Raw genomic sequence first — 83,367 nt, forward strand, 5'->3', positions numbered from 1 at the left:
AATGGGCAATTACCCGCTGTAAATACACTTACATCTACACTCTTACTAGCACTACCTGATGTAGCTGTTATAGTTATGGTAGCTCTTCCTAAAACTCCACCACTTGCTTTACTTACACTTATCTCTCTATCTGAACCATCATTATCACTCACAGAAACTGCACTTATTATCGATGCCGCATCCTCTTTCTTAACTACACTTAAAGTTACTCCACTGATATCTCCATCACTTATTGATAAACTAACAGGCAAAGCTTTAGAATCACTGTCTTTTTCTAACATTAACTCACTTGACACTGATATGCTAAGCTTTGATAAATCTACTTCTTCTCCAGGAGTTTCTCCACCCAATTCTCCACCAGAGCATGTAAATGGACTCCCATCACAAGATGCTTTAATTAAATTAGGTAGTTTTTGAAAATAGTAATAATCTCTAGCATGTGAGTTTGAAATTGTTAATATAGTTAATATAAATAGTGTAGATAAGAATCTCTTTAGCATATTTTTTCCTCATTTTTTATAAGTTTATATAATCTATATTTAGTTTTATATATTTAACTTATATTTGTCAAGAGGTTTTAATAATGAGGAGGCGGAGTCTCTTCTGCGAAGTCCTTCACAAGTTGTTGATTCATGCTCTCTTTTAACAACTCTGTTTTATTTTTTAAATTCAATATTTCTTTTGAGTGCTCAAAAACCACATCACTTAACTCATCAATAATCTTTTGTTGATGAGATATTTGCATTTCTAATTCTTTAATTCTATCTTCCATACATAATTCTATATCATAAAACTTTACTAAATACAAGATATGTAGTATAAAAACTCTATGGAAAAAATTTATGATGTTATAATTATTGGAGCAGGAGCCTCTGGTTGCTTTTGCGCAAGTCAAATATCTTCAGATAAATCTGTTATGATAATTGATGCAAACGAGAAGAAAATGCGAAAAGTTTTTGTATCTGGAGGAGGAAGATGCAATTTCACAAATGTGAATGCAAATGAGAAATATTATTTATCTAATAATAATAAATTCTGCATTTCAGCTTTAAAGCAATTCTCTCCAACTGATTTCATAAACCTTGTAGATTTAAACAATATAGAATACTATGAAAAGCATAAAGGGCAAATGTTTTGTAAAAACTCATCTTTAGAGATAATAAATCTTATAAACAGTAAAACAGGAAAGAATGTTAAATTTTTCATGAAAACAAGAGTGTTATACTCTTTAAAGAAAGAAAATTTATTTCAAATAAAAACAAATAAAGGGCTGTTTAAAAGCAAATCTCTAGTTATTGCTTCAGGGGGAAACTCATTTCCAAAGCTAGGAGCTAGTGACATTGGTTATAAAATAGCAGAAAGCTTTAACATACCTATTATTGAAACAAAACCTGCTTTAGTTGGATTAAAGAGCGAATACTTTAGAGATATTTCTGGGATTTCATTACCTGTAAAAATAAAAGTAAATAAAAGAGAAATTAATGATGACATTCTCTTTACTCATAAAGGTATAAGTGGTCCCGCAACATTAAAAGCCTCTTTATTTATAAAAGATAAAATGTTTATAAATTTCTATCCTGAGAAAGATATTTTTGATTATCTAAAAACCAAGCAAAAAGATAAACCTAGAAGTAAAGCTGAAACAGTATTGAAAGAGCTTCTTCCGACCAAATTCGTAAGTTTTATTTTGTCTGAAACAGATACTCCTGAGCTTGCAAATATATCGGATAAAGCATTAAGACTAATTGCCAATAAAATTAATAATTTTGAATTTAAATTTAATGGTACTGTTGGATATGAAACTGCAGAAATAACATCTGGAGGAGTAGATACAAAAAGCATATCCTCCCAAACCATGGAATCTCAAACAACACCAAACTTATTTTTTATCGGGGAGGTTTTAGATGTATCCGGTTATTTAGGAGGATATAATTTACAATGGGCTTGGAGTTCAGCCTTTGTTTGTGCTAAAGAGATTTCCAAAGATATATAGAGTTCATAGCATCAATTAAAGCTTCCCCCGCAGAAACTATAATATCTTCAGATAAAGAGCTACCATAGAAGACTCTATCTTCAAACCTTACAGATATTCTTGTTTTCCCCGCAGAATCTTTTCCTTTTTCAACTTTACTTGAAATATCAAACTCTTCTAAAGAAACCTCATAACCAGTCGCATCATAAATTGCATTATATAAACAACTTACTGAGCCCTCTCCTTTTGCTGAAACAGTTTTTTCTTCATCACCACATCTAATAAGTATATTAGCTGTATGGTACTCGCTATCAGTTTCAACATTTAAACTTATTATTTCAAAATACCTTTTATCATTAAAAAGTTTTTTATTTTTATAAAGAATCTCTAAATCATAATCAAACACTTGACCTTTCTTATCAGCTAATGCAATAAAATCAGAATAAAGAGTGTTTAAATCATAATCACTATACCCCATTCCTTCCATATACATATTAACAGCTGCTCTACCAGATCTACTTGTTAAATTAAGTTTTTCTGTTGGCTTACCTATGGACTTTGGAGTCATTATCTCATAAACATTATCACCCTTTATAACACCATCTTGATGAATACCTGATGAATGAGAAAAAGCCCTAGCCCCAACAATAGCTTTGTTTGGCTGAATTGGCATATCGCATATTCTACTCACCATTTGACTTACTTCATATATTTTTTCACTATTTATAGAAGTCTCTACATTTAACATATTTTTTCTTGTCTTAATTATCATAGCTATCTCTTCAAGAGCACAATTACCAGCTCTTTCTCCAATACCATTTATAGTAACTTCTACTTGTCTTGCTCCTGCTTCAACTGCTGCAATAGAATTAGCAGTAGCTAAACCTAAATCATTATGACAATGAACTGAAATTATTGCATCATTAATATTTGGCACTCTATCAAAAACCTGCTTTATAATATTACCAAACTCGCTTGGCACTGTATAACCTACTGTATCAGGAATATTAACAGTAGTTGCTCCAGCTGAAATAACAGCCTCTACAATTTTACACAAATCATCAATAGGAGTTCTTCCTGCATCTTCACAAGAAAACTCTACATCATCTGTATATGTTTTTGCTCTTTTAACAGCTTTAACCGCCATATCAATAATAGTATTATAATCCTTTTTCAATTTAGTTTCTGTATGAATTGGTGATGTAGCTATAAATGTATGAATACGAAAATTATCAGCCACACTTAAAGCCTCTGCACAAACATCAATATCTTTTTCTACCGCTCTACATAATCCACAAACAGTTGAATTTTTAATTGCTTTTGCAATTTCTGAAACAGACTCAAAATCTCCTTGAGATGAAACAGGAAATCCAGCTTCTATAACATCTACTCCCAACTCTTCGAGTTTTAAAGCAATCTTAAGCTTGTCATCTTTTGACAAACTTGACATTAGTGCTTGTTCTCCGTCTCTTAGAGTTGTATCAAATATTATAACTTTATCTGTTTTCATCTTTTCCTCTTTCTTTTTAATGATTTTATTTAATAAAAAAACGGTGGCTATATAAGATTATCATTATAAAAGCCACCGTTTAAATTTACATATATTTTGCTTATTTAATTAAACAATGCTTTTTCTTACCTGATGAGAGCTTAATTGCCTCACCTTCAAACTTAACAACAGTTTTATCATCTTCAACTTTCTTATCATCAAGTTTAATAGCTCCACCAGCTATAGATCTTCTAGCCTCACCATTTGATTTTGAGAAACCAACTGTTTTAAGAATTTCTATAATAGAAACTCCATCAGCAAGAGCTTCAATTTCAAAAGTTGGCAGGTTATCAGACTTATTACGATTCTCAAAAGTTTCAATTGCTGTTTGCAAAGCTTTATCAGCAGCTTCTTGACCATGAAGAAGTTTTGTAGCCTCATAAGCTAGAGTTTTCTTAACTTCATTAATTTCAGCACCTTCAAGCTTTTCGTATTCAGCAATTTGCTCTAGAGGAACATCTGTTACAATTTTCATGAAACGGCAAACATCTCTATCATCAACATTTCTCCAGTATTGGAAAAACTCATACGGAGAAACTTTTTCTTCATTTAACCAAACAGCATTACCTTCTGATTTACCCATTTTCTTACCATTTGAATCAAGCAATAAAGGATATGTCAATCCAAACAACTCTTTACCGTCTTTTCTTCTAGCAAGCTCTACACCACTAATAATATTACCCCACTGATCGGAACCAGCAAGCTGTAGAGAACAGTTATACTTTTTATTAAGAACTGTGAAATCATACCCCTGCAATAACATATAGTTAAATTCTAGGAAACTTAGAGAACTTTCTCTTTCAAGTCTTGATTTAACACTATCCATTGTTAGCATTCTATTAATTGAATAATGAGGCCCCACCTCTCTTAGAAAATCTAAGTAGCTCACATCTTTAAACCAATCATAGTTATTTACGATCATTGCATCAGTTGGCCCATCACCAAACTTAACAAGCTTTTCAAAAACTTTTTTAATTCCATTAATGTTATCTTGAACTTGTTCAATTGTCAGCATATTTCTTGCTGCATCTTTACCTGAAGGATCTCCAATCATACCAGTAGCTCCACCAACTAAGAAAATTGGTTTGTGTCCACACTTTTGGAATAATCTCAATGTTAATATTGTTAAATAATGTCCAACATGCAAAGAATCCGCTGTTGGGTCATATCCTGTATATGCCACAACAACTTCATTTGCAAGTTTTTCATCAAGCTTTTCAATGTCTGTGCATTGATTTAATAAGCCACGGGCTTCTAACTCATTTAAGAAGTCTGATTTAAATTGTGTCATATTCTTTCCTTTTTTGTTTTTTAAATTTAATTTTATACTGGATTAATACCAGCTCTCGATTTATAACATGATTTATTTAAGTTTGCAAGGTCTAAAACATATCTGTTGGAGCAAAGTGAAATACTATTTCGGACTTTATCTTCAATCTTTCTTCTGATAGTTTTAAAGGAGAACTTTTTAACACGGCTCTTTTAGCACTTGTTACAAATATTTCATAAGCTCTGTCTTTTCTCCTAGACAGTTTATTATTAATAACTTTTATAGAGCTAACATCTCCACCTTTTTCTACTGTTATTTTAATATCTACAGCCATTTCCTCTATATCTTTTGCTCCAACTGGAACCAACCAGTTATTCATTATTTGAGATCTCAGAGCATCTTCTTCAGCAACTGTAAAATTATTTTTTAACTTCTCTATTAATGAATCAGGTATATCTTCTTCTACTTCTTCAACCGCAATCTTTGGTTTGAAACCTTCTGGGGTTAAATCTTTTAATACAGAGTCAAAAGTTTTACTAATTGGCTCTGATTTAGGCTCATCAATTTCACTTAAAAGAGATGAGAAATCTTTTTGTTTTTTAATCTCCTTTATAGGCTTTGGCTTCTCGGGAATTTTAATTGCATTTTTCTTAGTTTCCAATTTTTTTGCTTTTGGCTTTACAGATGGTTTCTTTTTTGCGACTACTGATTTCTTCTTTTTTGCTGGTTTTTTGACAGCTTTTTTAACTGGAACTTTTTCTTTTACAATTTTATCAAAAACAATAGGTATTGGATGTGAAGGCACAATTTCTTTTTTCACAGCTTTAAAAAGAGGTAAAGCAAAAACCCCTAATATTATTATATGTAAAAAAACTGATTTAAAGAAACTTCTTGGCATTAAAACTATTCCCTACTGAGGTATCTCTGCAATCAAAGACACTTTCTTATAACCACCATCACTTATAACTCCCATAACTTTCATTACCTCACCATAAGCAAGTTTTTTATCACCTTTTACATAAATGGTGAAATCCTTGTTATTATCACTAATAGCATTTAACAATTCAAGCATAGATTCTGATTTAACCTTTTTCTCTTGAATAAAAATTTCTTTTTTACTGTTTACAGTTATTACCAAAGGATCTTTCTCATCATTATTTAATTGAGCAGCTTTAGTCTCTGGCAAATCAACTGGAACACCAACAGTTAACATTGGAGCAGATATCATAAATACAATCAACAGAACAAAAACCACATCCACCAATGGAGTCATATTGATTTGAGCCATTGGTATATAAGATTTTCTTTTATGTTTATTTTTAATCATAATTTTTCTCTTTACTTAGTGTGTCTTGATAGAATTGCTGATAGTTCGTGAGCAAAATTCTCTAATCTTTCTGCATATCTTGATAAATCTGTTGAAAACTTATTATAAGCAAGAGTCGCTGGAATAGCAGCGATAAGCCCTAGAGCTGTTGTAAAAAGAGCTTCTGATATACCCGGTGCAACGACTGCTAAAGAAGTATTTTTTGAATTAGCGATAGCAGAGAAAGCATTCATAATTCCCCATACAGTTCCGAAAAGACCTAAAAAAGGAGCAACTGAAGAGGTGCTAGCTAAAAACATTAAGTTCTTCTCAATTCTTGTCATTTCTCTAGCCAGAGTAACTGACATAACTCTATCAATTGTTGAAATAATATCTTTTGAATGAGAATTCTTCTTTTTTGCAGACATCCACTCTTTCATACCAGTAGCAAAAATAGCTCTCATAGGATCGCTTGGAGCACCAGAAACACTATCATAGATATCATCTATAGGTTTTCCTGACCAAAACTCTTCTTCAAAATCATCTGCTTTTGTTTTCAAAAAATTGAATGTACTTAACTTTTCAAATATTATAGCCCAACTCCATAGAGATGCAATTAACAAAGAAATCAAAACAATCTTTGTAACTAAATCTGAATTCATAAACATATCATATAACGACATAATTAACTCCTTTTATATTTTATCTGTAAGATCTTTTGGCAACCTTGAAGGCTTGAACTTATCATTTATGTAAACTAAAACTATTTTTACAGTAACTAACTCTTGATCTCCTTTGCAAATCCTTTGATGCATAACTACAGATGTATTTCTTACTTCTGTAATAGAAGTATAAACATCAATTAAATCATCAATTTTAGCAGGAGCCTTATAATCAACTTCACAGTGTCTTGCAACAAAACCATGCTTTGAGTCGTGGAATATTTTACCATGAGCATAATCTATTTCTCTTAAAAATTCTGTCCTACCTCTTTCTGCAAATTTTAAATAATTAGCATAGTAAACAACATTTTGAGCATCAGTGTCTTCGAAATAAACTCTGATTGACATCTTGTGTTCTTTCATTCAATCTTCTCCTGTAAAGTTTAGTTTAGTATTTTATAAAACATATTATCTATTTTTTCAATATAAAAGAGGAATATGAGATAAAAAAATTTAGGGATTTAATTCACATTCGAAGGCACGAAAAGATTTTTCGACTCCTTCCAGTCGCTCAAAATGACATTACCATTTTCCCCAGCCGGTCATTCTTATGAGCGGAGCGAAGAAGAATCTCATTGTGTTACTGGATATTAATTAAGACTCCATAGGCATGAAAAGATTCTTCGTTACACTCAGAATGACAATATCATTCCTCAGCCAGTCATTCTGATGAGCAGAGCGAAGAAGAATCTCATTGTGATGCAGGATGTAAATTAAAATTCCACAGGCATGAAAAGATTCTTCACTTTGTTCAGAATGACAATATCATTCCCCCAGACCGTCATTCTGATGAGCAGAGCGAAGAAGAATCTAATTGTGTTACTGGATGTAAATTAAGATTCCACAGGCATGAAAAGATTCTTCACTTTGTTCAGAATGAAGAGAGAATAATGTAAAGAATAGATTTTAAAAAATTTTAGATTATGAAAAAGCCCCCGTGTAGTACATAGTAGTACTTGAGGGGGCTTTTTTGTAAAAATAAAATTTAATTAAAATCTATTCTTTTATTTGGATACTGATTTTTAAACCTTCCACTTCCGAAGTCTCAAAATCTGCCTTTCCGAACTCAATTGCCTGAGCTCTTGAAACAGCCATTAATGATAGCTTATACTTTTTAAGTATCTCAACGATTTTATCATTAACATTTTCAACATCCAATCTTAAATATGCAAGATGCTTACCTTGACCAATTTGATTTTCTGTCCTACATGCTCTAACAGCTTTAAGAACTCCAAGAACAACTGCCATTTCACTTACATCAGTTTCTTTATATTCACAGTATTGAGGATAAGAAGTAATATGAATAGAATCTTTACCTTCGCCTTCTCTAAATATTTCTTGATATAACATTTCTGTTACAAAAGGAATAAACGGAGCAAACATACCAATAACATCTCTTAAAGTTTCCCATAAAGTTATAGCAGCAGACTCTCTTAATTCATCAGAGTATTTTTCTTTACTCCAGAATCTATCTTTAACTAGTTCTAGATATGTATCACAGAAAGTCATCCAGAAAAACTTATCAATAGCATCTTTAGCACCAGCATAATCATATTTCGCTAAACATTCATTTGCTCTTTTAGCCACTTTATTTAGTTCTGAAATAACCCAACGATCTTCAACTGTTCTTTCTGCAACAGGCATATTAATTTTATTTACATCCATACCTTCAAGCTGCATTAAAACAAATTTTGATGCATTAAATAGCTTAACAACAACTTTCCTCCCTGCTTTAACATCTTTTTCATTATACTTCATATTCTGCCCAAGATGAGAACCAGCTGCCCAGTATCTCAGAGCATCGGCACCGTATTTCTCCATAACATTTTCTGGAACATATCTATTATAGCCATTATTATCAGTAGCTTTTTCTAATGTTCTTTTAGAGATTTTTTTACCTTGTTCATTTTCTCCAAATCCAGAAATCATAACATCTTTCCATGGAAGACTATCCTTATGTATATGAGATTTTAACACTGTATAAAATAGCCATGTTCTAATAATATCATGAGCCTGAACCCTAACTGTCATAGGATGAGTAGTGTTTTTTCCTTCCCATGCACTTGAACCAGCCCAGTTATTAGCAACAAGAGGTGTAAGAGATGATGTCATCCAAGTATCCATAACATCTGTTTCACCTTTTAAATTCTTGCTCTTACACTTAGGGCATTCATCTAGATGACATTTGTCATTTGTTGGATCAACTGGCATATTCTCTTCTGGTGCGATAATGATCTCACCACAATCTTCACAATACCAAACTGGGAAAGGAACTCCATAGAATCTTTGTCTAGAAATATTCCAGTCAAATTTTAGATTATTTACCCAATCAACATATCTTGACTTCATAAATGTTGGATACCAATTAATTTCATCGCCTCTTTTTAATAAATCATCTTTTAAATCTAGAGTTTTAATAAACCATTGTGGTTCCATTATGAACTCAACAGGAGTTTGAGATCTTTCCGCTATTGAGATATTTTGATCAATAACTTTTTCATCTAAAATCAAACCTTCTGCTTTTAAATCTTTAACAATCTTAGAACGAGCCTCTACAATTGGTAGCCCTGCATAATCTCCACAGATATCTGACATTCTACCATTTGGAGTAATTGCAATTCTTAAATCAAGATTATCCAATTTCCATTTCATAACATCTTCGTTATCTCCGAATGTACAAACCATCATTAGCCCTGTCCCAAAATCCATAGCAACTTCATCTGAAGTTTTAATTGGAACTTCATGACCAAATATTGGAACAATAGCAGTTTTCCCAACTAGAGAAGTATATCTCTCATCATCAGGATTACAGTATAGCCCTACACAAGCTGGTAAAAATTCTGGTCTTGTTGTTGATATAATTAAATCAGAGCCATCTTCTCCTTTGAAAGGAATATCGTACATTTTTCCTTTTCTTGATAGAGTCTCTAAATCAGCTTGAGCCAAAGCCGTTTGAAAATGAGTATCCCAAAGCACTGGATCATCAGAACGATAAATCATATTTTTATTATATAAATCTAAGAAAGATTTTTGTGCTGTTTTTTGACAATGTTCATCAATAGTTGAGTATTGAAGATTCCAATCCACAGATAAACCTAGAGATGAAAATAGGTTTCTATATGTTCCAATAACATTTTGAGTTTCTTCTAAACACAACTTCCTAAAATCTGGTCTTGTAGTCTTATTTTTATTAATATTATGAACTTTTTCAACATGTCTTTCTGTTGGCAATCCATTATCATCAAACCCTACTGGATAGTAAACACTCTTCCCCATCATTCTTTGATATCTAACAATAAACTCTGCTTGAGAATAACTCATTGCATGCCCAACATGCATATGAGATGCAGATGCATATGGTGGAGGTGTATCAACTGAAAAAACTTCGTTATTTGATGTCGGATCAAACTTATATATTTCTTTTTCTACCCATAATTTATTCATTTCTTCTTCATTTATTAAATGATCGTAATTCTTTTCATTAAGCATATTATTATGCCCTTTCTTTTTATACATTATTTGTTTATTTGATTTTTTTTAATAATTTGAAGCGGTTTTCATACTTCTATTACCCGACTCTTACCTAAAGAGACGGGTCTATAACTCGCACGACGACTGAATTTAACTTTATATTTTCCATAATGATGGAAGTATATATTAAAAATATATAATTGTCAAATTTTACACCTGTATAAAATCGTATTCATAAGTTTCTAAATCTACAATAGCATAAGAAGGAGGATATCTTAGACCATAGATTTCACCAGGATTTAAAAGGAGGCAATCATTAACTTTTCTTGCTATTTTCTTATGAGTATGACCATGAAACACAAAATCATACTTTCCTTCTTTAGCCTTAGCCTCTGCAATTTCTGGATAGTGAACAAAAAATATCTTTTTTCCGCCTAAAGTTAATTGTCCATAATCTCCTAAGTGATGGAAATTGAGAAACTCTTTTCCAACATGTGGAGTTCTTTCTCTATCAGCTATATTACCAAACACTGCATAGACATCTCCTTTAAACTTTTCACCCAAGAGTCTTGCCGTAAAAGGAGAACAAAGATCTCCACAACAAATAATATGCTTTATACCCATTAAATTTATTTCATTTATAACTTGTTTCAAGTTTGATAATTTATCATGAACATCTGATATAATAGCTACCTTCATAAAATCTCCTAAAAATAAAAACTACCTAGTTCATAGGTAGCTTGTATTAATTAAATTGTCAAGGCTTATATATTAAGCTAACAATCTATCTATAAATTCATCTGGGTCAAAGTTTGGATCTCTTATTGCCTTATATAAGTTCTCTTTAAACTTAACTGCATGTTCATCTTCACTAGAGAAACTACAGATACCTCTATCTGTGCTAATTCTATTTTCTCCATCTTTACTGCTAAATCTAGCTGTTGTCATTTTTTATCCTCTTTGTTTGTTATCGTTTAAAAAAAGAATGCACTTTGTATAACAGCTATAGATTTTTGTCAAGGTTTTCTAGTTAGTTTTTTTAAAAAACTTAAGGAAAGATTTTATATCCCAAATACCTTGAATAAAAGATAATAAAATTACAAAAGACCCTCCGATAAATAAAATAATTGCAAGAAATATAAATTGTGTTAAAGAACAAGACGAATCTAAAAATTCAGACAAAAGCTCACTTCCGAATCTAAGAATCGCACCCATTGCAATCGCTATCATTATTAAATCTGCTATTTTCTTTTTAGTTGAAGGTAATATTTCTATATTTTGTTTTGAATAAAGCATAAACACATTAATCCACGATGATATAGCAGATGCTGCAGCTATTCCGACATAGCCAAATGGTTTCAATAAAATTATTGCAAAAATTATATTATATAGAGCCGATAAAGAGGAAGTTATCATTGGAGTTTTCGTATCATGAGAAGCAAAAAATACATTTGATAAAATCTTTATTAAGATATATGCAGGAAGACCTACTACATATGCTTTTAGTATATTTGAACAAGCTATAACATCAGCATCTGTGAATTTACCTCTATTGAATATAATATCTATAAGAGGCTCAGACATAACAAAAAATGCTACTGCACTAAATATTGAGAAGAAAAGCCCTATAACTATAGATTTATTAAATAACTCAACCTTTTCTTTCTTATTGTTATTTGCAATCGCCTTTGATAACATTGGCAAAGTTGCAGTTCCTATTGCTACTCCTATAACACCAACTGGGAGTTGATTAAGTCTATCAGCATAATAAAGATATGAGATGGCACCAGCTGGAAGCAGAGAAGCAAGCAGAGTACCGACAAATATATTAATTTGCACAATGCCTGAACCAATTATACCATTCCCCATAAGTTTCAAAAATTTCTTTTCTTGCTTATCAACTTTTGGCTTTGAAAGCTTAACTTTTAGCTCTGTTCTTCTTAAAGCAAATAACATTAATATAAGTTGCAATAATCCTGAAATGGTTATAGCCATAGCCATTTGATATGATATACTTGAAAACATATTAGGTAACAATAAAGAGACAATTAAACAAATGTTAAATATTATTGGAGCTCCTGCAAATGGAGCATATTTACCAACTGAGTTTAACATGCCTCCAATCATAGCAACTAAAGAAGTAAACAGTAGAAATGGGAAAGTAATTCTTGATAAATTTACTGCTATATCGAATCTAGCAGAATCTCCAATAAACCCAGGAGCAATTAAATATATAAACCATGGCATTATCAATATCATAAGTCCACAAAATGGAACCAAGAATGAAACCATCATCGCTAAAACCTTATTAGAAAAGTCTTCAGCTTTTTTCTTATCTTTAGTCAAAAGAGAGGAAAACACAGGAACAAAAGCTGCAGAAAAAGCACCCTCTGCTGAGAACCTACGGAATAAGTTTGGAGTCTTCAAAGCAACAAAAAAAGCATCCGCTACGGGTCCTGCTCCCAAGACACTTGCTATAAGCAGATCTCTGAAAAGCCCTACAACTCGACTTAACATTGTTAATCCTCCGATAGTAAATATAGCTTTGTTTAATTTTCTCATTTAATAACTCTTTTCGGATTAATTAATTTTCCATTCTGTCTTAACTCTACATATAATCTTGTAGATTTTAAAAACCCTACAGGTTCTCCTGAAGCAACTTTATCTCCAACATTGACTCCAACCTTACCCATACCAGCCAACAATAAATTATAACCATTTCCATTATCAAAAACAACTATATTATCATAACTGCCAAATTCTCCAGAATATAACACCTCTCCTTTTATAGGACAAGTAACTAAACCATTCTTATTACCTTTCATTTCCCAACCATAATTAGTAACTTTTTGAGCATTCTTCTTTCCATAACCCAAAACAATTTTACCCGCTATAGGCATATTACCTTTTTTACCAGAAAACTTTATAGCCTCTTGCTTCTTTTTTGTTACCTTTTTAGAAGGCTTAGTTGATGGCTTTGCTGTTATTTTTCTTTGTTGTAATTTTTTAATAAAATCTTTAATCGAAGATGCTCTTTTAGCTAATTTATTCAACTCTTGTCGTTCTCTTTTTTGTTTATTAGTTAATTTTGATTTCAACTGTTTTTTCTTTTTTAATAAAGATTTTATCTCTGCCATTTCTTTTTCTTTAGAGATACTCAGCTCCTTCATTTGCTTTTGTTTAGATAAAACATCTAACTTAGAACTCTCAATATCTTTTATATCATCATTTAACCTTTTTGCTTGATTAATCAATTTAGGTAAAATACTGTTTAAGAGAACTCTTGTATTAATAATTCTTTGAGGATCATCTGATGCTATGACAAAACCATCTGTAGGTAAAGATGAAATCCTTCTTATTGAGGACAATATAGCCCTAGAATTTTTTTCGTTTCTATCTAACTGCATTTCTTTTATATTTATTGAAGCAGACAAATCTTTTAAATCTTCTTTTATTTTACTAATGCCCTTTTCATTTTTTTGTAAAGAATTAGCAAGTTTTATGGATTTTGACTGAATATCTTTTAGAGCTTTATCTGCACTTTTAACTTCTTTTGCTAAAGAGCTTGAAATCTTTTTATGTTTTGATATTTCTTGTTGAACTTTTTTTAAATCTGCTTTCTCATAAGAAAAAGCAGATAATGATATCATACTAAAAATTAAAGATATTGCTATTATTCTTTTCATAAAACTCATTATATATATCATATATAAAATAAGCAAATAAAAAATATATTCATTTTAAAAAATTAAATATTTTCTTCATTCCCCTTCTTTCAAGAAAAACTTGAGGTCTTTTTCCTATTTTTATCCTAAATAATTTTTCTTTCATTCTTTCTCTCTCTAAAAATTCCGCTTTTTTTAAAATTTCATCTTCAATATTAGCAGATATTTCTACTTTGCAATCTTGAAACCTATCTATTATAAAATCTAATTCTTCTTTATTTTCTGCACCATGTATAAATCTTAATGAAATATCTGTATTTTCCTCAAAATCAAAACCAGAATCTGCCAATAAACTCAAAAAAAGAGGAATACTTAAATTAATATCTTTATAAAGATTTTTAGTTTTTTCACAATTTGAAATAAATTTACTACATGAAGTTGACATATCAAAATCATCTAAAATATTATTTATAATATATTTATATTTTTTAAAATAATCATTATTTTTTTCTTTATTATCATTATAATAATTACTATAATTGTCTATATTTTCAAATATGCAAAAGTTTCCTCCATCTCCCAAATATCCCTTTCCTAAAAAAACTAATAGACTATACTTCCTAAAAAAATCATTATATTTATTCATGTTTATTACCTTATTGACAAGTTAATTCTGGCCATTGTTCATGAGAAACTTTCATTTTAACTCTTGAATTTTTTCTATTCATATCTGAAATAACTTCTTTTAAAGTTGATCTATAAAAATCATCGTTGTATTCTGTAACAATATTTTTAGACAAGTCTTCAGAAATAACAACTCCGCTTTTATCAAGAATATCAACAAAACTGAATACATCTTTTTTATTTATACTTTTATAAAGATTTTTTACTATTTGTTCATTGTTATTAAAATCAAACTCCATTCCTGAAAGAGATCTACACAAATCCAAAGCATTATAACTATGGTCAGCTATATCTTCTGAAATTTCATTCACTAAATCAATATTATCAGTTATAAATTCCTTTTCATCTGATGAGATTGCATCGCTTCCAAAATATGAATCATTAGACTTTGACAAAATATCTATTACTCTAGTATATCTAGCCACAGCAATACCAGTATTAGTTTTACCATAATCTCCAGCAATTTTTTGCAAATCAGATAGACTCATAAAATAATTTGCTATTTTAAACTTTCTCAACAATCTTTGTGTTGCTATTCTTTCAAGATCCTTCTTAAAGCTCATAATATAGTTTTCTCCTATTTTTTATTTCAATAATAATTAATAGAAGAATTATATCATAAAAACGGCGAAAAAACAAATATATATTTATAAAAAATCTTTCATTTTATTATAATTAATAATAATGTTATCAGCAATAGAGCTCTTCTTAACACAACCATAAACCACAAGACTTTCTTGACCTAAAATTTCTTGTAGTTCAATAGCTTTAAAACTGTCAATTAAAACGATATCTTCACTTGATATATACTTATGAAACTTACTCTTTCCATCTGCTCCACTATCAGAAGCAATTATAAATATCTTTGGAGATTGCTTTTTACAAACCTCTGCAACTTTTTCAAAACCTATAGTTAAATTTCCTGTTTTTTTTGATATAGAAATATAGTCTAGAACTTTCTTTTTTAGAAGTTCTGTAACTTTTTGAGGAAAATCTTTATCTATATTGCAATCTACCTTACAAGCTTTATTAAATAATCTTTTTTCAATTGCGATATCTAAAGCTTCTTTGCTTGCTTGTAACCAAATCCCTCTTCCAGGAAGTTTTTCATTTAAATCTGCAAAAATTTTGTTCTCAGGACCAAGAACAAACCGAATAAGTTCGGATTTGTTCTTTAATTCCTTAGAAAGAATATCTCTTTTTTGCTTTTCCATATTTACATATTAACTTCAATGAATCTATTCACTGTTTCTAAAAGCTCATCATAATTAATAAATTTAGAATCGCCTGTTTCTCTTACTCTAACTTCAAGAGCCTTACCCTCTATATTCTTTGGAGATATAATTATTTGCAGAGGAACACCTAACAATTCAGCATCACTGAATTTTTGCCCTGCTCTACTATTTCTATCATCATAAAGAACTTCAACTCCAGCTTTCTTAAGAGTCTCATACACCTCATCAGATTTTGCTTTCACTTCTTCATTTTTATCTGGTAAAATTGAAGTTATCATAACATGCCAAGGTGCAATTGATACTGGCCAGCAAAGACCTTTTTCATCAGATCTTACTTCAGCAATAGAAGCTATCAATCTATCAATACCAATACCGTAACAACCCATAACTGGATACTGTGTTTTACCTTCTTTATCAAGGTAACAAACATTCATAGATTTTGTATATTTTGTGCCTAATTGGAAAATGTTACCAACTTCTATACCATTAGCAAAAGATATCGGAGCTCCACATTTTGGACATTTTGTAGAAGTTTCATCTTCTAGTACTTCTTGATTTGCTTTAAAGTCACAAGAAGGACAAATCACAAGTTTATCCTCTCCACATGGAGTTAAAAGCATATACTCATGAGATACATCTCCACCCATAATACCGTTATCAGCTTGAATTGCTATAACTTCTGAAACACCCACTCTTTCAAAAATCTTTTTATAAACATCTTTATAAACTTCATACTTTTCATTTAAGTCATCTTGAGATGTATGGAAAGAGTAAGCATCCGACATTGTAAATTCTCTTACTCTTATAAGACCTGCTCTTGGTCTAGCTTCATCTCTGAATTTTCTTGAAATTTGATGTATTGTAAATGGGTAATCTTTATATGATTTTGCAAAATCTTCCATCATGTGAACGATTGTTTCTTCATGAGTCATAGCTAAAATCATATCAGAGTTTTTTCTATCTTTAAACTTTAATAATTCTTCTGCTATATTATCATATCTGTTTGATCTTTTCCACAATTCTGCTGGAGTTGCTAAAGCTGCCAGAACCTCTTGAGCTCCAACTTTTTCCCATTCTTCTTGAATAATATCAACAATTTTTTTATATACTTTATAAGCAGGGGGTAAAAGAGAATAAATACCCGCTGAAGTTTGTTTAATAAAACCTGCTCTCAATAATAGCTGATGACTTTTAATCACAGCATCTTTTGGAGCATCTTTAGTCGTTTTTGTAAATAACATTGACATTTTCATTTTCTTTTTTCTCCTTTAATTTTCAGGAGGACAAGATAACACAAATATCTTTTTTTTGCAAGAATTATATTCATCCCAAATAAAAGATTAGAAATCTAGAAAACAAACCTCAAAGGCATTTGTATAAAAACATCTTATTAATTAAAAGTTGAATTAAAATTTATTTTTCCCAAGTTATAGATTCTGTTGGTTCAGCAACCATTTCCACACTTAAATCCACCGCACTCTCCATAATGCTTTTAAGAAGCTCTTTAACCTGATCTTTCTCACTCATTAAAGCATCAACTATTAGCTCATCATGAACTTGTAAAACCATTTTACTTTGTAAACCAATCTCATCAAATTTATCTTTTACTTTAATCATAGCTAATTTAATTATGTCTGCTCCTGTTCCTTGTATTGGAGCATTCATAGCCTGCCTTATTGCAAAATTTTGACTCATTTTATTGCTATCATTAATAGTCGGAGTATAAATCTTTCTACCAAACATAGTTTTAACAAAACCATTTGCTTTTGCAAATTCTATTTGAGAGTCCATATAATCTTTTATCTCTTTATACTTCTCTAAATAAGAATCTATATATTTTTTTGCATCTGACCTTGAGCAACCTAAATTAACAGAAAGCCCATGAGCAGATATACCATATATAATCCCAAAATTAATTGCTTTAGCCTTATACCTCAAATCACTTGTAACATCATCCTCTGGGACACCAAAAACTAAAGATGCTGTCTTTTTATGAATATCTTCACCTTTATTAAAAGCATCTTTCATTGCTTTACAATTTGACATTTCTGCGACCAATCTTAACTCAATTTGAGAATAGTCTGCAGCCACTAATATATTACCTTTACTAGCAATAAAACTTCTTCTTATTTCTCTACCAAGTTCATCTTTTGCAGGAATATTTTGCAAATTAGGATTACTTGAAGACAACCTTCCTGTATTTGTACCAGTCATAGCATAAGAAGTGTGTATTTTACCAGTTTTAGCTTGAATCTGTTTCGGTAAAGCTTTGGCATAAGTACTATCAAGCTTAGCATATTTTCTATATTTCAAAACCTTCTCTACTATAGGGTTTTCACTTGAAAGAGGCTCTAATATTGAGCTATTAGTTGAGTATTTACCTGTCTTTGTTTTCTTCCCGCCTACTATTCCCATTTTCTCAAACAGAATACCTGATAACTGTGCAGGAGAAGCTATATTAAACTCTTCACCAGCTAGAGAATAAATCTCTTTAGTTAGCTTATACAGCTCTTTTTCGAAAAGCACACTTAAATTATTAAGAGCTTTTGTATCAACTGAAACCCCTTGATATTCCATATCAGCAATCACAGGAATTAAAGGTCTTTCGACTTTTTGATAAATACTATTAACTTTTTCTTTTATCATTCTAGGCTTAAGGATATTATAGATTCTTAAGCACATATCAGCATCTTCACTTGCATATTCACAGGCTTTTTCCAAATCAACACTAGAGAAATCTTCACCTTTAGCAACAACATTAGAATACTTTACATTTTCATGATTTAAATACAACTCACTAAGCTCATCTAAAGAGTGCCCATGCTTTGAGCCATCTAATAAATAAGACATAAGCATAGTATCATCAACAGGATATAAAGCTATATTGTACTGCTTTAAAACTTGATAATCATACTTCAAATTATGCCCTACTTTTAAGATACTTTCATCTTCTAAAATTGCTTTTAACTCTGGCTCAATATCATTTATTGAGAGTTGCTGTACTTCTGAAGCACCAGCCCCTACAAATAAATCTACAACCTCTTCTTTCCCCTTATGACCTAAAGGCAAATAATACCCTTTACCTTCTTCTGTAGCAAAAGATATACCTATTAACTTACATGTAGAAGGAACTAAAGAATCTGTTTCTGTATCAACCGCAACTAAACCGTTATCTTTAATTTCTTTTACTAAAACAGAAAAATCTTTTTTGTCTTGAATTAATTTATAATCTTTTTTTATTTCTTTTTTTGTAAAACTCTCTCCAACAGAGTCATCAATTGAAGCAGAATAGTAGTTCTTTACTCTTGTTATTAAATTTCTTAAACTTTGAGCTTCCATAAAAGAAACTAGTTTTTCTAAATCTATTTTTTCTTGTTTTAAATCATCTAAACTTTTTTCTACGGGAACATCTACTTTAAGAGTAACTAACTGTTTTGATATTTTGGCAAGTTCACTGTCTCTTATTAATTTTTCTCTTCTTTTATTTTGTTTAATTTCTGAAGCTCTATCCAATAGATTTTCAAGGCTTCCATATTCATTAATTAACTGAGCACCCGTCTTTACACCTATCCCCTCAACACCTGGAACATTATCTGATGAATCTCCAGCCAAAGCCTGAACATCAATAACTTTATCTGGTGTAACTCCAAATTTTTCAAAAACCTGCTCTTCTTTAATGGTCTTTGATTTCATACTATCAAACATATAAACACCATCGCCCACCAATTGCATTAAATCTTTATCAGAAGACACAATGACAGTTTCTATTCCTTGTTTTGAAGCTTCTTTTGAATAAGTAGCTATCAAATCATCTGCTTCATAACCTTCCATTTCCACATGAGGAATATTAAATGCATCAACAGCCTCTCTAATTATAGGAAACTGAGGCACTAACTCTTCAGGTGTAGCTCCTCTATTTGCTTTATAATCCGCATATATGTCATTACGAAAGTTTTTACGAGCAGCATCAAAAACCACAACAATTTTAGAGTCATTATTCTCTTGCACCAACTTAAATAGCATATTACAAAAGCCCATAACAGCATTTATAGGAGTTCCATCACTTCTAGTAAGAGATACAGGTGTAGCATGAAAAGCTCTGAAAATAAAACCAGAGCCATCCACTAAATATAATTTTTTCTTTTCTGTCATATTATTTCTTTTTAGGTGTTTTCTTCTTTATAATAGGTTTTTTTAATTTTGGCTTTTTTGATTTTTTCGCTAACTTTTTCTTCTCAGCCAAAAGCTTTGCCTCTAACTTTTCTTTATTAGACATTGGAGTCATAATTCCCGCAGATATTAAAAGCTTCATAGCTTCTTCTACTGTCATATCCATTCTTTTAGTTGATTTTCTAGGAACAAAAAGTAAAAAACCAGATGTTGGATTCGGTGTTGTAGGTAAGAACAAGTTAACAAATTCATCTTCAGGAAGCTTATCTTTTATTTCTCCTGTGCTATCACTAGTTACAAAAGCCATTGCCCACATTCCTTTTATAGGGTACTCTACCAAAACAACCTCTTTAAAAGAGTTCCCTTTTTTAGAAAACACTGTATCAAATATTTGCTTTAAAGTATTATATATAGAATTAAGAACAGGTGTCTTTTCCATTATAGCCTCACTAGTTTTTGTGAAGAATTTTCCAACATATCCAGCTGTTGTTGCTCCTATAACTATTAAAAGAGCAATTACCAACAAAAACCCTAAACCAGGAACTGAATATTTAGGCATATAACTTTCTGGAATTAACTCAGCCACGGTATTATCAACCCCATCAATTACCAACCAAGCTAAATAAAGTGTTATACCAATTGGTGCTGTAATTAATATACCAGCCCCTAAATATCTTTTTAATTTATTAAACATTATAGCATTCTCCTCTCTAGTTTGCTAAGCCAAAAATCATGCTTGTCTGCATTCTTAAATCCAATCTTTTCAACCTTTGCCATCAACAAATAATGACCTAATTTTTCCTCTGATTCAATAGCTTTCTCTAAATATAATTTTGCTTCGCCCCACATCTCAACATCAATACAAGCTTTAGCAATAAGCTCAAAAGCTATATGAGAATCTTTCCAGTCTTTTAACAGTTCTTTTAAATGAGCGACTTTCTTTATATCCTCCGAAGGAGATAATTTCGCCCATAAATGAGCTATATTATTATAAGGGTTCTTTTTCCATTCTTTTTTCACTGCATTTTTAGCTTTTCTTACTTGTCCATTTGCAATTAAAAGATTTATATATAAATCTAAATAATCTGGATCCAAATCATAATATGGAGATATTTCTTTAATAGCTTTTTCAAACAAGTTCTTATCTTGCATATCAATAGAATTAACATAAGCAAGCTCTGCAAGTTTATACTTCATATTTTCTTTGTTAACTCCTTTTAATTTAGATGCTTTTTTAAGATTGTCCTTTGCTTCTGCAATTTTATTCCTATCAATTTGACAATCAATTAGATTTAATAAAGCATAGGAATTTTTAGAGTCCAGCATTACTGCCTGTTTTGACAAACTATAAACATCATCATCATTAGTTTCTAATAAAGCAATCTCTATAAGCCCATTAAACCCTAAACCTCTATATTTCCCATCTTTTATTATTTTACCGTATTCTTTTTTAGCTTTTTCATACAAATGCTCAAGCATGAAAGACTTAGCTGACAAGAAGTGAACCATTACATGATTTGGTATCTTTTTATTAGCAATTTTTGTTTCTTTAATTGCAAGCTTATTATTTTCAACTGACAAAGCGAATAAACCATTTATTATGGCCTCAAGACCAGCTAGCTTATTTTTATAATCTATTTTCTTTTTGATATTTTTAGGAGCATAAACAAAAGCCTCTAATGTTTTCATAACAATAGAGAATGTTGCCATAAAAATAAATAGATAAACAGCAAAATAAGTTGTATTTGTTTCTAAAGTATAATCATTCACAGTTATACTAATTGTTTCTTGATGATTAATCAAAAACATTACAGTTATTAAAACTAAAATGATTTGAGCGATAAAAATAAGAGTCTTTTTCATTTAATTATACCTTCTCTTTATATTGTTAAATTTGGTTCTTCTACAAGAATTTCGACATCCATAATCGGTTCTTCTTTTTTAACTTCTTCTATATAAACATCTTTCTCGATTTTTGCTTTTATAGATTGCAGCTGCTTATTTACTCTATATCTAGCTTCCATTTCATTAGCAACATTAGTTTTGAACCAATCTGATTGCTTTAAAAGAAGATTAGAAAATCTCATTGAGCCACAAACATTACCTGATTTAGCAGAATTAATAAATCCTGTTAAATTGTATTTCAAGCTACCTTTATCAAGTTTTTTCAAAGGAGTCCTAACTTTAAACATTCTATTGAAAGAAATATAAAGTTTATTTTTAAATCCAGTCTCTACTTTATTTATATTTTCTATAACGATATCTGAGTATTTCTCTTCAACATACAAAGCTATTGCATTCAAGTTCCTTGGAGGTCTTGCCTGATAAGCCTCAACCCAAGAGAAATCTTTTTTCAAACTTTCATCCATTGTTAATTTCAATAAATCTAGCTCTATAGAATAGTTTTTACCAGACATAGCTTTATCATACATATTATAAAAAGAAACTAAAAATAATTTATTTTTTAAAACTTCTTCATTGATATTACTCTTAACATTTTTAGAAACTTCTTCAACTCTTTCAATTTTAGATTCTAAAGATTTTAATTGATTATTTTGAGCTTTAATATCTTCATTAACTGTAGATTTAAACTCTACCATTTCTTCTTTCATATGCTTATCCGCAGCATCAAACAATTTATCTAAGTCATTTGGCAAAGGTTTTGTTTTTATAACCTTAACATTAGTAACTGGCATCATAGCTTTTCTCAGAAACCCTGGCTGTTTTTCAACCGGGATTAAATCATTCATCCAAAAAGGAGTACTTATAACTATACCGATTGAAATTAAAGAAGAAATCACAATTGATAAAATTATTGGCACAACATTTGTTTTATTATTATCTAACTTTGGAGTTGGTATTTCTTTTTTTATTGTCTTTGTTCTTTTTGTTTTAGATTTATTCTTATTCTCAGGCATATATTTCTCCAAATCTTTAATATTATCTATTGTTTTTTTGTAGCAAATTTAATAACAACTTGCAACTAAAAAGATTGATTTACTTATAATTAAAAAAAACTTGATTTTAGAAATATGCTATGATATAAAATAGTCATTATGATATATATAGCACAAAAAACTACTACTAGAACTACTACAACCCTTTAAGGGTTATATCGTGCTACAAAAAATTCAAAAAAATTTAGACAAAATCAAACTTTTCTGCTATAGAGAAGTATAAATAAAAAAGAGAAAAGTCATTTAATTTTAATATATAAGACTTGATGACTAGAAAGGTAAAAATGGAAAAAATTGAAATAATCAGACACTCATTATCTCATATAATGGCTGCTGCTGTAAAGAAACTACACCCATCAGTTAAAGTAGCAATTGGACCATCAATTGATAATGGTTTCTACTATGATTTTGATTGTGATGAACATGCTTTTTCTGAAGAGGATTTCGCCGCAATTGAAAAAGAAATGAAAAAGCTAATCAAATCAAACGGAAGATTTATTCATGAGATTTGGGATAAAGAAAAAGCAAGAGAGTTTTTCGCAAACGAACCTTATAAATTAGAACTTATTGAAGGAATTGAAGGCAATGAAGTTAATGTTTATCACTTCAGAGACTTTACAGATTTATGTAAAGGACCTCATGTAGAAACATCAAAAGAGCTACCTAGAAACTCCTTTAAACTGGATAAAGTTGCTGGAGCATATTGGAGAGGAAACTCTGATAATAAAATGCTACAAAGAATTTATGCAGTAGCTTTTGAAACAGAAGAAGAATTAGCAAATTTCTATAAATTAAGAGAAGAAGCTGAAAAAAGAGATCACAGAAAAATAGGTAAAGCAATGGACTTATTCCATTTCGAACCAGAGTATGCTCCTGGTCATCCATTCTTCCATCCAAAAGGATTCTTTGTCTTCAGATCTATGGTAGAAAGCTTAAGAGAAAAACTTTTAGGAAGTGGATATATAGAAATCGCGACTCCAAGAGTTATGAACCGTGTTCTTTGGGAAAGATCTGGTCATTGGCAAAAATATGGAGAAAATAATTTCTCTGGAGAAATGGAAGATGGTTCTCAATTTTGTATAAAGCCTATGAATTGCCCAGGGGGAATGCTATGGTACGGTAGTGATATTCGCTCATATAAAGATTTACCTTTAAGAGTAGCAGAATTTGGACAAGTTAATAGATATGAACACTCTGGGGCTTTACATGGTTTATTCCGTGTTAGAGAATTTACTCAAGATGATGCTCATATTTTCTGTACAAAAGAGCAACTAACAAGTGAAATAATTTTACTAATGGAGCAAGTTAAAGACATTCTTTCAATGTTTGAATTTAAAGAGTTTCAAATGAAATTATCAACAAGACCTGAAGTAAGAATTGGAGATGAAAAAATCTGGGATTTAGCTGAGGCAGGATTAGAATCTGCTCTGAAAGAAGCTGGAGTTAGTTACGAACTAAACGAAGGCGACGGAGCATTCTATGGTCCAAAAATTGACTTTGATGTAAAAGATGCGATTGGAAGACAATGGCAACTAGGGACAATTCAGCTAGATATGCAACTACCTGAAAGATTTGACTTAACATATATAGGTGAAGATGGACAAAAGCATAGACCTATAATGCTACACAGAGCTCTTTTCGGATCAATAGAGAGATTCATGGGTATCTTAATTGAGAATTGCGAAGGTAAATTCCCTCTATGGATGGCTCCTGTTCAAGCTTGTGTAATTCCTGTATCAGAAAAATTTGAAGATTGTGCTAATAAAATAGTTAAAGAATTAGTTAACAGTGATGCTAAAACAATTATTGGCAATATGAGAGTTGAAAAAGATTTCTCTTCTGAAACAATGAATAAGAGGATAAGAAATGCAACTTTAAGAAAAGTTCCTTACTCAATTATTGTTGGAGAGAAAGAGCAAGAAAACGGAACTGTATCTATTAGAGATAGAAATGGTAAACAATATAATGATATAAGAATTAATGAGCTAGTTTCAAAATTAAAAGATTTAATTAGTTCTAGAACTTTATCAATTGATTTAGATTTATAGAATTATCATTATTATAAAAATAAAAGGCTCTATTAAATAGAGCCTTTTTATATTACTTAAAAGTTGGTGTAGGACTAGTTCCTATATCATTCCAAACATTAATATCCCAATTTGAATTAATAATCATCCTATCGCTATCAGAGCAAATATAGTTATCATTATTATCACATAAATCTCCATTAGATAGAATAATTGAGTCATTAGCTTCATCTAACATAACTCCATAAATTTCTCCTGATGAGGAAACTGGAGATATACTGCCCACTTTTGAATAAACATTATTAAGTTTAAAATTAGCTAATTTAACCCCTCCAAACAAGCCCCCGACATTATTTGTACCAGTAACATCTCCTGAAAAGTAGCCATTTGTAATATAGCTTAAGTTATCTTGATAAGGACTTAACCCCATTAAACCACCAACATAACTTTGACCTATTATTTTAGCATTAACATAAACATCTGTTGTTTTTTGCCAATAACCCGCAGCTCCTATTAAACCACCAACATAGTTTCTACCAGAAACATTTCCAACATTTGATATTTTAGTTAAAGTTGCATAAGATCTACCTGCTATCCCACCGGTATAATCATATCCTTCAACAACACCACTGTTATGACAATTCTCTAAAGTAAATCCGTTACTTAAGCCCGCAATACCAGAAATACCACCAATATATTTATCGGTACCTTTTACATTAGCAGATGAAATAGCATTTCTTATACTACCTCCATAGTCAGATGAGCCATTCACACCTCCAATATAAACTCTTCCTGATGAAAGGCCTGATACATTTATATTATTGAAACTACTACTAGTAGATTTACCACCAACCAATCCAACAAATGAGTCACCTAATATACTACCTGAAACAGTTATATTAGCAAGGTTACTTGAGTGTAGGAATCCCACGATTCCACCTATATAATCATCAGCTTTTATGTCAATATTAGATAGAGATAAATTATTTACTTGACCTCCAATAATTTTCCCAAAAATCCCTACATAATCGTCTGCTGAATTTACATATAGGTTATCTATATTATGGTTATTACCATCAAACTCTCCAGTATAAACAGATATAGGTTTCCAACCTTTTGAATCATTGGAATCAATAACTCCATCTCCATTCCAGTCTTCATTGTCTAAAAAGTTAATATTAGCTGTCATCTTATAGTTTGCTTTTAGCATATCACTATCATTAATTGTATTAGAAATGCATAGTAATTCATTCTTAGCTTGAGCAGAATCTCCTGAAAGCCCTCCTATTAAATAAAAGTCTCCATCTTTATCCATATTCTCAAGAGGATTATCGCTACATACATTAGGGTATTCAGCATCTGGCACAATAATATTAGAGTTAACCACTCCACTCTTTTCCCATTCTAATCTTGGCTCTGAGTTATTAAGATTTTCCCAAACACTGTCATCCCAAGCATAATAATCTCTACCAGCCCTTACTTGTAAAGATGAGGATGCATAACAAGTTGAAGGTTTAGTACAAAAATTATTAGTATTATCTAAATTTCCACCAAGTCCATAAACAGTTCTATCTAACGGAGATGTTCCCAAAGCATAAGAGTTGATAATTATACCATAAAGAATCCCTACCAATGATCCTCCATTATTAACATTACCAGAAGCATAGCTATTAATTATTTTACCTGCGAAGACACCTGTAAGACCTCCTGTATGAGATGCAGTATTACCTTCAACATTTCCTTTAGAATAAGAGTTAACAATCTCACTTCTATAGCTTCCGCCTCCTACAATACCACCAACACTTAAAGTATAAGATTTAATACGACCAGAGCTATAACTAGAATTAAGCTTAGTCGTATTCATATAACCCAACAAACCTCCTACATTACCATCTCCATAAATGTCGCCAGTTGTATAACAATTATTAACATTAGCTCCATATATAAAACCAACCAACCCTCCAGTCCCTGAGTTTTTACCTCTTATTGCTCCGCTTGTGTAACAATTAGTAATGACATTATCAGCTTTCTTGAAATAACCTATTAACCCACCTGTATAATTATTACTTCCATAAATATTACCTGTAGAGTAACTAGAATCTAAACTCAAACCATTATTTGCTCTGCCTATAAAACCACCTGTATAATAACTGCCTCCGAAAACATCTCCTGAAGTATGACAATCTTCAATTATTGTAGATCTATTTGTAATACCAATTAATCCTCCTGTGTATTGATTACTATTGTAAACATTAACATTTGCTGATGAATTTTTTATCTTTGATTCAACATCTGAGTTACCAACTAAACCTCCAGCATAAAGAGCTGAAGCTTTAACATTACCAGAAACATGAACATTTTCCACTAATGCCTTATCTATTTCTCCAGACAATACTCCTACCTGTTGCCCTTTTGCCTCTACATAAGCATTGCTAATGTTTAAATTTTTAACTTCAAAACCTCTATCTGTTAGACTAAAGAAACCTTGATAATTATAACTATTGTTTATATACATATTGCTAATTACATGATTATTACCGTCAAACTTTCCAACAAATTGATGTGAGGTTGATATAGAGCCGTTCCCCAATCCTTTCCATCCCTCAGTATCAGTAGAATCTATATTACCATCTCCATCCCAATCTTCATTATTAGAATTAACCTTTGCTGTAATACCCTTTAACCATTTATATGTATCATTTTTATAAGTACTAAGATTCCCATTCTCATCTTGATAAAACTTACTTACTGTAAACGATATATCAAATGCAATATTATTCATTAATTTAAAAGAGCCCTTTAGTATAGAGTCTCTGACCGTTACACTACCCGCTGGAGTACTTATACTAGATGTATTATTTTGATTATGTGATAAGTATAGCAAATCTGCTTTTGTTGCTATTAAATATTTATCGTTTTCTCCTGTATCTTCATTATATTCACATGATATATCTGAGTTTGGCAGCTCAGCATAACAATTACTTCCTATTTGTATTCTTACTGGAGTAGTCTTATATATACCTGCATCATTTGATACTTTAAGATTAATTATAGCATAATCTCCGCCTACAGCACCAATATCTGTTTGCAATTGAGACACTGTCATCGTTCTATTTATTCCTGCACCAGATATAGAAACATTCGCTGGATTTATAATACCCTTATCATCATCTATACTTGTTATAGACAGCTTTAAACTTGAATCTGTTAATTCTAGAGGTATTGTTATATTTATATCATTAAGATTAACTATTTTATTTTCTGCAGTTACTCTTATTACTTGAAATGGAGTATTAATTATTGGAGCATTAATAAGATTTGGCATTGTAGCAAAATAGTAATACTTCTTTGCATAAGCACTCCCTGTAAATGAGAAAATAAACGATAAGAATATCGAAAATAAAAATACTCTCTTTGAAATCTTAAACATTAAATATCTCCTCTCATTATTAATACTTAGTTATTTTAAATAAAACTCCTGTGGCTGTTGAGCAAGTCCACTTAGAAGATGCTTTTAAAACATAAAAGCATAAATTGTCTTTATTATTACTATCAACAATACTTAACTTTGCTGAATTTTGCAAAGATGCATTTCCAAGACCATCAAGAGTCCAAACTGCTCCTTTAATCTCAGGTATAAAGGTTAAATAACCTCGACCTGTTAATTCAGACATAGTTATATCTTTTATAGCTTTAGTATAATCAATATCCTTATACATTCTTATAGCTGTTTGTATCGCATTAGCTTGCTGAACAATTGTATTTGCTAAAGCTTTTTCTCTACTTCTCTGCACCATATCTCCACCATAATGAACACTCATTACAGCGGTGAATGACATTAGAGCTATAGCTATAATAGTTACAATTAAATTTGCCATATAAAACTCCTAGAATTCTTTTAAGAATCCTGCTTCACTTGGATTAAGAATAACTGTAGTATCATTAGTTAAAGAATTTTGATAAGCATTCATACTTCTATAAAACTTATAAAATTCTTTATCTTTTGAATATGCATCCGCATATATATCAATAGCTTCTTGATCTCCCTGACCTTTCATTTCTTCAGCTTCTTTTTTTGCTTCTGATAATATAATATCTCTTTCTTTATCAGCAGATGCTTTAGTTTTAATTGCTATTTCTTTACCTTGAGCTCTTGCTTCCGCTGCTTCTCTTTCTCTTTCAGATCTCATACGAGAATAAACAGCTTCAGAGTTTTGTTTTGGCAAATCTGCTCTACCGATTCTAACATCAACAACTTTTATACCCATACGAGAAACTTCAGTATTTGTTCCTTGTTTAATTTTGTCCATCATACTAGCTCTATTTTCAGAAAGAACCTCATCAAGAGAAACTTTACCTAAAACGGATCTCATTTGAGAATTAACAAATTTATTTAATCTACCAACTGCTTGGTTCTCTGTTTTTAAAACTTGGTAATATTTTAAAGGATCTACAATTTGATATCTAGCGAACACATCCACTACTAATCTCTTTGTATCACCTAAGATAACTTCTTCAGCAGGAGGATCTAAGTTTAAAACTCTTTTTTCAATGTATTTTACATTATCAATAAATGGAGCTCTAAAATGCAATCCAGCACTTGTTATTACTCTTTTAACATTACCAAATCTTAATACTAAAGCTTGTTGTGTTTCATTTACTTTAAATGCAGAGAAAATAAATAAAACTAATATTCCTGCTAATAATCTGCTTATTTTTTTCATTATTTTAGTTCTCCTTTATTTATATTCATATGTGGTAAAAAGCTATTTGAAGAACCTTTATCCATGATAACTTTTTTAGAGTTTTTCATAACTTTCTCCATTGTTTCAATATACATTCTTGTTTTAGTAATATCTTTTGATTTCTTATAAGAATCATAAATCTTATTAAATCTTTCAGCTTCACCTTTTGCTCCATTTACCACTTTAGCTTTATAAGCATCAGCTTCTTGTAACATTTTCTCAGCTTTACCTTTTGCTTCTGGTATCACTTTATTTCTATAAGCATCTGCCTCATTAGATAAAGTTTCTTTATCAGATAGAGCTCTTTGCACATCATTAAAAGCATCTATAACAGCTACAGGAGGGTCAACTCTTTGTAATTTAACTTCATTAACCTGAATACCTGACTCATACTCATCCATTGTTTTCTGAATTAAAGTTAAAGTCTCTTGTTGAATTACAGGTCTTTCATCAGCTAAAGCTTTTTGCAATTCTGATTTACCTATAATTTCTCTCATTGCACTTTCAGAAACCTTCTTCAGAGTATCTTGAGGATTTCTAATATTAAATAAGAATTTGCCAGCATCAATAACTCTCCATGTTACAACAAAGTCAATATCTATAATATTACCATCTCCTGTTAGCATTAAGCTTTCTTCTGGCACATTAATGTTATTTCCTCTAGAAGAGCGATACCCAATTTCTAATTGTTGCTCTTTTGTTACTTGTGGAGTAAATGTCATACCAATTGGATTTGGTAAATTATAATGAAGACCAGCCTCTTTTACTTGCCCATCCCATTTTCCAAAAATTAGTTGAACACCTTGTTCATCTGGTTGCACCATATAGAAGCCTGTTGCAAACCAAAGTCCTAATATTATAGCTACTAGACCAGCAAAACTTTTTTTATTATTTAATAAATCTGTGCCTGTAGGTTTAACTTTTTTCATTTTAACTACATTATCTTTTTTATTATCTTTTGGAGCATTCCCCCAAGGTCCTGGTGTATTTTGATCCCAATTCATTTTATAATATTCTCCCTAAGCTAAATTTTGTTAATTGAGAAAGAACCTTGCTCAATTTTAATTTTTTGTTGTTCAATTTGAGTTCCCAATAGGCTTACTTTTCCTGATCTAATTAAAGATCTAACAGGATCACCAACATTACCTTCTTCTGTAAATATTGATTGTGTTGATAGTTTGTTATTTAACAGTTCTTGGTAAACAATACCAACCAATCCATCAGCTAATAATTGTTGTCCTCTTTTACCCATGTTCATTTCTGATAATTGTATTAATGACATAATCGCTTCTTCAATTGATCCAGCATGAATTGTTGTTATAACTAAATGCCCTGAGCAAGCAGCTCTTAAAAGCTGTGCTGCAGCTTCAGGAGTTCTAATCTCACCAACAACGATATAGTATGGATGCCATCTCAAAGATGTTTTAACAGCTTCTGCCCATTCTTCATCATCTTTAACTTCCATTTGGAAACAGTATCCTGACTCACCTCTTCTACCTGCTAAATTATATTCAACAGGATCCTCAATTGTAAATGCTAAATCTCCATATTCCTTTAAATAGTGATCTAATAATGAAAATGATGATGTTGTTTTACCATTACCAGTAGCACCAGCAACAACCAATAAACCAGTTCTTCTACCAGCTTGTTTCAATATTGATAGCAATGACTCATCAAAACCTAAATTTTTAAGTTGCGGAACTTCTTCAGCAATCTTTCTTAAAGAGCACCAAACCTCTCCGTTAGACATTTCCTGTTTTGAAGCACGATATCTAATATCATTATGGACTATTAAATCATCTCCGTTTCTAATACCTCTTTTAACAATCTTTGTCTCTAATATTTTAATGTCTTTAAAATAATCTTCATCCAAATAAACATTTTTGCAATCAGCTGTTTTACAAGCCGTTGGTCTATAATGAGGAAGTCCCCATCCATCTAATCTGATATATAAATCTGAGAAAGTTAAGTCTTTTATTAGCTTCATAGTTAATCACACCTTTTTATTTCATTGTTCTCTTACTATAATGTTTTAAAGACTAATACCATCAAAGTCAAGAATAACTTAAATAAATTTTATGTGCATTTAGGAAATAAAAAAAGGGGCGTTCTGTTACCCGGTGCCCCAAACCGTGCTTTAAGTGGTAGTTAAACTACGCAGCTTTAGCAAGAGATACATTATTATCGTTTGCATCTATTTAAAATTGACCCGATAACGACGGATATCATGCCGAGAAAAAGATATATTTTTATTACTCCTGTCGATCCTATTTCACCCCCATTTTTATATACTTCTATGGGGAGTTATATGCCCATACAAATATATAAAAACATCACCTAATGATTGTTTTATTTATGTAGCTTTTTAGGTGAATGGTTTTTGAATGGTGTGTACATATCAGTACATAATTGAAAAAACCATCATATAAAAAACTAAAAACAAACATCCATATTTTATAATAATTATTTTATATTTAAAAAAATACTCTAACTACTATAAATTTATTTTTTGATTTATGTGGATTTTTAGGTGAATGATTTTTGAACGATGTGTACATATCAGTACATAAGTGAAAAAATCATCATATAAAAACCACAGAAATTAAAAAATAATGGTGGAGGTGCTGGGTACCGCCCCCAGGTCCAGAAAAGCTTATTCTATACACCGTTTATTTCCATAGTCATTTTCATGACAAGGTCATATTAGCATAACAATTTAAAAAAGTAAATGTATTTTTATCTAGTAAATTTTCTATTGAATTTACCAATGTTTCCAATTAGTTGTTGAAGCACAGTTTTTTCTGTTGCTATAGATTCAGTTTTTTCTTCCGAAAAGTCAATAGTTACTCCATCACTTAAATCATAAGACTTAACTTCTTGCACAGCACCATCTATATCAAAAGTAACCTCTACAATTACTCTATCTACAATCTCTGGTCTCATAAATGAATGATATTTTATAGATTGACTACTATAGTACCATTTTTCCACATCAACAGCAGATTTTGTAGTAGGATGTCCGAACATCATAATCATATCATCTTTTGAAGTTTCTCCAACTTCAATATAAGCCATATCATCTTTGTCTATTGCATTACCATGTACACTAATGCTACCACTAGAGCAACTAGCTAATAAAAATAATGTAAATGCAAAAAATATTCTTTTCATAGTTTATTTATATTATTATTCAAAATAAAAATCAAGAATTAAAAAATAGAAAGTAAATTTACTTGTATTTTTTATATATTTGTTATATATAGATACTAAGAATGAAAAGGCTACTTAAAGTAGCTTCTTTCTTTTTGTTAAAAAACTAATAAAGGAGAATTTTAAATGTCAAAAATTATTGATATTAAAGGAAGAGAAATTTTAGACTCTAGAGGTAATCCAACTGTTGAAGTTGATGTATATCTAGAAAGCGGAGCTTTCGGAAGAGCTGCAGTTCCTTCAGGAGCTTCAACTGGTTCTAGAGAAGCTGTTGAATTAAGAGATGGCGACAAATCAAGATACATGGGTAAAGGTGTTCTTAAAGCTGTTAATGCTGTTAACACAGAAATCGTAGAAGCTCTTAAAGGTCAAGAAGCTGCTAACCAATCAGAAATCGATCAAGTTATGATTGATTTAGATGGAACTGAAAACAAAGGTAGACTAGGTGCTAATGCAATCCTTGGTGTATCTCTTGCAGTTGCTAAAGCTATGGCTAATGAATTGAAAAAAGCTAAATACGAATATATCGGAGAATTATTCGGTGCTGAAGAATCTAAAGTTCTACCAGTTCCAATGATGAACATCATCAACGGTGGTGAACATGCTGATAATCCAATTGATATCCAAGAATTCATGATCCAACCAGTTGGTGCTGAAAACGAAAAAGAAGCTATCAGAATGGGTGCTGAAATTTTCCATACATTGAAAAAATTATTACATGATGCTGGACTAGGTGGCGGTGTTGGTGACGAAGGCGGTTTCGCTCCAAACATCGGTTCTACAACTGAAGCTCTAGATTTCATCATGAAAGCTATCGAAACAGCTGGTTACAAAGCTGGTGAAGAAGTTAGAATCTGTTTAGATGCTGCTGCTTCAGAATTCTTCACAGAAGAAGGTACATACAACATGAAAGGTGAAGGTGTTGTAAGAACTTCAGAAGAAATGGTTGAATACTATGCTGATCTTGTTGCTAAATATCCAATCTCTTCAATCGAAGATGGTCTAAACGAATCAGATTGGGATGGTTTCAAACTATTAACTGAAAGACTAGGTGATAAAATCCAACTTGTTGGTGATGATCTATTCGTTACAAACCCTAAAATTCTTGCTGAAGGAATCGAAAAAGGTATCTGTAACTCAATCCTAATTAAAGTTAACCAAATCGGAACTCTAACAGAAACTCTAGCAGCTATAAAAATGGCTCATGATGCTGGTTACACAGCTGTTGTTTCTCATAGATCTGGTGAAACTGCAGACTCAACAATTTCTGATATTGTTGTAGCTACAAATGCTGGTCAAATCAAAACTGGATCTCTATCTAGAACTGATAGAACAGCTAAATACAATCAGCTAATCAGAATCGAAGAAATGTTAGGCGATTCTGCTGAATATGCTAAATTAAAATAATTCTTTAATTTAGTTATACAAATAAACACCTCTTAAATTCTCTATTGAAAATTTAAGGGGTATTTATTTACATTAACATTATTTTGTGATATAGTTAACCAATATTCATAGATAAATGGGGAACAATATAAATGAAAAACAAAACAAAAACATTCAAAACAATATCTCTATTAAGATATATGACAGAAGATTGGCTTTTTATAGACAAAAACTAAGAAGAAGTACACCCTGATACAAATTATTACAATACACATTCTTATAAACATTTAAACAATGATGATATAATGAAATTCAAAAAAAGAATTCGTATATTCAAGCCCAGAGATATTAAAGCAATCGAATTTTTTTTAGAAAAAGAGTCTCAAAAATATATCTATGATGATACCCTAAGTTTACAAGAGTATATTCCCGATTTTTTTGATGATGTTACAAAGCTTATGTCTATAGCTGAAGATGGCAGATTAAATGTAATAAATGATTTTGGAAAAAGTATTGTAAAAAAATACGGCAGAGAAATTACATTTAGCACAAATATTAAACCTGCTCTAAAGAATAAAAAGTATAACATAAAACCACCATCATCATACACTCTTAATAAATAACATTAAACACCTCGCTATAAAACGAGGTGTTTAATACAAAAAAAAGTTAAAAAACTTAGAATAATAGCTTTTTCATTTTTCCAAGTATTTTTACATCATCATTTTCATCAAATCTAATAGGGTCATATTTAGCCTTATTGTCTGATTTCAACAAACCATATTCACTTGTAATTACATATCTCTTAATTTTAAGCTCATCATTAATTTTACATAAGATAACATCATCTTTTCTGATGTCTGCAACAGGGTTGCCATAAAACATCTCAAATAAAACTAATTCTTCCTCTTTTAAAGTTGGCTCCATAGAATCACCCTTAACCTTCATAAAGAATAAATCCTCTTCTTTAGCTCTTAAAAGCTGTGAAGGCATAGGAATATAGTCTAATGGATCCTCTCCCCCGAATAGGCCGTCATTCCCCGCTTGAGCATAACCATAAAAAGGTATATGAAAAAAGTTTTTCTGATTTTTATTAGTTAAAAACATCTTTCTCCCTTCTTTTTTTATGTACCCTAAGTCCACTAATTTTTTCACATGAGCATGAATATTACCAACTGAAGACAAACCTAATTCTTTCGCTATTTGGCTTAAGCTCAAATTAGAGTCTTGCTCTATAACTGACAATATATCTTTCTGTCTTTTTGTTAAGTTATTCATTTTAGTCTCCTGTAAAATTATTTCTTGTTTTTAAACTAATATAAAAAGAAAAGAATGTCAACTTTTTTCTTTTTTTCGTTTTTTCTTTCGTTTTTACTTGATTATTTTCTGAATTAGTTTTATAAAATAATTAAGACGATTCGTTATTTTATTAAAAGGAATGAAAAAAATGACTAAAAGAACAGAGAAAAAAATAAAATCAATATATAAAAAACTACCAATATCTATAAGAATATCTGTAGGAGAAATGTTAGGGTTTATTAGATATGAAGATATGGATATGAATAGCTATAGGTATAATAGATAATTTATCTAACTCTTTTATTATAATTCTTGCATCTTCAGCTCGTCATTCTCCTGAAAAAGGAAATTTCACTGTGCTACTACATATAAATTAACATTTCACAGGCATGAAAAGATTCTTCGACTCCTTATGGTCGCTCAGAATGACGGGAAAAGAAAAAGACATACTATCGCATCCCCAGCCGGTCATTCTGATGAGCAGAGCGAAGAAGAATCTCATTGTGTTACCCTATGTAAGTTTATATTACACAAGCACGAAAAGATTTTTCGACTCCTTGCAGTCGCTCAAAATGACTAGAAAAGGCGAGAATGACGAGCAAATAATGAGCATGGTGAAAAGATTCTTCACTTTGTTCAGAATGATCCTAAAAGAAAAATAGATTTTAAGAAATTTTAGATTATGAAAAAGCCCCTAAATAAAAAATAGATTTTAGAATTCTCGGGCGATTTCTTTAACTTCAAACCCTTCTATAACATCTCCAACTTTAATATCTTCATATCTTTCAAATGCCATACCACATTCCATACCTGCTTTAACCTCTTTAACTTCATCTTTAAATCTTTTAAGAGTTTTAAGCATACCTTCATGGATAACAACATCATCTCTAAGAAGTCTAACTTTAGCACCTTTAATAATTTTACCTTCTGTAACCATACAACCAGCAATTTTACCAGATCCTGTAATATTAAACACTTCTCCGATTTTTGCATATCCAATAAAGTCTTCTTGTATAGTTGGAGCAAGCATACCAGTTAATAATGCTTTTGCATCATCAATAATGTTATATATAACTGAATAGTATCTTATATCAACATTATCTCTTTTTGCTTGTTCTCTAGCAGGAGTGTTTGCTCTAACATTAAAACCAACGATTAAAGCATTTGATGCTCTTGCAAGAGTTACATCAGATTCGTTAATAGCACCAACACCTGATAATAAAACTTTAACTCTAACTTCTTCATTATCTTCTGTCATTTTTCTTAAATAAGCTGCAATAGCTTCAACAGACCCATGAACATCAGCCTTAATAATAACAGGAAGCTCTTTAATGTTTTCATCTTGTTTAAATTTCGCAAATAAATCTGATGATGATTTAGATACAACATTTAATGATTCTTTATATTTTCTTGTTCTATATTCTGAGATTTCTCTAGCTTTTGCTTCAGATCCAACTACAACAAAATCATCACCAGCACAAGGCATACCATTTAGACCAAGAACCTCAACTGGTTGAGATGGCCCTGCTGTTGTAATCTTTTCATTTCTATCATTAACTAAAGCTCTTACTTTACCCCATTCTCTACCAGCGATAAATACATCACCAATATTTAGAGTTCCGTTTTGCACAAGAACTGTAGCGACTTGACCTCTACCTTTATCAATTCTTGTTTCAATTATAGAGCCTAGAGCTTTTCTATCAGCATTTGCTTTTAACTCTAGCATTTCTGTTTGAAGCATTATAGCCTCTTCAAGTTTATCCATACCCAAACCAGTCATAGCAGATACTTCTACAACCATAGTATCACCTTTAAAGTCTTCAACTATAACTTCATGTTGTAATAGATCTTGTTTAACCTTTTGAGGATTTGCCTCTGGTAAGTCCATTTTATTAATTGCAACAATCATTGGCACTTCAGCAGCTTTAGCATGAGCGATAGCTTCTTTAGTTTGAGGCATAATACCATCATTTGCAGCAACAACTAGAATAACTATATCTGTTACATTAGCCCCTCTAGCTCTCATTTCAGAGAATGTTTCATGACCTGGAGTATCAATAAAAGTGATTTTAGATCCACTTGCAGTATTAACCTGATAAGCACCAATATGCTGAGTAATACCACCTGATTCTTTTGTAACAACATCTGTTTTTCTAATAGCATCTAGTAAAGATGTTTTACCATGATCAACATGTCCCATAACAGTAACAACTGGGCATCTTTCTTTTAAATATTCGACTTTATCTTCTTCACCTCTTATACCTTCTTCAACATCAGCCTCTGAAACTCTTATACATTTATGTCCCATTTCTCCGATTAGAAGTTCTGCTGTATCTGCATCTAAAGCTTGGTTGATTGTAGCCATAACACCTAGCGACATTAATTTTTTAATTACATCACCAGATTTTTCTGCCATTCTATTAGCCAAATCACCAACAGTGATTGTTTCAGGAAGAGTAACTTCTCTAATAACCTTCTCTTTAGGCTTTAAATTTTCTTGCTGTTGTCTTCTGTATTTCTCTTGAGCTCTTCTAACAGATGCAAGAGAACGACGATGTCCTCCTTGGAAACCATCATCTCCTAAGCTTGATGCCTTAGATACTGTTAGCTTACCTCTTCTTCTCTCGTTTAAAGAGCGATGATTATTATTTTTATTATCATCTTTTTTAGCATATGTTTTTGTTGATGAAGCAGGTTTATCATTTTTAAAGCTCTTTGCAACCTCAGTTTTTTTAGGAGCTGGCTTTTTACGAGTCTCTTGTTTCACAACAGGTTTTTTCTCTTCTTTTTTAGAAATAACTGGTGTAAAAGCTTGCCTTTGAACAGAAGTCTTTTTTGTTTCATTCTCACGAGCTTTTTTAAGAATTTCAGCTCTTGCTGAAACAGCAGAGTTTTTGTTAACCTCAGAGGATCTATCAGAAGACGGCTTAGCATGATGATGTCTTCTTTTTCTTTTTACAACAGTTTGAGCTCCTGTTCTGTTTGTACTTGAGGATGTTTTTATACTTAATGTTTTTCTGCCTTCTGTCATTTTAACCTTCTTCTTTTATTTAATGCATCAATTTTTTCAATACTATAAAATATTTTACTCAAAAACACAAGGATTTTTTACTTTTCAGGCAACATTCCCAATATAAAACTTGATAATCTAATAGGTAAAAATTCTAAAAATCTTACAACCCAGTAAATCCTCAATGGAAATTTGATTAAAGTTTGATTTTTTTCCAGTTTTTTAATTATAAGTTTAGCTGCCATATCTGTCTCCATAATCAACGGCATTTTGAAATTATTTTTATCTGTAAGAGCTGACTTAATCCACCCTGGGCAAACGATATTAACTTTTATACCATACTTACTTAAATCTAAATGTAAAGATTCTCCTAAAACTCTTATACAAGCTTTACTTGCACAATATGCAGAAGCACCTCCCAACCCCTTAAAAGAAGCCATTGAACTAATCAAAACTATTTGACCTCTTTTTTGTTTTTTCATAATTTTTATAGCTGGGTATATAGTATTTATAACCCCCCATATATTAGTATCTAAAACCTGACGAGACTTTTCTTCACTCGCATCATTGGTTGCCAAAGTCCCTGTTGATATACCAGCATTTGCTATCACAATATCTAACTCTCCAATATTCTCTATCATATCAGACATCCCTTGTTTATCACAAACATTTGATATAAATGTCTTAGCAGAAGATCCCGCCTCTTCAACCTTTTTAGCAACTTTATCTAATCTATCCAAGTTTCTTCCTGTTAGAAAAAGCTCATTATTTCCTTTTGCATATTCTAAAGCTAAGTGCTCCCCAATTCCAGAGCTTGCTCCTGTTATTAATATTTTCATTTCCAAAACCTCTTTTAAATTTAATTATTATATAATATATATTATGTTTGTAAAAAATGTAACCATTTATTTGAAATATGGACATTTTTTTTAAAAAAAAATCAAAATTAACCTTTTGTAAACTTTTTTACCTTAAAAAACAATATGTTAACAATTGTAAGTAAACCCTAGGTTGTAAAACAACCTTATTTTAACTCCTTAGGGTTGTATTTTATTTTTTTTAGGTTTAGTATTTGTTTGTCGGGGAGAGAAATATTTGCTGGCCTAAGAAGCAATGGGAGGTTTTTTAGAATATGCTAAAAGGAAGAAAGTATGAAGCAGCTTGTGATTTTCTAAGAGAGAATCAACTTCGTTTTTCAAGACAAAGAATGGTTGTCATTGATGAATTGTTTTTTAATAAAAAAGGTAAAAAGCATTTTAAAATAAATGAATTATTGAAATTAATTGAAGAAAATCACAAAAGTGTCAACATGTCTAACACATCTTTAACAAAGATTTTAAAAGGGCTTTGTAGAGAGGGTCATTTAAGAGAAGTCTATGTTAACAAGCCGTATTATGATGTAAACACAAGTGTCCATATGCACATGTATGACAAAGAAAATGATAAACTTATCGATATAGAATCTCACGATTATATACAATATATAAATGAGAATATTAAGTTACCATCTAACTACAAGATGGAAGATATAAATTGTATTTTTTCTGTTAAAAAGAAATCATAGCTTAAAAAATAGAATTAAACATATAAAGTAAAATTTTATTTCTATCTAAGTTAGATTTTTCTGCAGCAGATATAAGCTCTTCTACCTTCGCCTTTTTGCTTATTAAAGAGTTTACCGTTAAATTAGCCAGCAACTCTTTCTCAATTCCAAAAACATTATCCATATCTTGTTGTTTTGCTAAAGATATAATCTTTTTATTTAAAAAACCTTTAAGCATATTAACCATTAAGTTATAATCATCGTCATTTTTAGACATTCCATAATAATCACATATTGTATGCACTTCTTTTGAGTTCATATTCTTTGACAAAAGACACATTAAGTCTTCATAAACTTTTAAACCGTTTTGATTGTATATTTTAATAGCTTTACCTATTGATCCCTCAGATAGTAAAGCGACCTTTTCGACATCTTCAGAGCTTAAAGATGAACAATATTTATATATTAATTGTTTCAAATCATCGTTATTTAAAGAATTAAGTTTTAGAGTTCTACACCTAGATTTAATTGTAGGTAAAAATACCCCTATGTTATTTGCTACCAATATAATAACTGTTTTCGCAGGAGGCTCTTCAAGAATTTTAAGAATTGCATTTTGTGCATTCCTATTCATTTTATCAGCCTCATCAACTATAACAACTCTGTAATTACCATTTGAAGATGTTTTATGCATAAACTCATTTATTTTTCTTACATCACTTACAACGATTTCTTTCTTAAACTTTTTGCTCTTTTGATCAAACTCTCTTGATACTAAAAGAAGATTAGGACAAGAGCTCGAAGCAACTAACTTAAAAACAGAACTGTTTTCTGGAATAGCTAAAGTTTTTTTATCTTCTAAAAAACCTAATCCATCAACTTCTGCATTAGAAATTAAAAATTTAGCTATTCTATATGCAAATGTAGCCTTACCTATACCCTCAACACCATGAATAATCCAAGATGAGTGCATCTTATTAGAATAATATGCATTCAAGAACTCTTGTTCCTGTTCTTGATGACCTAATATATCTGGATTATTATATGGAAAAAATTCTTGCATTATCTTCTACAACTTTTATTATTTTTTTATTAACATCTTCAATACTACCACTAGCATCTACTACAAAACACCTATCGGGATTTTCTTCTGCTATTCTCAAGAAAGCTTTTCTATTATCTTCATGCCAAGCGATACCTTTTTCTTCCATTCTTGTTTCAATGTTACCATCTCTTGAAAAAGATCTCTTTAATCCCTCTCTCACATCTATATCTAATATAATTGTTAAATCAGGAATAAACTCTCCAACAAAAATATCATGCATTGCTGGAAGAATCCCTGTTTTATCTTGCCTGCCTTGATAAGCAACTGTAGAATCATAAAATCTATCAGAAATAACAATATTGCCCTTTTCTATTTCTGGCTTTATAAGATTTCTTATATGATGACTTCTAGCTACATAAAACAAAGCCATCTCTTCTTGAAAACTCCATTTGTCTATTTCTCCTTGAAGCAGTATTTTACGAATCTCAAGAGCAGCATCCGTTCCTCCTGGCTCTTTAGTTAAAACAACTTTTTTATCAAATTTATCTTCTAAATATTTTTTAAGAAGTTTAATTTGAGTTGTCTTACCTGTTCCATCTCCTCCTTCTAGAGTTATAAACATAAGATTCTCCTATATTACTTAAATATATTAATTAAAGACATTTTAAATCTTTTAAAGAAGCCAGCTTCTTCAACATCTCTAGTTGCAAATAGAGGGAATGACATTTTTTCTTGATTATCTATCTCTATTTTCAAATCAGCAACCTTCTGCCCCTTAAATATTGGAGCTTTAATTTCACTATCCATTTCTACGAAAGCTTTTAATTTTTTATGCTCTAATCTACTTAAGCTCATTTTTATATTTTTTTCTGGAGCAAAATTCACTTCATCTTCTTTTCCTAAGAAAACTTTTGCTTTTCCTAAAGCTTCTCCCTCTTTAGCTAAATCATAAACTTTAAAGAAATTGAATCCCCACTCTATTAGCTTTGCAGATTCATCAGCTCTAGCTTGTTTTGAAACCATGCCGTTCAATACAGCAACCAGTCTTCTATCATTTCTTTTTGCAGAAGCTATTAAACCATAGCCCCCTTCTTCTGTATGACCAGTTTTTATACCATCAGCTCCCATATTTCTATACAACAGAGGATTTCTATTCCCTTGCTTAATACCACTATATTTAAAATTCTTTTGACTAAACAAGTAATAATATTGAGGGTATTCTGTTATAACATGTTTTGCTAAAATAGACAAATCTCTTGCTGTAGAATAATGATCTGGATTTGGCCAACCACTTGCATTAACAAAGTTAGTGTTATTCATACCCATTTCATGAGCTCTTTGAGTCATATAATCCGCAAATGCTTTTTCTGATCCATATAAACCTTCTGAAAGACAAATTGTTGCATCATTACCTGACTGAACAATAACACCTTTTAATAAATCAAGAACAGGTACTCTGTCATTATGTCTTAAGAACATTTTTGAGCCACCTTTTTCATATGCTTTTTGAGAAACTCTAAATTTATCTGTAAGAGATATTCTTTTTTCCGCTAAAGCTTCAAACACCATGTAAACAGTCATAACTTTACTCATAGATGATGTAGGCATTTTTTCATCAGCATTTTTCTCGAATAAAATTTGATCTGTTTCTAAATCTATAAGTATAGCTTGTTTTGCATTAACATCAAAAGCTCTAGCCTGTACAGAAACAGTCATTAGACACATTAATATAAGTGTAAATATTCTCTTCATAATAAATCTTTCTCCTTAATAAATATCCTTTATTTCTTATAGCAAAATTAAATCAATAACACAAGACTTAAAAAAATAAAATCTTTGCTTTTTGCTAAATACTATGTTACAAAAAATATACACTAAAAATAAAAAAAGGTTAAAAACATGAATAATAATATAAAAAAAGTAGTTGTTTATTGTGGTTCTTCAAATAAAGTTAGCGATACATATAAAAACCAAGCAGAAGAGCTTGGTAAAACCTTAGCTAATTATGATATGGACTTAGTATTTGGTGGTGGTAACATAGGATTAATGGGAATCGTTTCAAAAACAATGAGGGAAGCGAATCGTGAAGTAATTGGAGTTACAACTAAAAAGATACAAGCATCAGAAGTGTTAAACCCTCATGTAACAGAAAGCATCATTGTTAATACTCTTAGAGAAAGAAAAGCTAAGATGGATGAGTTGAGTGATGCTGTAATTGCTTTACCAGGTGGATTTGGAACAATTGACGAGGTCGATGAAATGATTGCTCTAAAACAACTAGGAGAACACAAAAAGCCTATAGTACTATTTAGTGTTGATGGGTTTTGGGATGACCTAGTAAAAATATATGAAGGAATTATTAAAGAAAAATTCGCAAAAAAGGATCACATAGATTTATTCACAGTTGCTACTAATGTAGATGAAGTGATTGATGCGATTCACACTGAACAAAAAGACAACAGTAATGAAAACTGGAGAATGTAGAAAATAATACAAACAAGGATATATTATGATAAATGTAGAATTAATAGCAGAAACAAATCAAGAAATTGAAGATTTAACATCACATGCAGCAAAAACATGTTACACATCTAAAGTCCCTAAAATGGGGCAAAAAATAGATGTTAAGAATGCATTATTCAACACGGGACATCACACAACTTTGCAACATAGCTATTTTACATTTTCAATAGAGGGGATTTCTGTATCAGCAGCTACATTTGGTTTACATCTAGCATCTCCTTTTTATAATACAGATCAAAGGTCTGGTAGATACTCAAAAATGTATAGCAATCCTGATTTAGAACAAATCAAAGCTTATATAAACCATTTTTATCCAAATCTAAACAAGCTAGACAAAGTCATGGACTTTATAAAACTAGGAACAGATATATACTCAGATAATATTGATAAGTTAACACCTTTAGTAGCAGAGAAACTAAAAAAAGAGAGACCTTTCTCAAGAGACGATGCTATTGAAAGAACTGCTCCAAAAATAGCTCAAGAACAATTAAGAAATTTTATTTCTATAATTGCACCAACTGCTTTAGACTTTACTGTAAATATCTCTGCACTAACAGCATATTACAGATCGGCATGGACTCCAGAGCTAAAAGAAATATTCGGGAAAATGAAAGATGCTGTAATTCAAAAGCATCCTGAGGTATCTTACATGTTTGATGAAAATAAAAATAGAGATATTAATTGGCATCCAGAGTTTGAAAGAAATTATTCGAAAGTAAAAGACTTACCAGAATTAAAACTCTTAGAAGTTAATATAGATGAAAAAGCTTTAGACTTAGAAAAGTATAACAAAGATTCTGTTGATATAAATTACTTCACTCCAGAAAAAATGGAAAACAATGTACAAACAATAAAAACCGAAGTAAACTTTTCTGTAGCAACAATGGGACAAGACCAAAGACATAGAACTATAAAAAGAACCGCTCCATCTTTTACTGGCGATTTTTATCTTCCAAAACTGACCCAAGAAGTACCAGAATTAAAAGAAAAAGCAGAAAAATATATGGATTTATGGTTAGAAATATCTAAATCAATACCTAAAACATTAGCGACTGCTATAGCACCTTACGGAGCGATGGTTAGATATAAGAAACTCTCTGATATAAATGCACTACAACACGAACAAGGAAAAAGAACTTGTTTCTGTGCTCAAGAAGAAATATATTGGGTTTCTGTTCTAACTAGAGAAGCTTTAAAAGAAAAAGGTTATAAAAAAGTTTGTGAGATTTTTGCTCCTGCTTGCTACAATGATAAATGTATCGAAGGCAAAAGATATTGTGGTAGAGATTTAAAAGATATAGAAAACTTCTTCCCTCACAGATTAGTTTAATAAAACTAACCGTAATCTTTCATAGAAACTTTATCTAAATCAGAAGACTTAGGTCTATTATTTCCTATAAGAAATACTCTAAACACTCTTAATGCAGTTGTAAAGTTAAGACCTTTTCTCTCTAGCAACCAAAAACCTATCATAATTAAAATAGCCGTTATAAATGTCCAAAGTCTAGCATGAAATATAAACATAATAATCCCAAATGAAGCTTTCGCATCAAACATAAAGAATCTAGGTGTTCTTTGAGAATCTCTCCAATATAACTCTGGCATATTAAGAGTTTCCTTTCTCTAATTCTTCTTCGTATTTAGTTCCTTTTACAACAGACAAATATGTTTCTTTATCTATTATACCTTGCTTATAAACCAGACTTGCACTTTCTGCCATAGTTCTACCATGAGATTCAACATATTTTTGAACTTCATTAGGCCATAGACGATTTTCCATACCTAACAATGCTTCTCTAATATCTTGATTAAAAACTAACCACTCTCTAATAGCAACCCTTTTACCATCAACAGTCTTTAAAAGTGTTTGTGTCACAATCATTCTAAGAGTTTCCATCAAAGAATATGCTCTTTCATCTCTCTCTTCACCGCCATAAACGGAAGTCATTCTTCGAATAGTTGCGGACACACCTATTGTATGAACAGTTGAGTAAACAGTATGACCAGTTTGTCCTGCTTCAATAGCAGCATTAATTGTCTCTTTATCTCTAGCCTCACCAACAAGTATAACTTCTGGTTTTCTTCTCAAAGCATTTCTAACACCTGCTGCAAAACTAGGCAAATGTCTAGGTATCTCTGTTTGAGATATTAAAGAATGAGCATTGTTAATATTATCATAAACAAATTCAATAGGAGCTTCATAAGTTAATATTTTCCCTTTTCCACTCTCAATCAACATTCTATTACCAGATGCTAAAAGAGTCGTTTTACCAGAACCCGTAGGACCTGTAATCAAAACCAATCCTTGTTTAGGATACCAATGATCTTTCAACTCTTGCTCTATATTTAAATCCTCCATTGTTGGCGGATCGTTAGGCAAAGACCTCATAGTGATTTGCACACCATCTCTACCCATTGTTAAAATAGCTGTAACATTAACCCTAAATCTAATTCTATTATCTCTAGATGTATTAACTTCATAAGATAAATCCAAATCATTACCACCAGCAAGTCTTGCCATAGCATTAGAACCGTATAAAAGATTTAAGAACAGGTTTATATCAGCGGCATCCATTCTTGATGCTGTAACCGGCCTTATTGTTCCGTGAATTTCTGCCATAATATATTTATCTGTTTGAATAGTTATGTCAGAAGCATCCTGATTAAAGCACCATTCCAAAAGAGAATCTATATCATCAGTTGTAAATCTTGTTGGCTCATCAGGCCATAGTAAAAACTCTGATGTATCAACTTTTTCTTTTGAAACAAGAACTTGTTTTTCAATTTTTTCTTCTATATCTTCTTCTGCATCAATATAGTCAAATACATTAGTTGAAAAATCTTCAGGAGTATGAGTTTCTATCATATTTTCTTCTGGAGAAATATCTATAGAAAAATCATCATTACTAATGTTATCAACTGGTTCTGTCATATTCAGAGTTTCCATAAAACATCTACCTCTCTGTAGGCTCCCAACTTTCGATTGACTTATTAAGAGCAGGAATATTAGTGATTATAATAGTTTTATCATCAATTCTTATTTCATTACCATTACCTGTAACACCCCTATTCTCTTTTACTGCATAAGGCTGAGAAATCATTTTTTGAGCAAGTAGCTTCTTATATCTAATCATACCTGTATAATCAGAAACCAACTTTGCTAAACTATCTGCAAATATATCATTTGCTTGCTCTACTCCACTTTTCCAACCAGCTTTTACATATTTAGCCCAATTAGATATTTCTTCTTTATCTTTAGGCTTTAATGCTCTATCTGGCTCTGCAGGGTTTTCTAAATCTAGAGGATCAACTAAATAGTTTCTCCAGTTTCTAGGAGTTGTAACTAACTTAACATTTTCTCCTATAGAATATATTTTTGAAGTCATAGATGCTGTCATACCATCTTCTCCAAGAAGGAAAGATCCATCGCTCTCACTTATGATTGGAGGTTCTATTAGAGTTCCATAATGAGTTGGTATCATTAACCTAGAAAAATTAAAAATATTATCTAAAACTATTTCTTTTTTATTTAGGATATTGTATATCTCCCAGTTTCTGTGAACTAAGCCACTAAGAGCACCATAAGATAAAGCCATTTCTTTTAAAGCTTCTTCTCTCATTTGTAAACCAGCCTCTGTAGTTTCTGCAACACCACCTTTAGCACTGATACCCAACACATCATCTAAAGTATTAGGTTCTTTCACTTCATAACTAGAAGCAAAACCTTTAGAAGAAATTAACAAACAACAAATTATTAATAAAGCCGTCTTAGAATGTTTCTTGAATTTCAACATAGTGAACCTCTAAATTTCTGTTTTCTGTATCAACTACTAAGTTAGCTCTTGAACCAGCTTGTAAACCAACATTTCTAAGAATATCGATTATAGGAGCATCGACTGCATCAATTTGTACAAGTATTGGTGTAGAGTAAGGTTTACCCATTTCAACCACATCATACATAGCTCTATCAGCTATTTTTTGGACTATTTGCTTAATAGGTCCGTTCCAATTAATTGACATTTTTTGTCTTAATAATCTTGGAATATTATTCATAACTGGAGCACTAGTTGTTGGAGTTCTCATTTTCTCAACTTCTGCTAGTTCTACAATAGCATCACTTGCTTTTTTTGCAGCCACCGCCAATTGAACAGACACATTATCATTTTCTACATATGCCACTTGATTTTTTTTATTATATGAAGGCATCATTGAGCAACTAGCCAAAGCTATAGTACTTATCAAAATAACTATTTTTTTCATTTAAAATTCTCCTGATGATTGATTTTAAGTTAACTATAAAATATTTATTATATAAATACAACAATAAAAAATAAAAATCAATCATTAATTATAAATGATATAATTTAGAAAGAAATACTTTTAATAAATCTCCAAAACAAGTTTGGCTCTACAATATTTCTTGCTTCAGCATTTTTATATGCTCTTTCATTATAATTCTTCCATATCTTTGCAGGAAAAGAGCCTCCTGTTACATTATTAGTAGGAGTAGCATTATCATTACCCAACCAAATACCTGTTACAAGTTTATCGTTATAACCAATAAACCAAGCATCTCTATATTTCTGAGTAGTCCCTGTTTTACCATAAGAAACTATCTTTTTAACCTTTGATTTTTTACCACTACCATTATCAACAACCTCTCTTAACATTCTGTTTATATGTTTCAAATGCTTACTTTTTAAAACCTGCTCTTTTATTATTTCGTGTTTATATAAGACATCTCCATCTTTATTAACTATTTCTCTAATTAAATATGGTGTAGTTTTATAACCTTCATTTGACATAATTACATAAGCATTTACGAGCTCAAGCAGAGATAAAGAATTTGTCCCCAGAGCAGTTGTTAAGTTGCTTTCTATTTTCGATGTAATACCCAGCTTTTTAGCCATTTTCAAAACATTATCTCGACCATATTTTTGCATAACTTTTATTGCAGGAATATTATAAGATTTAGCAAAAGCTTTCATTGCCGATATTTTTCCATGAAACTTATAATCAAAGTTATTAGGCTCCCAGCTTCCTATTTTTAGAGGAGCATCATCTATCTCTGTATAAGGAGTTAAACCTTTTTCAATAGCCGACAAGTAAACTACAGGCTTAAAAGCAGAGCCTGTTTGTCTCTTAGTTTGATACACCCTATTTAATTGAGATTCATAATAATCAAAGCCTCCCAACATAGCAACAATACTTCCATCCTTTTGCATAGAAACAAATGCTACTTGGTTTGCTTGTTTATTTTTGATGTCTTGCTCATATTTACTTACACTTTGTTCTGCAATTTTCTGCAAATTCATATCATAAGTTGTTTTAACAATTATGTCTTGCTTAACATCTCCTAAATATTTATACATTCTATCACTAGCCATATCTGTAAAATATCTATAGTTATCTACATCTCTATTTGATCTATGATTTTTAACAGTTACATTCTTCTCAAAATTTATCTCTGGTATAGAGAAACCGTTATCTCTCATAGTAGATGCTACGACCAAAGCTCTTTTAAAAGCTTTCTCTTTATGATATTTAGGACTATAAGAAGACGGTGCTTTCAATAAACCTGCCAATATTATTGCTTCTTCAAAGTTTATATCATAAATGTGTTTACCAAAGTAATCCATAGATGCAGATTCAACACCATAATTACCAGCTCCTAAATAAACATTATTTAAATAAGACTCTAGTATTTCTTCTTTAGAATATTGAGTCTCTATATAAAGAGCTAAAATCATCTCCTGAATTTTTCTATTTATACTTTTTTGATTTGTTAAGAACAAGTTTTTTGCCAATTGCTGAGTTATTGTTGAACCGCCCTGAGCAAATCTCATTTTTGATAAATTAACGGCCATAGCTCTCATAAACCCAATGATATCAAAACCATTATGAGAGAAAAACTTTCTATCCTCTGTAGAAACAACAGCATTAATTAAATCATTAGGTATATTTTCTATTATAACATGATCATAAGAGTCTCCATATTTTACAATCTGCTTTCCAGTAGTATCTAAAAATGTAATTGTTGGTCTTAAACCTTGCCTATTTTTTATTTGCTTAACATCTGGTAAACTTAAAGATAAATATATTACATAAAAAATTAAAGATATACTTAGCCATATCATAGCGATAAAGCCCACTCTTAGAAACAACTTCATAAAAGAGTCATTAGATTTCTTCTTCTTTTTGATATTCTTTTTTCTTTTTTTAGCTTGTTTTACCATAATTTAACCTTTTAATAAAAGTATGGTGGGTGTAACAGGACTTGAACCTGTGACCTTTACGATGTCAACGTAACGCTCTAGCCAGCTGAGCTATACACCCATATAGGTTAATAATAAAATGATATTTAACACATTTATATGAATATATCAAGATAATTTTTTTAGATAAACACTTTAAATTTTAGTCAAATAGTGTTATATAAATTTTATGGCATCAAATAGTCAAGTACCTTCAATATATAATTTATCTCCTGAAGGCAACCTTTCTAGGTATTTAAAAGAGATAAATAAGTTTCCAGTTCTTACCTCTAATGAAGAGTATGAGCTTGCCACTTCTTGGCAAGAAGAACAAAACTTAGAAGCAGCTCACCAGTTGGTTACATCTCATTTGAGATTAGTAGCAAAAATAGCTAGTGGCTATTCTGGCTATGGTCTTCCAATGGGAGAAATAATATCAGAAGGAAATATTGGACTAATGAAGTCTGTAAAAAAATTCCAACCTGAGAAAGGCTTTAGACTTGCTACTTATGCTATGTGGTGGATAAAAGCCGCTATCAATGAGTATGTTCTAAGATCTTGGTCTTTAGTTAAAATTGGAACCACTTCAGCTCAAAAGAAATTATTTTTCAATCTAAAGAAAATAAAAAACAGAATTAGTAAAATTGATAACAACTCTTTATCAAATAGCGACATAAAACAAATATCAAGTGAATTAGGAGTTTCAGAACAAGATGTTATTGAAATGGACATAAGACTTGAGGGTAAAGAAGCTTCTCTAAATGCTAGCATCAAATCTTCAGAAAATGACTCTGGAGAGTGGCAAGATTTTATTGAAGACACAAATTCTAATCAAGAAATAATTATAGCAGATATTCAAGAGGCTGAGTATAGAAAAAAAATGCTTACTCAAGCGATGGCAAAACTAAATGATAGAGAAAAAGACATTATATATCAAAGAAAACTAAAAGACCCTATTGCAACTCTTGAAGATTTATCAAAACAATACAATATATCCATAGAAAGAGTTCGTCAAATTGAATCCAAAGCTATGGAAAAATTACACTGCGAACTTAGAGGCACAATGTAGTTTTATTCAAATTCTATCTACTAAATGTAAAAAAATACATTTTTCTTGTAAAAAATAAATATTTCATATATACTCCATTCCAACTATAATTTTAGAGGGATTATTTTTTATGAAAAAATCTGTTATAACAGGATGGGGATCTTATGTCCCAGAAAAAATATTAAGCAATAATGATTTAGAAAAACTAGTAGAAACATCTGATGAATGGATTACTAAAAGAACAGGTATAAAAGAAAGAAGAATAGCAGCAGATGATCAATTAACATCTGATTTAGCAGTAATAGCTGCAGAGAAAGCTATCAAAAAATCTGGGCTAGATAAAAACGATATTGATCTAATAATTGTTGCGACTACTACTCCAGATTTCACATTTCCTTCAACTGCTACTATAGTGCAAAATAAGCTTGGCATTGATAACAAATGCCCTTCTTTTGATATGCAAGCAGTTTGTTGTGGTTTTGTCTATGCATTCGCAACAGCAGATAACTATATAAAATCTGGAATGTATAAAAATATTCTAGTTATTGCTGCAGAAACAATGTCTAGAATTATTGACTGGACAGATAGAGGGTCTTGTATCCTATTTGGTGATGGAGCTGGTGCTTTTGTATTATCAGCGACAGAAAACACAGATAGAGGTGTATTATCTAACCACCTTCACTCAGATGGGTCTCATCTAGAATCTCTAAAAACCACAGGAGGAGCTTCATCTTCAGATAAAGTTGGTAAAATAACAATGGCAGGTAACGATATATTCAAACTTGCTGTTAATCTAATCTCTTCATCAATAGAAGATGCTCTTGAACACAATAATTTAACAGCTAACGATATAGACTGGTTCGTTCCTCATCAAGCAAACTTAAGAATCATCAAAGGTGTTGCTAAAAAGGTAAAACTAGAAAATGAAAAAGTTGTTGTTAATATAGAAAAAGTAGGGAACACTTCAGCTGCTTCAATTCCAATTGCTTGGGCAGAAGCATTAGAAGAAGGGAAAATAAAACAAGGAGATCTTGTAGTTATTGAAGCTCTTGGTGGCGGATTAACTTGGGGATCATCTCTAATTAAGATGTAAGGATTGAATTATGAGAGATGAAAATAAAACAAACAAAAACGAAAAAACTATGACTTTTGAAGAAAGAAAAAAAAGGAATTTAAAAATATACCCTGAAATAAAAGCTCTTCAAAAAGAATTGGATAAAGAAGTAAAAAGCAGAATAAGCGATAATGCATTTGTTTGTCTATAAATAAAATACAACTGAAAGGAAAATAGAATGGAATTAATGAATGGTAAAAGAGGTGTTATCATGGGATTGGCTAACAAAAAGTCAATTGCATGGGGAATATGTAACTCACTAAAAGAAGCTGGGGCTGAGCTTATACTTACTGCTCCAAATGAAAGAATGGTAGATAAAATTACTCCACTTGCAGCAGACTTAAATGCTGGTGAAGTTATTGAATGCGATGTTACTTCTACTGAAGCTATTAAAAAGACTTTTGAAGAAGTTGAAAAAAGAATGGGGAAAATAGATTTCCTAGTTCATGCTATTGCTTTCTCTGATAAAACAGGCTTAACAGGTGCTTACTATGACACAACAAAAGACAATTTCCTAATGACTATGGATATCTCAGTTTACTCATTTACAGCAGTTGCAAAAGAAGCTGGAAGAATCATGAATGATGGTGGCTCAATGGTAACTCTAACATATTACGGTGCTGAACAAGTGATGCCAAGATACAATGTTATGGGTGTGGCAAAAGCTGCTCTTGAAGCATCTGTAAGATACTTAGCACATGATTTTGGTCCAAAAGGAATTAGAGTTAATGCTATTTCTGCGGGTCCAATTAAAACTCTTGCTGCTTCAGGAATCGGTGATTTCAGATACATTCTAAAATGGAATGAGTTTAACTCTCCACTACAAAGAAATGTAACAATTGATGAAGTTGGTAACTCTGCTCTATATCTATTAAGCGATCTATCAACAGGTGTTACTGGTGAAAACTTACATGTTGACTCAGGATATCATACAGTTGGTATGTTAAATATGGATAGAGCGGCTGAGACATCAGAACTTCTATCAACAGTTAAATAATTATTAAATTAATTTTTAAATAAAAGCTTCTCATTAGAGGAGCTTTTTTTATATAAGCATACTAACAAAATACAGTTAATTTAAAATCACATTTTATATAATCATATTGGATTTAAAAGAGTAATGTCCCTCTCTTGAAATAATTATATGATCGTGTATAGAAACATCTATACCATTTAAAGTCTTCTTCAATTCTTTAGTCATCAAAATATCATCTTTACTCGGAGAGTTACTTCCACTAGGATGATTATGAACTAATATAATAGCAGAGGCTCCTAAATCCAAAGATCTTTTTACTATTTCTCTTGGATATACTGGTGTATAATCTAAAGTCCCTTCACTCTGAACTTCATCAGCAATAAGAACATTTTTTCTGTTTAAATATAAAACTCTAAATTGCTCTTCTTTTTTCCAAGCCATACTTGAGTGGCAATAATCAAGAACTTGTTGCCAATTTTGCAACACAGACTTATTAATAATTTTCTCTTGCGATAACTTTATAGAGCAAGCCTCTATTGCTTTTATTGCCGTAGCTGTATTTTTTGAAATTCCATTCACTTGCTCTAATAGAGATATTGGAGCAGAAACTACTTCTGCGAATCCGCCAAATTTATTAATCATTTCTTTCGCAAGAGGTTTAACATCTTTACGAGAAATAGTTTGGAACAATATAAGCTCTAAAAGCTCATAATCTGAAAGAGACTTTGCCCCTCCATTCCTAAATTTATCTTTTAATCTCTCTCTATGCCCATGATAATGAGGAGTGTTATTTTCTTTATTTGTCATGAGAAAACATTTAGCATTTTTGAAGAAAAAAATCAAACATAAAAAGTAAGTTAGATAGCTTATTTTTGAATTTAAACCCTCTTTCTACTTTTATTATTCTTGCTTTTTAAAAAATATTTGTGTATATTATAAGTATGGAAAATACAGAAGAAAAAACAAATGAATTACCTCACAACTTAGAGGCTGAGCAATCTCTTTTAGGAGCATTACTTTTAGACAATGAGTGTCTAGAAGAAGTTGGAGATATACTACTTCCATCATACTTTTACTCTCCTGTTCATAGCAGAATATATCAATCAATAGTTAGACTAATTGATAACAAACAATTAGCATCTCCTGTTACATTGAAAAACCACTTTGAACACGATGGAGATTTATCAGAAGTTGGCGGTGCTGCATATCTAAATGACTTAGCTATAAATGTATCAAGTCTAGTTAATGTACAAGACTATGCTACTATGATAAAAGACTTATATACAAGAAGACAACTTGTTCATATTGGTGAAGGTCTAGTTAAAGAATCTAAAAGATATGACATTGAAACTCCAGCATCTAATTTAATAGAGTCTTCAGAAAAAGAACTTTATGACTTAGCAGAGAAAGGTGAAAGCAAAAAAGGTTTTACTAACCTAACCGATGCTATTACTCAAGCTATTAACACTGCAGAAGAAGCATATCAAAAAGAAGGTGGTGTTTCTGGTTTATCTTCTGGGTTAGTAGATTTAGATAAAAAAATTGGTGGATTCCATCCATCTGCTCTTAACATTCTAGCCGGAGCTACAGCTATGGGTAAAACATCCCTTGCTGTTAATATAGCATTTAATGCTGTTAAAAACGGTGCAAAAGTTGCTTTCTTTTCATTAGAAATGTCAGCGGAAGAATTAGGAGCAAGAATCTTATCAGATGCTGCCAGAGTTCCTTCTCATAAAATGAGAAAAGGTGACTTAGATGATAGAGACTTTACAGCATTTACAAATGCAGTTAATACTCTAATGAATGCAGATATGTATATCGATGATACTCCTGGCATATCTCTTCCAGTTCTTAGATCAAGAGCTAGAAGACTTCAAAGAACAAAAGGCCTAGACATGATTGTAGTGGATTACCTACAGTTAATGACTACAGGATCTCTAGGAAGACAAGAAGCTAGACATTTGGAAATTGCAGAAATTTCCAGAGGGTTAAAGGGTCTAGCAAAAGAATTATCAATACCTGTTATTGCTTTAGCTCAGCTAAATCGTGGAGTTTCTCAAAGGGAAGATAAAAGACCAATGTTATCAGATTTAAGAGAATCTGGTTCCATTGAGCAAGATGCCGATGTTGTTATGTTCGTGCATCGTGAAGAATACTACCTTCAAAGAGAAGAGCCAAAAGAAAACGAAGAAAAATATGCTGAAAAATTAGAAAAATGGCAAATAGCTATGAGCAAAGTCCAAAACAAAGCAGAAGTTATAATCGCGAAACAAAGACATGGTCCTGTTGGGGCAGTACACCTGTTCTTTGATGGTAGGTTTACGAAGTTTGATAATTTGGAACAGAGTCATGATTTATAATGCTATATTAACTATAAAAAAGAATGTAATTGTTAAAAACTATAAAACAATAAGAAAGCAAGTTGGCAAAGTTCCAATTGCTATTATGCTAAAAGCAAATGCATATGGATGTGGCATTAATAAAATATTTGGACTTCTATACAAAGAAGGAGCTAGAGATTTCTTTGTAGCTAATTTATCAGAAGCTTTACAACTAAAAGAGTCCATTAATACTCGTGATGCAAATATATATGTATTACATGATATTGCAAAAGAGAATTATAAAATATATTTAAAAAATAAATTTATACCCGTATTAAACACCTGTGCTAATATATATCTATGGGCGGAAAAAGGCGAAAGAATGCCTTGTTTAATACACTTTGATTCTGGACTAAACAGGCTAGGATTAACACTTCAAGACTCAAGATGCCTAAAAGAAGATGGCATCCTAGATAAACTAAACATTAAATATGTTATTTCTCACTTTGCATGCTCTCAAAACGATGACCAAACTTATACTTTAAAACAACAGAAAAACTTTGAACAAGTTATGAGGTTATTTCCTGAAGGCACAAAGTTCTCTATAGCTGACTCTTCAGCCATATTCAAAAATAAGAAATATCACCTTGACATGGTAAGAACAGGCTCTGCCTTATATGGAATAAACCCTACTAATCTTTCTAGCAATCCTATGAAAAATGCTATAGAAATAAAAGCTAGAGTCATACAAATAAAAGATGTGAAAAAAGGTGATTCAATAGGCTATGATCAGAAATATATAATGCCAAAAGATGGTAAAATTGCGATTATTGGAGTAGGATATGCTGACTCTATTATGAGATCTCATATGAACAGTGGAGCATTTTATTTTAATGGCAAAAAACTTCCTATTTTAGGAGTTATCTCTATGGATTTAACGACTGTTGACATAACTCGATTAAAAACCAAAATTAAAGAGAATGACTTAGTTGAAGTAATAGGAGATAACCAAGACTTAGATACTTTTGGTGCAAGCGGTAAAACTTCAGGGTATGAAATCCTTACATCTTTAAGCGACAGATACATCTGGAAGTTCAAATAAACCTTGCAATATTACACTTTATGTTTTATGCTACCTCTAAAATAAACTATAATACTTTTACATTTATAGTTGCTAAGTTTTAAGGAAAGTTGTGCTTTAAATTTTAAAATTGTAATTTTAATGTATATATAAATACCTGAATTTCAATTTTAAAATTTAAAGCTCAAATCTTCTTAAAAGGTAGTAACCAGGAAGGGAAAGAATGGATAAAATAGAAGTAATTGGCAACGGTCCTCTAAAGGGTAAAATAAATATAAGTGGAGCAAAAAATTCTGCTCTTAAAATAATGGCGGCATCGATATTAACTGATGATATTTTACATCTAACAAACATGCCTTATCTAGCTGACATAACATCTATGTGCAGATTATTAAATGGTATGGGGGTAAAAATCTCCCTAGATGGCGGAGCTGGTCCAAAAGGAAACACTGGTCGAGCAATGGCATTTCATGCTAAAGAGTTAAAACAATTAAAAGCAAGCTATGAAATTGTAAAAACATTTAGAGCATCTATTGTAGTTTTAGGTCCTTTACTTGCAAGATTTGGGGAAGCAGAAGTTTCTTTACCTGGTGGTTGTGCTATTGGAGCTAGACCTGTTGACTTACATCTAAAAGGTATGGAAGCTCTTGGAGCTACTATTGCAATAGAAAATGGATATGTGAAAGCTAAAGCTCCTGAAGGAGGCTTAGTAGGAGGAAATATTAAATTCCCCGTTGTATCTGTTGGAGCTACAGAAAACACTTTAATGGCAGCAACATTAGCAAAAGGAAAAACTGTTTTAGAAAATTGTGCTATAGAACCAGAAATCAATGATATTATAGATTGCTTAATAAAAATGGGAGCAAAAATATCAGGTAAAGGTACAAGAACCCTAACGATTGAAGGAGTAGAAAAATTAAATGGTTGCACTCATGATATCATCGCAGATAGAATTGAAGCAGGAACCTATGGAATTGCTGCTCTTATAACAGACGGTGAAATTGAGCTTATAGGAGCAAAAAGACAAGACCTTGAATCTTTTATAGAAATTGTAGAAAAAACTGGTGCAGAAGTTATAGATACAGAAAAAGGACTAATATTTAAAAGAAAAGACAATACTGAATTACAATGTGTTGACTTTACAACAGAGCCTCATCCAGGGTTACCTACAGACTTGCAAGCTCAACTTATGGCATTAATGACAATTGCTAAAGGCAGTGCAAATATTTGTGAAACGATTTGGGAAAATAGATTTATGCATGTACCTGAATTAAATCGAATGGGAGCAAACATTGAAATCTCTCATAATAATGCCATAGTACATGGAGTAAAAAATCTTATTGGCTGCCCCGTTATGGCAACAGATTTAAGAGCATCAGCATCTTTAATATTAGCTGGATTAATAGCAAAAGGCACAACTATTGTTGATAGAGTTTATCATCTAGACAGAGGATATGAGCAAATAGAAGAAAAATTATCAGCCGTAGGTGCTAAGATTCGAAGAATTAAGTAAAATATATGATGCTTTTACTATTTAACTAATCTTATATAACATTAATTATATAATCATTAAGCTAATTTATCATTAAATACTTGCTTTTTTAAAAGCTATTCTATATATTTTAACTCATGATTAATAGTAAAAAAATATCACTAATTGGCTATGCTACATCTATTATTATAGTAATATTAGATCAGTTATCTAAGCACTTAATTTTAGGAGTTTTAGATGGTATTAACTCTATAAAAATTACCAAGTTTTTCAATTTATCTCTTGTCTATAATAGAGGCATAAGCTTCGGCATGATAAATGGAGGAAGCTTGTTAGAGTTGTCAATTATTGCTACTATAACATTATCAATATCCATAATTTTAATAAATTGGTTAAGAAAAAGCACTTCTTTATATAAAAGCACTTCTATCGCTCTTATATTAGGAGGAGCTATCGGTAATGCAATAGATAGGTTTCTACACATAGGAGTTGTGGACTTTCTGGATTTTCATTTTAAGAATTATCACTTCCCTGCTTTTAATGTTGCAGATTCTTGTATATTCATTGGTGTAGTTTTAATGCTATTAGAAAATGTTTTTATAAAAGGTGAATCAAAATGAAAAAATTAATAGTTAGTTTATTGTTAGTTTCATGTATATCAGCTTGTGCTATTGACAAGCAAACTTTAGGTTTAGGAAGAAGGACTCCTGATGAGTTCACTGTTATAACCAGAAAGCCATTATCACTCCCTCCAGAGTATAATGTTACACCACCTGTAAACAAAGGGATTACTTCAAGCAATATTTCCAATGAAGTAAAAAACTCTGTTTTAGGAGAAAAAGATTCTATAAATAAACTTAATAACGAAGATAAATCTTTTCTATCTACAATAAATGCAGATAGCTCAGATAAAAACATTAGAGAAGAATTAACAAACAATAGTAATCCTGCAAATAATAGAAAAGTAGTTAACAAAATAATGTTCTGGAAGAACAAAGACAACTCCACTATTATAGACAATGCAGAAGAAGCTAAAAGGTTAAAAGAAAACAAAAAACAAGGCTATAAAATCAATAATGGCAATGTGCCTGTGATAGAGCCTAAAAAATAAAAGGATAAAAAAATAATGGGAAAAAATATAAGAGTTGCAGAAGTTACTAATCTGCTACAACTAAACAAAGATTTTATTTCAAAAGTAAAAATGAATACTTTATTTAATGAAAATCCGAATAGATTTAAAGATTTTTCTATAAAGTATTCTGGCATTCTTTTTGACTATTCTAAAAACAGAATAAACCATGAGACTATGGAACTTTTAATAAGACTTGCTAAAAACTGCAACCTAGAACAAAAAAGAGACGATATGTTTAGTGGTGAAAAAATAAATTTCACAGAAAACAGAGCAGTTCTACATACAGCATTAAGAAGCAAATCATCATCACCTCTTATTGTAGATGGAGTAGATGTTAGACCTTTAGTTAAAGAAGAATTAGATCATATGGAAGCTTTTTCTGACTCTGTTAGAAATGGAGAATGGAAAGGTGTCAATGGAGACACTATTACTGATGTTGTTAATATTGGTATTGGAGGATCTTACTTAGGGCCAGATATGGTTTGCAATGCTTTAAGAGCATACTCAGATAGAAATATAAAAATGCACTTTGTATCAAATGTTGATGGTGCTGATTTAGCTGAAACTTTAATAAAACTAGATGCAAGCAAAACTTTATTTATTATTGCTTCAAAAACATTTACTACAAAAGAAACAATAATGAATGCAAACAGTGCTAAATCTTGGTTCATAAAAGAAACTGGGCAAAATGATATTAGCAAAAACTTTGTTGCTCTTTCAACAAATGAAAAGTCAGTTTCAGAATTTGGTATTGATAAAGAAAACATGTTTAAATTCTGGGATTGGGTAGGAGGAAGATATAGTGTATGGTCTTCTATTGGATTACCTATTGCTATATCTGTAGGAATGGATAACTTCTACAAGTTCTTAGATGGAGCTTACAGTATGGATTATCATTTCCAACAAGCAGAGTTAAGTAAAAACATTCCTGTAATTATGGGGTTATTAGGGTATCTATATAATAACATTTGGAACTTACAAAGTTATGCAGTACTACCGTACTCTCAATACTTAAGCAAGCTTCCTTCATATCTACAACAACTAGACATGGAAAGCAATGGTAAAAGAATAACAAAAACCGGGCATAGAGTAAGCATAGGTTCAGGACCTGTTATCTTTGGTGAAGCGGGAACAAATGGTCAACACTCTTTCTATCAGCTATTACATCAAGGAACAAAAATTATTCCTGCTGATTTCATTGCATTTAAACAAAATCTAAGAGGCAATGCAAATCATCACACAACTTTACTTTCAAACTTCATTGCTCAAACTGAAGCTCTTATGATTGGTAAAACAAGAAATAAAGTTCTAAAAGAAATGAGAGCAAAAGGATTCAAAGAAACAGAAATTGAAAGACAAGTAAATCATAAAATATTTGAAGGGAATAGACCTACAAACTCTATTCTAATCGATAAGCTAACTCCTTTCTCTCTTGGAGAGCTGGTTGCAATGTACGAACATAAAGTATTTGTTCAAGGTGTACTTTGGGATGTAAACTCTTTCGATCAAATGGGTGTTGAGCTAGGTAAAGTTCTAGCAGTTCAAATAGAAGACGAAATCAGAAGAAAAGAAGCTGATGAAATAAATCATGACTGTTCAACTGTAGCTTTGATAAAAGAGCTATTGTAAAGCTTTCTTGACTTTTCAATAAAAAAATAGTATATCTAACTTAATTATTTTAAATTAATGGAGAAAAAAATGGCTAGTATAAAAAAAATGATGAAAAAAGGTTGTGAATTTTTAGGAACTAAGTATGCTGTAATGGGCGGAGCGATGTCTTGGATATCAGAAAGCAATTTAGTTTCAGCTGTTTCAAATGCTGGAGGATTTGGAGTTATAGCAAGTGGTTCAATGCCTGCTGAAATTCTAAGGGAAGAAATTGAAAAAACCAGAGCAAAAACAGACAACCCTTTTGGTGTAAATTTAATTACATTACATCCTCAATTAGATGAACTTGTTGAAGTTTGTTTAGATGAAAAAGTTTCTCATGTTATTCTAGCAGGAGGATTGCCTAAAGGTGAAACTATTAAAAAACTTAAAGAAGGCGACATAAAAGTTATTTGTTTTGCTCCTGCATTAATACTAGCAAAAAGGCTTATAAGAAATGGGGCTGATGCTCTTATTATTGAAGGTGCTGAAGCTGGTGGACACATAGGTCCAATTGCTACAGGTATTCTAGCTCAAGAAATTCTACCAAACATCACAGAAGTTCCTGTATTTGTTGCAGGTGGTATTGCTACAAAACAAATGGTTGAGTGCTATCTAGAACAAGGTGCTGCTGGAGTTCAAATTGGAACAATAATCGCCGCTGCTAAAGAATCTATTGCTCATGAAAACTTCAAGAAAGCATATTTCAAAGCAAGTGCTAGAGATGCTATCGCATCTTCTCAAATTGACTCAAGATTCCCTGTAATCCCTGTTAGAGCAATCTCAAATAAAGCAAGTAAAGACTTTATGGAATTCCAAAAACAAATAGTTAAGAAATGCGATAATGGAGAATGTGAAGTTGCTGAAGGGCAAGCTCAAGTTGAACACTATTGGGCTGGAGCTTTAAGAAAAGCTGTTATTGAAGGTGATATTGAAACAGGATCTCTTATGGCTGGACAAATTGTTGGACTAGTAAAAGAAGAAAAACCTGTTAAAGAAATCATCGAAAGTCTAGTTAACTAATTAAAGTTAAGATATAGAAATAAAAAACTCTCCTAATTAGGAGAGTTTTTTTATAAATTAAATAAAAATCTATTTCTTTTGAATTTTACTTAGTAACTTTTTAGCTATAGGTGCTGCAACAGAACTACCCCCAATACCATGTTCAACAACAACACAACAAACATATTTAGGATTATCTATTGGAGCATAACCAATAAACAAAGCATGATCTCTATGCTTCCAAGGAGTCTCTGTAGTTTTTTCATAACCATCTTCCCTCTCTCTCATAGAAATTCTTTTAACCTGAGAAGTACCCGTTTTACCTCCCATTTTCATATCCTTATTTCTAATTCTACTTCTGTAAGCTGTACCTCTTTTATTATTAACTACTCCTGCCATAGAATCTAAGATTACTTTAAGATGTTTTTTACTATACCCCAAGTCTTCAGGAACTGGAGGAACATATTTTTCACTTCCAATTTTTGAAACAATATGAGGATATATCTTTCTCCCTCCATTAACCAATCTTGAAGTCATAACAGCTAGTTGCATTGGAGTAGTTTGCACGAAACCTTGACCGATTGAAGCGATAATAGATTCTCCCAATTGCCATCTCTCTCCAAACCTAGCCATTTTCCAAGCTGAGGTAGGAATTAATCCTGCTTTCTCTCCTGTTAAATCAATATTAGTTAATTCACCAAGCCCAAAATCAAATGCAACTTTAGCTATCTCATCCATTTTTATTTTTTTTGCAAGCTCATAGAAAAATACATCACACGATTGCTCCATAGCTTCAATTACATTAACAGATCCATGACCCAGCTTCTTCCAACAGTGAAATCTGTGATTACCTACATCCATATGCCCAGGGCACTCAAATCTAGTTCTCGTAGAAATAGCTCCAGCTTTAAGAGCAGCTAAAGCAACAATTGGCTTAAATGTTGAACCGGGAGGATATAAACCCGAGACAACCTTATTTGTTAATGGAGCAAGCTCTGAATTGATTAAACTTTTCCAATGCCCCGGAGATATTCTTTTCACAAAATCATTAGGGTCGAAAGATGGAGAAGAAGCTATAGAATAAACCTCTCCTGTATTAGCATCCATAACAACTGCACTTGCACTTTTTTCTTTATCTATAATACTTTGAGTATATTGTTGAAACTCGCTATCGATTGACAAAGTTATATCTTTACCAGACTCTCCTTTTTTTTCATCCAGTTTTCTTATTTTTCTTCCATAAGCATTAACCTCTGTTTCCGCAAAACCAACAAAGCCTCTTAACTGTTTATCATAGTATTTCTCTATACCATTCTTACCTACTCTAACACCAGGAAGAGAAAGAACTGGATCATCATCATTTCTTAGCTCTTTATCAGAAACCTTACCAACATATCCTAAAAAATGAGCTGCCATTTTACCTAAAGGATAATATCTATACTCTCCAATTTGAGTAAGGACTCCCTTTAAGTTAACAGAGTTAACTTCTATTTTTGCAGTATCTTCCCAAGTAATATACTCTTTAATCATCACAGGGAAAAATTTTCTTTTTCGCTTTATTTCTTTTTGTATTATACTTATATCAGAATCTGTAAGCCCTATTATCTTTTTTAATTTTAACAACATCAGATCGAGATTAACTACTTGCTCTGGTATCATAATAGCTGAAAAGCTGTTTTTATTATCAGCTAAAATTTTTCCATATCTATCTAATATCTTACCTCTTGATGGAGCAATAAGCTCTGTTTGTATAGAGTTATTCTCTGCAAGTTTTCTGTACTTATCAGACTTCATAATTTGTAAATAAAACATATTACCTACAAGACTAGAGAAAAGTATAAACTTCCCTCCTCCAATTAAAAACTGCCTTCTAGTTATAATGTCATTTAAATTAAATCTACTCATGATCTTCTATCCATTGAAACACCTTATAGAACATCGGATATGTAAGAGACAATAAAATGAAGCCCATAATATGAGTTAACCCTTCTACAAGCTTCATTGCAATTAGAGAAACAAGAGCATAATCAACTATATATATAATCAATAACCATATACAGAAAGTTATCCATTTAATAAAGAATGTTTGTCCTCTTAATATATATCTATTATTATAAATCAGCCTAGAGAAAAATAGTATTATTAAAGATGATGATCCCAATAACCCACCTGAGAAAAAGTCAAAAATCAATGAGATAAAGAAGATAAACACTGGGGGGAAATGATAATCATTTTTACACTGCCATACAAAAAAACAAGGTATAAACCATGGTATAAATATATTAGCCACAAATGGGAAAGGTATTATACTAACTATCAAAAATAAAATTGATATAGCCATATACTGTAAACTTGAGTAAGATATATTTCTTAGCATATTCTAGTCTTTCTCCTCTATTAAAACCGATACAAACTCTACTTTATTAAAGTTTGTAGCAGGGCTAACTTCTATTCTGCCAGAATCTATATAAGATACTGTCCCAATAAATAAACCAGGCAAGAAAACAGAGCCATCTCCTGATGTTATAATCCTATCGCCAATGGTTATTTCTGCATTTTCAGGTAAATAATCCAACCTTAAAGTACTACTATTTTGACCAGCTACTATTACTCTATCCCTAGTTCTTTCTACGATAGCAGGAACTTTAGAATCAACATCTGTTATTAATAATACATTTGAAAAATCTTTATCTGTCTCTAGAATTCTTCCAACTAAACCTCTTGATGACATTACACTTTGATTTTTTTCAAAATTAGAAGACTCTATAACCACATTTCTATGAAATCCTCTAGAGTTATCTATAGCAATTCTTGAAGATTTAAAATCATAATCAAAACCATCAGAGAACTTTAATAAGTCTTGTAATGATTTATTCTCTGCTTCAAATCTAAGAGCTTTATTTCTCCAAGCTTGCATAATTGCATTCTCTTCTAAAAGTTTTTTATTTTTTTTATTAAGAGAGGAAACAGTATTAAAATTTAAAAAGAAATCATCTATCGTATTTGTTAATGTATTAGCAGAACTAAAAATAGGAGAAAAAGAGTCATAAAGAGCCATTTTTGATTTTTCTAAACTTGTAGATTTTGTAGCCTCTAGGGTTAATAACATAATTGATAACAATATACAAATAATCATATAAAGCTCTTTTATAAGACTTGAGCTTAAAGACATTTTTGTAAAATGTAAATTCTGCTTATGATGTTTTCCCATTTTATTCTCGCATATTGTTTTATACTATTGATTTTATATTAATAATGACATTATGTCAATTTATAGATAATCTAAAGAAAAAGCACCATTTTGACATCATCAAAATGGCACTTTTAAATATAAAAATCTATTAAGATCTTACAAAGATACCACTGTGTGCTGATAGAGCTTTAGAGCTTTCTAAAGCTTGACCTGTCCCAATAGCCACACATGATAAAGCATCATTTGATACAGATACAGGAAGTCCTGTTGCTTTTCTTAAAACAGCATCTAAGTTTTTAAGAAGAGCTCCACCACCTGTTAACACAATACCTTTATCAACGATATCAGCAGCTAGTTCTGGTTCTGTGTGCTCAAGCACCATTTTAACACCATCAACGATTGATGCTACTGGCTCAGCAAGAGCTTCAGCAACTTGTCTTTCAGAGATAACCAATTCTTTTGGTATTCCCTTCATCAAATCTCTACCTTTGATTTCAATTTTTTGACCTTCACCTTTTTCAGGAGGACAAGCAACCCCAATTTCTTTTTTGATTTGCTCAGCAGATCTTTCACCTATGCACAAATTATGAGTTCTTCTAATGTATGAAATAATAGCTTCATCCATTTTATCTCCACCAACTCTAACAGATTTAGCATAAACTATACCACCTAGAGAAATAACAGCCACTTCTGTTGTTCCACCACCGATATCAACAACCATTGAACCTGTAGGTTCTTTTACAGGAAGCCCTGCACCGATAGCAGCAGCCATTGGCTCTTCAATTAACTGTACTTCTCTAGCACCTGCAGATTCTGCAGATTCTCTAATAGCTCTTCTTTCAACTTCTGTAGCACCTGTTGGGATACAAATAACCACTCTTGGGCTTATGAAACTTTTTCTATTATGAACTTTTCTAATGAACATTTTAATCATTGCTTCAGCAACATCAAAATCTGCAATCACACCATCTCTAAGAGGACGGATAGCTTGTATGTTCCCAGGAGTTCTTCCTAACATTTGTTTTGCTTCTTCACCAACAGCTCTAACAACAGGTTTTGAGCCATGAGATGAAAATTCCATTGCAACAACAGAAGGCTCATTAAGAACGATACCTCTACCACTCACATAAACAAGAGTGTTAGCTGTTCCTAAATCAATGGCCATGTCTGTTGATAGAAATCCAAATACCTTTTCAAACATTCTTTTGCCTTTCTAAATTATTATATTAAAAGCCGATTTTTACTTTAAATCACAAATGTAAAAATCCTTTTTTTTCAAATATATATGATAAAACCAACTTTATTCTTATACTAACTCTTTTTATAAACTAAAACGAATCTTTTTTCAAGCAGAAAAAAGATTCGTTTCATTAATTTTTTAATTTTAAATTATTATTCTGAAATCTCTTCAGTTTCTAGTAGCATTGCTTCTGAAACCAAACCTGCATTTTCACGAATTTTATTCTCTACTTCTGCACATATTTCTGGATTGTTCATTAAGAAAACTTTAGCTTTTTCTCTACCTTGTCCTAATTTTTCTCCATTATATGAGAACCAAGCTCCAGATTTATCAACAATATCACATTGAACACCAAGATCTAGAATTTCTCCCATTTTTGAGATACCTTCTCCATACATAATATCAAACTCTACATTTCTGAATGGAGGAGCTAATTTATTTTTAACAACTTTAACTTTTGTTTTATTTCCGATAATTTCATCTTTATCTTTGATAGAACCTATTCTTCTGATATCTAAACGAATTGAAGAGTAGAATTTAAGAGCATTACCACCTGTTGTTGTTTCAGGAGAACCAAACATCACACCAATTTTCATACGAATTTGGTTAATGAAAATAACGATTGTTTTTGATTTTGAAACAGATCCTGTTAATTTTCTAAGAGCTTGAGACATCAATCTTGCTTGAAGCCCCATATGAGAATCTCCCATTTCGCCTTCCAACTCAGCTTTTGGTACAAGAGCAGCAACACTATCTACAACTAAAACATCTAAAGCTCCTGAACGAACTAAAGTATCTGTAATTTCTAATGCTTGCTCACCCGCATCTGGCTGAGATATTAATAAATTATCAACATCGACTCCTAATTTATTAGCATAAGCTGGATCAAGAGCATGTTCTGCATCGATAAATGCACATGTTCCACCAATCTTTTGAGCTTCTGCAATTACATGAAGAGCTAAAGTTGTTTTACCTGACGATTCTGGACCGTAAACTTCAATAATTCTACCTCTTGGTAGTCCTCCGATTCCCAAACCTATATCTAGGCCTAAAGATCCAGTTGATACTGTTTCAATATCAATTGCTTCTCTATCTCCCAGCTTCATGACAGACCCCTTACCGAAAGCTCTATCAATCTGTGTTAAAGCTGCTTCAAGAGCTTTTGACTTATCTTCTGACATAATATTTTCCTTTTCTTTTTATGAGTTTTTTTACTATTAAATTAATAACACTGATAAAAAAATAAATCAAGCATTTACTTTTATAAAAATACAGTATATATTGAAAAAATATGTTGATAGATAATCTGAAAAAGAAAAAAACATTTTTTGAAAAATTGAAGCTAATAAATCCTATATTTATTGGCTTAATTGTTTTACTTTCGTGCATAGGGTTTACATCCTTATACTCAGCAGCTGGAGGAAATATAAATCCATGGGCTTCTAAACAAATACTGAGATTTTTCTTAGGATTTGCAGGGATGATGATAATTGCTTTTATGGATTTGAAAACAATATTAAAACTATCATATTTAGCTTATTTTGGCTCTCTTGTTTTATTAGTTCTTGTAGAAATAGTTGGAGATGTAGGAATGGGAGCTCAAAGATGGATTGACTTAGGCTTCATGAAATTACAACCATCAGAGGTTATGAAAATAGCTCTAATTATGGCTTTAGCAAGATACTTCAATGCTACAGAAGAAAACTCTATGAAGAGTATTAAATTTTTAATACCTCCTAGCTTAATGATATTATTACCTGTATTGTTAGTTTTAAAGCAACCAGATTTAGGAACAGCTCTTATATTGGTTGGTCTAGGAGCATCTGTATTCATACTGTGTGGATTATCATATAAACTATTAGGCATTGCTGTTCTATTAGTTAGTGGCTCTTTGCCCTTTGTATGGAATTATGGATTAAAAGACTATCAAAGAGGGAGAGTATTAACCTTCCTGAATCCAGAAAGAGACCCTCTTGGAGAAGGATATCATATAATACAATCAAAAATAGCATTTGGCTCTGGAGGACTTTGGGGAAGAGGTTTTCTTAAAGGATCTCAAAGTTATTTAAACTTTTTACCAGAAAAGCAAACAGATTTCATCTTCACTTTATTCGCAGAAGAATGGGGATTCGCTGGAGTTTGTTTAGTTATGCTTTTATATACTTTAATACTTATATATGGCTTTATAGTAGCACTTAATTGTCAAAATATTTTCGGAAAAATATTAGCAACCGGAATAAATATTAACTTATTCTTGTATATATTTATTAATATAGGAATGATTACAGGAATGCTTCCTGTAGTTGGAGTGCCTTTACCTCTATTTTCATACGGGGGAACTGTAATGCTTATAACAATGGCTGGTTTTGGCTTTATACTAAACACAGCAATAAACCATGACCAAAGATTAAACTGGAAACCTAAACTTGGAGATTTCTAAGAAAATCATATTATTTTTATCAGACTAATTTATTTTAATTGTCATTATGATTAGCGGAGCGAAGAAGAATCTCACTGTGTTACTGATACCCTCTCTACTATGTCATTCTGAACGGACACACTTGTGTGGTAGTGAAGAATCTCATTGTGTTACTGGATGTAAATTAACATTCCACAAGCTCGAAAAGATTCTTCACTTTGTTCAGAATGACCACATAATAAAATAGCATAGTGAAAAGATTTTTCGACTCCTTGCAGTCGCTCAAAATGACTAGGAAAAGAATTCGGATTTTAAAAAATTTTAGATTATTAAAAAGCCCCTAATTAAAAAATAGATTATAAGCTTATTTTAGGTGAATTATTTTTGAGCGAAGTGTACATAAAAGTACATGAGCGAAAACCCCAGCTTTTAGCTGGGGCTCGAATAATCATATAAAATGAACTTATAATCTATTTTTCTTCAAACCAAGATTTTCTTGCTTCCATAATAATCTCATTAGCATCTGATAAAGATAATTTATCTTCACCAATGATTTCAATAAGCTCATCACCTGCTAAGTCAGCCAAGTCATCTAAAGTTTTAACTCCAGCAGTTCCAAGAGCTACTAAATCTTCTAAATCTAGCTCTTCAACTTCTCTTAAGCTATCAGCAACATTTAAGTTATTGATTTCTGTATTTAGTTTTTCTTCTTTAGCTTCAAGATAAGCTTTAGCTCTGCTTTGTAGTTCGTTAGCTAGAGTTTCATCTCCATCTAAGCCTTCAATTTCTAATAACTCTGCAACATCACAGTATGCGATATCTTCTAAGTCAGCAAAATCTTCAGCGATAAGAAGTCTAGCAAACACATCATCAATATCAAGAGCTTCCATAATTACAGATAGAGCTTTTTCCATTTCTTCTTTTGCTTTTTCTTCTTCTTCAACTTCACTCATTAAGTTAATTTTAACACCTGTGATTTCAGCTGCTAATCTAACATTTTGACCTCTTCTACCGATAGCTAAGCTTAATTGATCTTCAGAAGCAACTACATCTACTTCACCAACTTCTTCATCAACAATAACTTTTGAAATCTTAGCTGGGCTTAATGCTTTAATAATATAGTTAGCTATATCATTTTCCCAAACCATAAGATCAATTTTCTCACCTTGTAATTCTGTAACTAAAGTTTGAATTCTTGAGCCTCTCATACCTACACAAGCACCAACTGGATCAATTGAGCTATCATTTGAAATAACAGCAACTTTTGCTCTTGAACCAGCATCTCTAGCAATAGCTTTAATTTCAATAATTCCATCATATATTTCTGGAACTTCTTGTCTTAACAGACCTGCTAAAAATTCTGGACAAGTTCTTGATAAGAAAATTTGAGGGCCTTTAATTTCTTCTCTAACATCATAGATATAAGCTCTAACTCTATCACCTGTTTTAAAGTGTTCTCTTGGGATAGAATCTTCTCTTCTAAGAACAGCTTCCGCTTTTCCTAAATCAACAGTTACATTACCATAATCAACTCTTTTAACAGTTCCGTTAATAATTTCACCAACTCTATCTTTATATTCGTTATATTGTTTTGCTCTTTCAGCTTCTCTAACTTTTTGAGTTATAACTTGCTTAGCTGTTTGAGCTGCAATTCTACCAAATTCAATTGGAGGCAGTTCTTCAGTAATAAAATCTCCAACTTTTGCATCAGCCTTTTCAACTTGAGCTTCCTCTAAAGTTACTTGTTTATCTGGATCTTCTAAGCTATCGTAGTCAGCAACAACTTCTTGGTAAAGATAAAGTTTAACTTCACCAGTTTTTTCATCAACTTCAGCTCTAACATCATGGTCATGTCCATATTTTGTTCTAGTTGCTTTTTGAATAGCTTCTTTCATAGCATTTAAAACATCTTCTTTTTGAATGCCTTTTTCTTTAGCAACAGCTTCTGCTACCATTAAAACTTCTCTCATTATCTTTTCCCTTTCTTCATTGCTTCTCTAATCATTTCATCTGTAATTATTAGTTTAGCTTTTTTGATATTATCGAAATCGATTTCTATTTTTCCTTCAGGCATTTCTAAAGAAACAACATTTTCTTTTGTTCCTAACACAACACCTTTAAATCTTTTTCTACCGCCAACAAGCTCGTGAGCTTCCATTTTTATAAGAAATCCTTTAAATCTCTCATAATCTTCTATTCTCACAAGAGGTCTATCCATACCTGTTGAACTTACCTCTAATCTATAAGCACTTGATATAATATCTTCTACATCAAGAACTGCAGATAGAGATTTAGAAACTTTTTTACAATCTTCTACTGTTACACCCGAACCATCTTTGTTTTCTATCATAATTCTTAAAACAGACTTATCTTCATTAGCATGAAAATCAGCTAAAACAAATGTATAGCCCAGACCTTTAACAGAAGAAGAAATTACTGAATCAAGTTTACTTTCTGTCATTACTCTCTCCTTTTTTATTTTAAAAAAGACGGGGTCTTGTTCAGACCCCGTCCATTTATAATGAACTGAATATGAGATAATTATATAATATAGTTATAAATTGTCAAGCTATTTATTATTTTTTTTTATAACTACTGCAGGATTTCCCGCCACAACACTATTAGGAGGAACATCTTTAGTAACGACAGAACCTGCTCCTACGATTGCCCCTTTTCCTATTTTAACTCCCATTAATACTATAGATTGCCAACCTATAAAACAATTATCCTCTATTTCAACTGGGGCAAATTTAGTCTCTCCACACGATATCTTTGCAGAAGCATCATGAGTTAAAACTGTGCAACCCGTAAGAACACAACCAGCACCTATTTTTATTAAGCTTTTATCAACCTTATCTAAAAAAGCATTACTATATACATAGCTTCCTTCTCCTATATCAAAACCTTGCATTCTTAACTTCTCTGTATTTCTTGAGACAGCATTCATTCCTTTTAATTTCATAATTATCATTTTTATTAAAATCTTCATAAAAGCACCTTTTTTCTTGTAAAATTTAAAATAAATCATATACTACAAAAAACAATATGTAAAGGGGTTGTAAGAATGAAAATATTAAGTTGTATGTTTAGTATTAAACAGGGCGGTTTAGAAAAAGTTGCTTTGGACTATGACATCGCTTTTAAAAATATGGGTTTTGACTCTACAATATTACTTAATAAAAAATTTGAATCTATAAATGAAATTACAAATAACAGCATATATTCAACAAAGTATAAAAGAGTAATAAACCCATTAACATATATCAATATAATTAAATGTATAAATGATGTTAATCCTGATTTAATATTCTTACATGGCAACAGAGCTATAGATTTAGTTTGCAATAAAATGATCAAATATTTTGTCAAAAATAAAAACATTAAATATATCTCTACAACACATAACTATAGAAGCAAAAGATTTAAAAGATTAGATTATTGTTTAGCTATATCCGATGATCTTAAAGAGCATTTAATAAAAGAGGGGATATCTTCAAAAAAGATACTTTTATGCCCTAATGCAGTCAAACTTGAACCTATAGACTCAAATTATAAATTTCACAAAACTCCTGTTTTAGGAGCTTTCGGCAGATTACATAAGGTAAAAGGTTATGATTTATTGATTACAGCATTTTCTGAAATAATAAATAAAGGCATAAAAGCCAAACTAATAATAGCTGGAGAAGGAACAGAGAGGAACAAGTTGGAAAAACAAATCAAAAAGCTAAATCTAGAGAAACATATAACAATTCACCCTTGGGTTAAAGATAAGAGAAAATTTTTTAAAAAAATTGATATTTTCTGTTTATCTTCAAGAAGTGAAGGAATGCCTCTTTCTTTATTAGAAGCCATTAGTTTTTCTAAACCATTTGTTTCCACTGATTGCCCTGGAGCTGTAGAAATATACAATAGAAAAAATGCTGGTATAATAGTAAAAAGAGAGAACGTTAAGCAATTATCCGCTGCAATGGAAGAGCTAATCATTAACGAGTCTAAAGCAAAAAACATGTCTAAAAAAGCACATTTAACTTTAAAGAGTTTTTATTCTCAAGAAATAATGGAAAAGAATTTAAAGAAAGTAATAAAAGCTGCAACAAAATAAACTTAAACTCTGAAATTGGTTTCTGCAGAGAAGTTTACACCACTTCCTTGCCAATTGTTATAATTTTTACTAAGTTTATAAGAGCCAATTCTAACAGGTTGAGAATTAATAGCTCTTGCCACAGCATCTAAACCATCATCATGACCTTTATAATTTTTATCAGGATTCCACTCTCTTAGCTCTGTAGAGAATGCTGTTCGCAACACTCTTTTATGAGCATTTAAAACTCCACCAGCTAACACTGCATCAAATGCTTCTAAAATCCTTATTTCTTTATTTTTTACAGATACATGTTCTAATACAGAAGTAGAAATATTTTTCATCTCTTTTCTTAATAGTGACGGCAAGAATTTACCTATACCATTTGTTTCTATTTCGACAGAAGGTATAAAATATTTGTCTGCGAACTCTTTTACTATTTTACATTGCTGTGTTGCTTCATCTTCATTAGAATTTTCATCTACTCTGATATATGCTATATCATGGATATAATACTCACCCTTACCATCTGTAAAAACACATGCTACAACAGAGTTATCTCCACCATTACCAAAAGCAGGGTCCCAACAACAAGAACAACCATATATTTGTTCACCCATAAGAGTAAGAATTGTTCTACCATTTGCTTCTCTATACTCTAATTCATTATCATATACTTTTAAATTATCAGGATTTAGTCTCCCTTCCGAAACACTTCTAGGCTTTAACATCATCTGTGAATCAAATTTATTTGCTCCAGTTTTTAAACGAACCTTATCCATCGCATATAATGGATACTTCTCTTCCCATGCACTTTTACCGTTCTCATCTATTACGGGTACTTCTAGTCTTTTAAAGCCTTTTAAAAATTCTCTATCCTCTCCAATATCTTTTCTCGGTTCTTTTGCATAAATTGTATAATAATTATGAGGGGTGCCAACATAAAGCTGATAACCATTAGGTGTTAGAATATAATCCAACTCTGCTAGTTTTTCTCTTAAGTTTTCTCTTTTTCCTGAAGTGTCGCAAGTATTCGGCACCTCAACATCATCACAAATAATAAAATCTGCTCTAGATCCAGTTATATTTCCGTTTAACCCTCTTGCAATTACAGAGGGATCTCTTAAGGATAAGTCCCTTTTTATTGTGAAGCTTGATGAAGACCACTCTTCTTTTTTATTTGGCTTTAAAGATTTTGTCATTGGATGCTTTTCAATTATCCTTTTTACATTTTGAACCATTTTTCTTGCTAGTAATTGCTCTGCTGATAAAACCAATATTCTTGTATTAGGATTTCTATATAAAACCCAAGCACAAAACAATCCTACTATTGTAGATTTCCCACAAGATCTAAAAGCCATTAAAAGAAGCTCTTTATCGCCATTATGATATGCTTGACTAAGCCACCTTGCAATTTTAATGTGAACTAAAGGAGTCCCCATACTTTGTAAATTATTCCAAATTATTATAAATAAATCAAAATCTATTTTCATTATTTCCTCCACAAAAAAACACTCCTAAAAAAGGAGTGTTCTTATAAAATATTTTTCCAATTAGTTTAAAGCAGAGGATAGGAAAACACTGTCCCCTTCATAAACAACTTTATGTCTGCTAATATTTATTTTTTTAGCAACTTCAGTTTCAGTTAACTTCTCATCAACATTAAATTCAACTTTAAAAAAACCCTTTCTCCAAAAGTTACTTTTAATACTTTGTTTTAAACTATTTTTTAAAGATTTATTAGATGTTATTTCTGCCTTAATAATACCAGTTTTAAGCTCTAGAATGATATCACTATCAGCTTTTGACTCTTTGTTTAAATTACCTTCCATATTATGCATTCTCCATTGTTAAACATTAAAATTTAAAACATAATATCATATTTTTACATAGAAATCAATCTGATAGGTGTAAAATTAACTAAAAATACTTTTAGGTCTTGCTTTTGTATCTTTTTTACACTTTAACCCATTGCCCCAACCTATAGACTTTCTTCTAATTTCTTTGTTTTTTCTATCTTCTTCTACTTTTTTGTTTGTTTTGTTTTCCATAATACCTCCTAAAAAACAAAAAGACCTCAATTTACTTGAGGCCTTAATTAAAAAAAACTCTGACATAATCAGAGCTATTAAAATAATTCATTGAATAAAAAAATTAATGCCCTCTTTTACAAAGAAAGCCACCACCAATTTGCATTTAATACAAAACTTCTCATTTTTTATTCCTTATTTAAATTACTTGTAGTATGGTATCACAAAAATGCATAATGTCAATACTAAAATTTATAAACCTCAGATCTTCCATATTTCATTCTCCACCTTGCTGGCTTTATAAAACTAGAATCCCATAAACCGAGTTTGTTTTCTTTTGCATATTTTTCTTCCTGCTGGTAATATTCCTTATCATAACTAGTAGCAAAAGCATTTCCTGTATTAACCATATAAGAATTAATATTAACTTCATTAATGTAGCATGTCCCTAAATATCTTTTGTACCTATCTTTGCCATCAATTTCACAAACCACTATTTTATGATCTATCAACTCTTTTAATTTTGCTGTTGAGACAGATCCACACTTATAAAAATCTCCCAGTTTGTTTTTACATAATTGTTTACTCTCTGGACAGTCTATCCCTTGCAGTCTAATTTTATATATATCCTCTATCATAATAGTATCTCCATCAAAAACATAAGATACATATCCTTTTATAGAACTGTATTGACTCCGCTTTGCTTGAGCACTAAAACTAAATATTGCAAAAATTAAAATTAATATATACTTCATAACTATCTGATAGCATTAATTTCACAATAAATCAACAAGTAGCAGCATTTATATCTTCCAGCTGTTTTTTTGCTACACTTAACATATCTCCTATATAATCATCTTCCTTTTTATCAACTTTTTCTTCTTCTGTATAAGAAGATAGTTTTATTAAATTATCTATATGTGATAAAGCTGTTTTACAAGCACTATGATATGCAGAGAACTCTTTTGTCTCGTCCATATCTACATTTCTTGATGAAAATATTCTATAAGAGCACAATGCTCTATTAAAAGCACTTGGTATAAAATTCGATATTTTCTGCTTCATTCTCCCCTTTATTCTATTCATATTATATATTACCTATTCTTTTCAATTTTTTCTTCGATTCTTAAAAGGTGCTCTACCAATCTTTTTTCTACCTCTCTAAGAGAGTTTATAGAAGCATAACTTTTTGCCACTTCTAGTTTATAAGAAGATAAAGCATCTTTTAATTGCACACTTTTTGTTTCTGCTATATTTCTAAGCTTATCTATCTTAGAGTCGGCATCTTGTTTATTTTTATTAATAACAAAGAACATAAAACTTATAACAGGTATTTCAATTGCAGATATCCACCATTGGAACCCCTTAAATATTTCTAATTCCATAGCTAACCCACCACATACCATTGAGCACCATTAGACATTACAGTTATAAAATCATATTGATTATTTAATACTTTATTTGAATTATCTGGGCCGGCACCACCATTTTCTGTTATTGTAACAATGTTATTAGTAACATCTGTCTTCTTTATTATTAAAGTTTGCCCTATAGCATTTATATTATCTGCAGGAGGAAGTTCAACCTCAACATTGCCACTGTATGCACTTACTAAACACAGAGGACTTGACAGACTTGGCTTTACTTTTGCAATACCATCATAATACTGATCACTTCTAGGGAAAGCATTTGCTGCTTTAATCCACCAATTTGCTCCATTGGAAACAACTGTTATGAAGTCATACCTTGCTGATAGTTTTATTTCTCTATTATCAGGGCCTGTTCCATTTTTCTCTGTAATAATTACTGGGTTTTTACTTAAATCTTGCTTCTTTATTGTTATTTCAACTCCATAGTTATCCATAGAAGCTTCTGGCAACACCATATTAACACTTCCATTAAAAGAAGAAACTAGATAGAAAGATGTAGACAAATCAATATTATGAATAGCAGATGTAGAGTAATCTATAAATGTCACTTCATATCTCATTAACTTTGCTTTAAAATCATCACTTTCTGTTCTTCTTAAATAATTTTTTTCTGGATAACCAGCATTTATTGCAGAGTAAGACCCTCCACTAGAATCAACTATTGCACCACCAGCAGACATAGACAGATGATTTATTATTGAAGTATTTTGGCTATCCTCATCAAGGATTATATTATCTACAGCACCAATTGTTTCTGTATAAACATTCATTAATAAAGTCTCTTCGACTTCAGACAATCTTATACAACCGTTTGCAGCATCGTCAATATTAACTTCTAAATCAATAAATGTATTATGATATTTACCATTTTGTATAAACACTCCATAACCTTGAGTATCTTCTCCATGAGAATAAACTCTAACTTTTGAGAATCTATTAGCATTTGGAGTATCTCCATTACCAGTCAAAGTCAATAACACTCCATGAGTCTTAGGCTTAGAAATCAATATATTATTGAAATTATTCCAGTAACAAGGATTAGATTTAGAATTATATCCATCTAAAACAATTCCCATTTCAGCTGATTCAATAATAACATTCTCTATTATATTTTGAACACAAGGAGAATCTTTACCATAAAGTTTAATCCCCGCATTTCCATTTATAATTTTAATATCATGAATATTGGACATTCCTGATGTTACATTAATTACATCAAAAGAATTATTAATAGCAGAAATAATAGAATTATTACCTAAGCCAAATATAAATTGTCCATATTTTACTTCCAAAGAACTAGAAATATTATATATACCTTCTGGGAAGAACACACTTGAGCTTTCTCTTAATGCATTTTTTATTGAGTTTGTATCATCTGTAATACCATCCCCCTTTGCTCCAAAATCTTTCACCGAAACAAAGTCCTTATTCTTATCCAACATTTTTCTTTGGACGGCACTTGCACCATTAGCCAGGAACATGTCTGAACTCATAAGAGAAAAACCATCTTCAGATATAGGAGTTACTGTAGGATTACCATCGCCATCAAATGATAATAATTTATTAGCTCTTTCACTTCTAGAAGGAATACTGTTTATAGTACTTCTCTCCATTTTTGGAAAAGCTAGATTGCTTTTTGCTATATTATTTACTTGTTGTAAACCTGCAGTAATATAATCAAACTCATTATTAAGAGAAGTTGCTGAGAACCTACCAACATTTGTAAAATCAGAAGATCTTTCAAGAGGTATCTCTCTAGCTATAGTTACTACCACATTTAATTCTGGGGCTTCTGTAAAAGTTAAAATTCCACCATTAGTATTTCCATCTCCCAAAACTGTATAGCCTCCAGATTTAATATTATTGTTAAAATATACTTTTATATCAGAATCATTAAATATTGGGAATGGATAATTAAAAGTTGTTTGGACTCCATCTCCTATATATTTTATTTCCGGCTTTATGTCTGGCACTTTAATATGTGTCATTTGTTTTTTACTCCTCCTACATTATTTTAGTTTTCTAGTTTAATTTTTTCTCATTGAAAATAAAGCATTTTATATTAAATGCAAATCTGTTACAAAGCACTTGTAAAGATACACACTAAAAAGTTGAATTTATTTAATAAAATAAGTCTATGTTATTACTAAGTTTTTTTTGATCTTCTAAATTAGACAACTCTAATAAATTTTTACTTAGCCCAGTATTATAACTGTCTTCAATTGCTTTTTTCTTAATGGCTACGACCTCATCGTTTTTAGCTTTACTATCTTCACTATCATTTAATAATCCATCCAATACTGATTTTGAAGATCCAACATCTGCAGAGGACATTCCTGATGCACCAAAAGAAGCCCTTTGTTTAGCCAAAGCTACTTTAAGATTTTTTAGTCTTTCCTCTTCCGCATTGTGAGCACTTTTATTTAACTGATCCAATTTTAAATTAGCCGCTGCTTGTTTTTGTTGCATATCTAGTTTCTTACTTGCAATACTTGCATCTGCATTTGATTTTTTATTGCTATAATCTACAACTCCCTTAACTAGACCTGCTCCTACAGGCCCCAAAGCCATACCTGCTAAACTAGGAACAATAGCTCCTCCTAATGAACTTAAACCTCCCATATTTTTTCCTTTCTATATTTAATATTAATCGTTTATTTTTATTTGAGTAGTTGCTGATAACAAAGTAAAATTGAATGGAGTACTTTGCTCTATTCTCCACAAAGGTGTTGTTGCATCTTTTTTCCAACCAAAAGATTTAACCTTAATATCTCCGGAAAAAGATTGTGGAGCAGAGTTTAAACTAAAAGAATCTCTTAAAGGAATATCTTTTATACCTCTATTGCAATCAACCTTTAAAGAATATGTATTATATAACCTAAATACAACATCTACTAACCTTATAGCTCTTCCCATACCTATATTTGATGAAGTATTTACAGGCAGTGGAGCTATAATATGCTTGTACTCCATGCCTACAGATATTTTTGAAACGGGATTTGGTAAAGTTATTGTTCCGTCCACAGGCACAATATATGTATCCTCTAAAACGGTTCCATCTGCAACAACCACAACCTCTCTACCTATCAAATGATTCAATCCTGACCATGTTGTTTTTGCAGTTTCACTTTCTCCTGATAAGCAACTATCTAAATTTTCACTTTCATCCATTTTTTCAATAAAGTAACTACCATTTCGCTCTATTAAAAAATAAACATTATCACCAACAACAGATACAGACTTGAATTTACCCTCAGTTTCATAACTTGACCATGCCGCTATAGACTGATTCCTATAAATTGTTAAAACACTAACTTTGCCATTTTCTAATACATTGAATAGCAGTCTGTTCTTTACATCAAAGTCCATATCAACAGGATTAACTAATAAATGCTTTGAAACCAGAGCTAAATCATTTGCTTGATATGCTTGTTCTAAATCAGTGTAAACAAACTCTCTTAAATCACTACCATTTCTAGATACAAACATTGTTGCTCCATCAACATCAACTGGAGGTACATATCTATTTACTAAGCTACCTACTCTAGTCTGTCTATAAAGTTGTATAGACTTAGGAGTAAGAGGATTCCCTTGAACCATCCACTCTGCTCCAGATGTAAACACTTGTAAATGCCTACCTGAAAACACAGCCCTAATTGCATTAACTTGATCAGATAGAATAGAAAATTCTATTGACTCATCATCCAACCCTTCCCCTAAATCAAAATTCCATAAATCTCCAGACTTAGACAGCCATAATCTGTTAGGCAATGATTTAGAACCACCTATAACAAGTCTATCTTGATGAAAAGCAACTGATATAGGATACCCTCTAACTGCCGAAAAAGCTTGTTCCTTCCAATCCTTTGTAGCATCTGTTGAAGATAAATCTTCTTTTGTTGTAACATTAACAACCGTTGGAGAAGCTACTGTGTTAATTACTACTTGTTTTCCCCCGACCTTAAGCCTTGTTCCCACATGACCACTATTAAAAACAGCTTTTGAAGCAGTTAAAGTTATATCTCCCGATGTTCCACTTGGTTTTAAAGTAATATCATAACTTGCAAACTTATAATACGGTTGATAATTGATATTATTATTTTCATAAAAATCCCAATTTGATATTGACCAAATAGTGTCTGATGATCTTGTGATTTTTTTAGGAGAAATATCAGGATGACATATTAAAAGAGTATCAGCTGATTGAGTCCATGTAATATTTTTTAATTGTTCTGTATTCCAAGGAGATGCATAAGATGCTATCACCGCCCCATCTTTTAAAACATCCATATAACCATTAGAAAAACATAATAAGTATGTTTGCTCTGTATTAAATTCAAATGATATTAAACGACCATCACCTCTAGCCTTATCACAGAAATATAAACCTGCTCTTCTTGATACTCCGCCAGTTGGCAAAATCGAAACATTTGTTAATTTAGATGCTCCATTTTCATAAGCTTTTAAATCTCCTCTACCTAAAAGCTCTGCTGATAATTCTCCAGCAGTAAAGCTCGTCTTTGTTATCCTAGCTCTAGACATAAAAAACCTTTCTTGTTAAAAGTAATAAGACATAAAAAAAGCTCTGCCTTACGCAGAGCTTCATATTCTTATCCGATATTCTAGAAAGAGATATAAAGGATTTTATTCCTAATGTCAAGTATTTTATTTTATTTTTTTCTGCAATTCCTGCAAATCTTCCCAAGCTTCTCTTTTCTTCTCTGAGAATCTTAATAGATAAGCTGGGTGGAAAGTAGCAATAGTAGGTATACCTTTAAAGGATAACCATTTCCCTCTATTTTTATTTATACCTCCAACATCAGGGAACAGAGCTTTTAAAGAAACCGCTCCTAAAATACAGATACAATCCGGCTTAACTAAGTCAATATGTTTTTCTAAAAAAGGAGTAAAAGCTTTTATTTCTTCTTCTCTAGGAGTTCTATTATTATCTGGTCTATAATTAACTACATTTGTTATATAGAAATCTTTTTCAGTTAGCTTTATAGCAGCAATCATCTTATCTAATAACTGCCCTGCTGCATCAACAAATGGAGAGCCCTTTATATCCTCTTCTTGACCAGGAGCTTCGCCAATAAACATTACTTTAGGCTTATCAGGATTTCCTCTTGCAAAGACCATATTTATAGCATTTTCTTTTAATGGGTGTTTAAAGTTTTCTATAGTCTCTCTAAGTAAAGATAAAGAATCAACTTTAGACAAGTCTAAAGTTGATTCTTCTTTTATTTCCACATGCTCTATATCTTTTTCAGAACTATTTAATATTTTTTTAGGTTTTGCAGTTTTATCTACAGGAATTTCATCCAAGAATACATCAATACCTTCATTTTTTAAAAAATTAACATACTCTAAAACCATAGCTAAAATACTTTAGTTACCAGAATAGCAACAAACATCTTTAGATGTTACACTTCCACAAGGTTTAATAACATAAGGTTCTGAAGTCTTTTGTTCTGATTGATAAGCCTGCTCACAAACAGATTTTGCATCAATTTCTTCAGGTATTGAAACAAAAACTTTATCATCCGCTGATTTCCAAGTAGTATTTTCAAAAATAGGAACATTGTTTAATAATTTTTGAGTTTTTAAATCACCTATACTTGATGCAACACCAAATCCCATACCTCTATGAGCTTCTGCTGCAGCTTTGATTTGAGCCTTTTGATTTATAAGAGTTGTTGCTCTAGCTGTGTCCTGACCTTTTGTCCAAGAACTTGCACCATAGAATGCTGAAATCAATGCAGCCACTGCTACTAATGCTATAGCGATAATTGTTACGATAAGACTACTCATACTTTTCTCCTTCTTTTATTCGTATTCATACATATATATTTTATAATTACAAGAACTTGTTTTGTCAACATAAAAAAATAAATATTGCAAAAAAAATAAAAATGATATAGACTCGACTTCGGTGATAACAAAAATAAGGAAAAAATATGAACTGGTTAGCAAATATAGTTAGACCTAAAATAAAGTCATTAGTTAGAGGAAAAGATGTTCCTGAAAATCTATGGACAAAATGTCCTAAGTGTGATGCTATGATATTCAGAACTGACTCTGAAAAGAACTTACATGTATGTTCTCAATGTAATTACCACATGAGAATTGGCATTAACAAAAGATTAGAGCTATTATTTGATAATGGTAACTATACTAGAGAAGAGTTAGCTCCTGTAAAAGAAGATCCTCTAGGTTTTAAAGATAAAAAGAAATATAAAGATAGATTAAAAGAATACCGTCAAAAAACTGGTGAAAAAGATGCTATTATAGTAGCTAAAGGTAAAATTAGCGGTGTTGAAACTGTAGTATTTGCTCTTAACTTCTCATTTATGGGTGGTTCTATGGGAACAGCCGTTGGAGAAGGTGTAATCGCAGCATGTAAACTTGCAATTAAAGAAAAATGCCCTCTTCTTGGCATACCAGCTTCAGGTGGTGCTAGAATGCAAGAAGGTATGTTATCTCTTATGCAAATGCCTAGAACTACTGTAGCGGTAAAACAAGTTAAAGAAGCAGGATTACCTTATGTAGTATTATTAACAGATCCTACAACAGGTGGTGTTAGTGCTTCATTCGCTATGTTAGGAGATATTCATGTTGCAGAACCAGGTACAACAATCGGTTTTGCGGGTAAAAGAGTTATTAAACAAACTATTCGTGAAAACTTACCAAAAGATTTCCAAACTGCTGAATACTTGCATGCTCACGGTATGGTTGACATGGTAATAGACAGAAAAGATTTACCTTCAGAATTAGGAAAACTATTTAGCCTAATTATGAATAAAAAGAAATAAGCTTATTTTAAGCAAAGTTAAAAAGCTCTCATAAATTTTTATGAGAGCTTTTTTAGTACTCACAAAAAATTTGATGTTGTTTTTATTGCAGTTATTGAAACCTTTTGTTGTCATTCTTGTACATACACATTGTCACCCCCGCGAAAGCCTGAATCTCACTATATATATCCTACTCCGTCATTCTTGTAGATGTTAAATAATTCGTGGACAGTTTTCGTTAAATATAAGAAGATGAATTTAACGAAGGAAAGGAACGAATAATGAGCATAAAGTTAAAGAATTCACAAGACGAAACATTATTAAGGA

Annotated in this window: 80 protein-coding genes, 1 tRNA gene and 1 other RNA gene; 22 read left to right on the top strand and 60 right to left on the bottom strand. The window is 31.2% G+C overall.

Features of this window, described 5'->3' with window-relative positions; translation table 11 throughout:
* A partial coding sequence (locus OIF36_02720) for a hypothetical protein (protein ID MCV6599376.1) occupies positions 1 to 500 on the bottom strand: 500 nt, incomplete at its 3' end.
* A gap of 77 nt (positions 501 to 577) precedes the next feature.
* Positions 578 to 772: a SlyX family protein gene (locus tag OIF36_02725; GenBank protein ID MCV6599377.1), complete on the bottom strand. Its 195-nt coding sequence runs from the start codon at positions 770 to 772 to the stop codon at positions 578 to 580.
* A gap of 57 nt (positions 773 to 829) precedes the next feature.
* Between OIF36_02725 and OIF36_02730 the strand changes: the two genes are divergently transcribed.
* Complete coding sequence (locus OIF36_02730) at positions 830 to 1,993, top strand: NAD(P)/FAD-dependent oxidoreductase (GenBank protein ID MCV6599378.1); 1,164 nt, start codon at positions 830 to 832, stop codon at positions 1,991 to 1,993.
* Here the strand turns inward: OIF36_02730 and leuA are convergent.
* From leuA to OIF36_02825, 19 genes are all read right to left on the bottom strand, one after another.
* Entirely contained in the window at positions 1,968 to 3,482 is a 1,515-nt protein-coding gene (gene leuA, locus OIF36_02735; protein MCV6599379.1) for a 2-isopropylmalate synthase, read from the bottom strand. The two genes, OIF36_02730 and leuA, sit on opposite strands and share 26 nt — an antisense overlap.
* A 100-nt stretch (positions 3,483 to 3,582) precedes the next feature.
* Positions 3,583 to 4,812, bottom strand: a complete 1,230-nt coding sequence (tyrS, locus tag OIF36_02740) for a tyrosine--tRNA ligase (GenBank protein MCV6599380.1) — start codon at positions 4,810 to 4,812, stop codon at positions 3,583 to 3,585.
* A gap of 91 nt (positions 4,813 to 4,903) precedes the next feature.
* Entirely contained in the window at positions 4,904 to 5,689 is a 786-nt protein-coding gene (locus OIF36_02745; GenBank protein ID MCV6599381.1) for a TonB C-terminal domain-containing protein, read from the bottom strand.
* Between the two features lie 12 nt (positions 5,690 to 5,701).
* Positions 5,702 to 6,118, bottom strand: a complete 417-nt coding sequence (locus OIF36_02750) for a biopolymer transporter ExbD (GenBank protein ID MCV6599382.1) — start codon at positions 6,116 to 6,118, stop codon at positions 5,702 to 5,704.
* Positions 6,119 to 6,129: 11 nt separating this feature from the next.
* Complete coding sequence (gene tolQ, locus OIF36_02755) at positions 6,130 to 6,780, bottom strand: protein TolQ (GenBank protein ID MCV6599383.1); 651 nt, start codon at positions 6,778 to 6,780, stop codon at positions 6,130 to 6,132.
* 12 nt (positions 6,781 to 6,792) lie between these two features.
* Positions 6,793 to 7,182 carry a YbgC/FadM family acyl-CoA thioesterase gene (locus OIF36_02760; protein MCV6599384.1) on the bottom strand — a complete coding sequence of 130 codons (390 nt, stop codon included), beginning with the start codon at positions 7,180 to 7,182 and terminating at the stop codon, positions 6,793 to 6,795.
* 633 nt (positions 7,183 to 7,815) lie between these two features.
* Positions 7,816 to 10,335, bottom strand: a complete 2,520-nt coding sequence (locus tag OIF36_02765; protein ID MCV6599385.1) for a valine--tRNA ligase — start codon at positions 10,333 to 10,335, stop codon at positions 7,816 to 7,818.
* Positions 10,336 to 10,500: 165 nt separating this feature from the next.
* Positions 10,501 to 10,989 carry a metallophosphoesterase gene (locus tag OIF36_02770; protein ID MCV6599386.1) on the bottom strand — a complete coding sequence of 163 codons (489 nt, stop codon included), beginning with the start codon at positions 10,987 to 10,989 and terminating at the stop codon, positions 10,501 to 10,503.
* A 72-nt stretch (positions 10,990 to 11,061) separates the two neighbouring features.
* Positions 11,062 to 11,238, bottom strand: coding sequence for a hypothetical protein (locus OIF36_02775; GenBank protein MCV6599387.1), 177 nt, complete (start codon positions 11,236 to 11,238; stop codon positions 11,062 to 11,064).
* Positions 11,239 to 11,316: 78 nt separating this feature from the next.
* Entirely contained in the window at positions 11,317 to 12,852 is a 1,536-nt protein-coding gene (gene murJ / locus OIF36_02780; GenBank protein MCV6599388.1) for a murein biosynthesis integral membrane protein MurJ, read from the bottom strand.
* A complete protein-coding gene (locus OIF36_02785) occupies positions 12,849 to 13,976 on the bottom strand; it encodes a peptidoglycan DD-metalloendopeptidase family protein (GenBank protein ID MCV6599389.1) in 1,128 nt (375 codons plus the stop codon). The genes murJ and OIF36_02785 overlap by 4 nt, the downstream gene beginning before the upstream one ends.
* Positions 13,977 to 14,025: 49 nt before the next feature.
* Complete coding sequence (locus tag OIF36_02790) at positions 14,026 to 14,601, bottom strand: hypothetical protein (GenBank protein MCV6599390.1); 576 nt, start codon at positions 14,599 to 14,601, stop codon at positions 14,026 to 14,028.
* Positions 14,602 to 14,611: 10 nt separating this feature from the next.
* Positions 14,612 to 15,202, bottom strand: a complete 591-nt coding sequence (locus OIF36_02795) for a hypothetical protein (GenBank protein MCV6599391.1) — start codon at positions 15,200 to 15,202, stop codon at positions 14,612 to 14,614.
* Positions 15,203 to 15,286: 84 nt separating this feature from the next.
* Positions 15,287 to 15,853 carry a DUF448 domain-containing protein gene (locus OIF36_02800; protein MCV6599392.1) on the bottom strand — a complete coding sequence of 189 codons (567 nt, stop codon included), beginning with the start codon at positions 15,851 to 15,853 and terminating at the stop codon, positions 15,287 to 15,289.
* 2 nt (positions 15,854 to 15,855) lie between these two features.
* Positions 15,856 to 17,127 (bottom strand): His/Gly/Thr/Pro-type tRNA ligase C-terminal domain-containing protein, encoded by a 1,272-nt coding sequence (locus OIF36_02805; GenBank protein ID MCV6599393.1) that lies wholly within the window; start codon positions 17,125 to 17,127, stop codon positions 15,856 to 15,858.
* A gap of 160 nt (positions 17,128 to 17,287) precedes the next feature.
* On the bottom strand, positions 17,288 to 20,026 hold the full coding sequence (gene polA / locus OIF36_02810) for a DNA polymerase I (protein MCV6599394.1): 2,739 nt from the start codon (positions 20,024 to 20,026) through the stop codon (positions 17,288 to 17,290).
* 1 nt (position 20,027) lies between these two features.
* The gene (locus OIF36_02815) at positions 20,028 to 20,738 is read right to left on the bottom strand and encodes a DUF502 domain-containing protein (GenBank protein MCV6599395.1); all 711 of its coding nucleotides are present in this window, start codon (positions 20,736 to 20,738) and stop codon (positions 20,028 to 20,030) included.
* Entirely contained in the window at positions 20,738 to 21,907 is a 1,170-nt protein-coding gene (locus OIF36_02820) for a hypothetical protein (protein MCV6599396.1), read from the bottom strand. Before OIF36_02820 ends, OIF36_02815 begins: the two co-directional genes overlap by 1 nt.
* A 17-nt stretch (positions 21,908 to 21,924) precedes the next feature.
* Complete coding sequence (locus OIF36_02825) at positions 21,925 to 22,962, bottom strand: hypothetical protein (GenBank protein ID MCV6599397.1); 1,038 nt, start codon at positions 22,960 to 22,962, stop codon at positions 21,925 to 21,927.
* A gap of 323 nt (positions 22,963 to 23,285) precedes the next feature.
* Here OIF36_02825 and thrS point away from each other — a divergent pair, with 323 nt between their 5' ends.
* Positions 23,286 to 25,049, top strand: a complete 1,764-nt coding sequence (gene thrS, locus OIF36_02830) for a threonine--tRNA ligase (GenBank protein MCV6599398.1) — start codon at positions 23,286 to 23,288, stop codon at positions 25,047 to 25,049.
* A gap of 52 nt (positions 25,050 to 25,101) precedes the next feature.
* On the opposite strand, the gene OIF36_02835 is transcribed toward thrS, so the two are convergent.
* The 7 genes from OIF36_02835 to bamE form a co-directional block, all read right to left on the bottom strand.
* Positions 25,102 to 28,458, bottom strand: a complete 3,357-nt coding sequence (locus tag OIF36_02835; GenBank protein ID MCV6599399.1) for a hypothetical protein — start codon at positions 28,456 to 28,458, stop codon at positions 25,102 to 25,104.
* A gap of 19 nt (positions 28,459 to 28,477) precedes the next feature.
* Positions 28,478 to 28,906, bottom strand: coding sequence for a hypothetical protein (locus OIF36_02840; GenBank protein MCV6599400.1), 429 nt, complete (start codon positions 28,904 to 28,906; stop codon positions 28,478 to 28,480).
* A gap of 9 nt (positions 28,907 to 28,915) precedes the next feature.
* A complete protein-coding gene (locus OIF36_02845) occupies positions 28,916 to 29,752 on the bottom strand; it encodes a protease modulator HflC (GenBank protein MCV6599401.1) in 837 nt (278 codons plus the stop codon).
* The gene (hflK, locus tag OIF36_02850) at positions 29,752 to 30,777 is read right to left on the bottom strand and encodes an FtsH protease activity modulator HflK (protein ID MCV6599402.1); all 1,026 of its coding nucleotides are present in this window, start codon (positions 30,775 to 30,777) and stop codon (positions 29,752 to 29,754) included. The genes OIF36_02845 and hflK overlap by 1 nt, the downstream gene beginning before the upstream one ends.
* A 20-nt stretch (positions 30,778 to 30,797) precedes the next feature.
* Complete coding sequence (locus OIF36_02855) at positions 30,798 to 31,760, bottom strand: GspE family protein (GenBank protein ID MCV6599403.1); 963 nt, start codon at positions 31,758 to 31,760, stop codon at positions 30,798 to 30,800.
* Between the two features lie 111 nt (positions 31,761 to 31,871).
* Positions 31,872 to 32,506: a transfer-messenger RNA gene (gene ssrA, locus OIF36_02860) on the bottom strand.
* Positions 32,507 to 32,509: 3 nt separating this feature from the next.
* Positions 32,510 to 32,944: an outer membrane protein assembly factor BamE gene (gene bamE / locus OIF36_02865; protein ID MCV6599404.1), complete on the bottom strand. Its 435-nt coding sequence runs from the start codon at positions 32,942 to 32,944 to the stop codon at positions 32,510 to 32,512.
* Between the two features lie 165 nt (positions 32,945 to 33,109).
* On the opposite strand from bamE, the gene eno reads away from it, so the two are divergent.
* Both eno and OIF36_02875 read left to right on the top strand, forming a co-directional pair.
* Complete coding sequence (gene eno, locus OIF36_02870) at positions 33,110 to 34,390, top strand: phosphopyruvate hydratase (GenBank protein MCV6599405.1); 1,281 nt, start codon at positions 33,110 to 33,112, stop codon at positions 34,388 to 34,390.
* A 284-nt stretch (positions 34,391 to 34,674) separates the two neighbouring features.
* Positions 34,675 to 34,992: a hypothetical protein gene (locus tag OIF36_02875; GenBank protein MCV6599406.1), complete on the top strand. Its 318-nt coding sequence runs from the start codon at positions 34,675 to 34,677 to the stop codon at positions 34,990 to 34,992.
* Positions 34,993 to 35,047: 55 nt separating this feature from the next.
* Here OIF36_02875 and OIF36_02880 read toward each other — a convergent pair whose 3' ends face one another.
* Positions 35,048 to 35,647: a winged helix-turn-helix transcriptional regulator gene (locus OIF36_02880; protein ID MCV6599407.1), complete on the bottom strand. Its 600-nt coding sequence runs from the start codon at positions 35,645 to 35,647 to the stop codon at positions 35,048 to 35,050.
* A gap of 169 nt (positions 35,648 to 35,816) precedes the next feature.
* On the opposite strand from OIF36_02880, the gene OIF36_02885 reads away from it, so the two are divergent.
* Entirely contained in the window at positions 35,817 to 35,954 is a 138-nt protein-coding gene (locus OIF36_02885; protein ID MCV6599408.1) for a hypothetical protein, read from the top strand.
* Between the two features lie 426 nt (positions 35,955 to 36,380).
* On the opposite strand, the gene infB is transcribed toward OIF36_02885, so the two are convergent.
* Positions 36,381 to 38,699: a translation initiation factor IF-2 gene (infB, locus tag OIF36_02890; GenBank protein MCV6599409.1), complete on the bottom strand. Its 2,319-nt coding sequence runs from the start codon at positions 38,697 to 38,699 to the stop codon at positions 36,381 to 36,383.
* A 77-nt stretch (positions 38,700 to 38,776) separates the two neighbouring features.
* Positions 38,777 to 39,517 (bottom strand): SDR family NAD(P)-dependent oxidoreductase, encoded by a 741-nt coding sequence (locus OIF36_02895; protein MCV6599410.1) that lies wholly within the window; start codon positions 39,515 to 39,517, stop codon positions 38,777 to 38,779.
* 293 nt (positions 39,518 to 39,810) lie between these two features.
* Between OIF36_02895 and OIF36_02900 the strand changes: the two genes are divergently transcribed.
* Positions 39,811 to 40,242, top strand: a complete 432-nt coding sequence (locus OIF36_02900; protein ID MCV6599411.1) for a transcriptional repressor — start codon at positions 39,811 to 39,813, stop codon at positions 40,240 to 40,242.
* Position 40,243: 1 nt separating this feature from the next.
* Here OIF36_02900 and OIF36_02905 read toward each other — a convergent pair whose 3' ends face one another.
* The 3 genes from OIF36_02905 to OIF36_02915 are packed head-to-tail and all read right to left on the bottom strand — an operon-like array spanning position 40,244 to position 43,018.
* Positions 40,244 to 41,284, bottom strand: coding sequence for a DNA polymerase III subunit delta' (locus OIF36_02905; GenBank protein MCV6599412.1), 1,041 nt, complete (start codon positions 41,282 to 41,284; stop codon positions 40,244 to 40,246).
* Entirely contained in the window at positions 41,262 to 41,888 is a 627-nt protein-coding gene (gene tmk / locus OIF36_02910) for a dTMP kinase (protein MCV6599413.1), read from the bottom strand. Before tmk ends, OIF36_02905 begins: the two co-directional genes overlap by 23 nt.
* A gap of 14 nt (positions 41,889 to 41,902) precedes the next feature.
* Positions 41,903 to 43,018: a D-alanyl-D-alanine carboxypeptidase gene (locus OIF36_02915; protein MCV6599414.1), complete on the bottom strand. Its 1,116-nt coding sequence runs from the start codon at positions 43,016 to 43,018 to the stop codon at positions 41,903 to 41,905.
* Positions 43,019 to 43,165: 147 nt separating this feature from the next.
* Between OIF36_02915 and OIF36_02920 the strand changes: the two genes are divergently transcribed.
* Both OIF36_02920 and OIF36_02925 read left to right on the top strand, forming a co-directional pair.
* Positions 43,166 to 43,750: a TIGR00730 family Rossman fold protein gene (locus OIF36_02920; GenBank protein ID MCV6599415.1), complete on the top strand. Its 585-nt coding sequence runs from the start codon at positions 43,166 to 43,168 to the stop codon at positions 43,748 to 43,750.
* Between the two features lie 25 nt (positions 43,751 to 43,775).
* Positions 43,776 to 45,119, top strand: a complete 1,344-nt coding sequence (locus OIF36_02925) for an FAD-dependent thymidylate synthase (GenBank protein ID MCV6599416.1) — start codon at positions 43,776 to 43,778, stop codon at positions 45,117 to 45,119.
* Positions 45,120 to 45,124: 5 nt separating this feature from the next.
* Here the strand turns inward: OIF36_02925 and icmT are convergent, their stop codons facing one another.
* From icmT to OIF36_02955, 6 genes are all read right to left on the bottom strand, one after another.
* Positions 45,125 to 45,394 (bottom strand): IcmT/TraK family protein, encoded by a 270-nt coding sequence (icmT, locus tag OIF36_02930; GenBank protein MCV6599417.1) that lies wholly within the window; start codon positions 45,392 to 45,394, stop codon positions 45,125 to 45,127.
* A gap of 1 nt (position 45,395) precedes the next feature.
* The gene (locus OIF36_02935) at positions 45,396 to 46,736 is read right to left on the bottom strand and encodes an ATPase, T2SS/T4P/T4SS family (protein ID MCV6599418.1); all 1,341 of its coding nucleotides are present in this window, start codon (positions 46,734 to 46,736) and stop codon (positions 45,396 to 45,398) included.
* Positions 46,737 to 46,743: 7 nt separating this feature from the next.
* Positions 46,744 to 47,583, bottom strand: a complete 840-nt coding sequence (locus OIF36_02940; protein MCV6599419.1) for a type IV secretion system DotC family protein — start codon at positions 47,581 to 47,583, stop codon at positions 46,744 to 46,746.
* Complete coding sequence (locus OIF36_02945) at positions 47,558 to 48,049, bottom strand: DotD/TraH family lipoprotein (GenBank protein MCV6599420.1); 492 nt, start codon at positions 48,047 to 48,049, stop codon at positions 47,558 to 47,560. Before OIF36_02945 ends, OIF36_02940 begins: the two co-directional genes overlap by 26 nt.
* Before the next feature lie 104 nt (positions 48,050 to 48,153).
* The gene (locus OIF36_02950; GenBank protein MCV6599421.1) at positions 48,154 to 50,025 is read right to left on the bottom strand and encodes a PBP1A family penicillin-binding protein; all 1,872 of its coding nucleotides are present in this window, start codon (positions 50,023 to 50,025) and stop codon (positions 48,154 to 48,156) included.
* Positions 50,026 to 50,048: 23 nt separating this feature from the next.
* A tRNA-Val gene (locus OIF36_02955) sits at positions 50,049 to 50,125 on the bottom strand.
* 108 nt (positions 50,126 to 50,233) lie between these two features.
* Between OIF36_02955 and rpoH the strand changes: the two genes are divergently transcribed.
* From rpoH to OIF36_02975, 4 genes are all read left to right on the top strand, one after another.
* Complete coding sequence (rpoH, locus tag OIF36_02960) at positions 50,234 to 51,112, top strand: RNA polymerase sigma factor RpoH (protein ID MCV6599422.1); 879 nt, start codon at positions 50,234 to 50,236, stop codon at positions 51,110 to 51,112.
* Positions 51,113 to 51,221: 109 nt separating this feature from the next.
* Positions 51,222 to 52,184, top strand: a complete 963-nt coding sequence (locus OIF36_02965) for a ketoacyl-ACP synthase III (protein ID MCV6599423.1) — start codon at positions 51,222 to 51,224, stop codon at positions 52,182 to 52,184.
* 10 nt (positions 52,185 to 52,194) lie between these two features.
* Positions 52,195 to 52,356: a hypothetical protein gene (locus tag OIF36_02970; GenBank protein MCV6599424.1), complete on the top strand. Its 162-nt coding sequence runs from the start codon at positions 52,195 to 52,197 to the stop codon at positions 52,354 to 52,356.
* 27 nt (positions 52,357 to 52,383) lie between these two features.
* Positions 52,384 to 53,202: an SDR family oxidoreductase gene (locus OIF36_02975; protein ID MCV6599425.1), complete on the top strand. Its 819-nt coding sequence runs from the start codon at positions 52,384 to 52,386 to the stop codon at positions 53,200 to 53,202.
* Positions 53,203 to 53,295: 93 nt separating this feature from the next.
* Here OIF36_02975 and radC read toward each other — a convergent pair whose 3' ends face one another.
* A complete protein-coding gene (gene radC, locus OIF36_02980) occupies positions 53,296 to 53,988 on the bottom strand; it encodes a DNA repair protein RadC (GenBank protein ID MCV6599426.1) in 693 nt (230 codons plus the stop codon).
* A gap of 134 nt (positions 53,989 to 54,122) precedes the next feature.
* Between radC and OIF36_02985 the strand changes: the two genes are divergently transcribed.
* The 7 genes from OIF36_02985 to OIF36_03015 all read left to right on the top strand — a co-directional run bounded on the left by OIF36_02985 (position 54,123) and on the right by OIF36_03015 (position 61,877).
* On the top strand, positions 54,123 to 55,541 hold the full coding sequence (locus OIF36_02985) for a replicative DNA helicase (GenBank protein MCV6599427.1): 1,419 nt from the start codon (positions 54,123 to 54,125) through the stop codon (positions 55,539 to 55,541).
* Positions 55,531 to 56,604, top strand: a complete 1,074-nt coding sequence (alr, locus tag OIF36_02990; protein ID MCV6599428.1) for an alanine racemase — start codon at positions 55,531 to 55,533, stop codon at positions 56,602 to 56,604. The genes OIF36_02985 and alr overlap by 11 nt, the downstream gene beginning before the upstream one ends.
* Positions 56,605 to 56,806: 202 nt before the next feature.
* Positions 56,807 to 58,096: a UDP-N-acetylglucosamine 1-carboxyvinyltransferase gene (gene murA / locus OIF36_02995; protein ID MCV6599429.1), complete on the top strand. Its 1,290-nt coding sequence runs from the start codon at positions 56,807 to 56,809 to the stop codon at positions 58,094 to 58,096.
* A gap of 116 nt (positions 58,097 to 58,212) precedes the next feature.
* Positions 58,213 to 58,695 (top strand): signal peptidase II, encoded by a 483-nt coding sequence (gene lspA, locus OIF36_03000; GenBank protein MCV6599430.1) that lies wholly within the window; start codon positions 58,213 to 58,215, stop codon positions 58,693 to 58,695.
* Positions 58,692 to 59,186, top strand: a complete 495-nt coding sequence (locus tag OIF36_03005) for a DUF3035 domain-containing protein (protein ID MCV6599431.1) — start codon at positions 58,692 to 58,694, stop codon at positions 59,184 to 59,186. The genes lspA and OIF36_03005 overlap by 4 nt, the downstream gene beginning before the upstream one ends.
* Before the next feature lie 15 nt (positions 59,187 to 59,201).
* Entirely contained in the window at positions 59,202 to 60,836 is a 1,635-nt protein-coding gene (gene pgi, locus OIF36_03010) for a glucose-6-phosphate isomerase (GenBank protein MCV6599432.1), read from the top strand.
* 69 nt (positions 60,837 to 60,905) lie between these two features.
* A complete protein-coding gene (locus OIF36_03015; GenBank protein MCV6599433.1) occupies positions 60,906 to 61,877 on the top strand; it encodes a nitronate monooxygenase in 972 nt (323 codons plus the stop codon).
* 69 nt (positions 61,878 to 61,946) lie between these two features.
* Here the strand turns inward: OIF36_03015 and mrdA are convergent, their stop codons facing one another.
* The 5 genes from mrdA to recA form a co-directional block, all read right to left on the bottom strand.
* Positions 61,947 to 63,761 (bottom strand): penicillin-binding protein 2, encoded by a 1,815-nt coding sequence (gene mrdA / locus OIF36_03020; GenBank protein ID MCV6599434.1) that lies wholly within the window; start codon positions 63,759 to 63,761, stop codon positions 61,947 to 61,949.
* The gene (locus tag OIF36_03025) at positions 63,754 to 64,233 is read right to left on the bottom strand and encodes a hypothetical protein (protein ID MCV6599435.1); all 480 of its coding nucleotides are present in this window, start codon (positions 64,231 to 64,233) and stop codon (positions 63,754 to 63,756) included. Before OIF36_03025 ends, mrdA begins: the two co-directional genes overlap by 8 nt.
* Before the next feature lie 3 nt (positions 64,234 to 64,236).
* Positions 64,237 to 65,067, bottom strand: a complete 831-nt coding sequence (gene mreC, locus OIF36_03030; GenBank protein MCV6599436.1) for a rod shape-determining protein MreC — start codon at positions 65,065 to 65,067, stop codon at positions 64,237 to 64,239.
* Positions 65,068 to 65,197: 130 nt separating this feature from the next.
* A complete protein-coding gene (locus OIF36_03035) occupies positions 65,198 to 66,250 on the bottom strand; it encodes a rod shape-determining protein (protein ID MCV6599437.1) in 1,053 nt (350 codons plus the stop codon).
* Between the two features lie 191 nt (positions 66,251 to 66,441).
* Positions 66,442 to 67,470 carry a recombinase RecA gene (gene recA, locus OIF36_03040; GenBank protein ID MCV6599438.1) on the bottom strand — a complete coding sequence of 343 codons (1,029 nt, stop codon included), beginning with the start codon at positions 67,468 to 67,470 and terminating at the stop codon, positions 66,442 to 66,444.
* Between the two features lie 110 nt (positions 67,471 to 67,580).
* Here recA and rodA point away from each other — a divergent pair, with 110 nt between their 5' ends.
* Entirely contained in the window at positions 67,581 to 68,729 is a 1,149-nt protein-coding gene (rodA, locus tag OIF36_03045; GenBank protein ID MCV6599439.1) for a rod shape-determining protein RodA, read from the top strand.
* Between the two features lie 449 nt (positions 68,730 to 69,178).
* On the opposite strand, the gene nusA is transcribed toward rodA, so the two are convergent.
* From nusA to OIF36_03060, 3 genes are all read right to left on the bottom strand, one after another.
* Complete coding sequence (nusA, locus tag OIF36_03050; GenBank protein MCV6599440.1) at positions 69,179 to 70,678, bottom strand: transcription termination factor NusA; 1,500 nt, start codon at positions 70,676 to 70,678, stop codon at positions 69,179 to 69,181.
* A complete protein-coding gene (locus OIF36_03055) occupies positions 70,678 to 71,169 on the bottom strand; it encodes a ribosome maturation factor RimP (GenBank protein MCV6599441.1) in 492 nt (163 codons plus the stop codon). The genes nusA and OIF36_03055 overlap by 1 nt, the downstream gene beginning before the upstream one ends.
* Before the next feature lie 108 nt (positions 71,170 to 71,277).
* Positions 71,278 to 71,697, bottom strand: a complete 420-nt coding sequence (locus tag OIF36_03060; protein ID MCV6599442.1) for an acyltransferase — start codon at positions 71,695 to 71,697, stop codon at positions 71,278 to 71,280.
* A 75-nt stretch (positions 71,698 to 71,772) separates the two neighbouring features.
* Between OIF36_03060 and OIF36_03065 the strand changes: the two genes are divergently transcribed.
* Positions 71,773 to 72,810, top strand: a complete 1,038-nt coding sequence (locus tag OIF36_03065) for a glycosyltransferase (protein MCV6599443.1) — start codon at positions 71,773 to 71,775, stop codon at positions 72,808 to 72,810.
* Positions 72,811 to 72,812: 2 nt separating this feature from the next.
* On the opposite strand, the gene terL is transcribed toward OIF36_03065, so the two are convergent.
* From terL to OIF36_03120, 11 genes are all read right to left on the bottom strand, one after another.
* The gene (terL, locus tag OIF36_03070) at positions 72,813 to 74,282 is read right to left on the bottom strand and encodes a phage terminase large subunit (protein ID MCV6599444.1); all 1,470 of its coding nucleotides are present in this window, start codon (positions 74,280 to 74,282) and stop codon (positions 72,813 to 72,815) included.
* A gap of 60 nt (positions 74,283 to 74,342) precedes the next feature.
* Positions 74,343 to 74,621 (bottom strand): hypothetical protein, encoded by a 279-nt coding sequence (locus tag OIF36_03075; GenBank protein MCV6599445.1) that lies wholly within the window; start codon positions 74,619 to 74,621, stop codon positions 74,343 to 74,345.
* An 84-nt stretch (positions 74,622 to 74,705) separates the two neighbouring features.
* The gene (locus OIF36_03080; GenBank protein MCV6599446.1) at positions 74,706 to 74,840 is read right to left on the bottom strand and encodes a hypothetical protein; all 135 of its coding nucleotides are present in this window, start codon (positions 74,838 to 74,840) and stop codon (positions 74,706 to 74,708) included.
* A gap of 224 nt (positions 74,841 to 75,064) precedes the next feature.
* Complete coding sequence (locus tag OIF36_03085; GenBank protein MCV6599447.1) at positions 75,065 to 75,574, bottom strand: thermonuclease family protein; 510 nt, start codon at positions 75,572 to 75,574, stop codon at positions 75,065 to 75,067.
* A gap of 31 nt (positions 75,575 to 75,605) precedes the next feature.
* The gene (locus tag OIF36_03090; GenBank protein MCV6599448.1) at positions 75,606 to 75,905 is read right to left on the bottom strand and encodes a hypothetical protein; all 300 of its coding nucleotides are present in this window, start codon (positions 75,903 to 75,905) and stop codon (positions 75,606 to 75,608) included.
* A gap of 8 nt (positions 75,906 to 75,913) precedes the next feature.
* Positions 75,914 to 76,204 (bottom strand): hypothetical protein, encoded by a 291-nt coding sequence (locus tag OIF36_03095; protein ID MCV6599449.1) that lies wholly within the window; start codon positions 76,202 to 76,204, stop codon positions 75,914 to 75,916.
* Between the two features lie 2 nt (positions 76,205 to 76,206).
* A complete protein-coding gene (locus OIF36_03100) occupies positions 76,207 to 78,237 on the bottom strand; it encodes a hypothetical protein (GenBank protein MCV6599450.1) in 2,031 nt (676 codons plus the stop codon).
* Between the two features lie 133 nt (positions 78,238 to 78,370).
* Positions 78,371 to 78,871 (bottom strand): hypothetical protein, encoded by a 501-nt coding sequence (locus OIF36_03105; protein ID MCV6599451.1) that lies wholly within the window; start codon positions 78,869 to 78,871, stop codon positions 78,371 to 78,373.
* A 24-nt stretch (positions 78,872 to 78,895) separates the two neighbouring features.
* Positions 78,896 to 80,791: a hypothetical protein gene (locus OIF36_03110; protein ID MCV6599452.1), complete on the bottom strand. Its 1,896-nt coding sequence runs from the start codon at positions 80,789 to 80,791 to the stop codon at positions 78,896 to 78,898.
* A 123-nt stretch (positions 80,792 to 80,914) separates the two neighbouring features.
* The gene (locus OIF36_03115; GenBank protein ID MCV6599453.1) at positions 80,915 to 81,625 is read right to left on the bottom strand and encodes a uracil-DNA glycosylase; all 711 of its coding nucleotides are present in this window, start codon (positions 81,623 to 81,625) and stop codon (positions 80,915 to 80,917) included.
* Positions 81,626 to 81,637: 12 nt separating this feature from the next.
* Positions 81,638 to 82,060, bottom strand: coding sequence for a hypothetical protein (locus tag OIF36_03120; protein ID MCV6599454.1), 423 nt, complete (start codon positions 82,058 to 82,060; stop codon positions 81,638 to 81,640).
* 146 nt (positions 82,061 to 82,206) lie between these two features.
* Here OIF36_03120 and accD point away from each other — a divergent pair, with 146 nt between their 5' ends.
* A complete protein-coding gene (gene accD / locus OIF36_03125; protein MCV6599455.1) occupies positions 82,207 to 83,061 on the top strand; it encodes an acetyl-CoA carboxylase, carboxyltransferase subunit beta in 855 nt (284 codons plus the stop codon).
* The last annotated feature ends 306 nt before the right edge of the window (positions 83,062 to 83,367 follow it).

It is taken from the genome of Alphaproteobacteria bacterium (assembly GCA_025800285.1).
Lineage (GTDB): Bacteria > Pseudomonadota > Alphaproteobacteria > JAOXRX01 > JAOXRX01 > JAOXRX01.

What these genes read in the sequence shown, in the direction of transcription:
- OIF36_02725 (MCV6599377.1), bottom strand. Translation starts at nt 772, where the DNA reads ATGGAAGATAGAATTAAAGAATTAGAAATGCAAATATCTCATCAACAA.
- OIF36_02730 (MCV6599378.1), top strand. Translation starts at nt 830, where the DNA reads ATGGAAAAAATTTATGATGTTATAATTATTGGAGCAGGAGCCTCTGGT.
- leuA (MCV6599379.1), bottom strand. Translation starts at nt 3,482, where the DNA reads ATGAAAACAGATAAAGTTATAATATTTGATACAACTCTAAGAGACGGA.
- tyrS (MCV6599380.1), bottom strand. Translation starts at nt 4,812, where the DNA reads ATGACACAATTTAAATCAGACTTCTTAAATGAGTTAGAAGCCCGTGGC.
- OIF36_02745 (MCV6599381.1), bottom strand. Translation starts at nt 5,689, where the DNA reads ATGCCAAGAAGTTTCTTTAAATCAGTTTTTTTACATATAATAATATTA.
- OIF36_02750 (MCV6599382.1), bottom strand. Translation starts at nt 6,118, where the DNA reads ATGATTAAAAATAAACATAAAAGAAAATCTTATATACCAATGGCTCAA.
- tolQ (MCV6599383.1), bottom strand. Translation starts at nt 6,780, where the DNA reads ATGTCGTTATATGATATGTTTATGAATTCAGATTTAGTTACAAAGATT.
- OIF36_02760 (MCV6599384.1), bottom strand. Translation starts at nt 7,182, where the DNA reads ATGAAAGAACACAAGATGTCAATCAGAGTTTATTTCGAAGACACTGAT.
- OIF36_02765 (MCV6599385.1), bottom strand. Translation starts at nt 10,335, where the DNA reads ATGTATAAAAAGAAAGGGCATAATAATATGCTTAATGAAAAGAATTAC.
- OIF36_02770 (MCV6599386.1), bottom strand. Translation starts at nt 10,989, where the DNA reads ATGAAGGTAGCTATTATATCAGATGTTCATGATAAATTATCAAACTTG.
- OIF36_02775 (MCV6599387.1), bottom strand. Translation starts at nt 11,238, where the DNA reads ATGACAACAGCTAGATTTAGCAGTAAAGATGGAGAAAATAGAATTAGC.
- murJ (MCV6599388.1), bottom strand. Translation starts at nt 12,852, where the DNA reads ATGAGAAAATTAAACAAAGCTATATTTACTATCGGAGGATTAACAATG.
- OIF36_02785 (MCV6599389.1), bottom strand. Translation starts at nt 13,976, where the DNA reads ATGAAAAGAATAATAGCAATATCTTTAATTTTTAGTATGATATCATTA.
- OIF36_02790 (MCV6599390.1), bottom strand. Translation starts at nt 14,601, where the DNA reads ATGAATAAATATAATGATTTTTTTAGGAAGTATAGTCTATTAGTTTTT.
- OIF36_02795 (MCV6599391.1), bottom strand. Translation starts at nt 15,202, where the DNA reads ATGAGCTTTAAGAAGGATCTTGAAAGAATAGCAACACAAAGATTGTTG.
- OIF36_02800 (MCV6599392.1), bottom strand. Translation starts at nt 15,853, where the DNA reads ATGGAAAAGCAAAAAAGAGATATTCTTTCTAAGGAATTAAAGAACAAA.
- OIF36_02805 (MCV6599393.1), bottom strand. Translation starts at nt 17,127, where the DNA reads ATGAAAATGTCAATGTTATTTACAAAAACGACTAAAGATGCTCCAAAA.
- polA (MCV6599394.1), bottom strand. Translation starts at nt 20,026, where the DNA reads ATGACAGAAAAGAAAAAATTATATTTAGTGGATGGCTCTGGTTTTATT.
- OIF36_02815 (MCV6599395.1), bottom strand. Translation starts at nt 20,738, where the DNA reads ATGTTTAATAAATTAAAAAGATATTTAGGGGCTGGTATATTAATTACA.
- OIF36_02820 (MCV6599396.1), bottom strand. Translation starts at nt 21,907, where the DNA reads ATGAAAAAGACTCTTATTTTTATCGCTCAAATCATTTTAGTTTTAATA.
- OIF36_02825 (MCV6599397.1), bottom strand. Translation starts at nt 22,962, where the DNA reads ATGCCTGAGAATAAGAATAAATCTAAAACAAAAAGAACAAAGACAATA.
- thrS (MCV6599398.1), top strand. Translation starts at nt 23,286, where the DNA reads ATGGAAAAAATTGAAATAATCAGACACTCATTATCTCATATAATGGCT.
- OIF36_02835 (MCV6599399.1), bottom strand. Translation starts at nt 28,458, where the DNA reads ATGTTTAAGATTTCAAAGAGAGTATTTTTATTTTCGATATTCTTATCG.
- OIF36_02840 (MCV6599400.1), bottom strand. Translation starts at nt 28,906, where the DNA reads ATGGCAAATTTAATTGTAACTATTATAGCTATAGCTCTAATGTCATTC.
- OIF36_02845 (MCV6599401.1), bottom strand. Translation starts at nt 29,752, where the DNA reads ATGAAAAAAATAAGCAGATTATTAGCAGGAATATTAGTTTTATTTATT.
- hflK (MCV6599402.1), bottom strand. Translation starts at nt 30,777, where the DNA reads ATGAATTGGGATCAAAATACACCAGGACCTTGGGGGAATGCTCCAAAA.
- OIF36_02855 (MCV6599403.1), bottom strand. Translation starts at nt 31,760, where the DNA reads ATGAAGCTAATAAAAGACTTAACTTTCTCAGATTTATATATCAGATTA.
- bamE (MCV6599404.1), bottom strand. Translation starts at nt 32,944, where the DNA reads ATGAAAAGAATATTTTTTGCATTTACATTATTTTTATTAGCTAGTTGC.
- eno (MCV6599405.1), top strand. Translation starts at nt 33,110, where the DNA reads ATGTCAAAAATTATTGATATTAAAGGAAGAGAAATTTTAGACTCTAGA.
- OIF36_02875 (MCV6599406.1), top strand. Translation starts at nt 34,675, where the DNA reads ATGAAATTCAAAAAAAGAATTCGTATATTCAAGCCCAGAGATATTAAA.
- OIF36_02880 (MCV6599407.1), bottom strand. Translation starts at nt 35,647, where the DNA reads ATGAATAACTTAACAAAAAGACAGAAAGATATATTGTCAGTTATAGAG.
- OIF36_02885 (MCV6599408.1), top strand. Translation starts at nt 35,817, where the DNA reads ATGACTAAAAGAACAGAGAAAAAAATAAAATCAATATATAAAAAACTA.
- infB (MCV6599409.1), bottom strand. Translation starts at nt 38,699, where the DNA reads ATGACAGAAGGCAGAAAAACATTAAGTATAAAAACATCCTCAAGTACA.
- OIF36_02895 (MCV6599410.1), bottom strand. Translation starts at nt 39,517, where the DNA reads ATGAAAATATTAATAACAGGAGCAAGCTCTGGAATTGGGGAGCACTTA.
- OIF36_02900 (MCV6599411.1), top strand. Translation starts at nt 39,811, where the DNA reads ATGCTAAAAGGAAGAAAGTATGAAGCAGCTTGTGATTTTCTAAGAGAG.
- OIF36_02905 (MCV6599412.1), bottom strand. Translation starts at nt 41,284, where the DNA reads ATGCAAGAATTTTTTCCATATAATAATCCAGATATATTAGGTCATCAA.
- tmk (MCV6599413.1), bottom strand. Translation starts at nt 41,888, where the DNA reads ATGTTTATAACTCTAGAAGGAGGAGATGGAACAGGTAAGACAACTCAA.
- OIF36_02915 (MCV6599414.1), bottom strand. Translation starts at nt 43,018, where the DNA reads ATGAAGAGAATATTTACACTTATATTAATGTGTCTAATGACTGTTTCT.
- OIF36_02920 (MCV6599415.1), top strand. Translation starts at nt 43,166, where the DNA reads ATGAATAATAATATAAAAAAAGTAGTTGTTTATTGTGGTTCTTCAAAT.
- OIF36_02925 (MCV6599416.1), top strand. Translation starts at nt 43,776, where the DNA reads ATGATAAATGTAGAATTAATAGCAGAAACAAATCAAGAAATTGAAGAT.
- icmT (MCV6599417.1), bottom strand. Translation starts at nt 45,394, where the DNA reads ATGCCAGAGTTATATTGGAGAGATTCTCAAAGAACACCTAGATTCTTT.
- OIF36_02935 (MCV6599418.1), bottom strand. Translation starts at nt 46,736, where the DNA reads ATGGAAACTCTGAATATGACAGAACCAGTTGATAACATTAGTAATGAT.
- OIF36_02940 (MCV6599419.1), bottom strand. Translation starts at nt 47,583, where the DNA reads ATGTTGAAATTCAAGAAACATTCTAAGACGGCTTTATTAATAATTTGT.
- OIF36_02945 (MCV6599420.1), bottom strand. Translation starts at nt 48,049, where the DNA reads ATGAAAAAAATAGTTATTTTGATAAGTACTATAGCTTTGGCTAGTTGC.
- OIF36_02950 (MCV6599421.1), bottom strand. Translation starts at nt 50,025, where the DNA reads ATGGTAAAACAAGCTAAAAAAAGAAAAAAGAATATCAAAAAGAAGAAG.
- rpoH (MCV6599422.1), top strand. Translation starts at nt 50,234, where the DNA reads ATGGCATCAAATAGTCAAGTACCTTCAATATATAATTTATCTCCTGAA.
- OIF36_02965 (MCV6599423.1), top strand. Translation starts at nt 51,222, where the DNA reads ATGAAAAAATCTGTTATAACAGGATGGGGATCTTATGTCCCAGAAAAA.
- OIF36_02970 (MCV6599424.1), top strand. Translation starts at nt 52,195, where the DNA reads ATGAGAGATGAAAATAAAACAAACAAAAACGAAAAAACTATGACTTTT.
- OIF36_02975 (MCV6599425.1), top strand. Translation starts at nt 52,384, where the DNA reads ATGGAATTAATGAATGGTAAAAGAGGTGTTATCATGGGATTGGCTAAC.
- radC (MCV6599426.1), bottom strand. Translation starts at nt 53,988, where the DNA reads ATGACAAATAAAGAAAATAACACTCCTCATTATCATGGGCATAGAGAG.
- OIF36_02985 (MCV6599427.1), top strand. Translation starts at nt 54,123, where the DNA reads ATGGAAAATACAGAAGAAAAAACAAATGAATTACCTCACAACTTAGAG.
- alr (MCV6599428.1), top strand. Translation starts at nt 55,531, where the DNA reads ATGATTTATAATGCTATATTAACTATAAAAAAGAATGTAATTGTTAAA.
- murA (MCV6599429.1), top strand. Translation starts at nt 56,807, where the DNA reads ATGGATAAAATAGAAGTAATTGGCAACGGTCCTCTAAAGGGTAAAATA.
- lspA (MCV6599430.1), top strand. Translation starts at nt 58,213, where the DNA reads ATGATTAATAGTAAAAAAATATCACTAATTGGCTATGCTACATCTATT.
- OIF36_03005 (MCV6599431.1), top strand. Translation starts at nt 58,692, where the DNA reads ATGAAAAAATTAATAGTTAGTTTATTGTTAGTTTCATGTATATCAGCT.
- pgi (MCV6599432.1), top strand. Translation starts at nt 59,202, where the DNA reads ATGGGAAAAAATATAAGAGTTGCAGAAGTTACTAATCTGCTACAACTA.
- OIF36_03015 (MCV6599433.1), top strand. Translation starts at nt 60,906, where the DNA reads ATGGCTAGTATAAAAAAAATGATGAAAAAAGGTTGTGAATTTTTAGGA.
- mrdA (MCV6599434.1), bottom strand. Translation starts at nt 63,761, where the DNA reads ATGAGTAGATTTAATTTAAATGACATTATAACTAGAAGGCAGTTTTTA.
- OIF36_03025 (MCV6599435.1), bottom strand. Translation starts at nt 64,233, where the DNA reads ATGCTAAGAAATATATCTTACTCAAGTTTACAGTATATGGCTATATCA.
- mreC (MCV6599436.1), bottom strand. Translation starts at nt 65,067, where the DNA reads ATGGGAAAACATCATAAGCAGAATTTACATTTTACAAAAATGTCTTTA.
- OIF36_03035 (MCV6599437.1), bottom strand. Translation starts at nt 66,250, where the DNA reads ATGTTTGAAAAGGTATTTGGATTTCTATCAACAGACATGGCCATTGAT.
- recA (MCV6599438.1), bottom strand. Translation starts at nt 67,470, where the DNA reads ATGTCAGAAGATAAGTCAAAAGCTCTTGAAGCAGCTTTAACACAGATT.
- rodA (MCV6599439.1), top strand. Translation starts at nt 67,581, where the DNA reads ATGTTGATAGATAATCTGAAAAAGAAAAAAACATTTTTTGAAAAATTG.
- nusA (MCV6599440.1), bottom strand. Translation starts at nt 70,678, where the DNA reads ATGAGAGAAGTTTTAATGGTAGCAGAAGCTGTTGCTAAAGAAAAAGGC.
- OIF36_03055 (MCV6599441.1), bottom strand. Translation starts at nt 71,169, where the DNA reads ATGACAGAAAGTAAACTTGATTCAGTAATTTCTTCTTCTGTTAAAGGT.
- OIF36_03060 (MCV6599442.1), bottom strand. Translation starts at nt 71,697, where the DNA reads ATGAAGATTTTAATAAAAATGATAATTATGAAATTAAAAGGAATGAAT.
- OIF36_03065 (MCV6599443.1), top strand. Translation starts at nt 71,773, where the DNA reads ATGAAAATATTAAGTTGTATGTTTAGTATTAAACAGGGCGGTTTAGAA.
- terL (MCV6599444.1), bottom strand. Translation starts at nt 74,282, where the DNA reads ATGAAAATAGATTTTGATTTATTTATAATAATTTGGAATAATTTACAA.
- OIF36_03075 (MCV6599445.1), bottom strand. Translation starts at nt 74,621, where the DNA reads ATGGAAGGTAATTTAAACAAAGAGTCAAAAGCTGATAGTGATATCATT.
- OIF36_03080 (MCV6599446.1), bottom strand. Translation starts at nt 74,840, where the DNA reads ATGGAAAACAAAACAAACAAAAAAGTAGAAGAAGATAGAAAAAACAAA.
- OIF36_03085 (MCV6599447.1), bottom strand. Translation starts at nt 75,574, where the DNA reads ATGAAGTATATATTAATTTTAATTTTTGCAATATTTAGTTTTAGTGCT.
- OIF36_03090 (MCV6599448.1), bottom strand. Translation starts at nt 75,905, where the DNA reads ATGAATAGAATAAAGGGGAGAATGAAGCAGAAAATATCGAATTTTATA.
- OIF36_03095 (MCV6599449.1), bottom strand. Translation starts at nt 76,204, where the DNA reads ATGGAATTAGAAATATTTAAGGGGTTCCAATGGTGGATATCTGCAATT.
- OIF36_03100 (MCV6599450.1), bottom strand. Translation starts at nt 78,237, where the DNA reads ATGACACATATTAAAGTGCCAGACATAAAGCCGGAAATAAAATATATA.
- OIF36_03105 (MCV6599451.1), bottom strand. Translation starts at nt 78,871, where the DNA reads ATGGGAGGTTTAAGTTCATTAGGAGGAGCTATTGTTCCTAGTTTAGCA.
- OIF36_03110 (MCV6599452.1), bottom strand. Translation starts at nt 80,791, where the DNA reads ATGTCTAGAGCTAGGATAACAAAGACGAGCTTTACTGCTGGAGAATTA.
- OIF36_03115 (MCV6599453.1), bottom strand. Translation starts at nt 81,625, where the DNA reads ATGGTTTTAGAGTATGTTAATTTTTTAAAAAATGAAGGTATTGATGTA.
- OIF36_03120 (MCV6599454.1), bottom strand. Translation starts at nt 82,060, where the DNA reads ATGAGTAGTCTTATCGTAACAATTATCGCTATAGCATTAGTAGCAGTG.
- accD (MCV6599455.1), top strand. Translation starts at nt 82,207, where the DNA reads ATGAACTGGTTAGCAAATATAGTTAGACCTAAAATAAAGTCATTAGTT.